This window comes from Streptomyces sp. IBSNAI002 (assembly GCF_052244475.1).
Lineage (GTDB): Bacteria > Actinomycetota > Actinomycetes > Streptomycetales > Streptomycetaceae > Streptomyces.
Genome location: NZ_JBQPXG010000002.1, coordinates 2,532,826 through 2,647,465, shown reverse-complemented (window position 1 = coordinate 2,647,465; position 114,640 = coordinate 2,532,826). Strand labels below are relative to the sequence as shown.

Below are 114,640 nucleotides of genomic sequence, written 5' to 3'. Positions count from 1 at the left end.
GCCAGCCCCGTCCGCAGGCTTGAACTGCTGACGCAGGCAGTCACAGACGTTCGCGGCCGTGGGAACGCCGCCGCAGCAGCCTGGATCCATGCCCGCCACGCTGAGGAGGCGGCTGCCATCGGCGACGTGACCGCCTCCCTACGCGCACTCGATCGCGCACGCACCGCCTACGAGTATGCCGATCACACGGCAGAACAGGCATGGGTGCAGTTCATGACCCCGGCCCGCATGGACTCTCTTGTGCTTTCTGTCTACGGACAGCTAGCTCATCCCGAGCTCGCCGAGACAGCCGATCTCGCCATGCGGCGATTGGGCGGTGAGCTGTCCGACGCGGGTGTCGTCGTCCTCGGAGACCTGGCCGCTGCTCTTCTTGCGGGAGGCGACATCGACCAGGGCGTGCACGTTGCCCGTCGGTTCGAGGCGGCGGCTGATGCCCGACCGAACACGATGGGCCGAGCGCGTGCGCTCAGCGTGGCCGACCGGCTTCCCGACCATGAGCGCGACCTGGCGGCACAGCTGCGGACCTGCGCCGCCTGACACTTCCGGCTACGCGGGGGTGGTCTCGTCGGTGACCCATGCCAGGTAGGTATCCGAGCCGCCTTCTAGCGGAAGTACGATCCACTCCGGGACTTCGTAGCTGTGTTCCTGGGTGACCCATGCGCTCAGCGCGGACAGGCGGTCTCGTGTCGTCTTGAACGAGATGCGCCACTCGGTGGCCGTCTCAATGGTTCCTTTCCACCGGTAGACGGCAGTGAACGGCGCGTCGATGTGGGCGCAGGCGGCCAGGCGGGCTTCCACCGCGCCCCGGGCCAGTTCGGCCGCGCTGTGTTCGCTGTCGATGGTGGTCTGCGCGATCACGATGTCCGTTGGCATGGCGGTCCTCCTGGGTGTCGGTTGGCCTTGACGGGACACTATCCAGATGTAGTCCAGGGCGGGGTCGGCGGCGGAGGCTCGTGCGCTGTTCCGCACTCCGGGTGTGGGGAGTTGAGGAACGAATGCCGTGGTCGCGGGTAGTCACCGACAGGGTCAAAACGGGGAGCGACCGGGAGCTGGTCCAGTCGTATCGCTACCGGTCGTCTGCTCCCTCGACCATTTGGGCCACCCTCGCGAACGAGGCATCTCGCGAGATCCTGCTCGGGGGCTACACCAACTACTTTTTCTGGACCAACGTCCCTGATTTCGGCGGCCTTTTGCGTCGCAAGGCGGAGGCGGGGTGCCGGGTTCGCGTTCTGATCGGGCGTCCGGGCAGTGAGGTCACCCGTAACCGGGAGGTGGTGGAGGCGGCTGCGCTGACCGTCCCCACCCGGAACCGGATCACCCTGGAGCATGTGGCCGCCCTTGGCGCGCTGGAGGGGTTCGAGGCCCGCTACAGCGCCCCCGAGGACGCCGTGAACCACATCAGCCTGTCGGTGTTCCGGTTCGATGACGACGCCCTCGTGACGCCCCACCTTGCCCGGGTCATCGGACACGACTCGCCGATGATGCATCTGCGCCGTCAGGGCGACGGGGGCATGTTCGACAGGTTCCGGGATCACGGTGAAGAGCTGTGGGACCGCGGAGAGCCCGTGCGCTGACCTGCGTGCGCCCCGGTGTGTGGACTCGACCGTGGCCACGGAGGGTCGACCGCCCGTAGCGGCTACTCCGGGGTCGTCTCCTCGGTGATCCAGGCGAGGTAGGCCGGGGAGCCGGCCTCTACCGGTAGGACGATCCATTCCGGGACCTCGTAGCTGTGTTCCTGGGTGACCCATGCGCTCAGGTCGGGGAGGCGGGAGCGGGTCGTCTTGAACGAGATGCGCCATTCCGTGGCCGTCTCGACCGTGCCCTTCCAGCGGTAGGCCGCCGTGAGGGGGCGTCGATGTGGGCGCAGGCGGCCAGGCGGGCTTCCACCGCGCCCCGGGCCAGTTCGGCCGCACGGTGTTCGCTGTCGATGGTGGTCTGCGCGATCACGATGTCCGTTGGCATGGTCCTCGCCTCCTGCGGGGTTCGGTGACCCGGGGGACATTACCCAGGTGGTGGCTTCGGCGGCCCCCGGAGGACACGTCGGGGAAACAATTCTGCAATCTCTTGCGCAAGCTCTTGCAGGGGCGGGTTCCGGCCCATACGGTCGCGTGCAATCCCCACCTCTCCGCCAGGAGGCCCCACATGCCCCGCACCCGTAGAGCGTTGACGGCCGCCGCCGTCGCGGTCGCCGCGCTGGCCGCCGCCACCCTCACCGCGCAGGCGCCGCAGGCGCAGGCCGTGCCACCCGGGACCAAGGACGTCACCGCCGTGATGTTCGAGTGGCGGTTCGATGCCGTGGCCAAGGCCTGCGGTGAGAGTCTCGGGCCCGCCGGGTACGGGTACGTCCAGGTCTCGCCCCCGCAGGAGCACATCCAGGGGTCCCAGTGGTGGACGTCCTACCAGCCCGTCAGCTACAAGATCGCCGGGCGGCTCGGGGACCGGGCCGCCTTCAAGGCCATGGTCGACGCCTGTCACGCCGCCGGCGTGAAGGTCGTCGCCGACTCCGTCATCAACCACATGGCCGCCGGGGACGGGACGGGGACCGGGGGGAGCGCGTACACGAAGTACGGGTACCCGGGCGTCTACTCCGGCTCCGACATGGACGACTGCCGGGCGGTCATATCCAACTACCAGGACAAGGCCAACGTCCAGAACTGCGAGCTCGTGCAGCTGGCGGACCTGGACACCGGTGAGGACTACGTGCGCGGCCGCATCGCCGGGTACCTCAACGACCTGCTGTCGCTGGGCGTCGACGGCTTCCGGATCGACGCCGCCAAGCACATGCCCGCCGCCGACCTCGCCGCCGTCAAGTCCCGGCTGAGCAACCCGGGCGCCTACTGGAAGCTGGAGGCGATCCACGGGGCGGGCGAGGCCGTGTCGCCGAGCGAGTACCTCGGCAGTGGGGACGTGCAGGAGTTCCGGTACGCGCGGGACCTCAACCGGGTCTTCCGCCACGAGAACCTGGCCTACCTGAAGAACTTCGGCGAGGCCTGGGGGTACATGGCGAGCGGGCAGTCCGCCGTGTTCGTCGACAACCACGACACCGAGCGCGGCGGGGACACCCTCAGCTACAAGGACGGCTCGACGTACACCCTCGCCAACGTGTTCATGCTGGCCTGGCCCTACGGGTCCCCGGACGTGCACTCCGGCTACGAGTGGACCGACAAGGACGCCGGCCCGCCGAACGGCGGCGCGGTGAACGCCTGTTACAGCGACGGCTGGAAGTGCCAGCACGCCTGGCGGGAGATCTCCTCCATGGTCGGCTTCCGCAACGCGGCCCGCGGCCAGTCCGTCACCGACTGGTGGGACAACGGCGGCGACCAGATCGCCTTCGGGCGCGGCTCCAAGGCGTACGTGGCGATCAACCACGAGACGAGCGCCCTGACCCGCACCTTCCAGACCTCGCTCCCGGGCGGCGACTACTGCGACGTGCAGAGCGGGCGGGTGGTCAACGTGAGCTCCGGCGGTCAGTTCACCGCCACGCTCGGCGCGGGCACCGCCCTCGCCCTGCACGCCGGCGCCCGTACCTGCTCCGGCGGCACGACGCCCCCGCCGTCGGCGGCCTCCGGTGCCTCGTTCGCCGTCAACGCCACCACCGTGCCCGGGCAGAACATCCACGTCGCCGGGGACCGCGCCGAGCTCGGTTCCTGGAACACCGCCGGTGCGCCGGGGCTCGACCCGGCCGCCTATCCCGTCTGGAAGCTCGACGTCACGCTCCCGCCCGGCACGTCCTTCGCGTACAAGTACGTCCGCAAGGACGCCGCCGGCAACGTCACGTGGGAGAGCGGCGCCAACCGCACGGCCACCGTTCCCGCGAACGGCAAGGTCACGCTGAACGACACCTGGCGCAACTGACCCACCCGTCCCACAGACCAGGGCTGCCCGGCATCCACATCCCGCCACGCCGGGCAGCCCTCATTCACGCGACACGTACACAAGGAGATCCGCCTTGATACGCCCTGCCGCAGGAGCCCTCGCCGCCGCCCTGGCCGTGACGCTCCTGCCCGCCCTGCCCGCCGCGGCGGCCACCGCCAGGCCGCCCGCCCCGCCCTCGGACGCCAAGCTCGCCGCGCAGCCGGCCCGCCACGACCTGACCCGCGAGCAGTTCTACTTCGTGCTCCCGGACCGGTTCGCGAACGGCGACCCGCGCAACGACCGGGGCGGCCTCACCGGCTCCCGCCTGGAGACCGGCCTCGACCCGACGGACAAGGGCTTCTACCAGGGCGGGGACCTCAAGGGGCTCACCGACCGGCTCGACTACATCAAGGGCCTGGGGACGACGGCCATCTGGATGGCCCCGATCTTCAAGAACCAGCCGGTGCAGGGCAAGGGCGACGACGTCTCGGCCGGCTACCACGGCTACTGGATCACCGACTTCACACAGGTCGACCCGCACTTCGGCACCAACGCCGACCTCGAGCGGCTGATCGACAAGGCCCACGGGAAGGGGATGAAGGTCTTCTTCGACGTCATCACCAACCACACGGCCGACGTCGTCGACTACCGCGAGGCGTCCTACTCGTACCTGTCGAAGGGGGCGTTCCCCTACCTGACCAAGGACGGGGTGCCCTTCGACGACGCCGACTACGCGGACGGGAAGGGCAAGTTCCCGAAGACGGGGGCCGGGTCCTTCCCGCGGACCCCGTTCGTCCCCGACGCCAAGAAGAACCTCAAGGTGCCGGCCTGGCTCAACGACCCGCAGATGTACCACAACCGGGGCGACTCCACCTTCGCCGGGGAATCCTCCGAGCAGGGCGACTTCTTCGGCCTCGACGACCTGTGGACCGAGCGTCCCGAGGTCGTCAGCGGGATGGAGAAGATCTACCGGAAGTGGGTCGAGGAATTCGATATCGACGGGTTCCGGATCGACACCGTCAAGCACGTCAACCTGGACTTCTGGAGACAGTGGGCCACCGCGCTCGACGCGTACGCGGCCAAGCGCGGCCGGGACGACTTCTTCATGTTCGGCGAGGTCTACTCCGCCGACACTGCCGTCACCTCCCCGTACGTGACGCGCGGACGCCTCGACTCCACCCTCGACTTCCCGCTCCAGGACGCGATCCGCTCGTACGCCGCCCAGGGCGCTGGAGCCGGCCGGCTGGCCGCCGTACTCGGTGACGACTACCGGTACACCACCGACAAGGCCAACGCCTACGAGCAGGTGACCTTCCTCGGAAACCACGACATGGGGCGCTTCGGCACCTTCCTCAAGCAGGACCGGCCGGGCGCGGGGGAGCAGGAGCTGCTGGACCGCTACCGGCTGGCCAACGAGCTGATGTTCTTCTCCCGGGGCAACCCGGTGGTCTACTCCGGTGACGAGCAGGGCTTCACGGGTGCGGGCGGCGACAAGGACGCCCGGCAGCCGCTCTTCGCCTCCCGGGTCGCCGACTACCTGGACGACGACCAGCTCGGAACAGTGCGCACACACGCGAGCGACGCCTACGATCCGGAACACCCGCTCTACAAGCAGATCAGTGCTCTCTCCAAGCTCGCCAAGGACCACCCCGCCCTGCGCGACGGCGTCCAGAGCGAGCGCCTCGCCGACGGCTCCGTCTACGCCTTCGCCCGCACCGACCCGCGCAGCCGCACCGAGTACCTGGTCGCCGCGAACAACGCGCCCGAGTCCAGGTCCGTGGAGATCGCCGCCCCGGCCGGCACCCAGTACCGCACTCTGTACGGCGGCACCGCGCTGCTGCGCGCCTCGGCGGCCGGCAAGCTCACCGTCCCCGTCCCCGCCTTCGGCTCGGTCGTCCTCCAGGCCACCACCCCCCTCGCCGCCCCCGCCGCCAAGCCCGCCCTGACCCTCAAGGCCCCGGCCCCCGGCGCCACCGGCACCGTCGAACTCACCGCCGACGTCACCGGCGGCGGCAGCCTGGCCCGCGTCGTCTTCGCCGCCCAGACCGGCAACGGCCCCTGGCAGATCCTCGGCTCCGCCGACCACGCCCCGTACAAGGTCACCCAGCACATCACCGCCCCCGCCGGAACGGCCCTGCGCTACAAGGCCGTCGTCGTGGACCCCGCCGGCCGCACCGCGAGCGCGCTCGCCCAGTCCGCCGCCGGACAGGTCCCGCCGAAGGAGACCCCGACCGCCACCCAGCGCGACTACGCCGTCGTCCACTACAACCGGCCCGACGGCGACTACACCGACTGGCGGCTGTACGCGTGGGGCGACATCGCCGAGGGCGAGGCCACTCCGTGGCCGGCCGGGCACGGATTCACCGGCCGCGACGCCTACGGAGCCTTCGCCTACGTCAAGCTCAAGCCCGGCGCCTCCTCCGTCGACTACCTCGTCATCGACAAGGACGGCAACAAGGACGTCGCCGCCGACCGCACCATCGACCTGACCCGCACCGGCGAGATCTGGCTGGAGCAGGGCAAGGAACCCGCCCGCACCGAACGCCCCGCCCAGCCCCCGCAGGACACCACCAAGGCCGTCCTGCACTACCAGCGCCCCGACGGCGCCTACGACGGCTGGGGCCTGCACGTCTGGACCGGCGCCGCGACCCCCACCGACTGGTCCAAGCCGATCCTCCCCACCCGCACCGACACCTACGGCGCCGTGTACGAGGTGCCGCTCGCCGCCGGAGCCACCAGCCTGGCCTACATCCTCCACAAGGGCGACGAGAAGGACCTCCCCTCCGACCAGTCCCTCGACCTGAAGGCCACCGGCCACGAGGTCTGGATGCTGGGCGGCAAGGAGAAGTACCTCCTCCCGCAGCCCGCGGGCTCCGGCGCCGCCCTGGACCTCACCAAGGCCCAGGCCGTCTGGATCGACCGCGACACCCTCGCCTGGAACGCCCCCGCGGCCGCCGCCTCCGCCCAGCTCCTCGCCTCCCGCGACGGCGCCGTCAAGGCCGAGAACGGCACCCTGCGCGAAGGCGGGGCGCAGTGGCTGCGCCTGAACCGCACCGAGCTCACCGCCGCCCAGAAGCAGAAGTTCCCGCACCTGGCCGCATACTCCGCTTTCACCGTCGACCCGCGCGACCGCGACCGGGTCCGCGAGGCCCTGCGCGGCCAGCTCGTCGCCAGTGCCCGCGCCGCGAACGGCGCCGCCCTCGCCGCCACCGGCGTACAGCTCGCCGGGGTCCTGGACGACCTGTACGCCACGACCGCCACGACCGCCGCGCTCGGCCCGGTCTTCAAGGACGGCCGCCCCACCCTCTCCGTCTGGGCCCCGACCGCCCAGCAGGTCGCCCTCGAACTCGACGGCCGCACCCTCCCCATGCGCCGCGACGACACCACCGGCGTCTGGTCGGTGCGCGGCGAACGCTCCTGGGCCGCGAAGCCCTACCGCTACGCCGTGACCGTATGGGCGCCGAGCACCGGACAGGTCGTCCGCAACCTCGTCACCGACCCCTACTCCACGGCCCTGACCGCCGACTCCACGCACAGCCTCGCCGTGGACCTCGCCGACCCGAAGCTCGCCCCGCCCGGCTGGAAGGACCTGCGCAAGCCCGCGCCCGTCCCCTTCACCTCGGCCCAGATCCAGGAGCTCCACATCCGCGACTTCTCGGTCGCGGACCGCACCTCCCAGCACCCCGGCCAGTACCTGGCCTTCACCGACACCGGCTCGGCGGGCATGACCCACCTGCGCGGCCTGGCCGCCTCCGGAACCTCGTACGTCCACCTCCTGCCCGCCTTCGACATCGGCACCATCCCGGAGAAGGCCGCGGACCGCACCGAACCCGCCTGCGACCTCGAGGCGTACGCCCCCGACGGGCAGGAGCAGCAGGCCTGCGTGGCCGCCGCTGCCGCGAAGGACGCCTACAACTGGGGCTACGACCCGCTGCACTACACCGTCCCCGAGGGCAGCTACGCCAGCGACCCGAACGGCACCGCCCGCACCGTCGAGTTCCGCAGGATGGTCCAGTCCCTCAACGGGGCCGGGCTGCGCACCGTCATGGACGTGGTCTACAACCACACCGTCGCCTCCGGGCAGTCGGACAAGTCCGTCCTGGACCGCATCGTCCCCGGCTACTACCAGCGGCTGCTGGCCGACGGCACCGTCGCCACCTCCACCTGCTGCGCCAACACCGCCCCCGAGAACGCGATGATGGGCCGGCTCGTCGTCGACTCGATCGTCACCTGGGCGAAGGACTACAAGGTCGACGGATTCCGCTTCGACCTGATGGGCCACCACCCGAAGGCCAACATCCTCGCCGTCCGCAAGGCCCTCGACGGGCTGACCGTCGCCAAGGACGGGGTCGACGGCAAGAAGATCGTCCTGTACGGGGAGGGCTGGAACTTCGGCGAGATCGCCGACGACGCCCGCTTCGTGCAGGCCACGCAGAAGAACATGGCCGGCACCGGCATCGCCACCTTCTCGGACCGGGCACGCGACGCCGTCCGCGGCGGCGGCCCCTTCGACGAGGACCCGCGCGTCCAGGGCTTCGCCTCCGGTCTGTTCACCGAGCCCAACGGATCGCCCGCCAACGGCACCCCGGCCGAGCAGAAGGCCCGCCTCCTGCACGCCCAGGACCTGATCAAGGTCGGCCTGTCCGGCAACCTCGCCCCGTACACCTTCACCGACACCACCGGCCGCCGCGTGAAGGGCTCCGAGGTGGACTACAACGGCGCCCCGGCCGGCTACGCGGCCGCCCCCGGCGACGCCCTCGCCTACGCCGACGCCCACGACAACGAGACCCTCGCCGACGCCCTCACCTACAAGCTCCCGCCGGCGACCAGCGCGGCGGACAAGGCCCGGATGCAGGTCCTGGCCATGGCCACGGCCACGCTCTCCCAGGGCCCGGCCCTCTCCCAGGCGGGCACCGACCTGCTCCGCTCCAAGTCCCTGGACCGCAACTCCTACGACAGCGGCGACTGGTTCAACGCCCTGCACTGGGACTGCCGCGACGGCAACGGCTTCGGCCGCGGCCTGCCCCCGGCCGCCGACAACGCCTCCAAGTGGCTGTACGCGAAGCCCTTGCTGACCACCCCGGCCCCCGGCTGCGCCGAGATCACCGGAGCCTCGGCCGCCTACCGCGACCTGCTGCGGATCCGCACGACCGAGCCGGCCTTCGCCCTCACCACGGCGCAGGCGGTCCAGGACCGGCTGTCCTTCCCGCTCTCCGGCACCGAGGAGACCCCCGGGGTGATCACCATGGTCCTCGGCGACCTGGTGGTGGTCTTCAACGCCACCCCCACCGCCCGCCCCCAGCGCGTTCCCGCCCTCGCGGGCACTGGCTACGTCCTGCACCCGGTGCAGGCCGCCGGCTCCGACGCCGCCGTCAAGCGGTCCGCGTACGACGCGACGACAGGAGAGTTCACCGTCCCCGCCCGCACCGTCTCGGTCTTCACACGGCGCTGAGCCGGTCCAGCCGCTTCTCCAGCAGGATCACCCCGTAGACCCTGCCGTCCTTCCCCTCCTTGTGGGGGAACTCCCCGACCACCCGGTAGCCCGCACCCCGGTAGTACGCGAGCAGCCGGGGGTTGGTGGAGACGCAGTCCAGCCGCGCCCGCTCCCGCCCGGTCCGCGCGATCCGCCGCTCGGCGTGCTCGAGCATGCGGCGCCCGGTTCCGGCGGGCGCGGCCTCGCGGGCCACCATCAGCCGGTGCACGTAGCCCGCGACGGGCGGCTGGACCCCCCAGGCCTCCTCGTCGGACCACCACAGTTCGTACGCCCCGCAGACCTGCCCGTCGGCGTCGGCGGCGATCCACACCTCGCCGTCGCGCATCTTCGACCGGAAGTGCGCGGCGTCCTTGTCACCGGGCTTCCACTGCTCGATCCCGTGCTTCTGCATCCAGCGGGCGGCCTGGTCGTAGAGCCGCACCAGCAGGCCGGCGTCCTTCTCCTCGGCGCGCCGGAACAAGATGCCGTCGTCAATGATCACGCGGGCATTATCGAGCAAGATCACCTCGGGCCGGGCACCCCGGGCGGAACCAGGGCGGCGAGCCGCCCGACCAGTTCCCCGAAGGGCCCGTCCGCGGGTTCGTCCGCCAGGATCCGTACGAGGATCCCCGCCATCTCGGCGTCGTACGCGGCGCTCACCGCGGCCAGCGCCGCGAAGTCGTGCACCAGCTGCAACTCCAGCTCGGCCCGGGGGATCCGCCGCCCGTCCAGCCAGATCAGCGCGGTGGACTCGGCCAGCGACACCCAGGACCGCACCACCAGTTCCAGCCGGGCCGGCGGGTCCTGCACGCCGATGCCCAGGTGCGCGAGGATCTGCTCGTACGCGGCCTGCCGCACCTCGTCGATCATGGCGTTGGTCTGGCTGCTCCCCACCGCCGGGCCGCCGCGCATCAACGCCGAGAAACCCGGCCCGTGTTCGTCGACGAACGAGAAGAACCGCCCCATCACGTGCAGCAGCCGGGCCCCGAGCGGCCCTTCCCGCGGCTCCACGAACCGCAGCGCCAGCTCGTCGGCGGCCCGCCGCAGCGCGGCCTCGTACAGGCTCAGCTTGCCGGGAAAGTAGTGGTAGACGAGCGGCCGCGATATGCCCGCGGCCGCGGCGATCTCGTCGATCGACACATCGTCGGGGGAGCGGTGGCTGAACAGCTCCAGGGCAACCCCGATCAGCTGCTGCCGCCGCTCCTCGACACCCATCCTGCGCCGCACCCCGGTTGTCATGCGGACACCCTAGTACGGACGGGTCACAGGTCCAGGGTGAGGTGGCCGTCCTTCGCGCGCGAGACGCACAGCAGCATCGAGTCCTCGCGTTCGCCGTCCGTGAGCAGCCCGTCGTGGTGCTCCACCTCGCCCGCGAGCACCCGCTGTTGGCAGGTTCCGCAGAACCCCTGCTCGCAGGAGTACGGGGTGTCCGGCAGCTCCCGGCGCACCGCGGCCAGTGCGGATTCGGCCGCGCCCACCTCCACCGTGCGCCCCGAGCGCCGCAGTTCGACGGTGAAGGGCCGGGCCGGGCCCGGCGCCGCGGGGGCGAAGCGCTCCAGGCGGACCGCGGCCGGGTCCGCGGCCGCCGCCGTGACGGCCCGCATCAGCGGCTCCGGTCCGCAGCAGTAGACCAGCGTGCCCGGCCGGGCCGCGGCGAGCACCGACAGGTCGGGCAGGCCCGCCTCGTCCTCGGGGACGACGGTGACCCGGTCGCCGTGGACCGCGAGGTCGGCCAGGAAGGGCATCGAGGCGCGCGAGCGGCCCCCGTAGAGGAGGGTCCAGTCGGCGCCCGCGGCCGTGGCGGCCCGCAGCATCGGCAGGATCGGGGTGATGCCGATGCCGCCCGCGACGAACACGTACGAGGGTGCCGGGACCAGCTCGAACCGGTTGCGCGGCGGCCGCAGTTCCAGCTCCGCGCCCTCGACCAGCCGGGCGTGCGCCTCGCGGGACCCGCCGCGGCCGTCCTCGATCAGCCGGATGGCGATCGTGTACGCACCGGTGTCGGCCGGGTCGCCGCACAGGGAGTACTGGCGGACCAGGCCCGAGGGCAGGACGACGTCCACGTGCGCGCCCGGGGTCCAGGCCGGGAGCTCCGGGGACGCCAGGGTCAGCCGCAGCACCCCCTCGGCCGGTTCGGTACGGGAGACGACGAGCGCGCGCAGCGGCCGGCGCGGAGAGTATCCCGAGACGGGGGTCCCCAGGGCAGGCAGCGGCCAGAGCGGGGAGGCCGCGATGCGGCGGCCCAGGGCGCGCCGGGCGGCCCAGGCCGCGCCGGCGACGGCGGTGACCGCGAGGGCGCGCCTCATGCCTTCACCCCGCGGTCCAGGCCGCCGTCCGAGCCGCCGTTCACCCCGCCGTTCGCGCCGGGCGAAGCGGCCAGGTAGGCCACCGCCTGGGCCGTCGAGCCCTCCTGCGAGGGGTGGTAGGTACGGGCGAGGTACTTCGGTATGGACTTCAGCATGGCGCCGGTGGACGGCAGGACGCCCTGCTGCCCGGCCCGGAAGAACTGGCCGAAGGAGGCCTTGCCGTCCACCAGGTGCGGGTCGTTCTCCATGAAGAAGCGCACGCCGCGCTGCCACAGGAACACCAGCGCCGAGAAGGCGGTCGCCCAGGTCCGCGCACGGCGCCGGTAGCCGCCGTCTACGTGCATGAACAGGTCGAAGGCCACCGAGCGGTGCTCGACCTCCTCCGCCCCGTGCCAGCGCAGCAGGTCGAGCATCATGGGGTCGGCGCCGCGCCGGTCCAACTCGTCGGCGTTCAGCACCCAGTCGCCCAGGAACGCCGTGTAGTGCTCGATCGCGGCGATCATCGCGACCCGCTCCATCAGCCACCAGCGGCGCGCCGTGCCCGGCGGCAGGGTCCGGTCTCCGAGCAGCTTCTCGAAGAGCCAGTCGACCTGCGCCGTGTACGGGGTCGGGTCCAGGCCCAGCCGCTTCAGGTGGGGCAGTACGTCGTCGTGGGCGGCGGCGTGCATGGCCTCCTGGCCGATGAAGCCGACCACGTCCGCGCGCAGCCGCTCGTCCGTGATGTACGGGAGCACCTGCTTGTAGACGTGCACGAACCAGCGCTCACCCGCGGGGAGCAGCAGGTGCAGCACATTGATCATGTGCCCGGTGAACGGATCGTTCGGCAGCCAGTGGAGCGGGGTGTCCTCCCAGCCGAAGGACACGTTCCGGGGCCTCGGGTCCACGTGTTCCGACGCCACGGGGGCGGGCGCGAGCGGCGTATTAGACATGGCGTCAATGTACTGAGGGGTAGGGGCGAGGAGAACCCCTCTGCGCGGACTTCTCTCAGCGCAGCGCCCCGGCCTTCGTCCCGTCCGTGAGCTTGCCCGACAGGTCGACCTGCGCACCGGCCGGCGCCTTCACCGCCAGCCGGTTGCCGTTCGCCGACCCGCTCACCCCGCCGCCCGACACCGACAGCGAGGCGAACTGCGCACTGCCCGCCGCCAGGACGTACCACTGCCCCGCACGCGACTTCCACAGCACGCCCGCCAGCACCCGCGGCTCCCGCGGCCCGCACGCCGGCGAACCCTCCGACCGGGCGGCCTGCGCCGCGAGCGGCGCACCCGGAGCCAGGAACTGCGCCTGCACCCGGTCCGCCGAACCCTGCCAGGTCTCCGCCCGCGTACAGAGCCAGGTCGCCGTCCCGTCGCCCTCGGGCAGCGGCTGCTTGGCGTACGTCCAGGCGTTCACCGTACGGACCCCGTGCGAACGCACCGACGGCAGCAGGCAGGCGATCCGCGACCAGTCGCCGAGCTCCGCGGCCTCCGTCACATCGCGTTCGGCACCCGGCGCGCCCGACGTCAGCCGGGCAGGGGTCAGTTCACCGAGGTCCGTGATCAGCCGCGTCGCACCGTCACCGGTCAGGGCGAGGGCGTTCCAGCCGGTGCAGCTGCCCGCCGGAGCGGGGCTCGGCACCGGCGGGGTCACCCCGTCCGCAGCCGTCTTCAGCGCCACCGCCGCCTCGCCCGGCTTGAGCAGGTCCCGCAGGGCCGCGCCGGTGACCCAGGGGGCGGTGAGGTAGCGGACGTTGCCGTCGACCCGGCTGAGCACGAGGGCCGTCGCGGTGTCCGCCGAGGCGCCGTCGGTCCGCGCGAAGTCCAGGGCGGCGCCGGTGGTCCCGGCGAGCGGCTCCGCGTACCGGACCACCCGCAGCCCGTCGTGCAGCAGGACCACGACCGCCTGGTCCACGGCGCCGGCGAACAGCAGCTGCGCCGGACCCATCGGCGGCCCCGACGGGGTACCCGGGGTCGCCGAGACGACCACCGAGGCGCCGGGGCGGGCCCAGACGGCCAGCGCCCGGCGCAGCAGCCCGGTGTCGTCGGCGCGGTCGCCGCGGGCCGGCCACGCGGCGAAGCCCGTACGGGAGGACGTACGCCAGAGCTCCGGCGCGGCCCGCAGCAGCTTGCCGGGATCCAGCGCCTGCTCGGCCGCGGCGTTGCGGGAGTACAGAGGGGCGGCGGCCCCGTCCGCGCCCCAGCCCCCGCCCGGCAGGGCGAGCAGCGCCCCGCACACGGCGAGCGCTGCCCCGGCGGCCAGCCCGGCCCGCACCAGCCGGCGCCGCCGCAACAGGTCGGTGGGCCGGGCCTGGAGCACGCACGGGTCGAACTCGGGCGAGGCGAACAGGGAGTCGTGCGCCGGATCACCGGACTCCGCGACCGCCGCGGCCGGATCCGCGACCCCGGCCTCGTCCAGCACCCGCAGCACCTCCGGCTCCGGCAGCCGCTCCAGCGCCCGCAGCACGCAGGCGGCCCGCCCGGCGCCGTCGAGCGTGGCCAGCCACTGGTCGAGCGCCAGCTCCTCGGCCCCGCCGGCCCGCGGGAACAGTCGCAGCCCCCACACCTGCGGCAGCAGCGGCGGGAGCTGCGCACGGCGCGGCAGCGCCCGGAACGTCAGCGGAACCCCGGCCTCCAGGGCGGCGCGCAGCACGCGCAGCCGTACGTACGCGTACCCGGCCTCACCCTCGCCGCCGCGCTGCCCCGGCACCCCGCCGCGCACGGCCGCGGCCGCGTCCCGCCGCCCGCGCGGCAGCGCCCGCTGGACCAGCGAGTGGGCGGTGAGCACCCGGCGGTTGCGGCCGAGGGCGGGCGGCAGCACCAGGTAGGCGAGCCGCACCAGCCGCGGGTAGTGCTCGACGATGGCGGCCTCGGCCTGCTCGACATCGGGAGACGGAACGAGGGTGGCGGTATCCGGCGCAGTCACGTTCAGCAGAACGAGCGAATCGTCGGATGGTCACCCGCCTCTCCGGCCGGAAACCCTCTCGGTCGGCTACGCCAGGCGGGTGCGCAGCGCCTCGACCGCCTCGTCGGAGACGCCGAGCCCCTCGCGCACGTACTTCTCCATCGAGCCGTAGCGCGTCTCGACCTCCGTCAGCGCGGACTCCAGGTAGGAGGGGAAGACGCCGATCAGCGCGAGCGCGATGTCCGGGTCGCCGCCGGCCGCCGTGAACCCCTCGATCATCGGCGCGAAGGCCTGCTTGACCGCCGGATTCACCGACAGGTACTCGGCCATCAGAGTCTCGTCGTCCGCGCCCAGCAGCGACAGGATGACCGTGGCGCCCCAGCCGGTGCGGTCCTTGCCGGCCGTGCAGTGGAAGAGCAGCGGCCCGGCCCCGGGGGCGGCGGCCTCGGTGAGCAGCAGCCGGTACGCGGCCTGGGCGGAGGCCGTGTGCACGAAGGAGCGGTAGACGTCGCCGAACAGGGCCTGCGCCTTGCCGCCGCCCAGGTGCTCCTCGGCGACGGCCGGGTCCGAGAGCAGGTCCTTGAGCTGGGCGGCCGCGGGCATCCGGCCCGTGCCCGCTTTCATCTTGTCCGCCAGCACGTCGGCGACCAGCAGCCGGGCCCCGGCCGGTATCCGGTCGGGATGGTCGGTGCGCTCGGCGTCGGTGCGGAAGTCGATGACGGTCCGCAGCCCCAGCGCGGCCACCGCCGGGTCGGCGTCGAGGTCGAGCCGGTCGAGCTGGCCGGAGCGCAGCACCAGGCCCGGACGGACCGTGCGGCCGCCGGAGAGCGGGGTGCCGCCGAGGTCGCGGAGGTTGGCGACGGTGGTGGCGGGGGTGGCGGTCATCGTGGTGGCTCCAGCGGTGTGCGAGTTGCTCGTGTCATGAAGCGGTTCATGCGAAGGGTGCGGTCGATTCCGGTCAGGCGGAAAATGCATTTCAACCGGTTTGCCCAGCTCAAGCGATTTTCTGATGTTTCGCTCCGGAAAGACAATCGAGGGCCAGGGAGACCCCGATGCCGATCCCGAGGGCTGCCAGGTGTCCGGCGTCCGTGAAGGTCCGCCCCCGTTTGACGACCGGCGCCGCGGCGAGCGCCAGGAGCCCGACCCGAGCGGTCGTGCGGACGACGCCGCGCGGCAGGGCCGAGGTGAGGGCGCCGAGCACGGAGTTGAAGCCGTAGCTGGTCCCCACGTCCAGGGCACGCCGGGTGCGCGGATCGGTCGTCCTGCGCAGCACGCCGTACACGAGGAGGGTCGCCGTGGCGTGCCCGAACAGGAACACCGCGGCCGTCCACCAGGCGCCGTACGCGTACTCGGCGTATCCGAGGACGGCGACGAGCAGCAGCGCGTACGGCAGAGGCATCGGCTCCTCGACGACGAGAGCGCTGGTCAGGACCGTCTCCCAGCGCCCGGCGGCAAGATTGTCGACATTCGTGGAGCAGGTGCGGAGCAGTCGCTCCCGCTCCTCCCGCCCCGTCCGCTCCAAGGCGTACGCCCCGAGCTGGACCCCGCCCGCGTACACGGCTCCCCACGGCATTGGATTCACCCGACCATGATCGGTTACGGCCCTCTGGCGGACACCACCGGGCCCCGTGCGAGCATGTTCCGGCCATGCTCCAGCACCCCGCGCCGATGCGCGCCACGCGGGCCGCGATGTTCGCGGCGGTGTGTACCGCTTTGGGTGCGGTGGGGCATTCGCACATGTCCGGCACGGACATTCCCCTCACAGGTCTTATGGGCGCTTTCGCGGTGACCGGCGCCCTGGCCTGGGCCGCCGCGGGCCGGCGCCGGGGACCGGCGGGGATCGCCACCGCGGTGCTCGCCGTCCAGGGGGTGCTGCACCTCCTCTTCTCCGGCAGCCAGGCGGCGAAGCCCGCACCCTCGGCGGCGCACCACCACGTGCCGGGCATGGACATGGGCGCGACGACCGCCGGAACCCCGGGCGGCGCGGCGCACGCGGCGCACGCGGCCAGGACGGCGGAGACGGCCGGAGCGGCCGACATGGCGGGCATGCCGCCGGACATGGCCACGGACCTGGCGGGCACGGCAGCCGACATGGCGGGAATGTCGCCGGACATGGCGGACGTGGCGGGCATGGCCGGGCACGGCGGGGCCGGGATGATCGCCGCTCACGTGCTGGCCGGACTGTTCTGCGCCGCCTGGCTGGCGTGGGGCGAGGCCGCCGTCTTCCGGCTGGCCCGGACCCTGGGCGCCGCCGCCCGCCACACGGCCCGGCCGCTGTCCCGCGCACTCGCCCTGGCCGGGGCGCGGGTGGCCGTCGTACCGGTCCCGCCCGCGCCCGTCACCCCGTACGAACGGCCGCGCAGCCTGCGCGGGGCCGTGCACGCCTACGCCGTGGTGCGGCGCGGCCCGCCCGCGGGCCGCGCCTTCCGCACCACGGCCCCCGGCAGCCCCGCCCGCATCTGAGCGAGGCGGCGAGACCCGGGGCCGGTTCCCCATGTCTTCGCCAACACCTAGGACCACCATGTCTCTTGACGAGGTTCGCGACGTCCCGACCCGGGACACCGATTCAGCCGACGCGGCAGGCATAGCCGCCCCGGCCGGCACCGCCACCCCGGCCGACGCTTCCGGCCCGGCCAAGCGCCGCGGCGGCGGCTGGGCCGCCCTGCGGCCGCTGCTCCTGCGCATGCACTTCTACGCGGGCCTGCTGATCGCCCCGCTGCTGTTCCTCGCCGCCGCCACCGGGCTGCTCTACGCCGCCTCCTGGCAGGCCGAGAACATCATCTACTCCGACGAACTCACCGTCTCCCGCGTCGGCGAGAGCGCCCTGCCGCTCAGCGCCCAGGTCGAAGCCGCCCGGGGCGCCGCACCCCAGGGCGAGATCGTGTCCGTCTGGCCCGCGCCCGAGTCCGACGCGACCACCCGGGTGATCATGGAGAGCGAGGGGCTCCCGGAGGGCGAGACCCTCACCGTGTTCATCGACCCGTATACGGCCGAGGTGCGCGGACAGCTCGTCACCTCCGGCGACGCACTGCCGGTGCGCACGTGGCTGAGCGAGTTCCACTCCAGCCTCCACCTCGGGGAGTTCGGCCGGAACTACAGCGAGCTCGCCGCGAGCTGGCTGTGGGTGGTCGCGCTCGGCGGACTCGCCCTGTGGATCGGCCGCCGCCGCAAGCGCAAGGCCGACCTCGTCCTCCCGGACCGCAAGGCCACCGGCCTGCGCCGGACCCTGTCCTGGCACGGGGTCGTCGGACTCTGGTCCGTCGCCGGACTCGTCGTCCTCTCCGCCACCGGCCTGACCTGGTCGAAGTACGCCGGCGAGAACATCGGGCAGCTCCAGGACAGCCTCGGCGGCGCCACCCCGGCCGTCTCCGCACAGCTCACCCCCGGCGCCGATGCGGGCGGCTCCGACGAACACGCGGGCCACAACATGCCCGAGGGCACCGAGATGCCCCCGCCCGCACCGACCGCCGACATCGGCATCGACAAGGCCGTCGACGCCGCCCGGGCCGCCGGGGTCACCGAGTACCTCCAGATCACGCTCCCCGCCAAGGGCAAGGGCTACGTGGTCAAGGAGAAGGACAAGCAGGTCCCCGTACACCTCGACGCCGTCTCCGTCGACCCCGCCGACGGCCGGATCATGGACGAACTGCGCTTCGCCGACTACCCCCTGCTCGCCCAGATGACCCGCTTCGGCATCGACGTGCACATGGGCCTGACCTTCGGGCTCGCCAACCAGATCGCGCTGGCCGCGCTCGCCGTCGGCCTGATGTTCCTCGTCTTCTGGGGCTACCGGATGTGGTGGCTGCGCCGGCCGACGAAGGACCGCAGGCTGTCCGTCGGCCGCGCCCAGCCGCGCGGCGCCTGGCGCAAGGTGCCGGTGACCGTCGTGCTGCCGCTGGCCGCGGCGACCGCCGTCGTCGGCTGGTTCGTCCCGATGCTCGGGATCAGCCTGCTGGTGTTCCTGGCGTTCGACCTGCTGCTCGGCTTCGTCGCGGCGCGCCGCGCGAAGGCCGCCGCCTAGGCCGCTTAGCCGCTGGCGGCCGTCGTCCGGCCGTCATGCCGACGGGCCCGCACTCCCCAGGGGAGTGCGGGCCCGTCCGCGTGATCAGGGGGCGTACTTGTAGCCCACCCGGCGCACCGTCTGGATCGCACCGCGGTGCGCGGCGCCCAGCTTGCGGCGCAGGCGGGCGACGTGGACGTCCACGGTCCGGCCGTCGCCGACGTGGCCGTAGCCCCACACCGTGGTCACCAACTGGTCCCGGCTGTGCACCCGGTGCGGGTGCTTCACCAGGTGCGTGAGGAGCTCGAACTCCAGGTAGGTCAGGTCGAGCACCCGCCCGTCGACCTCGGCGGTGCGCTGCGACGGGTCGATGCGGACCAGGGCGTCGCCCTCGGAGGCGGAGGGGGAGGTGGGGGCGGAGGGGGCCGGCGTCGCCGGTGCCGGGGGCGCGGCCACGGCCACGGCCTGCGGGGCGAAGGCGACCGGCTGCTGCTGGTCGGCCGGCACCAGGACCAGGTAGCCGACCATCGGCGGCCGGCCGGGCAGCGCCGGGAGCGTGTGCTGCGGCGCGGGCAGCCAGGTGGCGCCCGGCGGCAGCAGGTCGACCACCCGGGCCACCTCGTCCCGGTCCACGGCCCGCAGCCGGTGGCGCGGACTGGGCGGGAAGGTCAGGTGCGTGGCGGTCGCGGCGGACGTGGCGGTCGACGCGGACGCGGCGGACGTGAGGGGGCGGGTCTGGGTCTGGGTCATGAGTGGTCAGCTCTTTCACGCGGAGTGGTCGGCAGGAGACGTACGGAGGGACGTCATCGATGTCGTACCGCGCAGACCGAAGGCCTCGACGCAGATCAGGAGGGCGATCCGGAGGCTTTAGAGGGCCGGCGCGTTCTTCGCGCGGCAACACACCCGGTCGAAATCGTGGTCCTGACGGGACGGCCAGAACGGCTCGAGGTCCCTGCGACCTGACGAGGTGTGCGAGTGGCTGGCCATGCGTCCATTCAAGCAGACGGGCCGGTGCGGGGGCAGACCCCGTCTCACGTCGTGGAGCGGAATCCCATATTCCCTCGAGCGACTCACCTCAATACGGGACACAACACCCAGAGATCCGGGCGTACGCCGACGCCCGCCGGGCCTGGGTCGGCCCGACGGGCGTCGGTGGCGTGCGAGGTGGAGCGGGGAGGTGGGGCAGGAAGGTGGAGCGGGGAGGTGGAGCGGGAAGGTGGAGGTGGAGGTGCGGCGAGGTCCTAGACCAGGCTGTCCTTCTCCAGGCCCGTGCAGCAGGTGTCCGTGATGAGACGGGTCACCACGTACGGGTCCACGTTCGCGTTCGGGCGGCGGTCCTCGATGTAGCCCTTGCCGTCCTTCTCCACCTGCCACGGGATGCGCACCGAGGCGCCGCGGTCCGAGACTCCGTAGCTGAACTCGTTCCACGGAGCGGTCTCGTGCAGGCCCGTCAGCCGCTCGTCGATGCCGGCGCCGTAGTTCTTCACGTGGTCCATCGGCTTGCTGCCGTCGCCCAGCGCCTCGCACGCGGAGATGATCGCGCGGTAGTCCTCGCGCATCGCCTTCGTCGAGAAGTTGGTGTGCGCGCCCGCGCCGTTCCAGTCGCCCTTCACCGGCTTCGGGTTCAGCGTCGCCGACACGTTGAAGTCCTCGGCGGTGCGGTAGAGCAGCCAGCGCGCGATCCACAGCTGGTCGGAGACCTCCAGCGGGCCCACGGGACCGACCTGGAACTCCCACTGGCCGGGCATGACCTCGGCGTTGATGCCGGAGATGCTCAGGCCCGCCGCCAGGCAGTGGTCCAGGTGCTTCTCGACGATCTCGCGGCCGAAGATCTCGTCCGAGCCGACGCCGCAGTAGTAACCGCCCTGCGCGGCCGGGAAGCCGTTCACGGGGAAGCCGAGCGGACGGGTGCCGTCGAAGAAGGTGTACTCCTGCTCGATGCCGAAGATGGGCTCCTGCCCGGCGAACTTCTCGGCGACCGGACGCAGCAGCGCGCGGGTGTTCGACGCGTGCGGGGTCATGTCGATGTTCAGGACCTCGCACAGCACGAGGACGTCGTCCCCGCCGCGGATCGGGTCCGGGCAGGAGAACACCGGCTGCAGGACGCGGTCGGAGGCGTGGCCCTCGGCCTGGTTCGTGCTCGATCCGTCGAAGCCCCAGATCGGCAGCGCGTCGCCGTCGGCCAGGATCTTCGTCTTGGAGCGAAGCTTCGCCGTCGGCTCGGTGCCGTCGATCCAGATGTACTCAGCCTTGTAGCTCACGGGCCCCATCCTCAGACTCTGCGGTGCTGCTGGTCGCTGCTTTGTCTCGCTGCTTCATCTCGCGGCTTCGTCGCTGCGGTGATGACCGCAGCGTGCCCGCCCGCGATTTCCCTTCCGTTGCCCATGTGTGAACCCCGTGTTACCGAGGTTTGCACCGCAGGTCGGGTGGGTCGTGCGGGTCGGTCGCGGGTTGGGGGAGGTACACCTGTCCGGGTGGGGCAGACTGGGCGGGTGAGCATTTTGTCTGATGTGACCTCTGCCGGAGACCCCGCCGCGCACCCTGCCGCACATGAGGCCGGAGGTGCTGCCGCAGGTGCCCGGCCCCGGGTCGGACTGCTGGGCACCGGGCCCTGGGCGCACCGTACGCACGCCCCCGCCCTCGCCGCGCACGCCGGTTCCGACTTCGCCGGTGTGTGGGGCCGCCGGCCCGAGGCGGCGGCCGAGCTGGCGCAGGCGTACGGCGTGAAGGTGTACGAAGACCCCGACGAACTGTTCGCCGACTGTGACGCCGTGGCCTTCGCCCTGCCGCCGGACGTACAGGCCCCGCTCGCCGTACGCGCGGCCGCCGCCGGCTGCCACTTGCTGCTCGACAAGCCCGTCGCCACCAGGGTCGAGGACGCCCGCGCCGTCGCCGACGCCGCGGCGCGGCACCAGGTCGCCTCCGTCGTCTTCTTCACCCTCCGCTTCGCCGAGCCCACCGCGGGCTGGGTCGCGGAGCAGGCCGCCCGCCCCGGCTGGTTCACGGCTGCCGCGCACTGGCTCGGCGCCGTCTTCCCGCCCGACGGCACGCCCAGCGCGTACGCCGACTCGCCCTGGCGCAAGGCCAAGGGCGGCCTGTGGGACGTAGGCCCGCACGCGCTCTCCGTACTGGTCCCGATCCTCGGCGACGTCACCTCGGTCAGCGCCACCCGGGGCCCCTCCGACGTGGTCCAGCTGGCCCTGCGCCACACCTCCGGCGCCGCCAGCACCGCCGTCCTCAGCCTGGGCGCGCCGAAGGCGGCCGCCGGGGTGGGCCTGGAACTGCGCGGCACCGAGGGCGTCCGGACACTGCCCGGCTGGAGCGACGTACCCGGCGCCTACGGGCGCGCCCTCGACGCGCTGCTCACGGCGGCCCGGACCGGCGTGACGGACCCGCGGGGGGCGGAGTTCGGCGCCCGGGTGACGGAGATCCTGGCGGAGGCGGAGGGGCAGCTGCCTGAGGAGTGAGGGGTGAGGGGTGAGGGGGGTGGGGGGTGGGGGGTGGGGTGAAGGCGGTGGGGGGTGATGAGGTGGCGGTGGTCGGTGGTCGCTACTTGATCAGGGCGTTCGCCACGATGATGGCCAGTCCGATCGTGGCGTCGGCCAGCCCTATGAGCAGCGCGGAGCGCAGCCGGTAGCCGACCCGGATCGCCACGCACGAACCCCACGCGAACAGCAGGGCGGTGTTCAGGCCGAGGCCGACGGCGGTCACGCCGTACGAGTCCCAGCCGGTGAGCCCGGCGAGGACGAGGAGAAGCACGGTGGGCAGGGTGGCCACGATCATCGGCCACTCGTGCCACAGCGCCGTGACCAGCAGTCGCCACCGGTGTCCTACGGAGCCCTGCTGGTGCGTGGTCATGTGGTGCGAGTAGCCGTGCGCGAGCCCGGCCGTTGCCGCGGTGACGACCACCCAGCTGGCGTCGTAGAACGGCGTGTAGTCCCCGCCCGTCTGGTCCAGCGCGGCCAACAGCCCACTGGCCAGCACCGTCCCGTACACCCCGCCGAACATCCAGTCGGCCCCGCGACGGGGCGGCGGGAGGGGGGCCTGGGTGGGGGCGGGGGGCTGTGTGGAGGTGGGCGTAGAGGCCGGTGTGCCGGGCTGCTGGTGGTTCACTCCATGGTCCTTTGATGCGGTAAGCGCCGATTTGGCGCTCCGCACACCCTACGGGGGGCAGGTGTGAGGGCGGGGTGAGCGAGGGGGGCTTCGGGGGGTGGGCTTCGAGGGGCGGGCGGGGGCTTCGGGTACTGCGGGACCTGATTCCGGCGGAGGCTGATCAGGGAGGGTTTGGGGGTTTCCCGCCCGTCCGACTGTCTCTCCGGGTCGGGCCGTCCTGTCAAGGGCGCTCCCTTCGGTCGCGTCGCTGCGCGATGGCCTGCGGCCACCCTTGACAGGCCGTCCCGCCCCGGAAAGACAAGGACCGGCGGGAACCCCCCAAAGGAACGGTCCACCAGTTCCCTATGCCTGCCTGTGGACATCAGGGACCGACACCTGACCACCGGGGACCGGCAGGATCCGCGCCCGGGCCGGCCAGGGAAGCGATCCGGGCCGGGGGCCGCCCAACCCACACCAAACAGCGCCCACAAGCCCATCGGAAGCCGGTAGCGCGCCAGAACGCTACGCGCTCCTCATCTCTCAGCGTCCGACGGCCGTCCGGGGCTGGTAATAGGCGACAGGCGGAGGTCAGGGGCTCATTCGGGGGTGTGCTGCCGTTCGCGGTGGAGGTCGCGGAGGAGGGCGATCTCGGCACCGTGGTGCAGTACTTCCTGGTTCACCCACCAGGCGATGTCGATGAAGGGTTCTTCCGCGTCGCTGCCATGTGGGTAGGTGCAGTACCCCACGGTGTCCAGTGCGGCGTCGTCGACGCTCAGCAGCGCGTTCCGCCAGGCGCCGGCGGCAGTGTCGAATGCTGCGAGCGCCTCCTCGACGTTCCCGCTGACGGGATAGTCGTCGCGGGTCCGCGCGCGGCTTCCGGCCGTGTGGTCGGCGCGCAGGGTCAGCATTTCGCTGAGGTGGCTCAGGCGCCACGCGATGGTGGTGAACGGCGGCGGCCAGGGGTGCGGGTACGTCGCCGCGTCGCGCCCCCAGTCACCCGTGCCGGTCAGCAACGTGGCACGCGGTCCGGGTCCCTCCGTCCGTCGCCGCACCGACCAACAGCCCCCGACCGGCTCCCAGAAGAACTCCTCCCCGGTCATGGGCCCGACCTTGGTGTCCGAACCGTCACCACTGTCCATGACGGGCCCTGACATGCGATGGGTGAGGCGCTCGCGCGCGAAGTCGAACTGCTGCACCAACGGGACCAGGCGAGGGGGAATCACGATCACTCCTGTGACGAGCGGCAAGGAAAACCGACGCGCCAGCCTCTCAAAGCAGGTAAGAGACCGCGTCTCATTTTCCCCACCCCCACCCCCACCCCCACCCGCTCCCAGCCCCGGACGGCCGTCGGACGCTGAGAGATGAGGAGCGCGTAGCGATCTGGCGCGCTACCGGCTTCCGATGGGCTTGTGGGCGCTGTTTGGTGTGGGTTGGGCGGCCCCCGGCCCGGGATCGGTTCCGTGCCCGGCCCGGGCGCGGATCCTGCCGGTCCCCGGTGGTCAGGTGTCGGTCCCTGATGTCCACAGGCAGGCATAGGGAACTGGTGGACCGTTCTTTTGGGGGGTTCCCGCCGGTCCTTGTCTTTCCGGGGCGGGACGGCCTGTCAAGGGTGGCCGCAGGCCATCGCGCAGCGACGCGACCGAAGGGAGCGCCCTTGACAGGACGGCCCGACCCGGAGAGACAGCGGGACGGGCGGGAAACCCCCAAACCCTCCCTGATCAGCCTCCGCCGGAATCAGGCCCCGCAGCACCCGAAGCCCCCGCCCGCCCCTCGAAGCCCACCCCCACCACCCCCGCCAGTGCATCCACCGCCCTGGTGAACGCCGCGTTCGGGGGTGCCGCGTAGCCCACCACCAGGCCTTCGCGGGGTGGGGTCGGGTCCGCTCGGTGTCGGTAGGACGACAGGCCGTCCAGGGCGAGGCCTGCCGTTCTGGCCGCCGAAAGGGTCTGGGCCTCGCTGCCCGGTGGGAGTTCCAGTACCGCGTGCAGGCCCGCCGAGATGCCCGTCACCCGGATCTCGGGCGCCCGTGCGGCCAGTACGGAGACCAGCTGGTCGCGGCGGTCCCGGTAGTGCTTGCGCATCCGGCGGACGTGACGGTCGTACGCGCCGCACTCGATGAAGTCGGCCAGCGCCAGCTGGTCCAGCGCACTCGCCCAGGACTCCCGCTGCCCCTTCGCCGCCAGGACCTCGTCGATCAGCCGGTCCGGCAGGACCAGCCAGCCGAGCCGCAGGGCCGGGGAGAGGCTCTTGCTCAGCGAGCCCGCGTACACCACGTGCTCGGGGGCCAATCCCTGGAGGGCGCCGACGGGTTTGCGGTCGTAGCGGAACTCCCCGTCGTAGTCGTCCTCCACGATCACGCCGCCCGTCGTGCGGGCCCACTCCACGGCGGCGGCGCGCCGTGCGGGCAGCAGGCGGCCGCCGGTGGGGAACTGGTGCGCCGGGGTGAGCAGCAACGTGCGCACCCTGGAGGGGAGTTCGGTCGTCGTCCGCGCGCCGTCCTCGTCGACCGCGACGGGGTGCGGGCGCACCCCGGCGGTCTCCAGGATGCCGTGGTGGAAGGGGAGCCCGTACGCCTCGACGGCCCAGTCCCGGGGCCGGACCGACGCGAGCAGCCGCAGTCCGTTGGCGAAGCCGGAGCAGACCACGATGTTCTCCGGGCCGGTCCGCACGCCCCGGGCCCGCGACAGGTAGGTGGCCAGGGCCCGTCGCAGCTCGGGGCGGCCGCGCGGGTCCCCGGGGCCGAAGGCCTCGGTGGGCGCCTCGGAGAGGGCCCGCCGCGCGCTGGCGGCCCACGGGCCGCGGGGGAACGAGGCCGGGTCGGGCTTGCCCTGGAGCAGGTCGTAGCGCGGGCTGCCGGCCGACGGGCCCGCAGCCGACGGCCCGACAACGGACGGGCCCGCAGCCGCCGGCCGGGCGACCGTCGGCCCCGCAGCCGCCGGCCCCGCGCCCGCCGCCCCCTCCGCCACCCGGGTGCCCGAGCCCTGGCGGGCGGTGAACCAGCCCTCGGCGACCAGTTCGGCGTAGGCGTCGGCGACGGCGTTGCGGGCCAGGCCGAGGTCGGCGGCCAGGGTCCGGTACGGCGGCAGCCGTGTCCCGGCGGCCAGTCGCCCGCTGCGGACGGCGCTGCGCAGGGCCTGGGCCAGGGCGGTCCGCCGGGCGCCTTCGGCGGGGAGGTCGAGGTGCAGGTCGGCGCCCGTTTCGCCGGGGTCGCGGGCGGTCACGCGTCGGCCTGTGGTGCGAAGACGGTGTGGGCGGCCGTCAGGAAGCGGCGGACGGTTTCCCGTCCGGCCGGGTCGAAGGTGTCCAGCCGGTCGATCACGGCAGTGGTGCCCGCCGAGTTGAGGCCGAGCCGTGTGCCGAACTCGACGGTCACCGCCCGCAGCAGGTGCGCCACCCCCAGATTCCCGGGTTCCCCGTTGTCGCTCATGTCCTAGCCCTTGCGGGACAGGGCCTCGCGGACGGCCTCCTCGGAGCGGGCGACCACGGCCGTGCCGTCCTCGGCGGTGATGATGGGGCGCTGGATCAGCTTCGGGTGCGCGGCCAGGTGTGCGATCCAGCGGCCGCGCGCCGCGTCGGTCTCCTCGCGCGGCAGATCGCGCACGCCCGTCTCCTTGGCCAGCGGGTCGGAGGTGCGGGTGATGTCCCACGGATCCAGTCCGAGGCGGCCGAGCACCTCCCGGATCTCGTCCTCGGAGGGCACGTCCTCCAGGTAGCGGCGGACGGTGTAGTCGGCGCCCTCGGCGTCCAGCAGGGTCAGTGCGCTGCGGCACTTCGAGCACGCGGGATTGATCCAGATCTCCATGCCGTCCAGCCTATCCAGGGGCTGTCCGGTGTCGTGTCCGGTGCCGGGTCCGGTGCTCGGTGCGCAGTCCGTCCGGCCAGGGCTTTTGTCAGTGCTGCCCGGTAAAATCGAGGGAGAACGACAGGAAGCCAACTACCGTTTGGGAGGCTGTAGATGGCCACTGCCACCACCATTCAGCACGTGAAGAAGAAGCCGCTGCCGGCGGGCCTGCCCCGCGAGTGGTACGAGAGCCACAACCGCCGTCTCAAGGCGATGCGCCTGGCGATATCCCTGCTCGACTCGGGGACGTACGACGCCCGGCGCGCCACGAACCGGAAGATCCGGACGATGGCGGTCCGCACGGGGATCCACCGGCCGTCCAACGTCACCTGCAAGATGGTGCGCGCCTTCATCCAGGCGGCGTGAGCCGGCCGTACCGAGCCGGCCGTACCGAGTCGCGCAGGCGTCGGCCCGGCGGGGTGGAGGTCCCGCCGGGCCGGCGTCCTCACTTCTCTTCGAAGACGAGTTCCTCGGGCAGGCGCAGCATCCGCACCGTGTCGCCGTCGACCTTGACCACGCGGTGCAGGCCGGTGACCTCCTTGCCTTCCGAGGTGATGCGGTAGGTGTCCGCGGACCCGGCCAGGTAGGAGGGGAAGGAGGACAGCAGCGGCTCCGCGGGGTCGGAATCGGGATCGGGGTGGAGGTCGATGTACTCCTTCAGGCGGCGGAACAGCTTCGGGAGGAGCACCGCCCCGTTCGCCGCCGTGATCGAGGACATCCCGCAGATCTTCGCGCCCTGCGTGGTCACGTCCGCGTCGTCGGCCCACACCCCCTTCTTGGCGGCCCGGGCCTGCAGGGCCGCGGCGGTGAGGACCTCGCGCAGTTCTTCGGGGAAGCCCGTGTAGAAGGTCGGGTAGGCCAGGCCGAGCGAGATCAGGTGGAAGTTGGCCGTCTTCTTCAGCAGGCCCTCCTCGACCCGGATCTCGTAGCCGGAGCACGCGGGCGGGGTGCCGCGGCCGACCAGGGCCACGCAGCGGCCGTGGATGTCGGCGCCGCGGGTGAGGATGAAGCCGGGCACGCTGTCGGGGATGGTGGACACGGTCTCGTCCTCGTGGCGGTCGACGCTGGCGAAGCCCACCCATGCCAGGAGCTCGTTCGCGGCGCGGTGGGCGAGGTCCAGCGGCTGGTGCTGCACCGGTCCGTAGGGGCCCTCGTAGTGGGTCTCCAGCGTGTCGACGGACTCCAGCCGGATGCTGGCGCGGCCGTCCGGCGCGGGCACGATCCGCTTGCGGCCGGGTACGAGTTTCCAGTCGGCCGTGTCGTCCGGGACGAAGGGGATGGTGTCGCCGTCCGGCTGGGCCGTGGCCGGTACCCGGAACGTGCCTCTGATCAGCAGCATGGACATGATGTCTCCCACCGCAGCCGTCACTGTGTGTGCTCGACGGTTACGTAAGGTACACGCGCGGTGAGGGCCCCGCGATCATGCCGGGCCGTCCGGTGACAGCAGCAGCAGGGCCACGTCGTCCCGCGGCCCGCCGTCCGTGAAGGCCACCAGGTCCCGCCAGACCGCTCTGACCAGGCCCGCCGGATCACGTGTCACCACGGTCAGCCGCGTGGCCAGGGGATAGAAGTGGCCCGACGCGTCCCGGGCCTCGGTCACCCCGTCGGTGTGCAGCAGGAAGCGGTCCCCGGCGCGCACCGCCAGCTCCGTCAACGGCGGCGGGTCCGGCCGCGCGAGCCCCAGGCCCAGCGGAGGGCCGGGCTCCACGGTCACCTCCTCGACCACCGGCCCGCGCAGGCGCAGGGCGGGCGGATGCCCGCACGAGACGATCCGTACGAGGTCCAGCCCGGGCGGGAACTCCAGCAGCAGGGCCGTCGCGAACAGCTCGGGGTGCCCGTCGGGGGCGGCCGCCGCGTCGCAGGCCAGCCGCCGGTCCAGCCGGGCCGCGACCGCCACCAGTTCCGCGTCGTCGAGCACCGCCTCCCGGAAGGCCCCGAGCAGCGCCGTCACCGTTCCGACCGCCGCCAGGCCGTGGCCCTGCACGTCCGCGACCAGCGCCCGGACCCCGTAGGGCCCGGCCCGCACGTCGTACAGGTCGCCGCCGACCAGGGTGCCGCGCTGGGCCGCCCTGTAGAGGCCGGAGCAGCGCACCGGCCCGACCCGTTCCGGCACCGGCGGGAGGACCGCCAGCTGCGCCGCCTCCGCGACCGTCCGTACGCTGACCAGCTGCGCGTCCCGGCGCCGCCGCACCCAGGCGATCACCACGCTCAGCAGTCCGATGGCGGCCACCGTGAACAGGTCCGAGCCCCCGGCGTGGGCGACGTTGAGGCTGTGCACCCCGAGCAGGACGAGGACCAGGGCGGCGAAGAACGCGGTCCCGGCCGCCCCGTACGCGAAGGCGGCCACCGGGGGCAGACCCGCGAGGAAGAAGCCGAGCTCGACATCGCCCGGCGTGAGCATCTGGGCGAGGACCAGCACCACGAGGGCCACCGCGGGCGCGAGCCGGGCCCAGCGCGGCGGTGGCTCCCCGCGCAGCCAGCCCGGCTCCTCGTCTCCGCGTCTCACCCCTCCACCCTGGTACGCGGGCCAGGCGCGCGCACCCCGGACCGCCCTGCCGGGTGGCCCGGGGCGGTCCGTGCCGGGACAGTGGGGGCGTGACGGAAGACGATGCCCCGGGCAAGGCTCTGACGCAGGCGCACATCGACGCGCACGGCTCCGGCGGTGGTGACGGATCGCCGAGCGCGGACATCAGCACGCGGCTGAACTGGCTGCGGGCCGGGGTACTGGGCGCCAACGACGGGATCATCTCCACCGCGGGCCTGGTGGTCGGTGTGGCCGGTGCCACCACCTCGCGCGCGGCGATCCTGGCGGCGGGGGTCGCCGGACTGCTGGCGGGGTCGCTGTCGATGGCGGCGGGGGAGTACGTGTCGGTCAGCTCGCAGCGGGACTCCGAACGGGCCGCGCTGGACATGGAGCGCCGCGAACTGGCCGAGGAGCCGGAGGCGGAGCTCGAGGAGCTCGCCGACCTGCTCGCCGCGCGCGGGCTGAGCCGGGAGGTGGCCCGCGAGGCCGCGGAGCAGCTGACGGAACGGGACGCGCTGCGGGCCCATGCCCGGGTGGAGCTCGGCATCAACCCCGATGAGCTGGCCAATCCGTGGCACGCGGCGTTCGCCAGCTTCGTCGCGTTCACGGTGGGGGCGTTGCTGCCGCTGCTGGCGATCGTGCTGCCCGGTCCGTCCGCGCGGGTGCCGGTGACGGTGGCGGCGGTGCTGGGGGCGCTCACGCTGTGCGGGGTGCTGAGCGCACGGCTGGGCGGGGCGCCGCCGGTGCGCGCGGTCCTGCGCAACGTCGCCGGCGGAGCCCTGGCCATGGCCGTCACCTACGCGGTGGGCACCTGGCTGGGCACGGCCACCTGACCCCCCCGGGGGCCCGGCCGAGCCGGGCTTCGCGCGGGCGGTGCCGCCGGGCGGCAGGATGGGGCCATGCGCATCGCGGTCACCGGCTCGACCGGACTCATCGGCAGTGCCCTCGTACGGTCCCTCCGGGCGGACACGCACGAGGTGGTGCGGTTCGTACGCCGTCCGCCTGCCGCGGGTGACGAGGTGCGGTGGGATCCCGCCAGCGGGTACGTGGACCCCGCCGGCCTGGCCGGGTGCGCGGCCGTCGTGCACCTGGCCGGGGCCGGCGTGGGGGACCATCGCTGGACCGCCGCGTACAAGAAGGAGATCCGCGACAGCCGGGTGCTCGGCACGGCCGCCCTCGCCCGGGCGCTGGCCGCGCTCGACGAGCCGCCCGCCGTGCTCGTCAGCGGTTCGGCGGTCGGTTACTACGGGGACACCGGCGACCGGGTCGTGGACGAGGACGCCCCCGCCGGGCGGGGCTTCCTGCCCTCCGTCTGCGTGGAGTGGGAGGCGGCCGCGCGGCCCGCCCGCGAGGCCGGCATCCGTACCGCCTTCGCCCGTACCGGCCTGGTCGTCGCGCGGGACGGCGGGGCCTGGGGCAAGCTGTTCCCGGTCTTCCGGGCCGGTATCGGCGGCCGGCTCGGCGACGGGCGCCAGTTCTGGCCGTTCATCTCGCTCCACGACGAGATCGCGGCCCTGCGCCACATCATCGACACCCCCGGCCTCGAAGGGCCGGTCAACCTCACCGCCCCCGAGCCGCTGACCAACCGGCAGATCACCGCGGCCATGAGCCGGGTGCTGCACCGGCCCGCGCTGCTGCCCGTGCCGGCCGCGGCCCTGCGCGTCGTGCTCGGGGAGTTCTCCGAGGACGTGCTCGGCAGTCAGCGGGCCCGGCCCGCCCGGCTGCTGGAGTCCGGCTTCGTCTTCCGCCACCCCGGCATCGAGGACGCGATCCGGGCGGCCCTGTAGGGCACGGCCCGGCGGTCGCGCGACCAGCGTGCGACCGTTTGTGAGCCGGATGCGACCGCTGTGCGACCGGAGTTGACCACAATCCCGCAATACCCCGGCCAACTCGGGTTCCCCTGGAGCAGGTTGGGGGAAGGAGGTCGTGACACAGCCGCGCCGACCTCGGGGAGGGGCACGTGCTCAGCAGCTCACACCATTCCGCACACCATGCGGACGTCGTCATCGTAGGAGCCGGAGTCTCAGGACTCGCGGCCGCGCACCACCTGATCGCAGCGGGGGTCACGGTCATCGTCCTGGAGGCCGCGGGCGATCCCGGCGGGCGGATGGCCACCGAGTCGGCCGACGGGTTCCGGCTGGACCGGATCGGCCAGTTGCTCAACACCTCCTACCCGGAGCTCGGGACGACCCCGGGCCTGGCAGGTCTGCCCCTGCGCCACTTCGCGCCCGGGGTCCTGGTCCACACCGACGGCAGGCAGCTCCGTGCGGGAGCGCTCACCCCGGCCCGCGCCCTGGCCAGCGGCTCCCTCGACCAGGCCCGGCTCAGCGCCGTCCTCGGCAGGCTCGCCGCCCTGCCCGAGGAGCGGCTGCTCGCCCGGCCCGAACGCACCGCCCTCGCCGTCCTGCGCTCCCGCGGCCTGCCACCGCGCACCGCCACCGGCGTGCTCCGGCCGCTGCTGGCCACCCTGCTCTGCGACCCCGGGCTCACCACCTCCAGCCGGGTCGCCGACCTGGCCCTGCGCACCTTCGCCCGGGGCCGCCTCGCCGTGCCCGAGGGGGGAGCCGCGGCCCTGCCCGACCGGCTCGCCGCCGGGCTGCCGCCCGGCACCGTCCGCACCGGCGTCCGGGTCCGGTCGGTGGCGACCAACCTGGTCACCACCGAGGAGCACGGCGACTTCCGCTGCCGCTCCGTCCTCCTGGCCACCGGGGCCCGCGCCGCCGCCGAACTCCTGCCCGGCCTGCGCGTGCCCGCCTTCCACGAGGTCACCGTCCTGCACCACGCCACCGCCGCGCCGCTGCCCTGGGACGCCTCGCTGCTCCTGGACGGCGACCCCAAGTGGCCCGTCGCGCACACCGCCGTGATGAGCGCGGTCGACCCGACGCGGGCTCCGGCCGGCCGGAGCCTGGTCACCACTACGGTGCTCGGCCCGCCGCCCCCCGCCCGTACGGTCGCCTCGCGCCTCGCCCGGCTCTACGACACGGCCACCCGCGACTGGGAACCGCTGGCCGTCCACCACACCAGGGAGGCCGTCCCCGCGATGCCCCCGCCCTACGACGTACGGCGCCCGGTGCGCGTCCTGGCCGGGCTGTACGTGTGCGGGGACCACCGCGACACCAACACCGTCCAGGGCGCCCTGCGCTCGGCCCGCCGCGCCACCCACGCCGTCCTGCGCGACTTCGGCATCCCGCTCCCGGCCGCTCGGGAGCAGGCCCTTCCGGTGGCGGCCTGAGAACCACCCAGTGACGCCGGCGGGGCACCCACACCCCGCCGGCCCGCCGGCCATCGGGTCACGACAAGGCGGCGACCCTGTCCCGGTACGTCCGCACGGCGGACGCGTCCCGGTACGGCTCCAGCCTCCGCTCGAAGTCCCGTACGTACTCCACCGCCCGCACCGACCGCATCTCCATCGCCTGCTGCGCCGCCTCAGCGCCCAGCGCACAGGCCTGGTCCAGCTCGCCCAGCCCGAGCCGGGCCGTGGCCAGCACCACCCGGCAGAACAGCCGGGACCGCGCGTACGCGGGCGCCCGCAGCTGAAGAGAGCGCTCCGCGTGCTGCGCCGAGGCCCGGTACTGCTGGAGGTCCCGGTGGCAGTGCCCGAACTCGTCCGCCAGCTGCGCCTCGTCGAAGTACCGCGCCCAGTGCGGCACGTCGTCCCCCGGCCGGGCCGCGCCCAGCGCCCGCTCGGCCCGCACCAGCGAGGCCGTCGACGCCCGTACCTCGCCGAGCACCGCGTGCCCGCGGGCCTCCGCCGAGTGCAGCAGCGCCTGCACCACCGGCGGGGGACCCGAGCCGACGCCCTGCTGGGCGACGCGGGCCAGCTGCACCGCCTCCCGGCCGTGGCCCAGGTAGACGGCCTGCCGGCTCATGGTGACCAGCACGTACGAGCCGTACGGCCGGTCCCCGGCGGCCTGGGCGAGCCGCAGCGCCTGCACGAAGTACCGCTGGGCCAGACCGTGCGCGGCGATGTCGTAGGAGGTCCAGCCCGCCAGCCGGGTCAGATCGGCCGCGGCCGAGAACAGCCGCCGCCCGGTGGTCTCCCCGTAGGTCCCCCGGAGCATCGGCTCGGCCTCGTGCTCCAGGTACCGCACCAGGGCCTGGCGGGCGTGCCCGCCGCCGTAGGCGTGGTCCAGGGCGCGGAACAGCTCGCTCACCGAGCGCAGGGCCGCGATGTCCCCGCCCGTCACCCGCTGCCCGGGCCCCCGGTCGATCTGCCGCTGCCGGGGCACGGTGGCCCGGCCCTGCACCGGGACGCGCGCCGCCCCCGGGTCGGCGCCCCGGGCCACCCGCTCGTCGGCCCGCCCGATCAGCCAGTCCCGGCTGGGGACGACCAGTCCGGCCGGGGTGAAGGCGATCTTCCGCAGTTCGGCGTGGGATCCGGAGTCCTTGCGCCACAGCCCGCTGGCGATGTCCACGGCCTCTTCGGGGGTGGCCGCGAACTCCAGGCCCGCGTAGACGGGAGCGCAGGCGTCCAGCCCCAGGTCCTGCGCGGAGAGCCGCCGCCCGAGGCGTCGGGTGAAGACCTCGGCGATCAGCGCCGGGGTGGTTCCGCGCGGCTGCTGCCCGCGCAGCCAGCGGGTCACGGAGGTTTTGTCGTACCGCAGGTCGAGACCGTGTTCCAGGCCGAGCTGGTCGACGCGGCGGGCGAGCCCGGCGTTGGAGAACCCGGCTTCCGCGATCAGCGCCGCGAGCTGCCTGTTGGGGACGCGCTGGGCAGGTCGTTCCGTCATCGGCTCCACGGTCTCCTGACGTGACGGACCGGAGTCCCGGCCCTGTGAACGGCGTGAATGTAGCGGCGAACCTCGTCCACACCGCCCTCTCTGCCCCACATTCATCCGATCGTGTGCAGAATCGGTAGGGCGCTTTACGGACCGCCCCCCTCCGCCCGCGTACGCTGCGCCCATGACCCGCCGGCACCATCGGGCGCACCTTCCCGAGGAGCGCCCTGAATCCACTGCTCCGCTTCCTCCGCCCGAGCTGACCGAGGCGGAGTGCCGGCGCTGCGGCACCTACATCGCGGGGCTCGACGGCCGGTACGCGTGCGGGGTGTGCGGCTGGGTCAACGACCACTCGGAGGGGCACCGGCGGCTGCCGCGGGCCGACGAGGACCCGGACCGGCCGCCGAAGGGCCGGCGCCGGCCGAAGCAGCTGCCGTGGCCCCCTCCGGAGCCTTCGAAGAGGCCGCCGTACCCTTGCTGAGTGCGGTACGTGCACACAGCAGGTTCAACGAGGAGGCGCTGCGGTGGCTGAGCTTGGGTTTGTCCATCTGGGCTTCGGACCGGAATCCGTCGAGTACACCCTGGCCTGGGAAGAGCAGCGCCGGGTGCACGCCGCCCGCTTCGCGGACGAGATCGAGGACACCTGCCTGCTGCTGGAGCACCTGCCGGTGTACACGGCCGGCCGGCGCACCGACCCCAGCGAGCGCCCGCTGGACGGCACGCCCGTCGTCGACGTGGACCGCGGCGGCAAGATCACCTGGCACGGACCGGGCCAGCTGGTCGGCTACCCGATCATGAAGCTGCCCCGCCCGGTGGACGTGGTCGCCCACGTCCGCCGCCTGGAGGAGGCGCTGATCCGCACCGCCGCCGAGTTCGGGCTGGAGACCACCCGGGTCGAGGGGCGCAGCGGTGTCTGGGTGCTCGGCGACCCGGTCGAGGAGCGCCCGAAGATCGGCGGCCTCTCCCTCGACTTCGATCCGCGGCTGCACGACGAGGAGTTCGACGCCCGCCTCAACGGCCCCGAGTACGCCCCGTCCAACGCCGGCCAGCGCCGCGAGGACCGCAAGCTCGCCGCCATCGGCATCCGCGTCGCCAAGGGCGTCACGATGCACGGCTTCGCGATCAACGTGAACCCCGACAACACGTGGTTCGACCGGATCGTGCCCTGCGGCATCCGCGACGCCGGTGTGACCTCGCTCTCGTACGAACTGGGCCGCGAGATCACCATCGCCGAGGTGCTGCCGGTCGTCGAACGGCACTTGAGGGACGTACTGGAGCAGGCGGAGCTCAGGCCCCGTGAGACGGAGCCGGCCGCGGGCTAGCCGCCGGGGAATGGGTCGGGCCCCTCGCAGGTTGGCCGACGTAAGAGCGTACGAAATTACGGGCGTACCCTGGTGGGCGCCCGAACAATCGAAGTCACAGGGAGCCGGTCGTGTCCGCAGTCGCACCCGACGGACGCAAGATGCTGCGCCTGGAGGTCCGTAACGCCCAGACCCCCATCGAGCGCAAGCCCGAGTGGATCAAGACCCGGGCGAAGATGGGTCCCGAGTACACCAAGATGCAGGCCCTGGTGAAGGGCGAAGGACTGCACACGGTGTGCCAGGAAGCCGGTTGTCCGAACATCTACGAATGCTGGGAGGACCGCGAGGCCACCTTCCTCATCGGTGGCGACCAGTGCACCCGGCGCTGTGACTTCTGCCAGATCGACACGGGCAAGCCCGAGGCCCTGGACCGGGACGAGCCCCGCCGTGTCGGCGAGTCCGTGGTCACGATGGACCTGAACTACGCCACCATCACCGGCGTCGCGCGCGACGACCTGGCGGACGGCGGCGCCTGGCTGTACGCGGAGACCGTGCGCCAGATCCACCAGCAGACGGCGGGCCGCGAGAGCGGGCACACCAAGGTCGAGCTGCTGGCCCCCGACTTCAACGCGGTCCCGGAGCTGCTGGAGGAGGTCTTCGCCTCCCGCCCCGAGGTCTTCGCGCACAACGTCGAGACGGTGCCGCGGATCTTCAAGCGGATCCGCCCCGGCTTCCGCTACGAGCGCTCGCTGGACGTGATCACCAAGGCGCGCGCGTACGGCCTGGTCACCAAGTCGAACCTGATCCTCGGCATGGGCGAGGAGCGCGAGGAGGTCTCGCAGGCCCTGAAGGACCTGCACGAGGCCGGCTGCGAGCTCATCACCATCACCCAGTACCTGCGGCCCTCGCCGCGGCACCACCCCGTGGAGCGATGGGTGAAGCCGGCCGAGTTCGTGGAGCTGGCGAAGGAGGCCGAGGAGATCGGCTTCTCCGGTGTGATGTCGGGCCCGCTGGTCCGTTCCTCGTACCGCGCGGGACGTCTGTACACCCAGGCGATGGAGAAGCGCGCGGCGACCGTGTGAACTCGCGCACAAAACCTTACTAAGCGGTAACCCCGCGTCGGCGCGGCCCCTAGGCTCTTCCCCAGGAAGAGTTCTGGTGGGCCGCGTCAATGTTTCGAAAACGTTTGACCAGCTGGTCATGCGCTGGTAACACCAATCAGTGACGATGGGTCCACGCACCGCACACACCGCACCCACACGTGAGCACCGTGAAAGGGATCGACATCATGCAGGCCGCGCCCGTACGCGCCATTGCCATCCCGACTCTCTCCGACGCCTTCCGCGGCATCGAGTCGCTGCTCATGAGCGGCGCCCGGCGCAACGCCTGGACGGCGGTCCTGGAGGACCGCCGCAGGGCCCAGGACCGGGTCGAAACCGAACACGTACTTGAGGCCGCGGCGACCCGGACCCCTCGGGCCACGTAAACTTCGCTTTATGGCGAGGAAGTCAAACGCAGAGACTGCTGCGAACCCCGGGCGACTGAAGCAGATCGCCCTGACGTACAAGATGACGCGCAAGGCCGACCCGAAGGTCGGTCTGATCGTCGCGGGCGTGGGAATCGTCACCTTCGGTGTCTTTCTCGCGATCGGCTTCCTGATCGGCCACCCGGTCTACCTGGGCATCCTGGGCTTCCTGGTGGCGTTCCTGGCGATGGCGATCATCTTCGGGCGACGGGCCGAGCGGGCTGCCTTCGGGCAGATGGAAGGACAGCCGGGCGCGGCCGCGGCCGTACTGGACAACGTGGGCCGGGGCTGGACGACCACCCCCGCCGTCGCGATGAACCGGCAGCAGGACATCGTCCACCGGGCCGTCGGCAAGGCCGGCGTCGTGCTGATCGCGGAGGGCAACCCGAACCGGGTGAAGCCGCTGCTCGCGAACGAGAAGAAGAAGCTGGCCCGGATCATGCCGGACGTGCCGGTGCACGACTTCATCGTGGGCACGGGCGAGGGCGAGGTGCCGCTCAAGAAGGTGCGCACCACCCTGCTCAAGCTGCCGCGCGTACTGTCCGGCCCGCAGATCACCGCGGTCAACGACAAGCTGCGCGCCATGGGCGACCTGATGTCCAACATGCCGCTGCCGAAGGGTCCGATGCCCAAGGGCATGCGGATGCCGCGCGGCGGGAAGATGCGCTGACCCGCTGAGCTGATTTTCGTATACGAAACAGGGGCGCCCCCCGAGCCGGCCGACGGCTCGGGGGGCGCCCCTGTTTCGTTCGCTGTGCCGTCGGCCGGGCCGTCCCGTCAGATGCGGACCTGGACGGCGCGCGCGAGCCGGTCGTGCAGGCCGCGGCCGTCGCGGTCCCAGATCAGCGCCGGGATGACCAGGGCCAGCAGCAGCGTGCGCAGCAGCACGCGCGCGATGCCGAGGCGGCCGCCGCCTTCCGCGATCACCCGAAGGCCCACGATCCGCTTGCCGGGAGTGAAGCCCACGGTGCCGACCGTCACGATGCTGAGGGCCACGAAGAGGCCGAGCGTCCAATTGCCCGCCGCCGCCAGGTTGCCGCCGGTGATCAGCCCGTACGCAATCACCTGGCAGCCGACCCAGTCGATGAGGACGGCTCCGAGCCGCCGGCCGAACCGCGCCACCGAGCCGGGCCCCTGCTGGGGCAGGCCGAGCCGCTGGCCCGGGTAGCCGAAGTCGACGCCCATCTCCTCGGCGGCCGCGCGAGGGCCGGAGAGCCACGATCCGATTGCTTGCCTGTTGTCCACCCGAACACGGTACCGGTGCGGCCTCACGTCCCTCGGGCGGGACCCTGGTTAACTTGTGCGAAACAAATGGGTCATGCTTGAGAAATCCCGCTTGCTTATGGTCGGGTCAGCGTGCGGCACCGCACTGACGCACCACGAGCTATAAAGCCCGCCCTGCCCCGGGGCCGGGAGTAGGAGGAGTTGGATGTTCCAGAACGCCGACGAAGTGAAGCAGTACATCGAGGAGAACGACGTCAAGTTCGTCGACGTCCGCTTCTGCGACCTGCCTGGTGTGATGCAGCACTTCACCATCCCGGCGCGGGCGTTCGACCCGGCGGAGGAGCTCGCCTTCGACGGCTCCTCGATCCGCGGCTTCCAGGCCATCCACGAGTCCGACATGGCGCTGCGTGCCGACATCACCACCGCGCGCCTGGACCCGTTCCGCCGTGACAAGACGCTGAACATCAACTTCTTCATCCACGACCCGATCACGGGCGAGGCCTACAGCCGCGACCCGCGCAACATCGCGAAGAAGGCCGAGGCGTACCTCGCCTCCACCGGCATCGCCGACACCGCGTTCTTCGGCCCCGAGGCCGAGTTCTACGTGTTCGACAGCGTGCGCTTCGCGACCTCCGCGAACGAGGGCTTCTACCACATCGACTCCGAGGCCGGCGCCTGGAACACCGGTTCCGAGGAGAACAACCGCGGCTACAAGGTCCGCTACAAGGGCGGCTACTTCCCGGTCGCCCCGGTCGACCACTTCGCCGACCTGCGCGCCGAGATCTCCCTCGAGCTGGACGCCCAGGGCCTCCAGGTCGAGCGCCAGCACCACGAGGTCGGCACCGGCGGCCAGGCCGAGATCAACTACAAGTTCAACACGCTGCTGGCCGCGGCCGACGACCTGATGCTCTTCAAGTACATCGTGAAGAACGTCGCGTGGAAGAACGGCAAGACCGCGACCTTCATGCCGAAGCCGATCTTCGGCGACAACGGCTCGGGCATGCACGTGCACCAGTCGCTGTGGGCGAACGGCGACCCGCTGTTCTACGACGAGGCCGGCTACGCGGGCCTGTCGGACACCGCGCGCTACTACATCGGCGGCATCCTCAAGCACGCCCCGTCGCTGCTGGCCTTCACCAACCCGACGGTGAACTCCTACCACCGCCTGGTGCCGGGCTTCGAGGCGCCGGTCAACATGGTGTACTCGCAGCGCAACCGCTCCGCCGCCATGCGCATCCCGATCACGGGCTCGAACCCGAAGGCCAAGCGCGTCGAGTTCCGCGCGCCGGACCCGTCCTCGAACCCGTACCTCGCCTTCTCGGCGCTGCTCCTCGCGGGCCTCGACGGCATCAAGAACAAGATCGAGCCGATGGAGCCGATCGACAAGGACCTCTACGAGCTCTCGCCCGACGAGCACGCGAGCGTCCCGCAGGTCCCGACCAGCCTCGAGGACGTCCTCAAGGCCCTGGAGGCCGACCACGAGTACCTCCTGGCCGGCGGTGTCTTCACCCCGGACCTGATCGAGACCTGGATCGACTACAAGCGCACGCACGAGATCGCCCCGATCGCGCAGCGTCCGCACCCCCACGAGTTCGAGCTTTACTTCGACCTCTAGAAAATGCCTGATGGGAGGCCCCCCGCCGCACTCCACGGAGTGTGGCGGGGGGCTTTCTGCTTTGACAGCGGGTCGCGCTCGGGCGAGGGTGGAAATGTCCTAAAGGCTGGATAAGCGAGACACGTTCGGAGGTGCATGGAAATGCGCCGTAGGATCGTTGCGGCAGCCATGGCGGGCGCCGCGGGAGTCGCGATGGGCCTGCTGCCCGTGGCCAGCGCCTCGGCTTCTGCCGTCACCGGTGGCGGCGGGGGCGGGAACGGCGGCTACGACTGCTACCGGTACCCCTCGAACCGTTCCGACGCCCGGTGGAACTACTGCTGCGACCGTGACTGGCGCAACGCGCCGCCGAGATGGTGCTGGGACCAGGGCGGAGTCGGCGGATACAACGACAACTGGCGCGACGACAGCTGGCGCGACAGCAACTGGCGTGACGCCAACTGGTACGACGCCAACTGGAACGACTCCGGCAGCGGCGGCAACGGCGACTGGGACTGGGGCAACGGCCGGGGCGGCAACGGCGACTGGGGCAACAACGACTGGGGCAACGGTGGCGGCGGTAACGGCAACGGTGACTGGGGCAACGGTGGCGGCGGCAACGGCAACGGCAACGGTGACTGGGGTGGCGGCGGAGGCGGCGGTAACGGCGGCGGCGACTGGGGTGGCGGCGGAGGCGGCGGTAACGGTGGCGGCGACTGGGGTGGCGGCGGCGGTAACGGCGGCGGTAACGGCGGCGGTGGTGGCGGTGGCGGCTGGGGTGGCGGCCGCTGACCGAGACCAGCGAGACCAGCGAGACCCCTGAGACCGGCCCCGGCACCCGGGGCCGCGGGCCCGACCCGATGCCCTTGTTCCGCTGAGCTCAGCGGAACAAGGGCATCGCGCCCGTGAGGTCGCGCAGGCAGCGGACCGCGAGTTCGGTGGGGGAGCCCGGCCCCGAGACCGGGGCGTCCGTGGTCGACCACAGCTCCAGCGAGATCCGGATCGCGTCCGTCGCCGCCGCGGCGAGCAGGCGTACGTCCAGGAGGTCGGCGTCCGGGCCGGCCAGCCGGGCGACCACCGGGACCAGGCGCTCCTCGGAGTCCTGGTTCACGCGGTACCAGACCGCCCGCAGGGCCTCGTCGCCGGCGGCCGCGCGCAGCAGGCCGCGGGTCACCTCCAGCCCCTCCTCGACCGCCTGGGGCTCGCTCAGCGTCCGCCTGACGGCGCGTTCCAGGGCTTCGGCGAGCGGTGTGCCGGGGTCCTCTTCCGCGAGCAGGGCGCGCCAGGCGTCGCCGCCGACCGCGAGCAGCGGGGCCACCGCCTCCTGCTTGTTGCGGAAGTAGCGGTAGAACGTACGCAGCGCCACGCCCGCGCGATGGGCGATGTCCTCGGCCGTGGTGCCGTCGGGGCCGTGCTCGGCGAAGAGTTCGCAGGCCGCGCGGGCGATGTCGAGCTGGGTGGCGGCCTTGCGGCGCTCGGTCAGCGACTGGGCTCCGGGGCCGGCCTGGGGAGAGTACGGACGTGGGGATCTCACGCAGTGAAGCGTACCTCTCGGAAGCAAGCTTGATTGCATGTTTTGACACTCTGGCAAACCGTGCCACCGCTTCGGTACGCTCCCCCCATGAACCGTTACGAAGGACGTCGCGTCCTCATCACCGGCGGCGGCTCGGGCATCGGCCAGGCCACCGTCCACCGGATCCTCGCCGAGGGCGGCCGGGTCCACACGGTCGACGTCAGCGAGGCCGGACTCAAGGTCACCGCCGACCGGGCCGCGGCCGACGGCCACCAGGACCGCCTCACCACCGCCCTGCTGGACATATCCGACGAGAACGCGGTCAAGGAGGGCGTGGCCGCCGCGGTCGACGTCCTCGGCGGGATCGACGTACTCGTCAACGCCGCCGGGATCCTGCGCTCCGCGCACACCCACCAGACCACGCTGGACCTGTGGAACCAGGTCATCGGCGTCAACCTGACCGGCACCTTCCTGATGATCCGCGAGTCGCTCCCGGCGCTGCTGACGGGCGACCAGCCGGTGGTGGTCAACTTCAGCTCGACCTCGGCGTCCTTCGCCCACCCCTACATGTCCGCCTACGCGGCCAGCAAGGGCGGCATCCAGTCCATGACCCACGCGCTGGCCGCCGAGTACAGCAAGCAGGGCCTGCGCTTCGTGTCCGTCGCGCCGGGCTCCATCGAGAGCGGTATGACCACCGGCAACGGCCCCGGCCTGCCCGAGGACACCGACTGGTCCCTCTTCGCCAAGCTCGCCCCGGCCCTCGGCCAGGGCTTCGCCGGCCCGCAGACGGTGGCGGGCGTCGTCGCGATGCTGGGCTCCGAGGACGGCGCGTTCATCACCGGTACGGAGATCCGCATCGACGGCGGCACGCACTACTAGGGCCTGTCGTCAAACTCCCGTCGTCGCCCGGCAGGCGTCGCGGGGCAGACGGGAGTTTGACGACAGGCCCTAGGCGCCGCGCCCGGTCGGGCGTCAGCCCCTGAAGCGGTCCCAGAGCCGGGGGAAGCGCTCCGCGAGCACGGCTTCGTTCTCGAAGTCCAGCGCGGCGCCCTCCGGCTCTGCCGGTTGCAGCGGGATGCCCAGGTCCGGCGCCACCGAACCGGTCAGCTGCTCGTACGCCTCGTCGGCCGCGTAGCCCAGCTCCTCGCCGTCGCCGTCGATCTCCTCGTCGAACTCGCCCAGGAGCTCCGCGAGCTGGTCCGGGTCGTGCACCCCGCCCTCGAAGACCTCCCGGCCCTGGCCGATCAGCCAGCAGCGGAAGTAGTCGAACGCGTCGTCGCTCGCCCCGTCGAGCAGCACCCAGGCCGCGCCCCACAGGTCCCAGGTGTACGCCCGGTTGTACCGCGACTCGAAGTGCCGCGCGAAGTCCAGGACGGAGTCGGGATCGAGCTGGCCCAGCCGCTCCACGAGCAGCTCGGCGTGCTCCTCGGGGTCGCCGTCGGCGGCCTCGCGGGTACGGTCGACGATCTCCCAGAACTCCGTCTCGTCCATCACCGCTCCAGCATCACGGGTCCGCCCCCGCGCCGCCACCGCGCGTACGGCGAAAGGCCGGTGTCCGACCCCTTCGCGGGGCCGGACACCGGCCTTTCGTCTCACGTGCGGTCACTCGGCTCAGAGGCCGTAACGCTCCCGGGCCTCCTTGACGGAGGACGCCGGCACCTCGCCGCGGCGGGCGAGCTGGGCCAGCGCGGCCACCACGATCGACTGGGCGTCGACACCGAAGTGGCGGCGGGCGCCCTCACGGGTGTCGGACAGACCGAAGCCGTCCGTGCCCAGCGAGGTGTAGTCCTGCTCCACCCACTGGCTGATCTGGTCCGGAACCTGGCGCATCCAGTCGGAGACGGCCAGGACGGGACCGGCCGCACCCTCCAGCGCGCGGGTGACGTACGGGGTGCGGACCTCGCCGCGCAGCAGCGCCTCGTCGCACTCCAGCGCGTCGCGGCGCAGCTCGCCCCAGGAGGTGGCGGACCAGACGTCGGCGGCCACGTTCCAGTCGGCGGCGAGGAGCTTCTGCGCCTCGAGGATCCAGTGGATCGCCGTACCGGAGGCCATCAGCTGGACCTTGGGGGCGTCCGCGGCCGGGGCCGCCTCCGCCAGGTCGGCCGCCGTGTTGAAGCGGTAGAGGCCCTTGAGGATGCCCTCTTCCACGCCCTCGGGCATGGCCGGCTGCACCTTCGGCTCGTTGTAGACCGTCAGGTAGTAGAAGACGTCTTCCGGCTTCTCGCCGTACATCCGGCGCAGACCGTCCTTGACGATCACCGCGATCTCGAACGCGAAGGCCGGGTCGTAATTGAGCGACGCCGGGTTCGTGGACGCGATCAGGTGCGAGTGGCCGTCCGCGTGCTGGAGGCCCTCACCGGTCAGCGTGGTGCGGCCGGCGGTGGCGCCGACGATGAAGCCCTTGCCGAGCTGGTCGGCGAGCTGCCACATCTGGTCGGCGGTGCGCTGCCAGCCGAACATCGAGTAGAAGATGTAGAACGGGATCATCGGCTCGCCGTGCGTCGCGTACGACGTGCAGGCGGCGATGAAGTCGGCCATGGCGCCGGCCTCGGTGATCCCCTCGTTGAGGATCTGCCCGTCCTTGGCTTCCTTGTAGTACATGAGCTGGTCGCGGTCGACCGGCTCGTACGTCTGGCCCAGCGGCGAGTAGATGCCGGCCGAGGGGAAGAGGGACTCCATACCGAAGGTGCGGGCCTCGTCGGGGACGATCGGCACCCAGCGCTTGCCGGTCTCCTTGTCCCGCATCAGGTCCTTGACGAGCCGGACGAAGGCCATGGTGGTGGCCATCTCCTGCTTGCCGGAGCCCTTGAGCAGCGGGGCGAAGGAACGGTCGGCCGGAGCCGGCAGGGCGACCTGCTTGACCTTGCGGGCCGGTGCCGGGCCGCCGAGGGCCGCGCGGCGCTCGTTCAGGTACCGGACCTCGGGGCTGTTCGCGCCCGGGTGGCCGTACGGGACCTGGCCGTCGGCGAAGGCGCTGTCCGGGATCGGGAGGCCAAGGAGGTCGCGCATGTCCTTGAACTCGTCGATCGTCAGCTTCTTCATCTGGTGGTTCGCGTTCTTCGACTCGAACCCGGCACCCAGCGTGTAGCCCTTGACGGTCTGCGCGAGGATGACCGTCGGCGCGCCCTTGTGCTCCAGGGCGGCCTTGTACGCGGCGTACACCTTGCGGGGCTCGTGGCCGCCGCGGGAGCTGTGGAAGCACTCGGCGATCTTCGCGTCGGAGAACACACCGGCCAGCTGCACGAGCTCGGCGTTGGCGCCGAAGAAGTGCTGGCGGATGTAGGCCACGTCGCGGGTCGCGTACGTCTGGAACTGCGCGTCGGGTACCTCGCGCAGGCGGCGTACCAGGGCGCCCGTGGTGTCGAGCTGGAACAGCTCGTCCCAGGCGGAGCCCCACAGCGACTTGATGACGTTCCAGCCGGCGCCGCGGAACTGGGCCTCCAGCTCCTGGACCACGCGGAAGTTGGCGCGGACCGGACCGTCGAGGCGCTGCAGGTTGCAGTTGATGACGAAGGTCAGGTTGTCGAGCTGCTCGCGGGAGGCGAGGGCCAGGGCGGCGGTCGACTCGGGCTCGTCCATCTCGCCGTCGCCCAGGAAGGCCCAGACGTGCGAGTTGGCGGTGTCCTTGATGCTGCGGTTCTGCAGGTAGCGGTTGAAGCGCGCCTGGTAGATCGCGGACAGCGGGCCGAGGCCCATGGACACCGTCGGGAACTCCCACAGCCACGGCAGGCGCCGCGGGTGCGGGTAGGACGGCAGGCCGTTGCCGCCGGACTCCTGGCGGAAGTTGTCGAGCTGCTGCTCGGAGATCCGGCCGTCGAGGAAGGCACGGGCGTAGATGCCGGGGGAGGCGTGGCCCTGGATGTAGAGCTGGTCGCCCGAGCCGTCGGCTTCCTTCCCGCGGAAGAAGTGCTGGAAGCCGGTCTCGTACAGCCACGCGGCGGAGGCGAAGGTGGCGATGTGGCCGCCGACGCCGTACTTGGAGCCGCGGGTCACCATGGCGGCCGCGTTCCAGCGGTTCCAGGCGGTGATCTTGGCTTCCATCGCCTCGTCGCCCGGGAACTCGGGCTCCGCGGAGGTGGGGATGGTGTTGACGTAGTCCGTCTCCAGCAGCTTGGGCAGGGCGAGGCCGGCGGCCTCGGCGTGCTGGAGCGTGCGGCGGAGCAGGTATTCGGCGCGGCGCGTACCGGCGGCCTGTGCGACGGCGTCGAGGGAGGCCGCCCATTCGGCGGTCTCTTCGGTGTCGCGGTCCGGGAGCTGGTCGAGCTCGCTCGGAAGCTTTCCTACGGGGTCGGACATCGGTGTGCGCCGCCTTCCGGACAAAGGAGAGGTGGTGAAAAAATCCCTGACGGGCAGGACAGGGTCGTTGGACCTGGTTGAGGCCCGCGACGACTGTAAATCGCTGATCGATGATCGATCAAATAAAAGTGACGAAGAAACGTCCATCTGACAAAAGTCGGCACCGGGTGCCAGATGAAAAGGCACCCGGTGCCGGTCAGACCGGGGCAATACGGGCAGCTCACGCCCTCGGGGCGCACCCCAGCACATGCCGCTTCACGAGCAGACCGATGTCGGGGTCCTGACTGCGGAACGCCTCGACGAGGGCTTCGTGCTCCTCCGCGTAGGACTTCTGGACCGTCCCCAGCCAGCGGATGGACAGGGCCGTGAACACCTCGATGCCCAGGCTCTCCCAGGTGTGCAGCAGCACGCTGTTCCCGGCCGCCCGCACCAGCTCCCGGTGGAACCCCACCGTGTGCCGCACCTGCGCCGTACCGTCCTCGGTGCGGTCGGCCTCCCACAGCGCGGCCACGTGCGGCTCCAGCGCCGAGCAGTCCGCCGCCAGCCGCGGCGCGGCCAGCTCGGCCGCGATCTGCTCCAGACCGGCCCGGACCGGGTAGATCTCCTCCAGGTCCGCCGCGGACAGGTTCCGTACGCGCACGCCCTTGTTCGGAGCCGACTCGATCAGCCGCAGCGTCTCCAGCTCGCGCAGCGCCTCGCGCACGGGCGTCTGGCTGACCTCGAGCTCCACGGCGATCCGACGCTCGACGATCCGCTCGCCGGGCTTCCAGCGCCCGCTGACGATCCCCTCCACGATGTGCTCGCGGATCTGCTCGCGCAGCGAGTGCACGACGGGTGGGGTGATCATCCGGGCTTCATCTCCTGTGGGGGCATGCATCGCGTCGATGCGTAGACAATACGGCGCAGTAGCCCGGCGCGAAGCGTTCGCGGTCAGGGACGCAGGGTGAGGCTGGTTACAAGCAGCCGTTACGCGGCCACCAGGCTCTGGATCAGGGCGCTCAGGGCCGATGCGTGGGCGGGGTGCCGGCCGATGAGTTCGGCGATCTCGGAGATGACGCGGTCGCGGAGGGCGGGTTCGGCGGAGGGCCAGGCCGATTGCCCGGGAGGCCCGCCGGCCAGGGCGCCGGCGATGGCGAGGTGGGCCGTGCCCGTGAACGGCTCCCCGTGGACGGAGGATTCCAGGAAAGCGACGGCCCGCAGGAGATCGGGCTCGGCCTCGGACGCGCTCAGGATCTGCCGGAGCCGGTCGTCCAGGGCGGAGCGGTCCTCGATGCACCGGTAGGCGTGCGGGATGCCGAGGGCGCGGGCGAGGGTGAGCAGTGCGTGGTGCACAACCGATTCCACCGAGGCGGTGTCGGAACCGAGCAGTTCGAGAGCCTGGTCGTGCAGGAGCTCCGCCGAGTGGTCGGTGAGGTAGACCTGCGATTCCTCCCAGGTGGCAGCACCGATCCAGGTGTGGAGGAGCGTGCCGATGAGGAAAGGCCGGAAGGCGGTGTCAGCGTCGGTCGCCATCACGGCGTGGACGATCTCCAGATGGGCCTCGGCGGCGGTGGAGATCAAGGCCGCCTCCTCCAAAGCTGTCACGGTATCGGCCGCTCCGAGGCCCTCGGCGTGTGCATCCCAGAAGGCCCGGGAGTCGGGCCAGGTCGGGCAGTTGATCCAGTCGATCACGAGGTCGACTGTCCCTTGCTTCAGCGTGAGCCACGCCGGGGGCTCCCCTCCGGTCTCCTCGCGCCACAGCGCGCTCGTCAGGTGTGTGCTCGCGGAGTCGGTCTGACTGTGCCGGCGCAGGAGGCGCCGCGCCTGGAAGGCCGTCGGGTCGAGTCGTCCCTGTGGCGCCGGGCTGTGGATGAGGCAGATAAGGGTACGGACGCCGACAGCGGAGTCCGACTGTGTTACCTCGAGGCGGGCACGCCCCAGTGCCAGGATGCGCACCGCCTCCGGATGCGTCGCCAGGGCGCGCTCCGCGATTTCGTAGGCGGCGAGGGCATCATGCACCGTGCCCATGTGACTCAAGTAGGCGAGCGATCGGACGAGATCGGGCAGGTGAGCGGTGGGGTGCGCGGTGGCGAGGGTCCGGCGCAGGTCGGTGGCTTCGGTGATGGCGGCCAGTGCGCCTTGACTGTCTCCGGTCGCGCTGTGGGCGGCGGCGAGGTTGTTCAGGGACGTGGCGAGGTCGGGCAGGTATGCGGCCGGGTGCGCGGTGGCGAGGGTCCGGCGCAGGTCGGTGGCTTCGGTGATGGCGGCCAGTGCGCCTTGACTGTCTCCGGTCGCGCTGTGGGCGGTGGCGAGATTGTTCAGGCAGATGGCGAGGTCGGGCAGGTATGCGGCCCGGTTCGCGGCGGCGAGGCTGCGGTAGAGGCCGGTGGCTTCCACGATGGTCGCCAGTGCGCCTCGTCTGTCCCCCGCCTCACCCTGAGCGGCGGAGAGGTTGTTGAGGCAGATGGCGAGATGGGCGCGGTGGGCCGCCGGGTTCGCGGTGGCGAGGCTGCGGTAGAGGTCGGTGGCTTCGGTGACGTGTGCCAGTGCGCCTTGTTTGTCGCCGGTTGCGCCGTGCGCGGTGGCGAGGTTGCTCAAGGACATGGCGAGGTCGGGCAGGTATGCGGCCGGGTTCGCGGCGGCGAGGCTGCGGTAGAGGTCGGTGGCCTCGGTGACGTTGGCCAGTGCGCCTCGTCTGTCCCCGGTGGCGTTCTGTGTGGTGGAGAGATTGTTGAGGGTGCCGGCCAGCTCGGGCAGGTAGGCGGCCGGGTTGTCGTCAGCGAGCTCGCGGTAGAGGTCGGCGGCCTCGATGACGTTCGCCAGAGCGCCCTCGTTGTCGCCGTTGGTGCTCTGGCAGTTCGCCAGGTTGTTGAGGGAAGTGGCGAGGTCGGGTAGGAAGGCGGCCGGGTTCGCGGCGGCGAGGTCGCGGTAGAGGGCGACGGACTCGGTGATGGTGGCCAGGGCGCCCTCTCTGTCGCCCGTAGCGCTCTGGGCGTTGGCCAGGTTATTGAGGGTGCCGGCGAGGTTGGGAAGGTAGTTGGCCGGGTTCGCGGCGGCGAGGTCGCGGTAGAGGGCGATGGCTTCGGAGACGGTGGCCAGTGCCCCGTCGTCGTCTCCGGCCGAGCTCTGGGCGTTGGCGAGATTGTTCAGGGACATGGCGAGCTCGGGCAGATAGGCGGCCGGGTTCGCGGTGGCGAGGCCGCGGTAGAGGTTGGTGGCTTCCGTGACGGTGGCCAGGGCGCCCAGTCTGTCGCCGGTAGCCCCCTGCGCGTTCGCGAGGTTGTTGAGGGCACCGGCCAGGTTGGGCAGGTGAGCGGCCGGTTCCTCGCGCGCCAGGTCGCGGCGGAGTGCGGTGGTTTCGGTGATGGTGGCCAGGGCGCCCTCTCTGTCGCCGATCGCGCGCTGGGCGTTGGCCAGGTTGTTGAGGGACATGGCGAGCGCGGGCAGGTAGGCGTCGGGGTCGCCGTCTGCGAGGTTCCGGAACAGATCGGCCGCTTCCCGTGCCGGTGCGAGGGCGTCGATGCGCCTGCCCACCCTGGTCCGAGAGAGCGATATACCACCCAGCACGCGGGCGAGGTCGAGGCGGAACGCGTCCCCCCGGTCGGTCACGAGGTCACGGATCAGCGTGACGCCGCGCTCGCCTGCCATCGCCGCGTGCGCCGCCAGCGACCGGCGCAGATAGGGGTTCGCGGTCGCGGTCTGCGTCGCCTCCGCCGTCTGCTCGCGCAGCAGGCCCACCAGGGCGCTCGCCACGCGGTACGCCCCGTCGGACCCGTCGGCCCCGTCGCGGGCCTCCCGCAGGTGCCCGATGAACTCGCGGTGGTAGAGGCGGTACACCGCCTGTGTTCCGTCGCTGTCCTCCACCACGTAGCGGCCGTACGTGTTCAGCAGCCAGTCCACGTCCTCGGGGCCGTACGCGGTGTCTCCGGGCGCGAGGGCCGAGGCCGCCGCCTCCCAGACGCCGCGTGCCGGCATGCCGTTGCCGGCGCTCCAGGCCAGGGCCGTCAGCAGGTCCTGGGCCGCGTGCGGGAGGACCACGCCGTCCCGCTCGCGTTCCGGGCCCTCCGCCAAGTCCTCCGTGAAGGCGGCGCTGATGGACAGCGGAATGGCCTGCGCCCAGTCCTCCGAGGCCTCCGGCGCGGCCGTGAACCGCCTGATCACCGAGTCCGTCGCCATCCTGGCGAAGAGGAAGCCGCCGGTGTGGGCCGACGCCCGGTCCGCGATCAGCCCGGCCGCCGTCGCCGCGTCCCCCGGCGGCATCTCGCGGGCCTCCATACGGCGCCGGCAGTAGGTCCGGATGTCGTGCTCGGTGTCGGCCTCGTCGTCCAGGTCGGACGCGCGCGCCCGGACGCCTCCCAGGCGCCGCACCGCCTCGTCCAGGGGCTCCTGGAGATCCTCCTGCGGGCGGAACGGCCGGTCCCGGGAGCCGAGCAGCACGCAGACCAGGCGGCTCAGGGGCGCCAGGAGCTGTTCGACGACCGGGTAGGCCTGGTCGGGGGCCGCCTCGTCCAGGCCGTCCAGCACCAGGGCCGGGAGGCGGTCCGCGCAGGCCGCCGGCCAGTTCTTCTCCACCTCGGCGATCAGCGCGGCGGGCGTCTGCGGGACCGGGAGGCCCAGTTCGCCGGCGATGGCCTCGGCCAGCTGCTGCACCGTGTGGCCCCGCAGGTGCAAGGAGGCGTCCACCGAGCCCTCGCCCGGGTCCGGATCCTCCGGCGCGAGGGCCCCGTGCTCCAGGATGTCCGCCCGGTGGACCGGGTCGGACAGGGTCGCGACGCGGCCGAGCACGGCCGACTTGCCGCAGCCCGCGCTGCCCGTCACCAGGAACAGGCCCGGCTGCCGCGCCCCCAGCCACTCGGTGATCCGCCCCAGCACGTTGCGCCGGCCGCTGAAGAACCAGCCCCCGTCGTCCACGGGCGCCCCGCGGCTCGCCCGCACCAGGTGCTCGACCAGATCCGGCTCCGAGACGGCCTTCCGCAGCGGGTTGTCGAACATCAGCCGCGGCTCGCCGAACATGGCCGGAACCGGCTTGTGGCCCACCTCGTCCGGCCACTGGGCGAGCACGGCGTGGATCACCGTGGCCCCGCTGACCTGCCCGTTCCGGCTGCTCCACTCGTGCCGGTAGTCCTCGCTCCGCGGGCCCTCGCGCAGCACCCGGGTGAGGGTCTCCAGCAGGATCCCGGCGGCCTCGGCCTTCTCCTGGGGACGGCTGCTCGCGAGCACCCCGAGCCAGCCGGACCGGCCCGGGGGCAGGTTCTGCGAGGTCAGCCTGGAGAACGCGGTGTCCAGCGACTCCATGACCCCCGCACCCGCATGGCAGGTGTCGATGAGCAGCAGCATCTGGTCCGCCCCGCTGCGCAGGGCCGCCTCCGTCAGGAGGTTGGCCGAATATGTCTCATCCCCGTACCGGGCGTCTTCGGTGTCGTGCAGGACCAGGCGCAGCTCCTGGCGGTCGAGCACCCCGTGGCCGGACCAGAGGATGACGGCGGGTCCGCGGAGCCGGTCGGTGCCGCGGCCCGTCGCCCAGCCCTTCACCGCGGGGACGAGGTCGGGCTGTCCGGGGTCCGGCAGTACGGTCGGCGTGTAGCCCCGGGTCTCCAGCAGGGCGCACAGCTCCCGCATCTGGGCCGTCGCCCCGGTCAGGGCGGGGAACTTCGCCGGGTGCCGGTAGTTCTCGACGACGACCCCCAGGGCCGTCCCGTGGATCTCGTCGGTGCGCTCACTCACCGGCTGCTCCCACCAGGGACAGGGCCGTCACCGTCGTCTCCGGGTGCGCGGTCACCCGGACCGCCAGCCGGTACGCGCCGGGGTCCGGCGCCGCGAACGCGGTGGCGTACCGGCCCTCGCCGAGGGGGCGCAGCGTCCGGGAGAGCGGCCGGCTGCCGTCGGCGGGGCGGAGCTCCGCCGTGAGGTGGAGCGCGTCGTGGTCCGGGACCTCGGGCGGGACCGTCACCGCGACCTCGTACGCCTCGCCCGCCGCCGACAGCGGGGGAGCGAGGACGCTCAGCGGTACGTGGCCCTCCTCGCCGCGGTGGAAGGGGCGCTCGTGGCCCAGCAGGCCGGCCAGGGCGTCCCGTACCCCCCGGTTGTTCTGGAGCGAGCCGTGCTGCTCGCAGGGGGTGTGGGCCTCGTCGACCGCGTAGCCGGTGCTGTCGGCGTTCGCCGGGCGGGCGGAGAGGCGGGGGACCGTGCCGTCGCCGCGCTCGTCGGCGCCGTTGACGAGCCACAGCGGGGTCAGCCCGCGGTCGCTGATCCGCGCCGTGGTCAGGGTGGGCTGGCGGATGCCCGTGATGGCGTGCAGGGGCGTGGGGTCGCGGCGGTCGGCGGCGCGGCGCAGGTCCGCGTGGAAGCGGGCCGCGTCCGCCAGCAGCCCGGGGTCGGCGCCGGGCAGGCCCGGCAGGTCGCGGGCGTACGCGAGACCGCCGGGGCCCTCCACGCACGCGTAGTCGGGAGCCAGCTGGTGCAGCGACGGCAGGCTGCGCGCGAACGCGCTGAGGTCGACGCCGAGCGGCCCCCAGCCCTTGCGCAGGCCGTTGACCAGATGCCCGAGGGCGTCCAGGGAGCCGCGGTGCGGGGTGCCCAGGGTGATCAGGCGGCGGGTGACCTCGTGGCCCCCGAGGACTTCCACGTAGTGGCGGGCCACCAGCCCGCCCATGGAGTGGCAGATGAAGACGACCCGGGCGTCGGCGCGCTCGGGTGCGGAGGCCCGCCAGCGTTCCAGTGCGGGGGTGACGGTCTTGCGCAGCCGCTCCGCGTTGTGCCGGCACGACAGGCGCCAGTCGTACGGGAAGGGGACGAGGTTGTCCCCGGTGGTCAGGCTGAAGGAGCGTTCCAGCCAGTCCAGGAGGTCCGTGTAGCCGTCGACCGGCTGCCAGACCCCGGGGATCGCGTGCAGGTCGGGCATGAGACCGGTGGGGACCACCCCGTCGTCCGGGTGGTCGTCTCCGATGTCCCTCGGGAGGCGCAGGCGGTTCACGGACCGGCCGAAGGTGCGCAGACCCTGCCACAGGGCGCCGCCCGACAGGTCCCAGACCGGTGTGCCGTCGGCGTGCGCCAGCCGGCTGCCCATGATGCCCGGCAGTACCACCACTAGATCGTTCACCCGTGCACGTGACATGCATGCCCCCCGCCGGCCGTCCCTGGACCGGCAGGGTAAGACGACGGCGCCCCCGCCCGGAGTGATTTCCGGACAGGGGCGCCGAACGTGTGACTGCCGCGTCGCGGCGGGACCCTACAGGCCGAGCTCGACCTCGAACTCGCCGGCCTCGAGGATGGCCTTGACGGCCGAGAGGTACCGGGCCGCGTCCGCGCCGTCCACCAGGCGGTGGTCGTAGGACAGGGTCAGGTACGTCATGTCGCGGATGCCGATGTTGGTGCCCTCGGCGGTCTCGATGACCACCGGGCGCTTCACCGTGGCACCGATGCCCAGGATGGCGACCTGGTTCGGGGGCACGATGACCGTGTCGAACAGCGCACCGCGCGAGCCGGTGTTGCTGATGGTGAAGGTCGCGCCCGACAGCTCGTCCGGCGTGATCTTGTTGCCGCGGACCTTGGCGGCCAGGTCGGCGGTCGCCTTGGAGATGCCCGCCAGGTTGAGGTCACCGGCACCCTTGATGACCGGGGTCATCAGGCCCTTCTCGGAGTCCACGGCGATGCCGATGTTCTCCGAGTCGAAGTAGGTGATGGTGCCCTCGTCGTCGTTGATCCGGGCGTTGACGACCGCGTGGGCCTTCAGCGCCTGGGCAGCGGCCTTGACGAAGAACGGCATCGGGGACAGCTTGACGCCCTCACGGGCGAGGAAGCCGGCCTTGGCCTTCTCGCGCAGCTTCATGATCTTGGTGATGTCCACCTCGACCACGGAGCTGAGCTGAGCCTGCGAGTGCAGGGCCTTCATCATGTTGTCGCCGATGACCTTGCGCATGCGGGTCATCTTGACGGTCTGACCGCGCAGCTCGGACACCGCGGCGGCCGGGGCCTTCGCGGCGGGAGCGGCGGCGGCCGGAGCGGCGGCGGCGGCCTTGGCGGCCTCGGCGGCGGCCAGGACGTCCTGCTTGCGGATGCGGCCACCGACGCCGGTGCCCGTGACCGTGTTCAGGTTGACGCCGGACTCCGTGGCGAGCTTGCGCACCAGCGGGGTCACGTACGCGCCCTCGTCACCGGCGGAAGCCGGGGCCGGGGCGGCCACCGGGGCCGGGGCGGCGACCGGGGCCGGGGCGGCCACGGGGGCCGGAGCGGCGACCGGAGCCGGAGCGGCCGGGGCGGCGACGACCGGAGCCGGGGCGGCGACCGGAGCGGCAGCCTGGACCGGAGCCGGGGCGGCGGCGGCCGGGGCCGCGGCGGGAGCCGCACCCGCGACACCGATGACGGCCAGACGGGCGCCGACCTCGGCGGTCTCGTCCTCGCCGACCACGATCTCCAGCAGCGTGCCGGAGACCGGAGCCGGGATCTCGGTGTCGACCTTGTCCGTGGAGACCTCGAGCAGCGGCTCGTCGGCCTCGACGGACTCGCCGACCTGCTTCAGCCAGCGGGTGACGGTGCCCTCGGTGACGGACTCGCCCAGGGCGGGCAGCACGACATCGGTGCCCGACGCCGCGGGGGCGGCGGCCGGGGCGGCGGGAGCCTCGGAGGCCGGGGCGGGGGCCGCGGGGGCCTCCGCGACCGGAGCCGGGGCAGCGGCGGCGGGCTCGGCGGCGGCCGGAGCCGCGGCCGGGGCGCCCGAACCGTCGTCGATGACGGCCAGCTCGGCGCCGACCTCGACGGTCTCGTCCTCGGCGACCTTGATGGAGGCCAGGATGCCGGCGACGGGCGAGGGGATCTCGGTGTCGACCTTGTCGGTCGAGACCTCGAGCAGCGGCTCGTCGGCCTCGACGCGCTCGCCCTCGGCCTTCAGCCAGCGGGTGACAGTGCCCTCAGTGACGCTCTCGCCGAGCGCCGGAAGGGTTACGGAAACCGACATGGTTTCTGTTGCTCCTTACGAATGTGCGGAAGTGGTCGTCGCGCCCGGACGATTAGTCGTGGGAGTGAAGCGGCTTGCCGGCGAGGGCCAGGTGGGCCTCGCCCATCGCTTCGTTCTGGGTCGGGTGCGCGTGGATGAGCTGCGCGACCTCGGCCGGCAGAGCCTCCCAGTTGTAGATCAGCTGGGCCTCGCCGACCTGCTCGCCCATCCGGTCACCGACCATGTGGACGCCGACCACGGCACCGTCCTTGACCTGGACGAGCTTGATCTCGCCCGCGGTCTTGAGGATCTTGCTCTTGCCGTTGCCCGCGAGGTTGTACTTGAGGGCCACGACCTTGTCCGCGCCGTAGATCTCCTTGGCCTTGGCCTCGGTGATGCCGACGGAAGCGACCTCGGGGTGGCAGTAGGTGACGCGCGGGACACCGTCGTAGTCGATCGGGACGGTCTTGAGACCGGCCAGACGCTCCGCGACCAGGATGCCCTCGGCGAAGCCGACGTGCGCGAGCTGGAGGGTCGGGACGAGGTCACCGACGGCCGAGATGGTCGGCACGTTGGTCTGCATGTACTCGTCGACCAGGACGTAGCCGCGGTCCATCGCGACGCCCTGCTCCTCGTAGCCCAGGCCCTGCGAGACCGGGCCGCGGCCGATGGCGACCAGCAGCACCTCGGCCTCGAAGGTCTTGCCGTCGGCCAGCGTGACGCGCACGCCGTTCTCGGTGTACTCGGCCTTGTCGAAGAAGGTGCCGAGGTTGAACTTGATGCCCCGCTTGCGGAACGCGCGCTCCAGCAGCTTCGAGCTGTTCTCGTCCTCGACCGGGACGAGGTGCTTGAGGCCCTCGACGACGGTCACGTCGGTGCCGAAGGACTTCCACGCCGAGGCGAACTCGACGCCGATCACGCCGCCGCCCAGGACGATGGCGGACTGGGGCACGCGGTCCAGGACCAGGGCGTGGTCCGAGGAGATGATGCGGTTGCCGTCGATGTTCAGGCCCGGCAGCGACTTCGGCACGGAGCCGGTCGCCAGGAGCACGTGGCGGCCCTGGATGCGCTGGCCGTTCACGTCGACGGAAGTCGGCGAGGAGAGGCGGCCCTCACCCTCGATGTAGGTCACCTTGCGGGAGGCGACCAGGCCCTGCAGGCCCTTGTACAGGCCCGAGATGACCTCGTCCTTGTACTTGTGCACACCCGCGATGTCGATGCCCTCGAAAGAGGTCTTGACACCGAACTGGGCGGCTTCACGAGCCTGGTCCGCGATCTCGCCCGCGTGCAGCAGAGCCTTCGTGGGGATGCAGCCGTTGTGCAGGCAGGTGCCGCCGAGCTTGTTCTTCTCGATCAGGGCAACGTCCAGACCCAGCTGGGATGCGCGCAGCGCCGCGGCGTAACCGCCACTGCCACCGCCGAGGATCACTAGGTCGAAAACGGTGCTGGCGTCGTTCGCCACGTCACGTCCTCCATGCATGTGCGCCGGGCACCGGTCCTCTGTGACCGGGCGGCGGCTGGTAATCGGCCGCTAGTTCTTCGGCCCTGTGGTGGGGGCCCTGTCCTGCCGAGAACCCATCTTCGCATTTGTCGGCGGAACGCGGGACGCCGGGCCCACGATGTGGCAGGCGGTTCTGCCCGAAGTAAGGGTTACCGGTGCGTAGAAACCTACGGATTTCGTTGTCGGTGAACATGCCTCAAGCCTTGATCAAGTCGCTGACCAAGGCTTGAGACATCTCACATCCGGCTCACGTCCGGCGCTGCGGGCCTACATCAGCCCAGGTCGCCGGTGGCCGTACGCTCGGCCAGCCGCACCAGGGTGCGCACGGCGGCGCCGGTGCCGCCCTTGGGGGTGTAGCCGTACGGGGCGCCCTCGTGGAAGGCCGGGCCGGCGATGTCGAGGTGGGCCCAGGTGACGCCCTCGCCGACGAACTCCTTCAGGAAGATGCCGGCCACCAGGCCGCCGCCCATGCGCTCGCCCATGTTCGCGATGTCGGCGGTGGGGGAGTCGATGGACTTGCGCAGCTCGGCGGGGAGCGGCATCGGCCACGAGGACTCGCCGACCTCCTCGGCGATCTCGTGGACCGAGGTGCGGAAGGCGTCGTCGTTCGACATGATCGCGAAGGTGCGGTTGCCCAGGGCCACCATCATCGCGCCGGTCAGGGTGGCGACGTCGACGATCGCGTCCGGGTTCTCCTCCGAGGCGCGGGTCAGCGCGTCACCGAGGACCAGGCGGCCCTCGGCGTCCGTGTTGAGGACCTCGACGGTCTTGCCGCTGTACATGCGCAGCACGTCGCCCGGCTTGGTGGCGGTGCCGGAGGGCATGTTCTCGGCGAGGGCGAGCCAGCCGGTGACGTTGACCTGGAGGCCCAGCTTCGCGGCCGCGACGACGGAGGCGAAGACGGCGGCGGCGCCGGCCATGTCGCACTTCATCGTCTCGTTGTGGCCAGCCGGCTTCAGGGAGATGCCGCCCGAGTCGTAGGTGATGCCCTTGCCGACGAAGGCCAGGGTCTTCTCCGCCTTGGGGTGCGTGTAGGAGAGCTTCACCAGGCGCGGCGGGTTGTCGGAGCCCTTGCCGACGCCCATGATGCCGCCGTAGCCGCCCTTGATCAGCGCCTTCTCGTCCAGGACCTGGACCTTGATGCCGTTCTCCTTCGCGGTCGCGGAGGCGACGGCGGCGAAGGCCTCGGGGGTGAGGTCGTTCGGCGGGGTGTTGACCAGGTCGCGGGCGATGTTGAGCTCGGTCGCGACGATCGTGGCGCGCTCGGCCGCGGCCTTGTGCTCCTTGTCGCGCGGCTTGGCGCCGAGCAGGGCGATCTCGCCGAGCGGCTGCTTGGGGCCGCCGTTCTTGTCGGCCTTGTCGGCCTTCTCGGGGTTCTTCGAGGTCTTCGTCTCGCCGCCCTGGTAGGCGGTGAAGGCGTACGCGCCCAGCAGCGCGCCCTCGGCGACGGCGGTGACGGCGGAGGCGTCGTCCAGGGGCAGGGCGAAGGCGGCCTTCTTGGAGCCGTGCAGGGCGCGGGCGGCGGCGCCGGCGGCGCGGCGCAGCACCTCCTCGTCGAACGACTCGTCCTTCTCCGGGACGGAGCCGAGCCCGACCGCCAGCACGACCGGGACCTTCAGGCCCGCCGGGGCCGGCAGCTTGGTGATCTCGCCTTCGGTACCCGAGGCGCCGACGGCGTCGAGCACGGCGGCGAGCTTACCGTCGTACGCCTTGTCCACGGCCTCGGCGCCCGCGGCGACGACCGGGCCCTTGGGGCCCTTGGCGACGCCGACGACGAGGGCGTCGGCGCGCAGCGTCGCCGCGCCGGCAGTGCTGAGAGTCAGAGCAGTCACGGTGGTGAAGTCTCGCTTCCGTTTGTGTGTGTGGGCCGAGTGGGTGGACGGCCATCCGTGGCGATCGTATTCCGGCCCGACAGCTGCCAGAAATGAGCCTACGCGTACGCACTCTGCCGCACGCCACTCGAAGGTTTGGCAAGTTGTTCGATCAAGAAGCCTGGAGATTCACCCATCCGTGGACTCTGCTCCAGGTTTGCCCCGTAGACCTGACGAGGTCCGAAAGACTCGGTCCACTCTCGCAAGGGGACGCGGGGTTCCTTTGCATGATTTCCACAGAGCCTCCCCGGCCCGGCCGACTGCCTTGGGCCGCGTCGAGGGATGCCTGCGGGGGGAAAGGCCGAAATGGTCAACAAGAACCGGATGAACAGGCTCGCCGCCGCCATGGCCGCGGCGGCCCTGGTGTCCGTGGCAGTACCCGCCGCGACCGCCCAGGCGGCCACGGCTCCGCGCATCGACCTGAAGGTGCTGGTCGTCGACGACGGCGGCAGCTCGGTCGAGGCGATCACCGCGGAACTCCGCGACACCGGAGTCCCGTACACCCGAGTCCAGCTGGGCAGCAGCGGCCGCCCCGTCATCAACGCGGGCTTCCTCAGCGACACGGTGGACGGACGTCCCCGAGCCAAGTACCAGGGCGTCGTCCTGCCGAACGAGAACCCCTTCGGCGCGGGCTCCGCCGAGATGGCCGCGCTCACCGCGTACGAGACGACGTACGGGATCCGCCAGGTGGACGCCTACACCTGGGCCCACCCGGGCGTCGGTCTGGAGTACACCGACAACGGCGGCTACAGCGGCCAGCTCGACGGCACCCAGGCCGCCGTGACCGCGGCCGGCAAGGCCGGGCCCTTCGCCTACCTCGGAGGCCAAGTCGCCTTCGAGGACAACTCCGCCCTCGTTCCAGAGAGCTTCGGGTTCATGGGCAAGCCGCGCCCCGGCTACACCAGCTACCTCGACGCCCCCGTCGGCTCCGGACGGGCCTCGCTCGTCGGCGAGTACACCCACGACGGGCGCAGCGAGCTGGTCGTCACCTTCGGCTACAACCAGTACCAGCAGCAGTTCCGGCTGCTGGCCCGCGGCATCGTCGACTGGCTCACCCAGGGGATCCACCTCGGCCAGAGCCGCAGCTACTTCGCCGTCCACGTCGACGACGTCTTCGCGCCCGACGCCCGCTGGAACAAGGAGCTCAACTGCACGCCCGGCGACTACGCCTGCCCGGGCGGCGAAGGCCAGGAGAGCACCATCCGGATGACCGCCGCCGACGCCCAGTACGCGGCGCAGTGGCAGACGTCCAAGGACTTCAAGCTCGACATGCTCTTCAACGGCGGCGCCGGCGAGGAATGGAAGGCGGAGAACGGCGGCACCGACGCCCTCACCGCCCAGCTCGTCGCCGACCGGGCCAAGTACCGCTGGATGAACCACACCTACACGCACCCGTTCCTCGGCTGCGTCCAGAACACCGCCACCATCCCCTGGACCTGCGTCAAGAACGCCCAGGGCGTGGTCCAGTACATGAGCCGCGCGGAGATCTCCGCGCAGATCCGCGACAACAACAACTGGGCCGCCTCCAAGGGCATCGCGACCGACCGGACCGAGCTCGTCACCGGCGAGCACTCGGGCCTCAAGACCAACCCGCAGCAGCCCCAGGACAACCCCAACCTGGCCGGCGCCCTCGCCGACAACGGCGTGAAGTGGGCCGGCAGCGACAACTCGCGCGAACCCGCGCAGCGGGCCGTCGGCTCCGCTCTGACGGTGCCCCGGCACCCGATGAACGTGTACTACAACACGGGCACCAACGCCGAGATGGCCGACGAGTACAACTGGATCTACACCAGCCGCGCACACGGCGGCAGCGGCATCTGCGAGGACAACCCGGGCACCTCCACCTGCCTGCCGGCCCCCGTGGACCTCAACACCGGCTACCTGGACCACATCGTCCCCCAGGAGGCCCGGACCGCCCTGCGCCACGTGCTGGGCAACGACCCGCGCCCGCACTACGTCCACCAGTCCAACCTCGCCGAGGACCGCACCCTCTACCCGGTGCTCAACCAGGTCCTCGACACCTACCGGTCCCTCTACGCACCCAGCGCCCCCATCGTCAACCAGACCATGAAGGAGACCGGCGTCGAGCTCGGCCGCCGGGCCGCCTGGGACAAGGCCCTCGCCGAGGGCAAGGTCACCGCCTACCGCATCGGCACGGCCGTCACCGTCAAGGCGCCCTCCGGAGTCGTCGCCCCGGTCACCGCCCCCAACGGCACCAAGAAGCAACTCCTCCTCGGATCCGCCGACTTCGGCACCGCCTACGCCGGCACCCGCTCCACCTGGACCGGACCCGAACTGCTCCAGAGCGCCGTCACGCTCAAGCTGCCCAGCTGACCGTACGGGCATTCCGCAAGCCGAGTAACACGAGCGCCGGCGCTCCGCGAATCCACGGGCGCCGGCCCCTTTCACGTCCTGGGGGGACACACCGCATGAGCCATGGGCGCCATGTCACCATGCTCACCGAAGGCACCTACCCGCACGTCCACGGGGGCGTCAGCACCTGGTGCGACCAGCTGGTCCGCGGTATGCCGGAGGTCGACTTCAACGTCATAGCCCTGACCGGCTCCGGACGCGAGCCGGTCACCTGGGAGCTGCCCCGCAACGTCTACCGGCACACCGCCTTCCCGCTGTGGGGACCGCTCCCGTCCCGCATCCGCAGGTCCGCCCTGCGGGGCAAGGCCCACCGCCGCTTCACCGAGGTCTACGAATCCTTCCTGCTGTCCCTGCTCGAACCCGGCCGGGGCCCCGGCGACCACCGCTTCTCCGCCGCCCTGCGCGAACTCGCCGTCCTGGCCCGCGCCGGCCGCCTCGCCCCGGCCCTGCGCTCCGAGTCCGTGCTCCGCCTGCTGATGACCGTGTGGACCCGCCCCGGTCTGACCACCGCGGCCGCCGAGCCCACCATCCACGACGCGCTCACCGCCACCGACCTGCTGGAACACGCGCTGCGCCCGCTCAGCGTGCGGATCCCGCCCGACAGCGTCGCGCACGCCGTCAGCAGCGGCCTCGCCACCCTCCCGGCCCTCGCCGCCAAGTACCTCGACGAGGTGCCCTTCCTCCTCACCGAGCACGGCATCTACCTGCGCGAGCGCTACCTGGGCTACCGCTCCGCCGCCCAGCGCTGGCCCGTCAAGGCCCTGCTGCTCGGCTTCTACCGCGAGCTCAACACCGAGGGATACCGGCAGGCCGACCTGATCACCCCCTGCAACCAGTACAACCGCCGCTGGGAAGAGCGCGGAGGCGCCGCCTCCGACCGGATCCGCACCGTCTACAACGGCGTCGACCCGCACGCCTTCCCCGAGGCCGGCCCCGAACCCGACGTGCCCACGCTCAGCTGGTGCGGGCGCATCGACCCCATCAAGGACCTCGAAACCCTCATCCGGGCCTACGCCTTCATGCGCGAGGAACTGCCGGCGCTGCGCCTGCGCCTCTTCGGCCCCGTCCCGGCGGGCTGCGAGGAGTACCGGCTGCGGCTGGAGACGCTCGCCGCCGACCTCGGCGTCACCGACGGCATCGCCTACGAGGGCCGCATCGAGCAGGTCGCCCAGGCCTACGCGGCCGGCAGCATCGTGATGCTCTCCTCCATCAGCGAAGGCTTCCCCTTCAGCATCATCGAGGCCATGTCCTGCGGCCGCACCACCGTCTCCACCGACGTCGGCGGAGTCCGCGAGGCCGTCGGCGACACCGGCCTCGTCGTCCCGCCGCGCGAACCCGAGACCATGGCCCGCGCCACCCTCGCCCTGCTCCGCGACCCCGGACGCCGCGCCGAACTCGGCAGGGCCGCCCGCAAGCGGGTGGTGGAGAAGTTCACCCTGCACCAGTCCGTGGACGGCTTCCGGCACATCTACCGCGAACTCGCCGGCCAGCCCGTCCTGCCCGTCCGCCCCGGCGACGAGTGGACCCAGCGCCTCGCCGACCCCTGGTACCGGGAGCTCGCGGCCGACGGGAGCCTGTGGTGAGCGGATCCCTCTGGCTGAAGTCCCCGGGCGCGGACACCCTGCCCGCGATCCCCAGGCCGCGCCGCGAAGGCCCGCCGCCGGCCGACCCCATGGACGAACTGCTGTCCCGCGTCGGCGGGCTGGCGGCCGCCGCCGTCCACCCCGACGAGATCGCCGCCGTCCTCGAATCCGACGGCATGACCGACGAGTACATCCGGCTCACCTACGGCCGCCACGACTCCTTCGCCCTCGCCGAGGAGCTCTACGCCCGGGTGCCCCGCTCCTTCCCGGAGCCCGAGGACGCCCCCGACCCCTGGAAGGTCTCCCTCACCGCCTGCCTCCTGCGCGGGGTGATCTTCGCCCTGCCCGGCCTCGCCTACCTCCTCGGCGCGCCCCTGCTCGACGGCCCGCCCGACCGCCTCGGCCTGCCCGCCGGAACCCTCACCCTGCTCGCCGGAGCACTCATCGGCTGGGTCTGGGACCAGACCCTCTCCCACCGGGCCTACTCCTGGCTCGGACTCGGCGACCGGGCCGCCGCCGGGCGGACCCTGCTCGCCGGGGCCCCCGCCGGATCCCTGCTGGGCACCGCCGCCGCCTTGGCCGTGCCCGGCGGGCCGCCCTTCTCGTACGCCTTCGCCGCCGGACAGGCCGTCTACGTCGGCGCCGCCACCGTCCTGCTCGTCCTCGGCCGGGAGCGGGTGCTGCTCGCCGCCCTCGCCCCGATGGCCGCCGGAGCCCTGCTCGCGCTCTTCGTGGACCTGCCCGTACCGGTACGGACGACCCTGCTCGCGGCCTCCCTGCTGGCCGCCTGCACCCTGGCCGTACGGGAACTCCCGCTGGCCGAAGGGCTCCGGGCCGCCGCGGCCCGGATCCGCGGCTGGTGGGTCCGCAGGCCCGGCACCGGCCCGGTGCGCTGGCGGATGCTGCGCGGCGCCGAGGAGGAACGCGCGGCGCGCGGCCCGCGGCTCGGGGACTCCGTCCCGTACGGGGTCTTCGGCCTCGGCACCGGCCTGCTCGTGCTGTACGCCGCCCTCGGCGAGGTGCTCGCCGGGGGCCCCGCCGAAGCCGTCGCGGCCCCCTCGGCGGTGGCCCTCACCCTCAGCATGGGCCCCGCCGAATGGCTGCTCCACCGCTTCCGCAGCGGCAGCCTCGCCGGACTCCGGGCGGCCCGCTCGCCCCGGTCCTTCCGGCGGCGGATGCTCACCACGCTGGCCCGGTGCCTCGCCGTGTACCTGCTGGTGCTGCTCGCCCTGGGCACGGCCGGCACCCTGCTCTGGCCGGACGCCCCCGCCCTCACCGGGACCCGCGGAGCGACCCTGCTCCTGCTCGGCGCCGTGATGTGGACCGGACTGCTGCTCCAGTCCTTCGGCGCGGTCCGGCCGGCGGCCGTGGTCTGCGCCTCGGCAGCCGTCGCCCAGAGCCTGGCCCTGCTCACCGGACTCGGTCAGCCCCGCATGGTCCAGCTCGCCGTGGCGGGCGCGGCCGCCGCCGCGCTGGCCGCGCTGGTCTGCCTGCTGCTCGGCCGGGCGACGGCGCACCGCTGATGACCCGGCCGCCGACGCCACCGCCGACACCCGTGACCCCGTACGAGAAGGACCCCATGCTGCTGGTGCCGCTCTACGAGCACCCCGCCGACCGCCCCGAGGAGTGGGAGCTGCTGATCCGCTCCGCGGGACGGCTGCACTCCGTGGTGCTCAACCCCGACAGCGGGCCGGGCCCGGCCCCCGACGAAAGGTTCGCCGCCGTGGCCGGGCGGCTGCGGGACGCCGGGGTGCCCGTCCTCGGCTACGTCGACACCGACTACGGGCGGCGCCCGCACGCGGACGTCGTCCAGGACCTGCTGCGCCACCGCGACTGGTACGAGGCGGACGGCGCCTTCCTCGACCAGGCGTCCGCCGATCCGGAACTCCTGCCCCACTACGGCCGGCTCGCCGTCGCCGCCCGGGCGGCCGGCGCCCGTACCCTCGTGCTGAACCACGGCGTCCACCCGCACCCCGGGTACGCCGGGCTCGCCGACCTGCTCGTCACCTTCGAAGGCCCCTGGGACGCCTACCGGGAAGCGGCCACCGCGCCGCCCTGGACCGCCGACCACCCCGCCCAGCGGTTCTGCCACCTCGTGTACGCGGTCCCGCCGGACGCGCCCGCCGCGCAGCTCGCCCACGAGCGGCGGGCGGGGGTGCACTGCGCGGTCCCCGGGACCGGCGCCCACCCGTGGGGCACCCTGCCGTACGCCCTGGAGGCAGCCCGATGAAGCGTTTCGCCACCCTGCTGGTCGCGGCGCTGCTGCTGCTCACCGCCTGCACCGCGGACCCGGCGGACGACGGCGACGACGAGCCGTACCCGTGGCCGGACCAGGCGCCGGGGGAGCGCTGGCGGCCTCAGCCGGGCGTCGGCTGGCAGTGGCAGCTCACCGGGAAGCTCGACCTGTCGGTGAAGGCGCCCGTGTACGACGTGGACGGGTTCACCACCACCAAGGAGCAGGTCGCCGCCCTGAAGAAGGCCGGCCGCAAGACCATCTGCTACCTGTCCACCGGCGCCTGGGAGGACTTCCGGCCCGACGCGGACGACTTCCCGAAGACGATGATCGGGAAGGGCAACGGCTGGGAGGGCGAGCGCTGGGTGGACATCCGGCGGCTGACCGAGCTGGAACCGCTGATCGCCAAACGGTTCGACATGTGCCGGGACAAGGGCTTCGACGCGGTGGAACCCGACAACATGGACGCCTACCGCAACACCTCGGGCTTCCCGCTCACGGCCGAGGACCAGCTGCGCTACAACCGGCTGATCGCGAAGCTCGCGCACGACCGGGGGCTTGCGGTGGGCCTGAAGAACGACCTCGACCAGATCCCGGAGCTCGTCGCGGAGTTCGACTTCGCGGTCAACGAGCAGTGCGCGCAGTACCGCGAGTGCGAGAAGCTGACGCCGTTCATCGAGGCGGGCAAGGCCGTGTTCCACGTGGAGTACGAGCTGCCGGCGGACCGCTTCTGCGAACGCTCCCGCGAGCTGGGGCTGAGCTCCTTGCAGAAACGCCTCGACCTGGACGCCTGGCGCCGCCCGTGCCAGTAGCCCCGGCGGGGCCAATCCATCCGGGTCCGGGCCAATCCAGCCCCTCCGGCGTTTGAGGAGCGGGTCCGGGCAGAGCCCGGTGGCCGGCGGAGCCGGGTTTCCTGGGGCTCCGCCCCAGACCCCGCTCCTCAAACGCCGGAGGGGCTGGATTGGGCTGAGCTTGCCCTAGGGGAGGGGGAGGATGGCGTGGACGCGGTAGCCGCCGCCGTAGCGCGGCCCGGCGAAGCAGGTTCCGCCCAGCGCACCGGTCCGCTCCCGCATGCCCAGCAGCCCATGCCCCCCGCCGGGCTCGGCGACGGAGGGCTCCGTGCCGCCGTCGTCGAGCACCGTGATCTCCACCGACGGCCCCACCCGCACCACGCTCACCTCCGTCCGGGCCCCCGGCCCCGCATGCTTGCGCACGTTGGTCAGCGCCTCCTGGACCACCCGGTACGCCGCCAGGTCCACCGCGGCCGGCAGCGGGCCCGGCTCGGGGCCCAGCTGGACGATCACCTCCACCGGCAGCCCGGCGTGCCGGAAGGTGTCCACCAGCTCGTCCAGGACGGCCAGCCCGGGAGCCGGCTCGGTCGGCGCCTCCGGGTCACCGGACTGCCGCAGCAGCCCGACCGTGGCCCGCAGCTCGTTCAGCGCCGACCGGCTGGCGTCCCGTACGTGCGCCAGCGCCTCCTTGGCCTGGTCCGGGCGCTTGTCCATGACGTGCGCGGCCACCCCGGCCTGGACGTTGACCAGGGCGATGTGGTGCGCCACCACGTCGTGCAGGTCCCGCGCGATCCGCAGCCGCTCCTCGGCGACCCGTCGCCGCGCCTCCTCGTCCCGGGTCCGCTCGGCCCGCTCCGCCCGCTCCCGGATGGCGTCGACGAAGGCCCGGCGGCTGCGCACGGCGTCCCCGGCCGCGGCGGCCATTCCGGTCCAGGCGAAGATCCCGATGTTCTCCTGCGCGTACCAGGGCAGCGGCCCGGCGAGCATCGCCACGCCCGTCAGCCCGGCCATGGTGAGCAGTCCGATCCGCCAGGTCGTGGGCCGGTCGGTGCACGCGGCCACCGTGTACAGGGCGATCACCGTGCACATGGCGACGGGCGCCCGCGGCTCGCCGGTGGTCAGCTCCAGCAGTGACAGTCCGCAGGCCACTGCGAGCACGGCGCGCGGCCGCAGGCGCCGGAACACCAGGACGGCCGCGCCGAACAGCATCAGCAGCAGCGAGAACGGATCGGGGTTGCGCGTGCCGAAGGCGGGCCCGTGCGGCCCGTGCGGATCGGCGAAGGAACCGAGGACCATGCAGACGAGCGCCCCGAACGCGAGCACGGCATCGGTGGCGAGCGGATGGCCCCGCATCCACTGCCGGGTGGGCGCGAACGGCCCGAGGTCTGTCGTCACCCCGATACGGTACGGCCTGCCCCGCGCGGCCCGGCCGCCCCGCTCACTCCGGCCGGGTGTCCGGCTGCGACGGGCCTTTGCCCAGCGGCGTCCGGGAGCGTTCCGGCCCCCACTTCGCCCGGACCGCGCACAGCACCATGACGGCCGCGATGGCCGCCAGGTGCTCCTTGCCCGCGAGGTTGTTCTTGACCAGCACCTCGCCGATCATCACCAGCACCAGCAGGGCGCCGGTCAGGTACGCCCGGTAGCGCCAGCAGACGTAGACGGCCAGGCCGACCACCGCCGCCGAGGGTCCGGTGTCGTTGACGATCCGGTCGGACACCGGCAGGCCCAGGGGGTGGTCCGGGCCCAGCGCGAGCCCGATCCGCGCGTACGTGGTCCCGGCGAGCGTGGCCACGTAGCCGATCACCAGCGTGCGCCACCAGCCGATGCAGATCTCCGAGATCCCGAAGACGAGCAGGACCTGCGCGAGCGCGCCCCACACCGGCAGGTCGAGGGCGGGCACGAACAGCGACAGCGGGGTCCGCAGCAGGGCCAGCCAGAACGGGTCGACGGCCTTCACCGAGCCGAGGTTCTGGACCGGCTGGAAGCCCCAGGAGGTGTTCTGCACGATCTGGAAGACCGAGGTCAGGCAGACCGCGCCGATGGTCATCGGGATCGCCCGCCACCTGTCGCGGACGAGCGCGTCCCGGACGGTCCAGAACAGAGGACCCCACTCACGGCGGGCGAACCGCCCGAATGCGGAGGTGTTCCACGCTGTCAACGGCGGGTCTCCAGGTGTCTGCGGTGCAGCCACTTCGGCAGGCCGGGGGCTTCCAGGAAGCCCTCGGCCCGGCCCGCCGCGATACCGATCCGCAGCAGGTCCGAACTCTTCTCGAAGAGCATGAACCGCGGCTCCCAGATCGGCCGGTATTTGGCGTTGGCCCGGTAGAGGGACTCGATCTGCCACCAGCGGGAGAAGAAGCTCAGCAGCGAGCGCCACATCCGCAGCACCGGGCCGGCGCCCAGCCGGGACCCGCGCTCGAAGACGGACCGGAACATCGCGAAGTTCAGCGAGACCTGGCCGACCCCGATCTCCTTGGAACGTTCCAGGAGTTCGATGACCATGAACTCCATCAGCCCGTTCTCGGAGTCCCGGTCACGGCGCATCAGGTCCAGCGACAGGCCCCCCGGCCCCCAGGGCACGAAGGACAGCACCGCCCGCAGATCGCCGTTGCCGTCGGTGCACTCCAGCATCACGCACTGGCCGTCGCCGGGGTCACCCAGCCGGCCCAGCGCCATCGAGAAGCCGCGCTCGGTCGCGCCGTCGCGCCAGTCGTCGGCCCGCTTGACCAGCTCGTCCATCTCCTCGGCGGGGATGTCGGCGTGACGGCGGATCCGTACGGTGTACCCGGCCCGCTTGACACGGTTGTACGCCTGCCGGACGGTCCGCATCGCGCGGCCCTCCAGGGTGAACTCGGCCGTCTCCACGATCGCCTCGTCGCCGAGCTCCAGCGCGTCCAGGCCGTGCCGCGCGTAGATCTGCCCGGCCTCCTCGCTCGCGCCCATCACGGCCGGCACCCAGCCGTGCTCGCGGGCCTCGGCCAGCCACGGCTCGATGGCGCCGGGCCACGCCTCGGGGTCGCCGATCGGGTCGCCGGAGGCCAGGGACACACCGCCGACGACGCGGTAGGTGACGGCGGCCTTCCCGGTGGGGGACCAGATGACGGACTTCTCGCGGCGCAGCGCGAAGTAGCCGAGCGAATCGCGGTCCCCCTGCCTGGTGAGCAGCGCCCGCAGCCGCTCCTCGTCCTCCTCGGAGAGGGGGTCGACGGCGCGGCGCGAGCGGAAGGCGGCGAACAGGACGGCGAGGAGCAGCAGCATCGACATCACGTTGACGAAGACGTCCACCCAGCCGGGGGTGTCGATCGTGCTGTAGGCCCGGGCGTCCGGGTCCAGGGTGATCAGCCGCATCGCCCCGTACCGCCAGCGGGTCAGGAAGGTGGCCCCGGCGCTGTCCGCGGCGGTGTTGGTGGCGCCGACGAGCAGGGCCGCGACCAGGGAGGTGACCAGCAGGCCGACGGCCGCGACGAGGGTGGCGAGCGCCGGGTTGGAGCGGTCGCCCTTGGCGTAGAACTCCCGGCGGCCCAGCAGCAGCGCGATCACGAAGGCCGCGGTGAGGCCCAGCGAGACCCAGTTCTGTGGATGTTCGCGGAACTGCGGGTAGCACACGTCGGGGCCCCACGAGCAGGGTACGAAGGCCGCGCGGGCGAAGTCGAGCAGCAGCATCCCGCCCAGGACCAGGTTCAGGATCCAGGCGGCCCGCTTGCGGCGGCCCATCGTGACGGCCAGCAGCAGGCAGAAGAGCCCGGAGGCGAAACCGGCCGTGAGCAGGTACGGGGTGTAGAAGTCCGCGGCGTTGTGCCGGCGCAGGTCCTGACCGAGCGAAACCCACACCGCGCTCAGGAAGTTGACGAAGGTGACGGCCCGCAGGTACCAGACCGCGAACGCGGCGCCGCGCCGCGAACGGGTGCCCCCCCGGCCGGCCTCCCGGCCGCTGTCCGCCCCCCTGCCGGCGGGGTCGCCGCCGGTGTCTCTCCTGCCGGATGCCGGTCCGGGTACCCGTACGGTGCCGCGGTCGGTCTCTGCCCTGCTCAAACGGACCTCTCCCATAAAAGCGATCTTATGGGGCGTTGCCGTCCATAGTGGCTGGGTCCGGGGATCGCGGACTGGTCAGGACCGCGGATCCCGGCGGCCTACCGCACCGGCTCCCGCACCGCCCGCTCCGGCAGTTCCGCCGCGAGAGCGGCAGCCGCCTGGACCAGGGGGAGGGCCAGCAATGCCCCGGTACCTTCCCCCACAGTGACGCCGTGGTCGAGCACAGGGTTGAGAGCCATCCGGTCCAGGGCCTTCGACTGGCCGGGTTCGCCGCTCGCCTGACCGGCCAGCCACCAGTCGGGGGCGCGGAACGCGGCCCGCTGGGCCACCAGACCGCAGGCCGCCGAGACGACGCCGTCGAGGATGACCGGCGTACGGCGCACCGCGCACTGGAGCAGGAATCCGGTGATGGCGGCCAGGTCGGCCCCGCCCACCGCGGCCAGCAGCGCGACCTGGTCGCCGAGCACGGGCCGGGCCCGGCGCAGCGCGTCGCGGATCGCCGCGCACTTGCGCATCCAGGTCAGGTCGTCGACGGGCAGGCCGCCGCGGCCGGTGACCACCGAGGCGTCGGTTCCGCACAGGGCGCCGACGAGGGTGGCCGCCGCCGTGGTCCCGCCGACGCTGAGGTCGCCGAGGACGACCAGGTCCGTACCGGAGTCGGCTTCCTCGTCTGCGATCCGGATGCCGAGTTCGAGGGCGGCGCGGGCCTCGTCGAGGGTGAGGGCGTCCTCCTTGTCGATCCGGCCGCTGCCGCGCCGCACGCGGTGGCGGACCACGTCCTCGGGGAGCAGGTCCGGGTCGCAGTCGAGTCCGGCGTCGACGATCCGCACGGTGGCGCCGAACCGGCCGGCCAGGATCGCGACGGGGCTGGATCCGTCCAGCACGCCGCGCACCAGCTCGTGGGCGGTGGACGCGGCCCGGGCGGAGACGCCCTCGGCGGCGATCCCGTGGTCGGCGGCGAACAGCACCACGCGGGGCCGCTCGATCGGGCCGACCGGCACCCGGCCCTGCGCCGCGGCGAGCCATTCGGCGAGCTCGTCGAGCCGGCCCAGTGCGCCGGGCGGCACGGCGAGGCGTTCACGGCGTTCCTCGGCGTCACGCCGGACGCCCCCGTCGGGGCGCTCGATCAGATCGGAGAAGTCGTCGAGATTCAGCGTGCTCATCTGCCAGAGAGTACAGCCGGTAAGGCCCTCCCTCAGGCCTCGGTTCAGGCCGTCCCCCGGCTACTGCCTGAGGACGGTGGCCAGTCCCGCGACGGCGAGCAGCACGTGCTCGCACTCGCCCGCGACCGCCGCGTTCAGCCGGCCCAGCTCGTCGCGGAACCGGCGCCCCGAGGCCGTCGCCGGGACGACGCCCGACCCCACCTCGTTGCTGACCAGCACCACCCGGCGACGGGTCGCGCGCACGGCCGCCACCAGCTCGGCCACCCGGTCGCGCAGCTCGTGCTGACCGCCCTTGGCCCACACCTCGTCGTCCCAGGCCCCGGCCCGGTCCATGGCGTCCGTCAGCCACAGCGCCAGACAGTCGATCAGCAGCGGCGCACCCGTGCCGGCGAGCAGCGGGACCAGGTCGCAGGTCTCCTCCGTACGCCAGCTCGCGGGCCGCCGCTCCCGGTGCAGCCCGACCCGCTGGGCCCACTCCGCGTCCCCGTCCCGGCTGCCGCCGGTGGCCACGTACACCACCTCGGGGAAGGCCTCCAGCCGCCGCTCCGCCTCGAGGGACTTGCCCGAGCGGGCGCCGCCCAGCACCAGCGTCCGGCGCGGCAGGTCCGGCGCCGCGTGGTACTCCCCGACGAGCACGGTGGTCCCGTCCGGCACCGCCCGGGCCCCGGCGGCCGCGCACCGGCGCTCCAGCTCCGGGCCGGGCGGGGTGTCGTGGTCGAGGTGCACGGCGATCACGTCCGTGGCCGCGCCCACCGCGCCGCTCGCCCGCAGCCGGGCGAGGGCCTCGGGCCGCCCCAGCACATCGGCCAGCACCATGTCGTACGGCCGCTGCCCCGTCGTCCCTCCCCCCGGCTCCGTACGGGGGGACCCCCAGCCGGCCGGGGCCCCGCCGGGCGGCAGGTACAGCAGCCTGGCGCCGTCCGGGCCCGTCACCTCGTACCCGGTGCCCGGCGCGTCCATCGGCACCGCCCGCACCCGGTGCCCCGAGATCACCGCCAGCTCCCGGCCGTCCGGGACCCGCCCGGCGGCCGGCAGCCCGGGCGGCAGCTCCACGGCGGGTCCGTCGTGCGGGTGGGTCAGCAGGACCTGCCGTACGCCGGCCAGCGAATGCCCGGCGCGGGCGCCCGCCAGCACCGCCCCGGGGGTCAGGTCGAGCAGCAGTGCGCCGTCGACGAGGACGGCCGTGGCGGCGCGCGCCCGGGTACCGACGGAGACCGCGCAGGCCGCACAGGGGCAGCCGGGGCGGGGGAGGCCCTCGGGCGTGCCGGTGCCGAGCAGAGTGAGTTCCACAGGGAGATCCTCCCGCGTCGCCGGGAGTGGTGCGCGCCCGGCTACTCTGCGGGCACACTCAAGGCGAGCAGCGGACGAGCAACGGAGGCGGACATGGCGTGGACGTGGCGGTTCGAGACGGCCAAGGGCGCGGAGACGAGCCCGGCGGTGGAACCGGAGGAGTTCACCACGCAGGGGGACGCGGAGTCCTGGATCGGTGAGGTCTGGAAGGAGCTGCTGGAGGGCGGCGTCGAGCAGGTGAAGCTGTCCGACGACGGCGGCACCGAGCGGTACACGATGAGCCTGAGGTCGGCCGTCGACGCGTAGCCCCTGCGGGGGCCCGGCGGTTTCCCGGGCCGTCCCGGCCGGACCCGGTCCGGCCGGGAGACCCCGGGGACCCCCGGGGTCTCCCGGCCGGAGAACCCGGCTGCGGGGGGCACCCCGGTACGCACCCGTCCCGGCTCAGCGGCCCGGGGCGGAGGTCTCAGCCGCGTACGCCGCAGAGGTGCAGGAGTGCGGCGACGCCCCGGTAGGGGTCGGTGCGGCCGGCGCGGTCCTCGGCGGCCAGCAGCCGCTCCAGCTCGTCCTCGGGCGGCAGGCTCTCGCCCGCCTCGGTGCCGTCGGTGAAGACGCGTACGCCGTACCAGGAGTGCAGGGGCGCCCCGATGCCGCTCAGCGTGGCCGTCAGCCCGGCCAGCCGGTCGGCCCGTACGTCCAGGCCCAGCCGGTTGCGGTAGTCGACGCCGTCGAAGGCGGTCAGCGCGCCCGTCCAGTCGCCGCCCAGCCCTGGCCGCATGGCGAGCGCGTCGCCGTTGCGCACGAGCAGGGACAGCAGGCCGCCGGGAGCCAGCATCCGGGCCAGCCCGGCGAGCATGGCGTCCGGCTCGGGCACGTACATCAGCACCCCGTGGCACAGCACCACGTCGAAGCTGCCCGGCAGGAAGTGGGCGCCGGTCTCGCGGCCGTCGCCCTCCATGAGCCGGACCCGGTCGCGGATCCCGGCGGGCTCGCCCTCCAGCGCCTCACGGGCGACGGAGAGCATCCCCGGGTCCTTCTCCAGGCCGGTCACCTTGTGCCCGGCGCGGGCGAGCCGCAGCGCCTGGGTGCCCTGGCCCATGCCGACGTCGAGGACGCGCAGCCGCTGCCCGACCGGGAAGCGCTGCGCGATCTGCTCGTCGACCTGCCGGCCCACGAGTTCCTGCCGGACCGCGTTGCGCAGTCCGCCCAGGCCCTCGAGCCACAGCCGGGCTCCGCCCGGACCTCCCCAGGCGAAACCGTCCCCCGACGCTCCGGGCGTCTCTCCGCTCAGGGCCGTTCCCCGCGCTTGACCTGCGGCTTCGGCAGGCGCAGCCGGCGCATCTGGAGCGTGCGCATGAGGCCGTACGCGACGGCGCCGCGGCGGGGCTCGTTCGGGAAGCGCTCGTTGAGCGCCTTGCGGAGACGGAACACCAGGCCGATGGAGTCGAGCACGATCAGGGCGATCACGCCCATCCACAGGAGCAGCGCGATGTTCTGGATGGACGGGACCCGCACCATGCTCAGCACCAGGATGATCACTGCCAGCGGCAGGAACATCTCGGCGACCGAGAAGCGGGAGTCCACGTAGTCGCGGACGAACTTGCGGACGGGGCCCTTGTCGCGCACGGGCAGATAGCGCTCGTCGCCACTGGCCATGGCCTCGCGCTGCTTGGCCATCTCTACGCGGCGGCGCTCACGGGCTCGCTTGGCGTCCTCCTTGCGGTTGCCGGTCGAGGCCACCACGGCCTTGCGCTGCGACTGGGCCACAGCACGCTTCGGCGTCGGGCGGCCCTTCGGGGCCTGCGGGTCACGGGGCTGCGAGAGGTCGGCGCTCACCTTGTCGGTGGCGGCGGCCTTCTCTTCCTTGGAGGAACGGCTACCAAACACAAAACCCAAGCCTACGTGGTTGCGGGCACGGGCCCCACCCCGGTGGGGAACGATCCGGCAACGGCGCGCGTCTTCCCCCTTGCAGGGAGCGTGCGGCGGCCCGCCCTCCGAACCGGTCCGTACCGGTCGGGGGCCCACCTACTCCTCACGCCTGACACGGCGGGGACGTACTCGTCCTGGAGGAGGAGCGCATCCGTACTCGAACAGTGCGGTAATGGAGACAGGGCCCGTACTGTGGGTTCTGTTGGTGACCTGGAGCACAGTCCGTCTAGAAGGGGGCGCGCGAAGCCCATGAGCGGTGTCATGAAGCGTATGGGAATGATCTTCCGCGCGAAGGCGAACAAGGCCCTTGACCGGGCCGAGGACCCGCGCGAGACCCTCGACTACTCCTACCAGAAGCAGCTCGAGCTGCTCCAGAAGGTGCGCCGCGGCGTCGCCGACGTGGCCACCTCCCGCAAGCGCCTGGAACTGCAGCTGAACCAGCTCCAGAACCAGTCCGGCAAGCTGGAGGACCAGGGCCGCAAGGCCCTCGCCCTGGGCCGCGAGGACCTGGCCCGCGAGGCCCTGTCCCGCCGTGCCTCGCTCCAGCAGCAGGTCAGCGACCTGGAGGTGCAGCACCAGACCCTCCAGGGCGAGGAGGAGAAGCTGACCCTCGCCGCGCAGCGCCTCCAGGCCAAGGTGGACGCCTTCCGTACGAAGAAGGAGACCATCAAGGCCACGTACACGGCGGCGCAGGCCCAGACCCGGATCGCGGAGTCCTTCTCCGGCATCTCCGAGGAGATGAGCGACGTCGGTCTGGCGATCCAGCGGGCCGAGGACAAGACCGCCCAGCTCCAGGCGCGTGCCGGAGCCATCGACGAGCTGCTGGCCTCCGGCGCGCTCGACGACCAGAGCGGTCTCGGCTCCAAGGACGACATCCAGGCCGAGCTGGACCGCCTGTCGGGCGGTACGGACGTGGAGCTGGAGCTCCAGCGGATGAAGGCCGAGCTGGCGGGCGGCCCGTCCGCGCAGCAGCAAGCCATCGAGGGCGGCGCCCCGGGCACCGCCCAGCAGCCCCAGACCCAGCACCGCTTCGACAAGCAGTAGGACGGGGTCCGTCATGATTGTCCGCATCATGGGGGAAGGCCAGGTGGAAGTGGCCGACATCCACTTCCCCGAGCTCAACAAGCTGGACGACGAACTGCTCGCCGAGATGGAGAGCGGTGACGAGGCGGGCTTCCGGCGCACGCTGGGCGCGCTGCTCGATGCCGTACGGCGGCTCGGCGAGCCGCTCCCGGACGAGGCGCTGGAGCCCTCGGAGCTGATCCTGCCGGGGGACGGGGCGACGCTGGACGAGGTCAGGGAGATGCTCAGCGACGACGGGCTGATCCCGGGCTGATCCCGGCCCGCCGGCCGCGCGGACGGACACCAGGCGCATCGGGCCCTCTCCTTCCCGGGAGGGGGCCCGGTCGCGTGTTCACGGGGCGGGCGGCGGCTTCTCCGCGGGGGCCCGCTCCGGGTCGGGGGTCCCGCCGATGAAGTTCTCGAACTTGCGGCGGGGCAGGGCCCAGCGCCGGTCGTGGTGGAAGGCGCGCAGCCCGGCCTTGGCCCGGGCCCGCGGCCGGTTCGCGTAGAACCTCGTGGCGTACGGAGAGCCGGGCCGGGCCAGCCGGATCGCGCCGATCAGCGCCACGAAGGGGATGACCACGCCGAAGAGGGCGGTGCGCGCCTTGCCCTTCCACAGGGCGATCAGGGCCAGGAAGAAGTTGGTGGCGGTGTTCATGGCCACCAGCCCGCGGCTCTGCCGCTCCTCGACGGTCAGGTCGTTCACGCCGAAGGGCACGAACCCGCCCAGGACCAGGGCCACCAGGGCGGCCGTCAGCACCACGATCTCCACGCTCTTGCGGCCCTGCTCGCTCCAGTAGACGTCGTCGAGGTGCAGGATCAGCGCGAACTCGTCCAGGACGAGGCCCGCCCCGAGCCCGAAGATGACGGCCGAGAGCGCCGCGCCGAGTCCGTGCCGGCCGCTGCCGACGGCCCCGAAACCGCCGATGATCACGAGGATCACCCCGGGCACCACGTGGTGGATGTGCATCCCGCCCGGGGTGATGTTCTTGAAGGGGCCCCGGCCCGCCCGGATCATCCGGGTGATCACGCGGGTGACCAGGAAGGACGTCACGAACGACAGCAGGGCGAGCAGGAGGGGCAGCTTCCCCGGTTCGACGATGTTCCGATACCACCAGTGACCCATCCCACTGACTCCCTATTTGGTACGTAATGGGTAATTTACCGTCCGTGGTGAGCAGGTAGCGTTCGGGCCGATGAGAGATTCGTTCGACGGCCCCTCCCCGACGCCGCCCCCGGACCGCGCCCCGCTCCTGGACGGCGTCCGCTTCGCGTTCGGCACGCTGACCGTGCTGCCCGCCCGCATCACCCGCTGGGACCGCCCGGCCGCCCGCACCGGCATGGCCTGCGCCCCGCTCGCCGGGCTGGTCGTCGGCCTGCTCGCCGCCGTGCCCGGTGCGCTCCTGCTGGTGCTCGGCGGCGGCCCGCTGCTCGCCGCGGCCGTCACCGTCGCCGTCCCGGCCGCGCTCACCCGGGGCCTGCACCTGGACGGGCTCGCCGACACCGCCGACGGCCTGGGCAGCGCCAAACCCGCCGCCGAGGCCCTGCGCATCATGAAGCAGTCCGACATCGGCCCCTTCGGCGTCGTGGCCCTGGTGCTCGCCCTGCTGGTGCAGGTGGCCGCCCTGTCCGACGCCTACGCCGACAGCTGGATCCGGGGCGCCCTGGCCGCGGTCACCGCCGCGGTCACCGCCCGGCTGGCCATGACCCTCGCCTCCCGCGAAGGCGTACCGGCCGCCCGCCCCGGAGGGCTGGGCGCCGCGGTCGCCGGGGTGGTCCCGCGCGGCGCGGCCGCCGCCGCCACCGCCGCGGTCGTACTGCTCGCCGCGGCCGCCGCCCTCCCGCTGGGCCTCCCCGCCGCCGGCCGGTACGCCGCCGCGGTCCTGGCCGCCCTCCTCGTCGCCGAGCTCCTGCTGCGCCGCTGCGTCCGGCGCTTCGACGGGGTGACCGGCGACGTCTTCGGCGCCCTGGCCGAGGTCTCCGCGACCACCGCCCTGGTCGTCCTCGCCCTGGGCTGACCGGACCGGGCCGCGCGGGCCCGCGTACGCTCACCCCGTGGACGACACTCCGGCGGACCCGACCCCGCCCATCAAGGTGCTGCTCGCCGACGACCAGGCGCTGCTGCGCAGCGCCTTCAGGGTGCTCGTCGACTCCGAACCGGACATGGAGGTCGTCGGGGAGGCCTCCGACGGGGCGCAGGCCTACGCACTGGCCCGGCAGACCCGCGCCGACGTCGTGCTCATGGACATCCGGATGCCCGGAACCGACGGGCTCGCCGCCACACGCATGATCAGCGGCGACCCGGAACTCGCCGCCGTGCGCGTGGTGATGCTGACGACCTTCGAGGTGGACGAGTACGTGGCCGCCGCCCTGCGGGCCGGCGCCTCCGGCTTCCTCGGCAAGGGAGCCGAGCCCGAGGACCTCCTGAACGCCATCCGTGTCGCGCACGCCGGCGAGGCGCTGCTCTCCCCGGCCGCCACCAAGGGGCTCATCGCCACCTTCCTCGCCCAGGGCGGCGGCGCCGATCCGGCCGCCGCTGCGGCCACGGCCGGATCGCACGCGCAGCGGCTCGCCGCGCTGACCGTCCGGGAACGCGAGGTCCTCGTCCACGTCGCCGCCGGACTGTCCAACGACGGGATCGCGGGTCGGCTCGAGGTCAGCCCGCTCACCGTCAAGACCCACGTGAACCGGGCCATGGCCAAGCTCGGCGCCCGCGATCGTGCCCAATTGGTGGTCATTGCATACGAATCGGGACTGGTCCGGCCCCGCGCCGAGTAACGCGGAGCGGCACGGAGGAGCGCGGCGTACTACGGACGCGGTATGCCGCACATAAGGACGGGACCTGCGAGCGACGCAACGGCGCCGCGGCGTGCGAAAGGCTGGAGTGCCCTTCGCCGACGTCACAGCAGAGAGATCCCTATCCATGTCCTGGCTGTCCCGCTTCAGCCTTGCCCAAAGGGCGTTGATCGGCCTCGTGTCGATCGTCGCGCTCCTCTTCGGCGCCATAGCCATCCCGCAGCTCAAGCAGCAGCTGCTGCCCTCCATCGAACTGCCGATGGTGTCCGTGCTCGCGCCGTACCAGGGCGCCTCGCCCGACGTGGTGGAGAAGCAGGTCGTCGAACCGATCGAAGCCATGCTCAAGGGCGTCGACGGCATCACCGGCATCACCTCCACCGCCAGCGAGGGCAACGCCCTCATCATGGCCACCTTCGACTACGGCGACAGCGGCACCAAGCAGCTCGTCGCCGACGTCCAGCAGGCCGTCAACCGGGCCCGCGTCCGGCTGCCCGCCGAAGTCGACCCGCAGGTGGTGGCCGGTTCCACCGACGACATCCCGACCGTCATCCTGGCCGTCACCTCCGACAAGGACCAGCAGGCCCTCGCCGACCAGCTGGAACGTTCCGTCGTCCCGGTCCTCTCGGACATCGAGGGCGTGGGCCAGGTCACCGTCGACGGCGTCCAGGACCTTCAGGTCACCGTCACCCCCGACAACGCCAAGCTCGCGGCCGCCGGCCTCGACGGCGCCGCCCTCGCCCAGGGCCTCCAGGCGGGCGGCGCGACCGTACCCGCCGGCTCCTTCGACGAGGAGGGCAAGAACCGGACCGTCCGCGTCGGCGCCGGCTACACCTCCCTCGCCCAGGTCGAGGACCTGCGCCTGAGCCCCGGCCCCGGCAAGCCGGCCGTCCGCCTCGGCGACGTCGCCACCGTGAAGCAGGAGGCCGCCAAGGCCGTCTCCATCACCCGCACCAACGGCAAGCCCAGCCTCGCGCTCGTCCTGACGATGGACAAGGACGGCAGCGCCGTCGCCATCTCGGACGCCGTCAAGGACAAGCTGCCCGAGCTGCGCTCCACCCTCGGCTCCGGCGCCGACCTCACCGTCGTCAGCGACCAGGGCCCGGCCGTCGCGAAGTCCATCTCCAGCCTCACCACCGAGGGCCTGCTCGGCCTGCTCTTCGCGGTGATCGTGATCCTGGTCTTCCTGGCCTCGCTGCGCTCCACGCTGGTCACCGCGGTCTCCATCCCGCTGTCCGTGGTCCTCGCGCTCATCGTGCTGTGGACCCGCGACCTGTCGCTCAACATGCTGACGCTGGGCGCGCTCACCATCGCCATCGGCCGCGTCGTCGACGACTCGATCGTGGTCCTGGAGAACATCAAGCGCCACCTCGGCTACGGCGAGGAGCGCGAGGCCGCCATCATCACCGCGGTCAAGGAGGTCGCCGGCGCGGTCACCTCCTCCACCCTCACCACCGTCGCCGTCTTCCTGCCGATCGGCCTCACCGGCGGCATGATCGGCGAGCTCTTCGGTTCCTTCTCGCTCACCGTCACCGCCGCGCTGCTGGCCTCGCTGCTCGTGTCGCTGACGGTCGTGCCGGTGCTCTCGTACTGGTTCCTGCGCGCGCCGAAGGGCGCCGCCGAGGACCCGGCGAAGGCCCGCCGCGAGGCCGAGGAAAAGGAGGCGCGCAGCAAGCTCCAGCGCCTGTACGTACGGGTCCTGGGCTTCGCCACCCGGCGCCGCCTGACCAGTGTGGCGATCGCGGTCGTCGTCCTGGTCGGCACCTTCGGGATGACCCCGCTGCTGAAGACCAACTTCTTCGACCAGGGTGAGCAGGACGTCCTGACGGTCAAGCAGGAGCTGGCCCCCGGCACCTCGCTGGCCGCCTCCGACGAGGCGAGCCGCAAGATCGAGCAGGCGCTGGCCTCGGTCGAGGGCGTCAAGAGCTACCAGGTCACCGTCGGCTCCTCGGGCTTCCTCGCCGCCTTCGGCGGCGGTACGGGCTCCAACCAGGCCTCGTACCAGGTCACCCTGAGGGACTCCGGCAAGGCGGAGGCCGTCAAGAAGCAGATCGAGGGCAAGCTCGCCGCCCTCGACGGCATCGGCGAGACCCGCATCGCGGCGGGCGACGGCTTCGGCAGCCAGAACCTCAGCGTCGTCGTCAAGGCCGGCGACGGCGAGGTCCTCGCCAAGGCCGCCGAGCAGGTCCGCGCGGAGGTGGCCAAGCTCGAGGACGTCACCGACGTACAGAGCGACCTGTCGCAGTCCGTGCCGCGGATCTCCGTCACCGCCACCCCCGCGGCCGCGGACGCGGGCCTGAACCAGGCCGCGCTCGGCGCGATCGTCGCGCAGGCCGTACGGGGCAACCCGGCGGGCAAGGCCGTCCTGGACAACACCGAGCGCGACATCGTCATCAAGTCCGCGCAGCCGGCCACCACCCTGGCCGAACTGCAGGCCCTGCCGGTCGGCCCGGTCAAGCTCGGTGACATCGCCGAGGTCAAGGTGGTCCCCGGCCCGGTCGCGATGACCCGGATCGACGGCGCCCGCGCCGCCACCGTCACCGCGAAGCCGCTGGGCGACAACACGGGCGCGGTCAGCGCCGAGCTCCAGACCAAGCTCAAGGCCCTGGACCTGCCGGAGGGCGCCACGGCCTCCATCGGCGGAGTCTCGGAGGACCAGGACGAGGCCTTCGGCTCGCTCGGCCTGGCCATGCTGGCGGCCATCGCGATCGTGTTCATGCTGCTCGTCGCGACCTTCCGGTCGCTGATCCAGCCGCTGATCCTGCTGGTCTCCATCCCGTTCGCGGCGACCGGCGCGCTCGGCCTGCTGATCATCACCGGCACCCCGATGGGCGTCCCGGCGATGATCGGCATGCTGATGCTCATCGGCATCGTGGTGACCAACGCGATCGTCCTGATCGACCTGGTCAACCAGTACCGCGCCCAGGGCCTCGGCGTCGTCGAAGCCGTCGTCGAGGGCGGCCGGCACCGGCTGCGCCCGATCCTGATGACGGCCCTGGCGACGATCTTCGCGCTGCTGCCGATGGCGCTCGGCGTCACCGGCGAGGGCGGCTTCATCTCGCAGCCGCTCGCGGTCGTGGTGATCGGCGGCCTGGTCAGCTCGACCCTGCTGACCCTGCTCCTGGTGCCGACCCTCTACACGATGGTCGAGCTCCGCAAGGAACGCCGCCGCGCCAAGCGCTCGGCCAAGCGCGAGTCCCGCCTGACGGTGGTCCCGGCCCCGTCGTCCGCCCAGGACGACGAGACCCCGGCCACGGTCTGACCGGGCCGGGTGGGCCGGGGTGATCCCCGGCCCACCCGAACGCCGAAGGGGCGGCTCCCGTACGGGAGCCGCCCCTTCGGGCATCCGCGGCCCGGCCGCGGCGCCGGGGGCTACGGGAGCGCCAGCATCCGCTCCAGGGCCAGCTTCGCGAAGCTCTCGGTCTCCTTGTCGACCTGGATCTGGTTGACGAGGTTGCCCTCGGCCAGGGACTCCAGGGTCCACACCAGGTGGGGGAGGTCGATGCGGTTCATCGTCGAGCAGAAGCAGACCGTCTTGTCGAGGAAGACGACCTCCTTGTCCTCCGCGGCGAAACGGTTCGCCAGGCGGCGGACCAGGTTCAGCTCGGTGCCGATCGCCCACTTGGAACCGGCCGGGGCCGCCTCCAGCGCCTTGATGATGTACTCCGTCGAGCCGACGTAGTCCGCGGCCGCCACGACCTCGTGCTTGCACTCGGGGTGGACCAGGACGTTCACGCCGGGGATGCGGGCGCGCACGTCGTTGACGGAGTCGACCGAGAACCGGCCGTGGACCGAGCAGTGCCCGCGCCACAGGATCATCTTGGCGTTGCGCAGCTGCTCGGCGGTCAGGCCGCCGTTCGGCTTGTGCGGGTTGTACAGGACGCAGTCGTCCAGGGACATGCCCATGTCGCGGACGGCCGTGTTGCGGCCCAGGTGCTGGTCCGGGAGAAAGAGGATCTTCTCGCCCTGCTCGAACGCCCACTCCAGGGCCTTCTTAGCGTTGGACGAGGTGCAGATCGTGCCGCCGTGCTTGCCGGTGAAGGCCTTGATGTCGGCGGAGGAGTTCATGTACGAGACGGGGACCGTCACACCCGCCACGCCGGCCTCGGTCAGCACGTCCCAGCACTCCGCGACCTGCTCGGCGGTGGCCATGTCGGCCATCGAGCAGCCGGCGGCCAGGTCCGGGAGGACCACCTTCTGGTCGTCGGAGGTCAGGATGTCCGCGGACTCGGCCATGAAGTGCACGCCGCAGAAGACGATGTACTCGGCCTCCGGCTTGGCGGCCGCGTCCTTGGCCAGCTTGAAGGAGTCGCCGGTGACGTCGGCGAACTCGATGACCTCGTCACGCTGGTAGTGGTGGCCGAGGATGAAGACCTTGTCCCCGAGCTTCTCCTTGGCGGCGCGTGCGCGCGCCACGAGGTCCGGGTCCGACGGCGAGGGCAGGTCGCCGGGGCATTCCACCCCGCGCTCGCTCTTGGGGTCGGCCTCGCGGCCGAGCAGCAGCAGGGCGAGGGGCGTCGGCTGGACGTCCAAAGGCTGGGCGGTGGTCACGACACGCACCCTTTCTGTTCTGCGACGAGGGACTGACGAGGGACTTCTTCTGGCGCCGGTTCGACTTCTCGTCTACTTGACGTTATCTATCATAACCGCTTCACGTCACTTTGACGATGCCGATAGCGTCAATGTGACGCATCACCCGGTCGATCCTCAGGCCCCGCCCGACCCGCGATGTGCGAGCATGAATATCTGAAACAAGCGTCGGGTCCCGGAATGAATCCGCGGTCCCGCTCGTTGCCACCGACGGCAAGAGTCCGACGTTTCCCTGCCTCCGGCAGGGAGCCGCCCACTTCGGGAGTGAATGCAGATGTCCGTACAGGACGACAAGACCACTGTGAGCGACGGCATCCTCCTGTCCGACGCCGCCGCCGAGAAGGTCAGGACCCTGCTGGAGCAGGAAGGCCGCGATGACCTGGCGCTCCGCGTCGCCGTCCAGCCCGGCGGCTGCTCCGGCCTGCGCTACCAGCTCTTCTTCGACGAGCGCTCCCTCGACGGCGACGTCGTGAAGGACTTCGACGGTGTGAAGGTCGTCACCGACCGGATGAGCTCCCCGTACCTGCACGGCGCCTCCATCGACTTCGTCGACACCATCGAGAAGCAGGGCTTCACCATCGACAACCCGAACGCCACGGGCTCCTGCGCCTGCGGCGACTCGTTCAGCTAAGCCTGGACCCGTACACGCACGAGGGCCCGCTTCCGGTCGCAGCAGCGACCGGAAGCGGGCCCTCGCCGCGTCTACTGCCGGGGGAGCGGCTTGCCCGTGCCCGCGTCGACCACCTTCCGGTCGCCCAGCGGCTTCTCGAGCGTCACCGTGACGGACATCTCCTGCGCGAGCATGATGCAGGCCTGACCCGGCTGGAGCGGCGTGTCCGTGATCTTCACCAGGACCGAGTCGGCGGACTCCCGGGCGGACGCCGCGTAGCTGCTGCACGGGCTGCCCCAGAAGTTCACCGTCAGCTTCAGGTCCGCCTCCGCGTACGAGAACCCGGGCACGGTCCGGCCGTCCTGCGGCGGCGCCGGCTCCGTGCCGCCGCCGCCCTCGGCGCCGGCCGGCTCGGCCACCGTGTGGCCCGGAGCGCCGCCCTTGCCCGCCACCTCGAACAGCCAGGCCGGGACCAGACCCCGCGCCCCGTCCACCGTCCCGGGCACCAGGCCCAGCACTGCTCCCTTGACCGTCTCCGTACGCGGCGGCTTCATCGGCCGCGGCTCCGGGTTGCACGGCGGCGTGTCCGCGGTCCCCGACGGGCCCTGCGGCTCCAGCGGGACCGAGGTCGCGCAGCCGCTCGGGCCGGTGCCGCCGCCGTCCGTACCGCCCGACCTCGCGTTCAGCCGGGCCAGCGCCTCCACGGCCCCGACCACCTGCTGCTCGGCCGCCCGTACCGGGGCCGCCAGTTCGCCGCTGCCCGCCACCACCGAGCCGTCGTCGCCCACGCTCACCCTGGTGGACCAGCCCTGCGTGGGCAGCCCGCCGACCACCGGGTCCGCGGTCACCACCCGCACCGAGCCCTGGGTCAGCCGGGCGTCGAGCGCGGCCCCGGCCTGGCCGGGCGCGGCCCCGTCCTGGCCGGCCGCGGCCAGCACCGGACGGGCCGCCGCCTTGGCGTCCTCCTCGGAGACCGGCTTGCCGGAGGAGCCGGCGTTCGCGGCGTGCCCCGTGTTCCCCGCGTGCCCCGCGTCCCGCGGGAGGGTGGCGGGGCCGCAGGTGTCCTTGCCGCGGACGCAGTCGTCGCCCGTACCGTTGCCGGTCCCCGCCCCCGTCCCCGCCTGGAAGCGGTTGAAGTTCCACGTGCCCGGGGCCGTACGGGTCACCGTGAGCCGGGGCCCCGAACCGTCGGCGGCCTCCCCGGTCAGCCAGACGTCCCCGTTCAGCCGCGGCGTGCCCGGCACGCCCAGGGCCGAGGAGAGGCGGGCCACCGCGTCCGAGGAGACCTCCCCGGACGCCCGGAAGGAGGGCGCGGAGGCCGGGGCCTCCGGCAGCCGGACGTCCGCCCGGTAGACGACGCCGCCGCCGGACGGGTCGGGCTCCCCGGGCGCGATCCCCGGCCCCGTCGGGTCGGCCGCGTCACGGGGCGCCGAGGCCGCGCTTCGCTCCGTACCGGGGCCCGCTCCGTCGCCGTGCGCGGTGGACGCCCAGTACGCCGTCCCGCCGCCCGCCAGCAGGACGGCGGCCGCGATGGAGCCGACGGCCCAGGACGGCCGCCGTCGTGTGCCGCGTGATGTGCCGGGTTGTTCGCTGGTCACCGCATCGCTCCTTCACCTGTCCCGTCCTGCCTGATGCGGGTGGGACGGAACAGGGGCGCAACCGGTTCCCGCCTACTGGTCCCCGTACGCGGCGGTCGACGCGATCAGCCGCGCGGAGGCAGGGGGCACGCTGATCCCGTGGATCTGCGAAGGTGCCACGCGGACCGGCCGGGGGCCCGCCTCCGCCGCCCAGTGCGGGGCCATCCGGGCGCAGTCGCCGAGCATCCGGGCGAAGCCGGGCTGACGCGAGGCTTCCGCGCCGCGCCTGTCGGCGGTGTACTCGGTGTACTCGGAGTAGCCGTAGCCGTCGGTATAGGTCATGAAGGCACCGTAGGCATGGCGCCGTACGTGAAGAAAGGCCTACTACGGGGTAGTTTCGGCCGTTCGGAACCGAGCCCTGGACCGGGTAGTTTTGACTGTCCCCCTTGCCGTCCTCCGCAGGAGCGTCACGCCGTGCGCATCGCAGTCACCGGCTCCATCGCCACCGACCACCTCATGACCTTCCCCGGCCGTTTCGCCGACCAGCTGGTCGCGGACCAGCTGCACACGGTCTCCCTCTCCTTCCTCGTCGACAACCTCGACGTCCGGCGGGGCGGTGTCGGCCCGAACATCTGCTTCGGCATGGGGCAGCTCGGCAGCCGCCCGATCCTGGTCGGCGCCGCCGGCTACGACTTCGACGAGTACCGCGCCTGGCTCGACCGGCACGGCGTCGACACCGAGTCCGTGCGCATCTCCGAGGTGCTGCACACCGCGCGCTTCGTGTGCACCACGGACTCCGACCACAACCAGATCGGCTCCTTCTACACGGGCGCGATGAGCGAGGCCCGCCTGATCGAGCTCAAGGCCGTCGCCGACCGGGTGGGCGGGCTCGACCTGGTCCTGATCGGCGCGGACGACCCCGAGGCGATGCTGCGCCACACGGAGGAGTGCCGGACGCGGGGGATCCCCTTCGCCGCCGACTTCTCGCAGCAGATCGCCCGGATGGACGGCGACAACATCCGCACCCTGATGGAGGGCGCGACCTTCCTCTTCTCGAACGAGTACGAGAAGGGCCTCATCGAGTCCAAGTCGGGCTGGTCGGACGCGGAGATCCTCGCGAAGGTCGGCACGCGCGTGACCACGCTGGGCTCGAACGGCGTCCGGATCGAGCGGGCCGGCGAGGAGCCGATCGTGGTCGGCTGCCCGGAGGAGAACGCGAAGGTCGACCCGACGGGTGTCGGCGACGCGTTCCGCGCCGGGTTCCTGACGGGGCTCGGCTGGGGCGTCGGCCTGGAGCGCGCCGCGCAGGTCGGCTGCATGCTGGCCACGCTGGTCATCGAGACCCTGGGCACGCAGGAGTACACCCTGGCCCGGGCGCACTTCATGGAGCGCTTCACCAAGGCGTACGGCGACGAGGCCGCAACCGAGGTCAAGTCCTACCTCTCGTAGCCGCCGCTGCCGGGGGCTCCGGCGGAGCCGGGGTCAGAGCCGGCGGCGGACCGTGTAGGCGGAGCCGACTTCGCGTTCGGCTTCGCCGAGGTACGCGTGGCCCCGCATCCCGCACCACGCCGGGATGTCCAGCCGGGCCACCTCGTCGTCGGAGACGACCGTCACCGTGCCCCCCACCGGCACCCGGGCAATCGCGGCGGCCAGCTCGATCACCGGCTGCGGACACCGCAGCCCGAGCGCGTCCAGCTCCAGGGAGTCCGGTACCGAGCCGGGCTCCGGGGCCGCCGGGGCCGGCTCGGCCACGCCCAGCCGTTCCCGTACCCCGGACACCGCCCCCGGCAGCACCTCCAGGAACCCGTTGACCTCCTCCGCCGTGGTCCCCGGCGGCAGGGACACCCGTACGTTCCCCTCCGACAGCACCCCCATCGCCCGCAGCACGTGACTGGGGGTCAGCGTCGAGCTCGTGCACGAGGAGCCCGAGGAGACCGAGTACCCGGCCCGGTCCAGCTCGTGCAGCAGGATCTCGCCGTCGACGTACAGGCAGGAGAACGTGACCAGGTGGGGCAGCCGGTGGTCCGGATGGCCGACCACCTCCACGTCCGGGACCAGCCGGACCACCCGCCGCCGGATCCGGTCCACCAGGATCCGCAGCCGCGCCGCCTCCGCGTCGGCCTCGGCCCGCACGGCCCGCAGGGACGCCGCGGCCGCCACGATCGCGGGAAGGTTCGCGAAGCCGGGGGAGCGGCCCGACTCCCGTTCGTCCGCCGGGTGTCGGGGGGAGAACCGGACCCCCTTGCGCACCGCCAGCAGCCCCACCCCCGGCGGGCCGCCCCACTTGTGCGCACTGCCGGCCAGCACGGACCAGGCACCCTCCACCGGCCCCCACGCCAGCGACTGGGCCGCGTCCACCAGCAGCGGGACCCCGGCCTCCGCGCAGACCCCGGCCACCTCCGCCACCGGCTGGACCGTGCCCACCTCGTGGTTGGCGGACTGGAGGGCGGCCAGCGCGGTCGACGGGCCCACGGCGTCCGCGTACCCGGCGGCCGTCACGGCCCCGTACCGGTCCACCGGGACCTCGGTGACCGTGCCCCCGGCGGCCTCGTGCACCTCCGCCGCGTGGAGTACAGAACTGTGTTCGACCGCCGACAGGACCAGACCGCCCCCGACGCGCCGCCGGCCCGCGAGGACCCCCGCGACGCCCGTGTGAACCGCGTGCGTCCCCGAAGGAGTGAACACCAGCTCGTCGGCCCGGCACCCCACCGCCTCCGCGGCCGCCTCCCGGGCAGCGTCCAGCAGCAGCCGCGCCCGCCTGCCCTCCCGGTACAGGCGGGCGGGGTCGGCCCAGCCCTCGTCCAGGGAGGCCTGCAGCGCCTGACGGGCCACGGGGTGCAGGGGGGCGGCGGACGCGGTGTCGAAGTACGGCATACGGGCACGCTAACCGGCGACCGGGAGCGCCCGAGGTCAGGGGCCGTCAGATGTCTTCCGGAGGCCGCCATTCAGGGCCACTCGCAGCATCCCCCGGACGGCGGATCCATCCCTTCGGGGGCAGTAGCGGCGCGTTGGGCACCCTCCCCGCGCGACCCCAAATAGCGTCCAGTAGGGTTTGGTCCGCATAAACATCCAAACCCCTGCCTGCGTCAGGGCCGGCGACCGACCCGAACACGGCCGCGGCCGGCCGCGCGGGCCGAGACTCTCGGGAAGGCGCTACGTGAGTCCCTACGGCTCCGACCGCTCGCCGCGGCGCCCGATGCGGCGGAAGCTGCTGCAGGCGCTGACTGCGGGCGTGGTCCTGGCGACCGCCACTGGTTGCTCGCTTAACTGGCAAGACTTTCCCCGCCTCGGAATGCCGACTCCGGTAACCGAGGAGGCGCCGCGCATCCTCTCCCTGTGGCAGGGATCCTGGGCGGCCGCGCTCATCACGGGCATCCTGGTGTGGGGCCTGATCATGTGGAGCGTCATCTTCCACCGGCGTAGCCGGACGAAGGTGGAGGTCCCCCCGCAGACCCGGTACAACATGCCCATCGAGGCGCTGTACACCGTGGTCCCGCTCATCATCGTCTCGGTGCTCTTCTACTTCACCGCACGTGACGAGTCGAAGCTGCTCTCCCTCTCCGCCAAGCCGGCGCACACGATCAACGTGATCGGCTTCCAGTGGAGCTGGGGCTTCAACTACATCGAGAACGTCGACGGCGACGCGGCCACCCCGAAGGCGGGCGAGGTTCCGAAGGAACTCGCCTCCATCCCGGACCGCTTCGCCAAGGACTTCCCCCAGGGCGCCGAAGGCGTCTACCAGAAGGGCGTCCCCGGCGACCGCAACGCGGACACCAACAACCCCGGGCCGACGCTGTACCTGCCCAAGGGTGAGAAGGTCCGCTTCATCCTGTCGTCGAACGACGTCATCCACTCCTTCTGGGTGGTCCCCTTCCTGTTCAAGCAGGACGTCATCCCGGGCCACACCAACGTCTTCGAGGTCACCCCGACCCAAGAAGGCACCTTCATGGGCAAGTGCGCCGAGCTCTGCGGCGTCGACCACTCCCGGATGCTCTTCAACGTCAAGGTGGTCTCGCCCGAGGAGTACCGGGCGCACCTGAAGGAGCTGGCGGAGAAGGGTCAGACCGGCTTCCTGCCGGCCGGCATCAAGCAGACCGACCCGGCCCGGAATGCGGAGACGAACAAACTGTGAGCATCCTCAACGAATCCCAGGGTGCCGCCGCAGCTGACTCGTACGAGAACGAGCTGCCGGTAAGGCGCAAGCAGCCGGGCAACGTGGTCATCAAGTGGCTCACCACCACCGACCACAAGACCATCGGCACGATGTACCTGGTCACGTCGTTCGTGTTCTTCATCATCGGCGGCGTCATGGCGCTGTTCATGCGCGCCGAGCTGGCCCGTCCGGGCACGCAGATCATGTCGAACGAGCAGTTCAACCAGGCGTTCACGATGCACGGCACGATCATGCTGCTGATGTTCGCGACGCCGCTGTTCGCCGGATTCGCGAACTGGATCATGCCGCTGCAGATCGGCGCGCCCGACGTGGCGTTCCCGCGGCTGAACATGTTCGCGTACTGGCTGTACCTCTTCGGCTCGACCATCGCGGTGGCCGGCTTCGCCACGCCGAACGGCGCGGCCGACTTCGGCTGGTTCGCCTACTCCCCGCTGTCGGACGCGGTCCGCTCGCCGGGCATCGGCGCCGACATGTGGATCATGGGTCTGGCCTTCTCCGGCTTCGGCACGATCCTCGGTTCGGTCAACTTCATCACCACGATCATCTGCATGCGCGCTCCCGGCATGACGATGTTCCGCATGCCGATCTTCACCTGGAACGTGCTGCTGACCGGTGTCCTGGTCCTGCTCGCCTTCCCGGTGCTGGCCGCCGCGCTCTTCGCGCTGGAGGCCGACCGCAAGTTCGGTGCGCACGTGTTCGACTCGGCCAACGGCGGCGCCTTGCTGTGGCAACACCTCTTCTGGTTCTTCGGACACCCAGAGGTGTACATCATCGCCCTGCCGTTCTTCGGAATCATTTCCGAGGTCATCCCGGTCTTCTCCCGCAAGCCGATGTTCGGTTACATCGGCCTGATCGGCGCGACGATCGCGATCGCCGGCCTCTCGGTGACCGTGTGGGCCCACCACATGTACGTCACCGGCGGTGTGCTGCTGCCGTTCTTCTCCTTCATGACCTTCCTGATCGCGGTACCGACCGGTGTGAAGTTCTTCAACTGGATCGGCACCATGTGGAAGGGCTCACTGTCCTTCGAGACACCGATGCTCTGGGCCGTCGGCTTCCTGATCACCTTCACCTTCGGTGGTCTGACCGGCGTCATCCTGGCCTCGCCCCCGATGGACTTCCACGTCTCCGACTCGTACTTCGTCGTCGCGCACTTCCACTACGTCATCTTCGGCACCGTGGTCTTCGCGATGTTCTCCGGCTTCCACTTCTGGTGGCCGAAGTTCACGGGCAAGATGCTGGACGAGCGGCTCGGCAAGATCACCTTCTGGACGCTGTTCATCGGCTTCCACGGCACCTTCCTGGTGCAGCACTGGCTGGGCGCCGAGGGCATGCCGCGCCGTTACGCGGACTACCTGGCCGCCGACGGGTTCACCGCGCTGAACACGATCTCGACGATCAGCTCGTTCCTGCTCGGCCTGTCGATGCTGCCCTTCATGTACAACGTCTGGAAGACGGCGAAGTACGGGAAGAAGGTCGAGGTCGACGACCCGTGGGGCTACGGCCGTTCGCTCGAGTGGGCGACGTCCTGCCCGCCGCCGCGGCACAACTTCCTCACCCTGCCGCGGATCCGTTCCGAGTCCCCGGCGTTCGACCTGCACCACCCTGAGATCGCGGCCCTCGACCACCTCGAGGACCACGCCGGTGCGCAGGCCGTCACCAGCGGCAAGGAGGCCGGCAAGTGAAGATCCAGGGCAAGATGTTCCTCTGGCTCTCCTTCTTCGTTCTGATCATGGCCGTCGTGTACGGCGTGTGGTCGAAGGAGCCCGTAGGCACCACCGCGCTGTTCCTGACCTTCGGTCTGACGGTCATGATCGGCTACTACCTGGCCTTCACGGCCAAGCGCGTCGACGAGATGGCCCAGGACAACCTGGAGGCCGACGTCGCCGACGAGGCGGGCGAGCTGGGGTTCTTCGCCCCGCACAGCTGGCAGCCGCTCTCGCTGGCGATCGGTGGCGCGCTCGCGTTCATGGGCGTCATCTTCGGCTGGTGGCTCATGTACTTCTCGGCCCCGATCATCCTGATCGGCCTGTGGGGCTGGGTGTACGAGTACTACCGCGGTGAGAACCAGAACCAGTAGCGAGACCCGTGACACGCAGTGAACCTGGGGCCCGGACACCTCTTCGGAGGAGTCCGGGCCCCTCGTTTGCAGTCACCCCGCGCGCCGTAATTGTCATATCTTCATAGCGTTGGGTCCATGAAGCACTCACCGCGTCTTTGGACGGTACTCAGCTGCTCCCTGCTGGTCGCGTCCCTCGGGGCCGGCGCCACCGCATGCGGGTCCGGCGACAACCCGCTGTCAGCCCGCCCGTACGACGCGGGTGGCCAAGTCGCCTTCAACCAGGCCGCCGGCAGCCGCCCGGTGGACCCCGACAAGCCCCTCGAAGTCACCACGAAGGGGGGTGAGGCACGGATCACCGACGTCACCGTCGTGGACACCCACGGGCGCCGCCTGGCGGGCGAACTGTCCGCCAAGGGTGATCGCTGGCACAACACGGTGTCCATGGCCGCCGGCGTCCGCTACACGGTCACCGTCAGCACCGAGAACGCCGAGGGCGCCCCAGGGCAGCGCACGATCACGTTCGAGACCACCCCGGCCAAAGGTGTCCTGAAGGTCGAATTCGGCCCTGAGGAAGGCAAATACGGCGTCGGACAGCCCCTCACGGCCGACCTCAGCGAACCCGTCAAGGACAAGGCCGCCCGCGGCGTCATCGAAAGGGGCCTCGTCGTCAGCGCCCCGGCCGGCGTCGAGGGCGCCTGGCACTGGGTCGACGACAAGAGGCTGCACTACCGGCCCAAGGAGTACTGGCCCGCCAACACGGAGATCTCCGTACGGAGCAACCTGGAAGGCGTCAGGGTCCAGGACCACCTCTACGGGGCCGCGGCCAAGCCGCTGAAGCTGGAGATCGGCGACCGCGTCGAGGTCACCACCGACGCCTCGTCGCACTGGATGACCTTCAAGCGCAACGGAGAAGTGATCAATTCCATCCCGATCACCACCGGCAAGCCCGGGTTCTCCACCCGCAACGGCATCAAGGTGGTCCTCGGCAAGCAGTACTTCGTCCGGATGCGCGGCGACTCCGTCGGCATCGGCGGCAGCGAGTACTACAACCTGCCCGTCTACTACGCCACCCGCGTCACCTGGAGTGGTGAATACGTCCACGCCGCGCCGTGGTCCATCGGCTCGCACGGCTATGCGAACGTCAGCCACGGCTGCACCGGCATGAGCACCGGCAACGCCGCCTGGTTCTACGAGAACATCACCGAGGGCGACCTCGTCGAGGTGATCAACAGCATCGGCGACGACATGGACATCTTCGGCAACGGCTTCGGCGACTGGAACATGGACTGGAAGGACTGGCGCGAGGGCAGCGCCCTCCTCAAGGGCACCCAGGAAGGCCGCAGCACCGTCGACCAGGCCCGGCTGCGCCCCACCGTCTGACCAGGCCCGCAAGTGGGCCCACGGGAACCCCGTGGGCCCGCGGACGCCCCGTCAGGCGGCCGAGGAGGACAGGCGGGAGCGCAGCAGGGCCGCCAGTGCGTCCGCGAACTCCACCGGGTCCACCGGAAGGGTCACGGCGGCGTCCGCACGGCTCCACGTGGCCAGCCAGGCGTCCTGGGGGCGCCCCATCAGCAGCAGCACCGGCGGACACCGGAAGATCTCGTCCTTGATCTGCCGGCACACACCCATACCCCCGGCCGGAACGGCCTCGCCGTCCAGCACGCACACGTCCACACCGCCCGCGTCCAGCTCCGTCAGGACCGCCGGCAGCGTCGCGCACTCCAGGAACTCCACCGGCGGCAGGTCCGCGGCCGGCCTGCGCCCTGCCGCCAGCCGCACCTGCTCCCGGGTGCCCGCGTCGTCGCTGTAGACCAGAACCCGCGCAGTCGCCCGCATTTCGTTCCTCCACGTGTCACGTGAATCACGTTGATGTTGCGCGGGATGCTACTCCTCCCGATGCGCTGTCAACATCGGTTCGGACACCCTCGCACGAGACGCTCATTGGCTCATCTGATGGGCCGTTCGGGCCTTGCACACGCCCCGGACACTCCGAACGGCACCCCCCGGGGTGAGGGCGGGATAAGCGACCGACATAATGTCGGTCGTGGCGACAGCAACGACAGTAGATACCGGGCACGCGCACCCGACGGTCAACCGGCCGAACCTCGTCAGCGTCGGAACCATCATCTGGTTGAGTTCCGAGCTGATGTTCTTCGCGGCCCTCTTCGCGATGTACTTCACCCTGCGATCCGTGACGGGCGCCGAGTACTGGACAGAACAGGCCTCGAGCCTGAACCTGCCCTTCTCGGCGACGAACACGACGATCCTGGTGCTCTCCTCGCTCACCTGCCAGCTCGGCGTGTTCGCCGCCGAGCGCGGTGACGTGAAGAAGCTCCGGACGTGGTTCATCATCACGTTCGTCATGGGTGCGATCTTCATTGGCGGCCAGGTGTTCGAGTACACCGAGCTGGTCAAGCACGAGGGCATGAGCCTCTCGTCCGGTCCGTACGGCTCGGTCTTCTACCTGACCACCGGGTTCCACGGTCTGCACGTGACGGGCGGTCTCATCGCCTTCCTGCTGGTCCTCGGCCGGACGTACGCGGCCAAGAGGTTCACCCACGAACAGGCCACGTCGGCCATCGTCGTGTCCTACTACTGGCACTTCGTCGATGTCGTCTGGATCGGCCTCTTCGCCACGATCTACCTGATCAAGTAGCGAACACGTCACCGGGCCCGACCCGGCACTCCATCCAGAAACACCGACGCAGAAGATCCTGACACCGGGGTAATCCGTGAAAAAGCTCTCCGCACGACGACGCCATCCGCTGGCGGCGGTCGTCGTTCTACTCCTCGCGCTGGCGGCCACTGGGGGGCTGTACGCCGCCTTCGCCCCCGCGGGCAAGGCGCAGGCCGATGAAACCGCCCAGTCCCTCGCCATCGAGGAGGGCAAGAAGCTCTACGCCGTGGGCTGCGCAAGCTGCCACGGAACCGGCGGTCAGGGTTCCACTGACGGCCCCAGCCTGGTCGGCGTCGGCTCCGCGGCCGTCGACTTCCAGGTGAGCACGGGCCGCATGCCCGCCCAGCAGCCCGGCGCCCAGGTGCCGAAGAAGCCCAACATCTACTCGCAGGCGCAGATCGACCAGCTGGCGGCGTACATCGCCTCCCTCGGTGCCGGTCCGATCACGCCGACCGAGAAGCAGTACGACCCGGCGGGTGCCGACATCGCCAACGGTGGTGAGCTGTTCCGCAACAACTGCGCGCAGTGCCACAACTTCACCGGCGAGGGCGGCGCACTGACGAACGGCAAGTACGCCCCCAACCTTGAGGACGTCTCGCCGAAGCACATCTACGAGGCCATGCTGACCGGCCCGCAGAACATGCCCTCCTTCCCGGACAGCACCATGCCGGAGAAGCAGAAGAAGGACATCATCGCGTACCTCGAGAACGTCAACGGCGAGAAGTCCACCAGCCCCGGTGGCCTCAAGCTCGGCGGCCTCGGTCCCGTTTCCGAGGGTCTGTTCGGCTGGATCTTCGGTCTGGGTGCGCTGATCGCTGTTGCCGTCTGGGTCGCGGCCCACACCGCTAAGGCCAAGAAGTCATGAGTCAAGACATTCCCGAAGAGAAGCACCTGCCGAGTGAGCAGGGCGACGCGCACCACGGTGCCGTAGCGGTCGCGGACGACCCGTTCGCCGACCCGGGCATGCCGGTTCACAAGCCGCGCATCCAGGACATCGACGAGCGGGCGGCGAAGCGCTCCGAGCGCACCGTCGCGATGCTGTTCACGCTGTCGATGCTGGCCACGGTGGCCTTCATCGCCTCCTACGTGATCTTCCCGGTCGACAAGATCGTGTACATCTTCCCCATCGGGAAGGTGAGCGCGCTCAACTTCGCGCTGGGCATGACGCTGGGCACGGCGCTCTTCTGCATCGGCGCGGGCGCGGTCCACTGGGCCCGCACCCTGATGTCCGACGTCGAGGTCGCCGCCGAGCGCCACGAGATCGCCGCTCCGCCGGAGGTCAAGGCGCAGGTCCTGCAGGACTTCCGCGACGGCGCGGAGGAGTCGGGCATCGCCCGCCGCCCGCTGATCCGCAACACGCTGCTGGGTGCGCTGGCCATGCTGCCGCTCTCCGCCGTCATGATCATGCGCGACTTGGGCCCGCTGCCCGAGGACAAGCTGCGCAAGACCCTGTGGGCCAAGGGCAAGCTGCTCATCAACCAGAACACGATGGAGCCGCTGCGTCCCGAGGACGTGCTCGTCGGTTCGCTGACCTTCGCCATGCCGGAAGGCCTGGAGGAGGACCAGCACGACTTCCAGGTCCAGATCGCCAAGGCCGCCCTGATGATCGTCCGCATCCAGCCGGACGACATCAAGGACAAGCGGGAGCTGGAGTGGTCCCACGACGGGATCGTGGCCTACTCCAAGATCTGCACCCACGTCGGCTGCCCGATCAGCCTGTACGAGCAGCAGACGCACCACGTGCTCTGCCCGTGCCACCAGTCCACTTTCGACCTCTCCGACGGCGCCCGTGTCATCTTCGGCCCGGCCGGTCACGCGCTTCCGCAGCTGCGGATCGGTGTCAATGACGAAGGCTTCCTCGAAGCGCTCGGCGACTTCGAAGAGCCCGTCGGCCCTGCATTCTGGGAGCGCGGATGAGCACTGCGACCACTGACACGAAGGCGCGCAAAGCGCCGGCCGGCGAGCGCGTAGCGGACTGGGCGGACGGCCGCCTGGGCATCTACGGCCTCGCCAAGGCCAACATGCGCAAGATCTTCCCGGACCACTGGTCCTTCATGCTGGGTGAGATCTGCCTCTACAGCTTCATCATCATCATCCTCACGGGTGTGTACCTGACGCTGTTCTTCCACCCGAGCATGAACGAGGTCGTGTACCACGGCTCGTACGTGCCCATGCAGGGCGTCATGATGTCCGAGGCCTTCGCCTCGACCCTGGACATCAGCTTCGACGTCCGCGGCGGTCTGCTCATCCGTCAGATCCACCACTGGGCCGCGCTGATCTTCGTCGCGGCGATGATCGTGCACATGATGCGCGTCTTCTTCACCGGCGCGTTCCGCAAGCCGCGTGAGATCAACTGGATCTTCGGCTTCCTGCTGCTGTTCCTCGGCATGTTCACCGGCTTCACCGGTTACTCGCTGCCGGACGACCTGCTCTCGGGTACCGGTGTCCGCTTCATGCAGGGTGCCATCCTGTCCGTCCCGGTCGTCGGCACGTACCTGTCGATGTTCCTGTTCGGCGGGGAGTTCCCGGGCGGCGACTTCGTCGCGCGGTTCTACTCGGTGCACATCCTCCTGCTGCCCGGCATCATGATGGGCCTGCTCGTGGCCCACCTGATCCTGGTCTTCTACCACAAGCACACCCAGTTCCCCGGCCCCGGCAAGACGAACAACAACGTCGTCGGCATGCCGCTGCTGCCGGTCTACATGGCCAAGGCCGGAGGCTTCTTCTTCCTGGTCTTCGGTGTCATCGCGGCCATCGCGGCGATCGCCTCGATCAACCCGATCTGGGCGCTCGGCCCGTACCGCCCGGACCACGTGTCCACCGGTGCGCAGCCCGACTGGTACATGGGTATGCCGGAAGGCCTGATCCGAGCGATGCCGGGCTGGGAGATCAACCTGTGGGGCCACACGCTCGTCCTGGGCGTGTTCATCCCGCTGCTGCTCTTCCCGCTGGTGCTGTGCTCGATCGCCGTCTGGCCGTTCATCGAGTCCTGGGTCACCGGTGACAAGCGCGAGCACCACCTGCTGGACCGCCCGCGCAACGTCCCGACCCGTACGGCCTTCGGTGTCGCCTGGATCGCGGAGTACATCGTCCTGCTGATCGGCGGTGGAAACGACATGTTCGCGCAGTACTTCCACCTCTCGATCAACTCGATCACCTGGTTCGTCCGGATCGGCTTCTTCGTCGTCCCGGTCCTCGCCTTCATCGCCACCAAGCGGATCTGTCTCGGCCTCCAGCGCCGGGACCGGGACAAGGTGCTGCACGGTCGCGAGACCGGCATCATCAAGCGCCTGCCGCACGGTGAGTTCGTCGAGGTCCACGAGCCGCTCTCGCAGGCCAAGCTGCACACGCTCACCTCGTACACGCAGTACCAGCCGATCGAGATCGGCCCGGCGGTCGACGAGAACGGCGTCGAGCGCAAGGTGAAGCTCGGCGAGAAGCTGCGCGCGAAGCTCAGCAAGGGCTTCTACGCCGAGGACAACCAGATTCCGAAGCCCACGGTGGAGGAGTACAAGGAGATCCAGAGCGGCCACGGCCACCACTGATCCCGTTTGAGGGACTGATTTCGGTCAGTCCCGGTGTCGCCACGGCGAGAGCCCCGTCCAGACGCTGGACGGGGCTCTTTGCCGTCTCCGGGGCTGGATAGGCTGAAGCCCTTCCCATTCGACGTGGGCCCCCACATCGGCGGGCGACGACAGCAGGAGCGGACCATGAACGTTGCGACCCCGGCAGGCGGCGACAGCGTGGCGGCCCGCGGCTGGCCGGGCGTTCTCGACGCCCTGCTCAGCGGCCGGGACCTGACCGCCGAGGACACCGCCTGGGCCATGGACCGGATCATGCGCGGCGAGGCCACCGACGCCCAGATCGCCGGTTTCGCGGTCGCGCTGCGGGCCAAGGGGGAGACGGTCGCCGAGATCAACGGCCTGGTCCGCGCCATGTACGAGCACGCCAACCTGATCGAGGTGCCGGGCCGGACGGTCGACATCGTCGGCACCGGCGGCGACGGGGCCAAGACGGTGAACATCTCCACCATGTCCGCGATCGTCGTGGCCGGCACGGGCGCCAAGGTGGTCAAGCACGGCAACCGGGCCGCGTCCTCCGCCAGCGGCTCCTCGGACGTGCTGGAGAAGCTCGGCGTCAACCTCGACCTCACCCCCGCCCGGGTGGCGGAGGTCGTGGAGGAGGCCGGCATCACCTTCTGCTTCGCCGTGAAGTTCCACCCGGCGCTGCGGCACGTCGCGGCCGCCCGCAAGGAACTGGGCATCCGCACCACCTTCAACTTCCTGGGCCCGCTGACCAACCCGGCCAAGGTCCGCGCCCAGGCCACGGGCGTGGCGGACCCCCGGGTGGCCCCGATCGTGGCCGGCGTGCTCGCCGAGCGCGGCTCCTCCGCGCTCGTCTTCCGCGGCGACGACGGGCTGGACGAGCTGACCACCACCGCCACCTCACGGGTGTGGTGGGTCCGCGACGGCAAGGTCTCCGAGCAGCCCTTCGACCCGCGTGACGTCGGCATCCCGCTGGTCGACGTCTCGGCGCTGCGCGGTGCGGACGCCTCGTACAACGCCGACATCGCCCGCCGCCTGCTGGCCGGCGAGACCGGCCCGGTCCGCGAAGCGGTCCTGCTGAACTCGGCGGCCGCCCTGGTGGCGCTGGACCCGGGCACGGGCACCCTGGAGGAGCAGATCGCGGCCGGCATCGCCCGCGCGGCGCAGTCCATCGACTCGGGCGCGGCCCGTGCGGCGCTGGAGCGGTGGGTGGCGGCCAGCAACGCCTGAGCCCCCCGCCGCCCGTTTCCGGCCACGGCCCCGGTCCGCATCGTGGACCGGGGTCTTGCGCGTACGGGGTCTTGTGGCAAGATGCTGACCAGGTCACGAGTGACAGCGTTTAGGCCCCGGCTTGCTGTCCGGCAACCCTCCTTCCGTGGCGGGGTGCCCCGGGTGATGACCAGGCCGTAGGCAGCAAGGCTTACGGCAAGCGCGGATCCCTCGACACCAGGGGTCCTGGTCTCTCGAGGAGCGTTTTCCGTGAGCAAGCGAATGCGATAGGGCGAATCCGCCCCTTCTTCACCCCTCGGAACAGGGTCGCTTCCGCGTACCCCCGTTCAGCTCCGAGGACTTCCCGTACCCCTCCGCACGGCACCGCGCCGTAGCCGCCGCGTACGGGCACACCGAAGCCATTCACCCCTGCCTGCCGGGAGATTCCGCCATGTCCGCATCCCTGAACGCCGCCGTCGCCACCGCCACCGCAGCCTCCTCCTCCGCCGCCGAGGGCCCCGCCTGTGCCGAGCCGCTGCCGGTCCTCGGCCGGGACATCACCGTCCCGCTCGTCACCGGCGGCGAGGTCACCTACGCGGCCCTCGACTACGCCGCCAGCGCCCCGGCGCTCCAGCGCGTCTGGGACGACGTGGCCGCGTACGCCCCCTACTACGGCAGCGTCCACCGCGGCGCCGGATACCTCTCGCAGCTCTCCACCGACCTCTTCGAGCAGAGCCGGGCCACGGTCGCCCAGTTCCTCGACTGCCGCCCCGCCGACCAGGTCGTCTTCACCCGGTCCACCACCGACTCCCTGAACCTCCTCGCGGCCGTCCTCCCGGACGGCTGCCAGGTCTTCGTCTTCGAGACCGAGCACCACGCCTCGCTGCTGCCGTGGACGGACGCGCAGGTCACCTACCTCAACGCGCCCCGCACCCCGGACGAAGCCGTCGCCACCCTGGAGCGGGCGCTCGCCGACCGCGACCCCTACGGCCCGGCCCTGGTCTGCGTCACCGGCGCGTCCAACGTCACCGGTGAACTGTGGCCGGTCAAGGAGCTCTCCGCCGCCGCGCACGCCCACGGCGCGCGGATCGTCCTGGACGCCGCCCAGCTCGCCCCGCACCACCCCGTCTCGGTCCGGGACCTCGACGTGGACTGGGTCGCCTTCTCCGGGCACAAGCTGTACGCCCCCTTCGGCTCGGGCGTGCTCGCCGGCCGCGCGGACTGGCTTCAGGAGGCCGAGCCGTACCTCGCGGGCGGCGGCGCCTCGCGCAAGGTCGCCCGCCGGGCCGACGGCGGCGTCGACGTCGAGTGGCACACCACGGCCGCCCGCCACGAGGCAGGCTCCCCGAACGTCATCGGCGTCTACTCCATCGCCGCCGCCTGCAAGGCCCTGACCGAAGCCGGGTTCGACAGCCTCGTCGCCCGGGAGCAGCACCTCATCGCGAAGGTCCGCGAAGGCCTGGCGGAGGTCCCGGCGGTCCGGATCCTCTCCCTCTTCGGGGACGACGCCCCGCGCGTCGGCGTCATCTCCTTCGTGGTGGACGGCTGGAACAGCTCCCACTTCGCGGCCGCGCTGTCCGCCGAGTACGGGATCGGCGTCCGCGACGGCCTGTTCTGCGCCCACCCGCTGGTCCGCACCCTGCTGGGCAGCGAGCCGCAGGCCCAGGGCGAATGCGGGGCGCCGGAGGCGGAGCCGGGCGACCGGTCGCTGAACGCGATCCGCGTCAGCTTCGGCGCCGGCACTCCCGACGAGCACGTGGAGCGCTTCGTCCGCGCGGTGCGGGAGCTCGTCGCGGACGGCGCCAAGTGGCAGTACCGCACCGAGGAAGGCCGCTGCGTCCCGGCCGTCTGACCTGGCAGGATGCGGGACATGAGCTACTGGGACCCACTGCCGTCCGTCCGGGCCGCGGCGAACGGGCCGCTGCCCGCGCCGGACGGCGGCACGTGGCTGCCCGCCCCGGAGTACCGGGGCCGCTGGTGGAACGCCTGGCCCGACCGGTGGGAGCAGCGCGACTGGCGCAACGTGCCGGGGCCGTTCTACGGGGCGGGGACCGATACCTGCTGGACGGGCCGGCTGATCGCGCCCGCGCATGTGCTCTACGACGACGAGTGGGGCGCCGAGTTCGTCTACCGGCAGCCCCGTGACGCGGCGCAGGCGCTGGCGCTGGTGGGCGCGGTCGCCCAGGACCCGATGGCCGGATACGCCTGCGACGGCGACGACCACTGGACCCCGGACCTCGTCCGAGAGTGGTGGCGGGAGCGGGGCCGGGTGCGGGAGTGGGCCGTGGCCCTGGACCGTACGTGGTCGGTCTCGGGGCGGGAGGACGAACGCGAGGCGGCCGGCGGGGCGCGGGAGTACGTCGCGTACATCGACGGAGGCCTCGCGGAGTACCTGCGCGGCTACCTCTTCTGGCTCTCCGAAGGCCGCCCGGCGAACCCGGGCGAGCCGTTGCCACTGCTCCTGCGGAGTGCCTAGCCGGGGGGTGGTGCGGGGCCGCTCCGGAGTGCCTCCTCGGCTCGCGCACGAAGCCCCGGCTGCGCAAGCGCCGCCCAGGTCGCGCGCTCGTCCTGCGGGGACCCTCCTGCACGTCCCCACCCCACGCCCGGCTCCGGAGCCGGGGCCTGGTCTCGGTGGGGGAGCGGGGGCGTGCAGGGGCGTCCCCGCAGGACGAGCGCGCAACCGTGGCCCGGCGGCCGGGACGCGGCTCGGTGCGCGAGCCGAGGAGACGCCCCGGAGGGACCCCGCGCACGGCCCGGCAGACCGATCCCGCCCAGGGGGACGAACCCAGCCCCGCCGGCGTTCGAGGCGAGGGCTTCGCCGGCGGAGCCCAGTGCTAAGCGTCCAGGCCGATCGCGAAGGCCGCTTCCAGGTCGTGCTGCGAGTACGTACGGAACGCCACGTGCGTGTCCGTCGCCTCGACGCCCGGGATCTTGCTGATGCGGCCGGGGATGATGTCGGCCAGGTTCTCGTGCCGGGCCACCCGCACCAGCGCGATCAGGTCGTACGTCCCCGTCACGGAGTAGACCTCGCTGACGCTGTCCAGCGCGGCGATGGACTCGGCGATCTCGGGGATGCGGTCCACGCTGGTCTTGATGAGCACGATCGCGGTGATCACGGCTGACTGTCTCCCTCGATGGCCGTCGCTGGTCGCACCACTCTAGTCGTACGCCGATACCGCACCCACGCGTACAGGAACCCGACGGAGAAGCCCACCAGGTGGGCCAGGTAGGCCACCCCGGGACCGCTGCCCGCCCGGTGCGCGGCCACCCCCTGGAGGGCGAACCAGAACAGCAGCACGAGCCACGCCGGGAACCGCAGCGGCAGGAAGAACAAGAAGGGGAACAGGCTCGTCACCCTGGCCCGCGGGAGCAGGAACAGGAACGCGCCCAGCACCGCGGAGATGGCCCCGGAGGCCCCGACCAGGGTCTGTGAGGAGCCCGTGTTGGCCGCCGCGTAAGCCGCCAGGGCCACGTACCCCGTACAGACGTAGAAGACGAGGAACGCCGGGCGGCCCATCCGTTCCTCCGTCATCGCGCCGAAGACGTAGAGGAAGAGCATGTTCCCGAGCAGGTGCAGCCAGCTGCCGTGCACGAACAGCGCCGTCAGCGGGGTCAGCCAGGCCCGCGGGCGGTGCGTGAACAACTCGTCCGGGACCACGCCCCAGCGCCGGAAGTAGTCCGTTCCGGCATTCAGCAGCCCCTCGCCCGTCCCGTAGGCCGGGTTCAGCCCCGAGGCAGGGCCGAGTACGAACACCACGGCGCAGCCCGCGATCAGCGCATGGGTGACCACCGGTCCCCGGGCGGCCTCGCGAACGGCCTGCCACCTTACGATCATGTGACAGAGCATGACGCAACCGACCCCACCCGGAGCGGTGGCAGGCCGTAGGGTTACGAGCCGGCGTCCGCCCAATCGGCGCGGACGGCTCAGCAGACGGCTTTAATTGAAACAGCTACGAAGGAGAGAGCGGCCTGATGACGGTTCCCCTGCCGACCGACACCACCCGGTGGCGCTGCACCCTGTGCGGCAACCTCACGCGGTTCGACGTCACCCGTTCGTCGAAGGTCGTGGAGTACGTCCACCTGGACCTCGCCGGGGAGCCCAAGGTCGAGGAGCGAGAGGTGGTCAATGAGACCATCGAATCGGTCCGCTGCCGCTGGTGCAACGCGGTGGACCAGATCGAGCTCGTGGACAGGCCGGGCGCGGACTCCTGAGGGAGCCCCGCCCACAGGTAGATCACGGTAGGGGTGACGGATTGTGGAGCCAGCAAGCGGCGCTGAGCCGGCCGATGCGGCCGGCGACGCCGCCGAGGTGCTCGACCGCCCGCTGCCGGAAGGCGTGCGGCGCAGGGTCGTCGCGCTCGTCTCGGACGCCTTCGGCGGACTGACGGTCGCGGACCTCCCGGCGCAGCTGCGCCAGTACGCCCGTTTCACCCCGACCCGGCGCGCCAAGTTCGCGGGCAACGCGATGGCCGCGGCGGTCGAGACCGACCCGGTGTTCCGCAGCCGGGTCGCCGAGAAGCTGCGCGAGGCGCAGGCGGAGCTGGCCGGTGCCCTGGAGTCCGGCGCTCCGCCCGCCGCCGCGGATCCGCTGGACGTGGCGGCCGCCGCGTACGTCCTGCGGCCGGTCGGCTGGGTCAAGCTGGTGGCCGCCGCGGGCGAGGAGGCGCAGCGCGCCGACGCCGAGCGGGTCGGCGAGGAGACCCGGCGCGAGCTGGACCGGCTGCGCGAGGAGCTGGCGCAGGTCCGGGACGTGCAGCGGTCCGGTGGTGAGCAGGTGCGGGCCGAGCTGGACGAGGCCCGCAAGGAAGCGGAATCGCTTCAGCGCAAACTGCGCAGCGCGCTCAGCGACGTCAAGCGCGGTGAGGCGGCCCTGCGCAAGGTGAATGCGGAGATCGACGGGATCCGCGGCGAGGCGGCCGCACGGGTGGCCGCCGCCGAGAGCGAGACCCGGCGGCTCAAGTCGCGGCTGGCGGAGGTGGAGACCTCGCTGGAGACCTCGCGCCGGGCCACCCGCGAGGGGCGCAGCATCGAGGACATGCGGTTGCGGCTGCTGCTGGACACCGTGCTGGACGCGGCGGCGGGGCTGCGCCGCGAACTGGCGCTGCCGCCGGTGTCCACGCGCCCGGCGGACACCGTGGAGGCCGTGGAGCCGGGCCGGATGACGCCGAAGGACATCGCGGCGCGTGCGCTGTCGGAGACCGATCCGGCGCTGCTGGACCAGCTGTTGGCGCTGCCGCAGGCCCATCTGGTGGTCGACGGCTACAACGTGACCAAGACGGGTTATCCGACGATGCCGCTGGAGAAGCAGCGGCTGCGGCTGCTGGGCGGGCTGTCGATGCTGGCCGCGCAGACGGGCGCGGAGATGACCTGTGTCTTCGACGGGGCGGAGCTGGCCGCTCCGGTGCTGCTCGCGCCGCCGCGCGGGGTGCGGGTGCTGTTCTCCAAGGCCGGTGTGACGGCGGACGAGCTGATCCGCCAGCTGGTGCGGGCGGAGCCGCCCGGCCGGCCGGTGGTGGTGGTCTCCACCGACCGGGAGGTCGCCGACGGGGTGGCCAAGGCGGGTGCGCGGCCGGTGGCGTCCGCATTGCTGCTGAAGCGGCTTTCGCGCGTTTCGTAACTCCTGCCCCGCATGCCCGGATTGGCAGGGGTCTCAGGGAACGTACCGTCAAGTGACCGGCACAGAGCGTGGGCTGTAGGTAAAGAAGCTGGTAGGGGAGCGGATTTTTTCCCTTCGGGATTTGAACTGATCACAGCGAGGTCACTAGTGTGCGTTCAAACCTTCGTGCGGTAGATCACTCATTCGGGGTGTCGGCGGAGGTGCTGCCGAGTTGCGTTCTTCGGCGGCTCTAGGAAGAAGGAGCTCGCCTCCGTGGCGTCCCACCGTCGACCCAAGCAGCCGAACCGCGCCCGTGTGACCGTTCTCGGCGCCACCGCGGCCGCCGTCGTGGCCCTCACCGCCCAGTCCGCCTCCGCCGCTCCGGCCAAGCCGAGCAAGGACGAGGTCAAGGGCCAGGTCGACGCCCTCTACGAAGAGGCGGAGCAGGCCACCGAGAAGTTCAACGGCGCCAAGGAGCGCCAGGAGAAGCTCGAGAAGGAGATCGGGCAGCTCCAGGACCAGGTCGCACGCGGCCAGGGCGACCTCAACGAGCTGCGGGGCACGCTCGGTTCGATGGCGAGCGCGCAGTACCGCAACGGCGGCATCGACCCGTCCGTCGCCCTCCTCCTCTCCGAGGACCCCGACAGCTACCTCGACAAGGCCTCCTCCCTGGAGCACCTGAGCGGCAAGCAGGTCGAGGCGGTCCAGAAGATCCAGGCCAAGCAGCGCACCCTCGCGCAGCAGCGCCAGGAGGCCGCCGGCAAGCTCGCCGACCTCGACGCCACCCGCAAGGAGCTCGGCGAGAAGAAGAAGGTCTCCCAGGAGAAGCTCGCCGCGGCCCAGGCCCTGCTCAACACCCTCACCGCCCAGGAGCGCGCCGCGCTCAAGGACGAGGAGACGCGCGCCAGCCGCAGTGACGCGAACCGCGTCGACCTCGGCAACGAGAAGGGCTCCGGCCGCGCCGCCGCCGCCCTCGCGGCCGCCAAGACCAAGGTCGGCAGCGCGTACATATCGGGCCACGAGGGCCCCAGCTCCTTCGACTGCTCCGGCCTGACGCAGTGGGCCTACAAGCAGGCCAACGTCAGCATCAGCCGCGTCACCTACACCCAGGCCAACGACGGAACCCGCATCAGCCGCAGCCAGCTCCAGCCCGGCGACCTGGTCTTCTTCTACGGAGACCTGCACCACGTCGGCCTGTACGCCGGCAACAACATGACGCTGCACGCCGCCAACCCGCGCGGCGGCGTCAAGTACGAGTCGATGGACAACATGCCGTTCCAGTTCGGCGTGCGCATCGGCTGACCCGCTCCGCCACGAGCACGGGACGCGCCGTACACCGCCCATCCGGGCGAATTACCGGGCCCCGCTCTGACCCCACGCCCCGCCGGTGACCTGCGTCTCCGGCGGGGCGTCACTGTGCGTGCCCGCCGATGGTCGTTGGCCGGTGCCCGGCGGCGCGGCTACTGTCTGCCAGCGCGTAACCCGGCACACGTCCGTCCACGGGGGGCGGACCCGGGCCACGCACAGCGGAAGGGAGCGGTTTCACGTGGCGTCCCATCGCCGGCCCGGGCTCGGCAGCCTCGACCGGAACACGAAGGTCACCGTCCTCACCGCCGCCGCGGCCACCGCCGCGGTCGCCATGACGGGCACACCGGCGGGCGCGGCTCCCGGCCTGCCGCAGGACCCCGCGGCGGGCTCCCGCGCCCAGGTCGACCGGCTCTTCGAGGAGGCCGAACAGGCCACCGAGCGCTTCAACGAGGCGGGCGAGAAGGCCGACCGGCTGCGCGCCGAGGTCGACCGGGCCCAGGATGCCGTCGCCCGCGGGCAGGAACGCATCAACACCATGCGGGGCATCCTCGGCACCTTCGCCGGGGCCCAGTACCGCAGCGGCGGCATCGACCCTGCCGTCGGCCTGATGCTGGCCGAGGACCCCGACTCCTACCTGGAGCAGGCCGCCGCCCTGGATCGGTTGACGGGCCGTCAGGCCCGGCAGCTGGACGAACTGCGCGAGGAACAGCGCCGGCTCGGCCAGGAGCGCCGCGAGGCCTCGCACAAACTCGCCGAGCTCGACGCGCTGCGCGCCGACGTGGCCCGGCACAAGCGGTCCGTCACGGCCAAGCTCGCGGCCGCCCGGCGGCTGCTCAACGCCATGCCCTCCGAGGAGCGCGCCGACTTCGAGCGCGCCTCCCGCTCGGGCGGCCGCCCCGACGCGCTGCCCGAGCTGTCCTCCGCGGGCCCCTCGTCGGGGCGCGCCGCGACCGCCGTGATGGCGGCCCGGGCCGCGGTCGGCCGTCCGTACGTGTGGGGTTCCACCGGCCCCTCCGGCTTCGACTGCTCGGGGCTGATGGTCTGGTCCTACCGCCAGGCCGGGGTCTCCCTGCCGCGCACCTCGCAGGCCCAGCGGCACGCCGGCCGCCAGGTGCCGCTGTCGCAGGCCCGCCCGGGCGATCTGGTGACCTACCGCTCGGACGCCAGCCACGTCGGCATGTACGTCGGCAACGGCCAGGTGGTGCACGCCCCGTACCCCGGCGCCAGGGTCCGCTACGACCCCGTCGGGATGATGCCGGTCTCGGCCGTCACCCGGCCCTGACCCCGCGGCGGCCGCCCTTGCGTACGATCGGCTGATGCTCCCGGTCCGCCGTCTCGTCCGCCTGCTGCCGCTGCTGCTGTGCCTGCTGTCCGCGGGCTGCGCGCTGCGGCCGCCCGCGGACACGGCCGGGGCGGCCGTCCGCCGGGCCGTGGCCGAGTGGTCCCGGACGCCGCCCGAGCGGCTCGCCGGGATCCCGGTGGAGGACTGGGCGTACGAGGTGGACTCGGTGCGCCGGGACGGCGTACGGGCCCTCGTACGGGCCGAGCTGCGCTACCGGCTCACCGGCTACGACCCGGCCCCGGCCGGCTCGGCCCGCGAGCTCGAACTGCGCGAGGAGGCCGGCTCGTGGCGGGTCACCGCCGACCGGCCCGCGCCGGGCACGCAGCCGCAGCTGTGGGACCAGGGCCCGGTGTCGGTGGTCCGGGGCACGCACGCGCTGGTGCTGGGCGGCTCCGGACAGGGCGAGGACACCCTGCGGGGGATCGCCGCCGAGGCCGACCGGGCGGTGCCCGCGGCGGCCGCCGCGTGGCCCCGGCCGTGGGCCGGGCGGGTGGTCGTGCTGGTCCCGGGGTCGCTGGAGCGGATGGCGGAGCTGCTGGGCGGTACGGCCGACGCCTACCGGGGGATGGGCGCGGTCACCACCGGCCGGGTGGGCGCGGGACCGGCCCCCGCGGACCGGGTGGTGGTCAACCCGGAGGGGTACGCGGAGCTGGGCGAGGCGGGCCGGCGGATCGTGCTGACCCACGAGGTCACCCACGTGGCCACCCGGGCGGCGACCACGGCCCGCACCCCGCTGTGGCTCTCCGAGGGCTTCGCGGACTGGGCGGCCTACCGCGGCGGAAGCACCACCCCGGAGCAGGGCGCCCCGGCGCTGGCCCGGGCCGTGCGGCGGGGCGAGGCGCCGGCCGGGCTGCCCGCGACGGAGGACTTCGCCTTCGGCGGCGATCCGCAGGCGCTGGCCCGGGCCTACGAGGGCGCGTGGCTAGCCTGCCGGCTGATCGCCGGGAAGTGGGGCGAGGAGGCCCTGGTCGCCCTGTACGAGCGGGCGGGCCGCGAACCGCTGCCGGCGGCCCTGCAGGAGACGCTGGGCGTGGACCAGGCGGGGCTCACGAAGGCCTGGCAGGAGGCACTGAGCGGCTGGCTCCGCTGAGCGCGGCACGCGTCCGGTACTGTCGGCAGGCAATGCACAAGACGCTGATCGTGACCAACGACTTCCCCCCGCGACCGGGCGGCATCCAGGCCTTCCTGCACAACATGGCACTGCGGCTGGATCCCGACCGGGTCGTCGTGTACGCCTCCACGTGGAAGCACAGCGCGGAGGGCCTCGAGGCCACCGCGGCCTTCGACGCCGAGCAGCCCTTCCAGGTGGTGCGCGACCGCACGACCATGCTGCTGCCGACCCCGCGCGTGACGCGGCGGGCCGTGGGCCTGCTGCGCGAACACGGCTGTGAGTCCGTGTGGTTCGGCGCGGCGGCCCCGCTCGGTCTGATGGGTCCGGCGCTGCGGCGGGCGGGCGCCAAGCGGATCGTGGCGACCACGCACGGGCACGAGGCGGGCTGGGCCCAGCTGCCTGCGGCGCGGCAGCTGCTGCGGCGGATCGGCGAGGGCACCGACACGCTGACCTACCTGGGGGAGTACACGCGTTCGCGGATCGCCTCGGCGGTGACGGACCGGGCGGCGCAGCGGATGGTGCAGCTGCCGCCGGGGGTCGACGAGAAGACCTTCCACCCGGAGTCGGGCGGGGCGGAGGTCCGGGCGCGGCTCGGGCTGACCGATCGGCCGGTGGTGGTGTGCGTATCGCGGCTCGTGCCGCGCAAGGGCCAGGACACGCTGATCGAGGCGATGCCGCGGATCCTGGCGGCGGCGGCGGACGCGGTGCTGCTGATCGTGGGCGGCGGGCCGTACGAGTCCGACCTGCGGGCGCTGGCGGTCTCCGCGGGCGTCGCGGACTCGGTGGTCTTCACGGGCCCGGTGCCGTGGTCCGAGCTGCCGGCCCACTACGGGGCCGGGGACGTCTTCGCCATGCCGTGCCGGACCCGTCGGGGCGGGCTGGACGTCGAGGGGCTCGGGATCGTCTACCTGGAGGCGTCCGCGACGGGGCTGCCGGTGGTCGCGGGCGACTCCGGCGGGGCGCCGGACGCGGTGCTGGACGGGGAGACGGGGTGGGTCGTGCGGGGCGGAGCCCCCGACGAGGCGGCGGAGCGGATCGTCGCCCTGCTCCAGGACCCGGACCTGCGTGCCCGCATGGGCGAGCGGGGCCGCGCCTGGGTCGAGGAGAAGTGGCGCTGGGACCTCCTGGCGGACCGCCTCCGAGAGCTCCTCTGACCCCGACCCCGCCCGCCCCGGCAGCCACGGCTGACTGTCTCTCAGATGTCTGGCAGTGCGGCGTATGGGTGGAAGGGCTGATTCCGCCCATCATGCGGCCATGACACCAAACCTGACGCGCCGTCACCTCCTGGGTCTCGGCGCCCTGCAGACCGCCGCCGCGCTCGGCTTCACGCGGATCGGCCTGGACTCCGCCACCGCCGCCGAGCCGGGCGCGGCCCAGTACGCGCCCGCCATCGTCGTCGGCTCCGGCTACGGCGCCGCCGTCGCCGCGCTGCGCCTCGGCCAGGCCGGCATCCGTACGGTCGTCCTCGAGATGGGCCGGCTCTGGGACACCGCCGGACCCGACGGCAAGGTCTTCCCCTCCACCTCCGCCCCCGACCACCGCTCCATGTGGTTCCGCACCCGCACCGAGGCCCCGCTCGCCCAGTTCCTCTGGCTCGACGTGGTCAACCGCGACATCAGCCCCTACCCCGGCGTCCTCGACCGGGTGAACTACGGAGACATGTCCGTGTACGTGGGCCGGGGGGTGGGCGGAGGGTCGCTCGTCAACGGGGGCATGGCACCGACGCCCCGCCGCTCGTACTTCTCCGAGGTGCTGCCCGGGGTCGACGCCGACGAGATGTACGGCACCTACTACCCCCGCGCCCGCGCGATGCTCGGGGTCAACGACATCGACCCGGCCTGGTTCGAGTCCACCGAGTGGTACCGCTTCGCCCGGATCTCCCGCAAGCACGCCCACAACACCGGACTGAAGACCGTCTTCGTCCCCAACGTCTACGACTTCGACTACATGAAGCGGGAGGCGGCCGGCGCCGCCACCAGGTCGGCCCTGGCCGGAGAGGTCATCTACGGCAACAACCACGGCAAGAAGAGCGTCGACAAGACCTACCTCGCGGCCGCCATCGGCACGGGCAACGTCACCATCGAGACCATGCAGCGCGTGGTGGGCGTACGGCAGGATCCCGCCGGGGGCTACGTCCTCACGGTACGGACCAGCGATGTGAGCGGGCGGGTCACCCAGGTCCGCGAACTCGGCTGCCGGCGGCTCTTCCTGGGCGCGGGCAGCCTCGGCACCACCGAGATCCTGCTGCGCGCCCGCGAGACCGGGACGCTGCCCGCGCTCAGCGACCGGGTCGGGCTCGGCTGGGGCCCCAACGGCAACGTCATGACCGCCCGGGCCAACCACCTGTGGGACACCGTCGGAGCCAACCAGGCCACCATGCCCGCCCTGGGCATCGACGACTGGGACAACGCCGCGAACCCGGTCTTCGCCGAGATCGCCCCGCTCCCCATGGGCATCGAGCACTGGATCTCGATGTACCTGGCCATCACCAAGAACCGCGAGCGCGGGCACTTCACGTACGACGCCGCCACCGACTCGGCCCGCCTCAACTGGCGGCGGGACCAGAACACGCCCTCCGTCAACGCGGCGAAGAACCTCTTCGACCGCATCAACCGGCGCAATTTCACCATCTACCGGTACGACCTGTTCGGCGACAACAAGCCCTTCGCCGACACCTTCACGTACCACCCGCTCGGCGGCTGCGTGCTCGGCGAGGCGACCGACCTCTACGGCCGGGCCAAGGGCTACCAGGGGCTGTACGTGGTCGACAGCTCCCTGGTCCCCGGCTCGCTCGGCGTGAACCCGTTCGTGACCGTCACCGCCCTCGCCGAGCGGAACATGGCCCGGATCCTCGCCGAGGACTAGCTCCGGACGGCCCCGGCTAACCCCGGTACAGGGCTTCGATCTCGTCCGCGAAGTCCTTCGCGACCACGTTCCGCTTGAGCTTCAGCGAAGGCGTGATGTGGCCCGACTCCTCCGTGAACTGGGAGGGCAGAATGCGGAATTTCCGCACCGATTCCGCCTTGGACACCGCCGCGTTGCCGTCGTCGACGGCCTTCTGGACGGCGGCGTTGAGTTCCGCGTCGTCGCGCAGCTCCGCCGCCGTCACACCGGCCGGCTTGCCGTTCTCCGCGGCCCACCGGCCGAGGAACTCCTCGTCGACGGTGACCAGCGCGGCCACGAACGGCCGCCCGTCGCCGACGACCATGCACTCCGCGACCAGCGCGTGCGCCCGGATCCGGTCCTCGATCACGGCGGGTGCGACGTTCTTGCCGCCCGCGGTGACGATGAGTTCCTTCTTGCGCCCGGTGATCGTGAGGTAGCCGTCCTCGTCGAGGGTGCCGACGTCGCCGGTGTGGAACCAGCCGTCGGTGAGCGCCTCGGCGGTGGCCGTCTCGTTCTTCCAGTAGCCGGTGAAGATCTGCTCGCCGTGCAGCAGTACCTCGCCGTCGTCCGCGATGCGCACGACGGAGCCCGGCATGGGCTGGCCGACCGTGCCGATCTTCTGCTTGTCCCACGGGTTGAAGGTCGTCGCCGCGCAGGACTCCGTCAGGCCGTAGCCCTCCAGCACGGTGAAGCCGATGCCGCGGAAGAAGTGCCCGAGCCGCTCGCCCAGCGGCGCGCCGCCGGAGATCGCGTACTCGCCGCGCCCGCCGAGGACCGCGTGCAGCTTGCTGTAGACGAGCTTGGTGAAGACCTTGTGCTTGAGCTTCAGGCCGAAGGACGGTCCGCGGGGGGTGTCCAGGGCCCGGCTGTAGGCGATCGCCGTCTCGGCCGCCGCGTCGAAGATCTTGCCCTTGCCGTCGGCCTGCGCCTTGGCGCGCGCCGAGTTGTAGACCTTCTCGAAGACGCGCGGCACACCGAGGATCAGGGTGGGCCGGAAGGACTGCAGCTCGTCGGTCAGGTTCTTGATGTCCGGTACGCAGCCCAGCCGGATCGGCGCCAGCACGGCCGCCACCTCCACCAGGCGGCCGAAGACGTGCGCCGCCGGGAGGAACAGCAGGACCGAGCACTCGCCGGTCTTGAACAGCGGCTTCAGCCGCTCCACGGCGTTGCCGCACTCCGCGAAGAAGTTGCGGTGGCTGAGCACGCAGCCCTTGGGGCGGCCGGTGGTGCCCGAGGTGTAGACGATGGTGGCCGGGTCGTCGGCACACGCCAGGCTGCTGCGCTCGTCGACCTCGGCGTCGGTGATGCCGGCGCCCGCGCTCTTCAGCGTCTCCAGGGCGCCCTGCTCGATCTGCCAGACGTCGCGCAGGTCCGGCAGCCGGTCGCGCAGCGAGGCCACGGCCGCGGCGTGCCCGGGGCTCTCGACGACCGCGGCGACGGCGCCCGAGTCGCCGAGGATCCACTGGATCTGCTCGGGCGAGCTGGTCTCGTACACCGGGACGGTGACGCCGCCCGCGGTCCAGATCGCGAAGTCGATCAGCACCCACTCGTAGCGGGTGCGGGAGATCAGGGCGACCCGGTCACCGGGGCGGATGCCCGCGGCGATCAGGCCCTTGGCCGCGGAGCGGACCTCGGCCAGGAACTCGGTCGCGGTCACGTCCTGCCACCGGCCGTCCACCTTGCGGCTCATGACGGCGGTGTCGGGATGCTGCGCGGCGTTGCGGCGGATGAGATCCGTCAGGTTCCCGTCCGACGGGACCTCGTACAGGGCCGGAAGGCTGAACTCGCGCAAGACTGCTGCTCCTCTGGGCGCCATCGCCACCATGTGGACCGACCGGACGTTACCCACCGGTAGTGGGTTCCGGATAGAGGGAACCGGCCAGATGTTCCCTGCGTCACACGACACGGCCCTTTCCTGCCGACCCTAGTCGACCCCCTCGGCGACTCGGAAGTAACCGCAGGTCCGGCTGTATCCGGCAGCCCCGCTACCCCACCGGCACCCCGCCGCCCTAGGGTGGCCGCATGGGCGGCAGCATGCGGGGCGGGACGTGGGGCACGAGCGGATCGAGCCGCGCCGGGCTCCGTTCCGGGGCCCGCACCCGGGTCCACGTCGTGAGCGACGTGCACGGCAACACCGAGGCCCTCGCCAGGGCGGGGGACGGCGCGGACGCACTGATCTGCCTCGGTGACCTCGTGCTCTTCCTCGACTACGCCGACCACTCGCGCGGGATCTTCCCCGACCTGTTCGGCATCGAGAACGCCGACCGGATCGTCGAGCTGCGCACCGCGCGCCGCTTCGCCGAGGCCCACGCCTTCGGACGGCAGCTGTGGGCCGGGCTGGACCGCGAGCGGCTGATCGAGGAGGCCGTGCGCCGCCAGTACGCGCAGATGTTCGCCGCCTTCCCCAGCCCGACCTACGCCACCTACGGCAACGTCGACATCCCCGCCCTGTGGCCGGAGTACGCCGACCGCCCCGGCCTCACCGTCCTCGACGGGCAGCGCGTGGAGATCGGCGGCCGGGTCTTCGGCTTCGTCGGGGGCGGCCTGCCCTCGCCGATGCGCACGCCGTACGAGGTGGACGTCGAGGAGTACGCCGCCAAGGTGGAGGCGCTCGGCGAGGTCGACGTACTGTGCTCGCACATCCCTCCGGAAGTGCCGGAGCTCTGCTACGACACGGTCGCCCGCCGCTTCGAACGCGGCAGCGAGGCCCTGCTCGCCGCGATCCGCCGCACCCGCCCCCGGTACGCCCTCTTCGGGCACGTCCACCAGCCGCTCGCACGGCGGATGCGGATCGGAGGCACGGAGTGCGTGAACGTCGGGCACTTCGCGGCGACCGGGAGGCCCTGGGCCCTGGAGTGGTGAGCTCCGCACGCACGGTAGCCTTCGAGCGGCGGCCGGAGGCCGCACACTTCCTCGAATTCCCCCAGCTACCGCTGGGCGGTGCCCCCAGACGGAGGATCGACTGCGATGGCGGAACACACCAGCTCAAGCATCACGATCGAGGCTGCGCCGGCCGATGTGATGGCCGTGATCGCAGACTTCGCCCGTTACCCGGAGTGGACCGGTGAGGTGAAGGAGGCCGAAGTACTGGCCTCCGGCGCCGACGGCCGCGCCGAAAAGGTACGGCTGCTGCTCGACGCGGGCGCGATCAAGGACGACCACACCCTCGCCTACACCTGGAAGGGCGAGAACGAGGTCGCCTGGACCCTGGACAAGTCGCAGATGCTGCGCCAGCTGGACGGCTCCTACCGGCTGGCCCCGCTGGACGGCGGCAAGCGCACCGAGGTCACCTACCAGCTGACCGTGGACGTCAAGATCCCCATGCTCGGCATGATCAAGCGCAAGGCCGAGAAGGTCATCATCGACCGCGCCCTGGCCGGCCTGAAGAAGCGCGTGGAATCGACCGGCTGAGGCCCCGCACCGTGCACACCTTGCTGATCACCGGTCCCGGCGGGGCCGGGCGGACCACCGTGGCCGCGGCCACCGCCCTCGCCGCGGCCCGGCAGGGCCGGCGGGTGCTGCTGCTCTCCGGCGACGTCGGGGACCCCCTCGCCGCCCTGACCGGGGAACCGGTGGGCGAGCCCGCCGAGGCAGCGCCCGGACTGCCCGCCGTACCGGTGGCCGGCGGGATCCGGGTGGCCCGGGTGGACTCGGGCGAGGAGTTCCGCGAGGAGCTCGTCGCCCTCCAGGAGCGCGGGTCCGCCCTCCTCGGGATGCTCGGGGCCCGGCCGCTGGGCGCCGAGGAACTCACCGAACTGCCCGGCGCCGAGCAGTTCGCCCTGCTGCGCGCCCTGCGCCGGGCCGCCGCTGCGCCGGGACACGACCTCGTCGTCGTCGACCTGCCCCCGCTCCACCAGGCCCTGGCCACCCTCGCCCTCCCCGCCCAGCTGCGCCGCTACCTCGCCAGGCTGCTCCCCGCCGAGCGGCAGGCCGCCCGCGCCCTGCGGCCCGTGCTGGCCCAGCTGGCCGGCGTGCCCATGCCCGCGCAGTGGCTCTACGAGGCCGCCGCCCGGTGGGACGAGGAGCTGGCCGCGGTCCAGGAGGTCATGGAGGCCGCCACCACCGAGGTCCGGCTGGTCGCCGAACCGGGACCGGCCTCGGCCGACGCGATCCGGGCGGGGCGCCTCGGGTTCGCCCTCCAGCAGCTGCCCGTCGCCGCGGTCGTCGCCAACCGCCTGCTGCCCGAGCACTCCGCCGACCCCTGGCTCGCCGGGCTCGCCGCCCAGCAGGAGAAGTACGCCTCCGCATGGGCCGGGGACCTTCCCGTGGTCCGGCTCGGCCACCTCGGCCGGGACCCGCGCGGCCCGCAGGACCTGGAGCTGCTCGCCGCCGCCGGCGGACTCGTCCCCGAGCGGCCCGCACCCCGCCCGGCCTGGGCGGTCGAGGACCGGCTCGCCGAGGACGGGGTGCTCGTCTGGGCGGTCCCCCTGCCGGGCGCGCACAAGCGCGAGCTCGACCTGATCCGCCGGGGCGACGAGCTGCTGCTCACCGTGGGCCCGTACCGCAGGATCGTTCCGCTGCCCGCGGCGCTGCGCCGCTGCACCGTCTCGGGCGCCGCCCTCGCCGACGGCGGCCTTCGCATCCGCTTCACCCCGGACCCCGGGCTCTGGCCCCGCACGCCCTGAACCGCGTACCGCCGTTCGGGTACCGTCGAAGGTAGCCAGTACCGCACGCACCGCAGCCGCCGCAGGAGAGTCCGCCATGAGCGAGGCCACCGACCGCCCCACCGACGACGCCTGGGCCAAGGCCTGCGCCGAGGACCTCGCCGCAGAGAAGGAGCGCCTGCGAGGGCAGGGCGGGACGGGGGGCCAGGGCACCGGGACCGCCGCCGAGGAGCTGTTCAAGCTCTTCGAAGCCGTCGCCGACAAGGTCTCCGGGCTGAACAACCCCCTCATCGGCGTTGCGGCCCAGGGAGCCGTGCGCCAGTTCGTCAACCAGGCGAAGACCGCCGCCAAGCCCGTCATCGAGCGCAACCCCGAGGTCTTCGACCACCTCGCGGCCGCCGGATCCGAGCTGCTCGCCGCCTACCGCTCCGCCGTCGAGGGCCACGAACGCCGCTGGACGCGGGGCGAGCCGCCCGCTCCCCGGCAGGCGCCCGGCGAGCGCGATCCCCGTGACGAGGGCCCCGACGACGGCCCGGCCGAGCGGATCGATCTCGACTGAACCCCCTCCGCCCTCGGGTACGGTGGGCCGTGGCGGGGTTTGACCGGAAACCGAGGGACTAATGGGACTCACCATCGGCGTCGACATCGGCGGCACGAAGATCGCGGCCGGCGTGGTCGACGAAG

The 114,640-nt window shown here is 72.0% G+C and carries 101 protein-coding genes and 1 riboswitch (2 of these 102 running past the window's edge); of the genes, 55 read left to right on the top strand and 46 right to left on the bottom strand.

Translation table 11 applies throughout. The annotated features are described in order from the left end of the window. Positions 1–537 carry the 3' portion of a transcriptional regulator gene (locus ACTVZO_RS12820; RefSeq protein WP_443303430.1) on the top strand. The gene continues 420 nt to the left of window position 1, outside the view, so 537 of the gene's 957 nt are visible here — the last part of the coding sequence; its start codon lies off the left edge, out of view; it ends in the stop codon at positions 535–537. Between the two features lie 9 nt (positions 538–546). On the opposite strand, the gene cutA (ACTVZO_RS12815) is transcribed toward ACTVZO_RS12820, so the two are convergent. Next, on the bottom strand, positions 547–873 hold the full coding sequence (gene cutA, locus ACTVZO_RS12815; protein ID WP_443298492.1) for a divalent-cation tolerance protein CutA: 327 nt from the start codon (positions 871–873) through the stop codon (positions 547–549). 122 nt (positions 874–995) lie between these two features. On the opposite strand from cutA (ACTVZO_RS12815), the gene ACTVZO_RS12810 reads away from it, so the two are divergent. Continuing rightward, on the top strand, positions 996–1,574 hold the full coding sequence (locus ACTVZO_RS12810) for an XRE family transcriptional regulator (protein ID WP_443298491.1): 579 nt from the start codon (positions 996–998) through the stop codon (positions 1,572–1,574). A gap of 62 nt (positions 1,575–1,636) precedes the next feature. Here ACTVZO_RS12810 and cutA (ACTVZO_RS12805) read toward each other — a convergent pair whose 3' ends face one another. Further along, positions 1,637–1,792, bottom strand: a complete 156-nt coding sequence (gene cutA, locus ACTVZO_RS12805) for a divalent cation tolerance protein CutA (protein WP_443303149.1) — start codon at positions 1,790–1,792, stop codon at positions 1,637–1,639. After that, entirely contained in the window at positions 1,753–1,962 is a 210-nt protein-coding gene (gene cutA / locus ACTVZO_RS12800; RefSeq protein ID WP_443298490.1) for a divalent cation tolerance protein CutA, read from the bottom strand. Before cutA (ACTVZO_RS12800) ends, cutA (ACTVZO_RS12805) begins: the two co-directional genes overlap by 40 nt. A 180-nt stretch (positions 1,963–2,142) precedes the next feature. Here cutA (ACTVZO_RS12800) and ACTVZO_RS12795 point away from each other — a divergent pair, with 180 nt between their 5' ends. Both ACTVZO_RS12795 and pulA read left to right on the top strand, forming a co-directional pair. Continuing rightward, positions 2,143–3,855, top strand: a complete 1,713-nt coding sequence (locus ACTVZO_RS12795) for a carbohydrate-binding module family 20 domain-containing protein (RefSeq protein WP_443298489.1) — start codon at positions 2,143–2,145, stop codon at positions 3,853–3,855. Between the two features lie 94 nt (positions 3,856–3,949). Then, positions 3,950–9,307 carry a pullulanase-type alpha-1,6-glucosidase gene (gene pulA / locus ACTVZO_RS12790; protein ID WP_443298488.1) on the top strand — a complete coding sequence of 1,786 codons (5,358 nt, stop codon included), beginning with the start codon at positions 3,950–3,952 and terminating at the stop codon, positions 9,305–9,307. On the opposite strand, the gene ACTVZO_RS12785 is transcribed toward pulA, so the two are convergent. The 7 genes from ACTVZO_RS12785 to ACTVZO_RS12755 form a co-directional block, all read right to left on the bottom strand. Continuing rightward, positions 9,294–9,830 (bottom strand): GNAT family N-acetyltransferase, encoded by a 537-nt coding sequence (locus ACTVZO_RS12785; RefSeq protein ID WP_384230125.1) that lies wholly within the window; start codon positions 9,828–9,830, stop codon positions 9,294–9,296. The two genes, pulA and ACTVZO_RS12785, sit on opposite strands and share 14 nt — an antisense overlap. Before the next feature lie 20 nt (positions 9,831–9,850). Beyond that, the gene (locus ACTVZO_RS12780; RefSeq protein WP_443298487.1) at positions 9,851–10,567 is read right to left on the bottom strand and encodes a TetR/AcrR family transcriptional regulator; all 717 of its coding nucleotides are present in this window, start codon (positions 10,565–10,567) and stop codon (positions 9,851–9,853) included. 23 nt (positions 10,568–10,590) lie between these two features. Then, positions 10,591–11,634 carry a PDR/VanB family oxidoreductase gene (locus tag ACTVZO_RS12775; RefSeq protein ID WP_443298486.1) on the bottom strand — a complete coding sequence of 348 codons (1,044 nt, stop codon included), beginning with the start codon at positions 11,632–11,634 and terminating at the stop codon, positions 10,591–10,593. After that, complete coding sequence (locus ACTVZO_RS12770; RefSeq protein WP_443298485.1) at positions 11,631–12,563, bottom strand: metal-dependent hydrolase; 933 nt, start codon at positions 12,561–12,563, stop codon at positions 11,631–11,633. The genes ACTVZO_RS12775 and ACTVZO_RS12770 overlap by 4 nt, the downstream gene beginning before the upstream one ends. A gap of 55 nt (positions 12,564–12,618) precedes the next feature. Continuing rightward, positions 12,619–14,541, bottom strand: a complete 1,923-nt coding sequence (locus tag ACTVZO_RS12765; RefSeq protein ID WP_443303148.1) for a hypothetical protein — start codon at positions 14,539–14,541, stop codon at positions 12,619–12,621. A gap of 57 nt (positions 14,542–14,598) precedes the next feature. Beyond that, complete coding sequence (locus ACTVZO_RS12760) at positions 14,599–15,396, bottom strand: tyrosine-protein phosphatase (RefSeq protein ID WP_443298484.1); 798 nt, start codon at positions 15,394–15,396, stop codon at positions 14,599–14,601. 109 nt (positions 15,397–15,505) lie between these two features. Next, complete coding sequence (locus ACTVZO_RS12755; RefSeq protein ID WP_443303146.1) at positions 15,506–16,084, bottom strand: rhomboid-like protein; 579 nt, start codon at positions 16,082–16,084, stop codon at positions 15,506–15,508. A gap of 74 nt (positions 16,085–16,158) precedes the next feature. Here ACTVZO_RS12755 and ACTVZO_RS12750 point away from each other — a divergent pair, with 74 nt between their 5' ends. Next, positions 16,159–16,974 (top strand): hypothetical protein, encoded by an 816-nt coding sequence (locus tag ACTVZO_RS12750; RefSeq protein ID WP_443298483.1) that lies wholly within the window; start codon positions 16,159–16,161, stop codon positions 16,972–16,974. Between the two features lie 58 nt (positions 16,975–17,032). Next, complete coding sequence (locus ACTVZO_RS12745; RefSeq protein WP_443298482.1) at positions 17,033–18,532, top strand: PepSY-associated TM helix domain-containing protein; 1,500 nt, start codon at positions 17,033–17,035, stop codon at positions 18,530–18,532. An 84-nt stretch (positions 18,533–18,616) separates the two neighbouring features. Here ACTVZO_RS12745 and ACTVZO_RS12740 read toward each other — a convergent pair whose 3' ends face one another. Continuing rightward, complete coding sequence (locus tag ACTVZO_RS12740) at positions 18,617–19,261, bottom strand: winged helix-turn-helix domain-containing protein (RefSeq protein WP_443298481.1); 645 nt, start codon at positions 19,259–19,261, stop codon at positions 18,617–18,619. Between the two features lie 491 nt (positions 19,262–19,752). Then, a complete protein-coding gene (gene glnII / locus ACTVZO_RS12735) occupies positions 19,753–20,772 on the bottom strand; it encodes a glutamine synthetase (protein WP_443298480.1) in 1,020 nt (339 codons plus the stop codon). Positions 20,773–21,105: 333 nt separating this feature from the next. On the opposite strand from glnII, the gene ACTVZO_RS12730 reads away from it, so the two are divergent. Beyond that, the gene (locus tag ACTVZO_RS12730; RefSeq protein WP_443303145.1) at positions 21,106–21,978 is read left to right on the top strand and encodes a Gfo/Idh/MocA family protein; all 873 of its coding nucleotides are present in this window, start codon (positions 21,106–21,108) and stop codon (positions 21,976–21,978) included. Positions 21,979–22,060: 82 nt separating this feature from the next. On the opposite strand, the gene ACTVZO_RS12725 is transcribed toward ACTVZO_RS12730, so the two are convergent. The 5 genes from ACTVZO_RS12725 to ACTVZO_RS12705 form a co-directional block, all read right to left on the bottom strand. Beyond that, complete coding sequence (locus ACTVZO_RS12725; protein ID WP_443298479.1) at positions 22,061–22,624, bottom strand: hypothetical protein; 564 nt, start codon at positions 22,622–22,624, stop codon at positions 22,061–22,063. A gap of 575 nt (positions 22,625–23,199) precedes the next feature. After that, a complete protein-coding gene (locus ACTVZO_RS12720) occupies positions 23,200–23,829 on the bottom strand; it encodes a DinB family protein (protein WP_443303144.1) in 630 nt (209 codons plus the stop codon). Between the two features lie 492 nt (positions 23,830–24,321). After that, positions 24,322–25,824 carry a MocR-like pyridoxine biosynthesis transcription factor PdxR gene (gene pdxR, locus ACTVZO_RS12715; RefSeq protein ID WP_443298478.1) on the bottom strand — a complete coding sequence of 501 codons (1,503 nt, stop codon included), beginning with the start codon at positions 25,822–25,824 and terminating at the stop codon, positions 24,322–24,324. Next, a complete protein-coding gene (locus ACTVZO_RS12710; RefSeq protein WP_443298477.1) occupies positions 25,821–26,030 on the bottom strand; it encodes a hypothetical protein in 210 nt (69 codons plus the stop codon). Before ACTVZO_RS12710 ends, pdxR begins: the two co-directional genes overlap by 4 nt. Positions 26,031–26,033: 3 nt before the next feature. Next, entirely contained in the window at positions 26,034–26,405 is a 372-nt protein-coding gene (locus ACTVZO_RS12705; RefSeq protein ID WP_443298476.1) for an ArsC/Spx/MgsR family protein, read from the bottom strand. A gap of 153 nt (positions 26,406–26,558) precedes the next feature. Between ACTVZO_RS12705 and ACTVZO_RS12700 the strand changes: the two genes are divergently transcribed. Beyond that, entirely contained in the window at positions 26,559–26,810 is a 252-nt protein-coding gene (locus ACTVZO_RS12700) for a hypothetical protein (RefSeq protein WP_443298475.1), read from the top strand. 79 nt (positions 26,811–26,889) lie between these two features. On the opposite strand, the gene ACTVZO_RS12695 is transcribed toward ACTVZO_RS12700, so the two are convergent. Both ACTVZO_RS12695 and ACTVZO_RS12690 read right to left on the bottom strand, forming a co-directional pair. Further along, on the bottom strand, positions 26,890–27,789 hold the full coding sequence (locus ACTVZO_RS12695; protein WP_443298474.1) for a nuclease: 900 nt from the start codon (positions 27,787–27,789) through the stop codon (positions 26,890–26,892). Positions 27,790–27,864: 75 nt separating this feature from the next. Then, positions 27,865–28,950: a PP2C family protein-serine/threonine phosphatase gene (locus tag ACTVZO_RS12690; protein WP_443298473.1), complete on the bottom strand. Its 1,086-nt coding sequence runs from the start codon at positions 28,948–28,950 to the stop codon at positions 27,865–27,867. A 134-nt stretch (positions 28,951–29,084) separates the two neighbouring features. On the opposite strand from ACTVZO_RS12690, the gene ACTVZO_RS12685 reads away from it, so the two are divergent. The 3 genes from ACTVZO_RS12685 (at position 29,085) to ACTVZO_RS12675 (ending at position 32,200) form a co-directional block, all read left to right on the top strand. Then, complete coding sequence (locus tag ACTVZO_RS12685) at positions 29,085–29,801, top strand: VIT1/CCC1 transporter family protein (protein ID WP_443303143.1); 717 nt, start codon at positions 29,085–29,087, stop codon at positions 29,799–29,801. A gap of 66 nt (positions 29,802–29,867) precedes the next feature. Beyond that, the gene (locus ACTVZO_RS12680; RefSeq protein WP_443298472.1) at positions 29,868–30,755 is read left to right on the top strand and encodes a TIGR01777 family oxidoreductase; all 888 of its coding nucleotides are present in this window, start codon (positions 29,868–29,870) and stop codon (positions 30,753–30,755) included. Positions 30,756–30,928: 173 nt separating this feature from the next. After that, positions 30,929–32,200 carry an NAD(P)/FAD-dependent oxidoreductase gene (locus ACTVZO_RS12675; RefSeq protein WP_443298471.1) on the top strand — a complete coding sequence of 424 codons (1,272 nt, stop codon included), beginning with the start codon at positions 30,929–30,931 and terminating at the stop codon, positions 32,198–32,200. Between the two features lie 58 nt (positions 32,201–32,258). Here the strand turns inward: ACTVZO_RS12675 and ACTVZO_RS12670 are convergent, their stop codons facing one another. Beyond that, complete coding sequence (locus ACTVZO_RS12670; RefSeq protein ID WP_443298470.1) at positions 32,259–33,698, bottom strand: regulator; 1,440 nt, start codon at positions 33,696–33,698, stop codon at positions 32,259–32,261. A 172-nt stretch (positions 33,699–33,870) separates the two neighbouring features. Between ACTVZO_RS12670 and ACTVZO_RS12665 the strand changes: the two genes are divergently transcribed. From ACTVZO_RS12665 to ACTVZO_RS12645, 5 genes are all read left to right on the top strand, one after another. Further along, positions 33,871–34,167, top strand: a complete 297-nt coding sequence (locus ACTVZO_RS12665; protein WP_443298469.1) for a hypothetical protein — start codon at positions 33,871–33,873, stop codon at positions 34,165–34,167. Between the two features lie 43 nt (positions 34,168–34,210). After that, the gene (gene lipB / locus ACTVZO_RS12660; RefSeq protein ID WP_443298468.1) at positions 34,211–35,008 is read left to right on the top strand and encodes a lipoyl(octanoyl) transferase LipB; all 798 of its coding nucleotides are present in this window, start codon (positions 34,211–34,213) and stop codon (positions 35,006–35,008) included. Between the two features lie 110 nt (positions 35,009–35,118). Then, the gene (gene lipA / locus ACTVZO_RS12655; RefSeq protein WP_443298467.1) at positions 35,119–36,069 is read left to right on the top strand and encodes a lipoyl synthase; all 951 of its coding nucleotides are present in this window, start codon (positions 35,119–35,121) and stop codon (positions 36,067–36,069) included. A gap of 206 nt (positions 36,070–36,275) precedes the next feature. After that, positions 36,276–36,473, top strand: coding sequence for an SCO2195 family GlnR-regulated protein (locus ACTVZO_RS12650; RefSeq protein WP_443303142.1), 198 nt, complete (start codon positions 36,276–36,278; stop codon positions 36,471–36,473). A gap of 10 nt (positions 36,474–36,483) precedes the next feature. Continuing rightward, a complete protein-coding gene (locus tag ACTVZO_RS12645; RefSeq protein WP_443298466.1) occupies positions 36,484–37,182 on the top strand; it encodes a DUF4191 domain-containing protein in 699 nt (232 codons plus the stop codon). 107 nt (positions 37,183–37,289) lie between these two features. Here ACTVZO_RS12645 and ACTVZO_RS12640 read toward each other — a convergent pair whose 3' ends face one another. Continuing rightward, a complete protein-coding gene (locus ACTVZO_RS12640) occupies positions 37,290–37,757 on the bottom strand; it encodes an RDD family protein (RefSeq protein ID WP_443298465.1) in 468 nt (155 codons plus the stop codon). Between the two features lie 184 nt (positions 37,758–37,941). Between ACTVZO_RS12640 and glnA the strand changes: the two genes are divergently transcribed. Both glnA and ACTVZO_RS12630 read left to right on the top strand, forming a co-directional pair. Beyond that, on the top strand, positions 37,942–39,351 hold the full coding sequence (gene glnA / locus ACTVZO_RS12635) for a type I glutamate--ammonia ligase (RefSeq protein ID WP_361751410.1): 1,410 nt from the start codon (positions 37,942–37,944) through the stop codon (positions 39,349–39,351). A 141-nt stretch (positions 39,352–39,492) separates the two neighbouring features. After that, positions 39,493–40,119, top strand: coding sequence for a hypothetical protein (locus ACTVZO_RS12630; RefSeq protein WP_443298464.1), 627 nt, complete (start codon positions 39,493–39,495; stop codon positions 40,117–40,119). An 88-nt stretch (positions 40,120–40,207) separates the two neighbouring features. Here ACTVZO_RS12630 and ACTVZO_RS12625 read toward each other — a convergent pair whose 3' ends face one another. Next, the gene (locus ACTVZO_RS12625) at positions 40,208–40,861 is read right to left on the bottom strand and encodes a TetR/AcrR family transcriptional regulator (protein WP_443298463.1); all 654 of its coding nucleotides are present in this window, start codon (positions 40,859–40,861) and stop codon (positions 40,208–40,210) included. A gap of 87 nt (positions 40,862–40,948) precedes the next feature. Between ACTVZO_RS12625 and ACTVZO_RS12620 the strand changes: the two genes are divergently transcribed. Next, positions 40,949–41,719 (top strand): SDR family NAD(P)-dependent oxidoreductase, encoded by a 771-nt coding sequence (locus ACTVZO_RS12620; RefSeq protein WP_443298462.1) that lies wholly within the window; start codon positions 40,949–40,951, stop codon positions 41,717–41,719. Positions 41,720–41,812: 93 nt separating this feature from the next. Here the strand turns inward: ACTVZO_RS12620 and ACTVZO_RS12615 are convergent, their stop codons facing one another. The 8 genes from ACTVZO_RS12615 to ACTVZO_RS12580 all read right to left on the bottom strand — a co-directional run bounded on the left by ACTVZO_RS12615 (position 41,813) and on the right by ACTVZO_RS12580 (position 57,380). Beyond that, complete coding sequence (locus ACTVZO_RS12615; protein WP_443298461.1) at positions 41,813–42,331, bottom strand: DUF4240 domain-containing protein; 519 nt, start codon at positions 42,329–42,331, stop codon at positions 41,813–41,815. Positions 42,332–42,451: 120 nt separating this feature from the next. After that, on the bottom strand, positions 42,452–45,136 hold the full coding sequence (gene aceE, locus ACTVZO_RS12610) for a pyruvate dehydrogenase (acetyl-transferring), homodimeric type (protein ID WP_443298460.1): 2,685 nt from the start codon (positions 45,134–45,136) through the stop codon (positions 42,452–42,454). Between the two features lie 220 nt (positions 45,137–45,356). Beyond that, positions 45,357–45,980 carry a GntR family transcriptional regulator gene (locus tag ACTVZO_RS12605; RefSeq protein ID WP_384228829.1) on the bottom strand — a complete coding sequence of 208 codons (624 nt, stop codon included), beginning with the start codon at positions 45,978–45,980 and terminating at the stop codon, positions 45,357–45,359. A gap of 122 nt (positions 45,981–46,102) precedes the next feature. Next, on the bottom strand, positions 46,103–50,839 hold the full coding sequence (locus ACTVZO_RS12600) for a tetratricopeptide repeat protein (protein WP_443298459.1): 4,737 nt from the start codon (positions 50,837–50,839) through the stop codon (positions 46,103–46,105). Beyond that, positions 50,832–52,214, bottom strand: a complete 1,383-nt coding sequence (locus ACTVZO_RS12595) for a lipase/acyltransferase domain-containing protein (protein WP_443298458.1) — start codon at positions 52,212–52,214, stop codon at positions 50,832–50,834. Before ACTVZO_RS12595 ends, ACTVZO_RS12600 begins: the two co-directional genes overlap by 8 nt. A 129-nt stretch (positions 52,215–52,343) precedes the next feature. Next, the gene (sucB, locus tag ACTVZO_RS12590; RefSeq protein ID WP_443298457.1) at positions 52,344–54,068 is read right to left on the bottom strand and encodes a 2-oxoglutarate dehydrogenase, E2 component, dihydrolipoamide succinyltransferase; all 1,725 of its coding nucleotides are present in this window, start codon (positions 54,066–54,068) and stop codon (positions 52,344–52,346) included. 52 nt (positions 54,069–54,120) lie between these two features. Beyond that, a complete protein-coding gene (lpdA, locus tag ACTVZO_RS12585) occupies positions 54,121–55,509 on the bottom strand; it encodes a dihydrolipoyl dehydrogenase (protein WP_443298456.1) in 1,389 nt (462 codons plus the stop codon). A gap of 311 nt (positions 55,510–55,820) precedes the next feature. Continuing rightward, positions 55,821–57,380 carry a leucyl aminopeptidase gene (locus tag ACTVZO_RS12580; RefSeq protein ID WP_443298455.1) on the bottom strand — a complete coding sequence of 520 codons (1,560 nt, stop codon included), beginning with the start codon at positions 57,378–57,380 and terminating at the stop codon, positions 55,821–55,823. A 345-nt stretch (positions 57,381–57,725) separates the two neighbouring features. Here ACTVZO_RS12580 and ACTVZO_RS12575 point away from each other — a divergent pair, with 345 nt between their 5' ends. The 5 genes from ACTVZO_RS12575 (at position 57,726) to ACTVZO_RS12555 (ending at position 64,420) form a co-directional block, all read left to right on the top strand. Further along, a complete protein-coding gene (locus tag ACTVZO_RS12575) occupies positions 57,726–59,753 on the top strand; it encodes a hypothetical protein (RefSeq protein WP_443298454.1) in 2,028 nt (675 codons plus the stop codon). A 95-nt stretch (positions 59,754–59,848) separates the two neighbouring features. Continuing rightward, a complete protein-coding gene (gene pelF / locus ACTVZO_RS12570; protein WP_443298453.1) occupies positions 59,849–61,375 on the top strand; it encodes a GT4 family glycosyltransferase PelF in 1,527 nt (508 codons plus the stop codon). After that, positions 61,372–62,898, top strand: coding sequence for a hypothetical protein (locus tag ACTVZO_RS12565; RefSeq protein ID WP_443298452.1), 1,527 nt, complete (start codon positions 61,372–61,374; stop codon positions 62,896–62,898). Before pelF ends, ACTVZO_RS12565 begins: the two co-directional genes overlap by 4 nt. A gap of 56 nt (positions 62,899–62,954) precedes the next feature. Beyond that, on the top strand, positions 62,955–63,605 hold the full coding sequence (locus ACTVZO_RS12560) for a spherulation-specific family 4 protein (RefSeq protein WP_443303141.1): 651 nt from the start codon (positions 62,955–62,957) through the stop codon (positions 63,603–63,605). Continuing rightward, positions 63,602–64,420 (top strand): endo alpha-1,4 polygalactosaminidase, encoded by an 819-nt coding sequence (locus tag ACTVZO_RS12555; protein ID WP_443298451.1) that lies wholly within the window; start codon positions 63,602–63,604, stop codon positions 64,418–64,420. Before ACTVZO_RS12560 ends, ACTVZO_RS12555 begins: the two co-directional genes overlap by 4 nt. Positions 64,421–64,585: 165 nt before the next feature. On the opposite strand, the gene ACTVZO_RS12550 is transcribed toward ACTVZO_RS12555, so the two are convergent. From ACTVZO_RS12550 to ACTVZO_RS12530, 5 genes are all read right to left on the bottom strand, one after another. After that, positions 64,586–65,752 carry a sensor histidine kinase gene (locus ACTVZO_RS12550; RefSeq protein ID WP_443303140.1) on the bottom strand — a complete coding sequence of 389 codons (1,167 nt, stop codon included), beginning with the start codon at positions 65,750–65,752 and terminating at the stop codon, positions 64,586–64,588. An 85-nt stretch (positions 65,753–65,837) separates the two neighbouring features. Continuing rightward, complete coding sequence (locus tag ACTVZO_RS12545; RefSeq protein ID WP_443298450.1) at positions 65,838–66,557, bottom strand: hypothetical protein; 720 nt, start codon at positions 66,555–66,557, stop codon at positions 65,838–65,840. Continuing rightward, the gene (locus ACTVZO_RS12540) at positions 66,554–68,266 is read right to left on the bottom strand and encodes a phosphatidylglycerol lysyltransferase domain-containing protein (RefSeq protein ID WP_443303139.1); all 1,713 of its coding nucleotides are present in this window, start codon (positions 68,264–68,266) and stop codon (positions 66,554–66,556) included. Before ACTVZO_RS12540 ends, ACTVZO_RS12545 begins: the two co-directional genes overlap by 4 nt. Positions 68,267–68,529: 263 nt before the next feature. Next, positions 68,530–69,585, bottom strand: a complete 1,056-nt coding sequence (cobT, locus tag ACTVZO_RS12535) for a nicotinate-nucleotide--dimethylbenzimidazole phosphoribosyltransferase (RefSeq protein WP_443303138.1) — start codon at positions 69,583–69,585, stop codon at positions 68,530–68,532. Between the two features lie 69 nt (positions 69,586–69,654). After that, entirely contained in the window at positions 69,655–70,884 is a 1,230-nt protein-coding gene (locus ACTVZO_RS12530; protein WP_443298449.1) for a bifunctional adenosylcobinamide kinase/adenosylcobinamide-phosphate guanylyltransferase, read from the bottom strand. Between the two features lie 93 nt (positions 70,885–70,977). On the opposite strand from ACTVZO_RS12530, the gene ACTVZO_RS12525 reads away from it, so the two are divergent. Beyond that, positions 70,978–71,190 (top strand): hypothetical protein, encoded by a 213-nt coding sequence (locus tag ACTVZO_RS12525; protein ID WP_443298448.1) that lies wholly within the window; start codon positions 70,978–70,980, stop codon positions 71,188–71,190. 157 nt (positions 71,191–71,347) lie between these two features. On the opposite strand, the gene ACTVZO_RS12520 is transcribed toward ACTVZO_RS12525, so the two are convergent. Together ACTVZO_RS12520 and ACTVZO_RS12515 are read right to left on the bottom strand one after the other, a co-directional pair. Beyond that, on the bottom strand, positions 71,348–72,055 hold the full coding sequence (locus tag ACTVZO_RS12520; RefSeq protein ID WP_443298447.1) for a class I SAM-dependent methyltransferase: 708 nt from the start codon (positions 72,053–72,055) through the stop codon (positions 71,348–71,350). Between the two features lie 113 nt (positions 72,056–72,168). Beyond that, positions 72,169–72,777: a DUF3043 domain-containing protein gene (locus ACTVZO_RS12515; RefSeq protein WP_384228716.1), complete on the bottom strand. Its 609-nt coding sequence runs from the start codon at positions 72,775–72,777 to the stop codon at positions 72,169–72,171. A 282-nt stretch (positions 72,778–73,059) separates the two neighbouring features. On the opposite strand from ACTVZO_RS12515, the gene ACTVZO_RS12510 reads away from it, so the two are divergent. Then, on the top strand, positions 73,060–73,854 hold the full coding sequence (locus ACTVZO_RS12510; RefSeq protein ID WP_384228718.1) for a PspA/IM30 family protein: 795 nt from the start codon (positions 73,060–73,062) through the stop codon (positions 73,852–73,854). 13 nt (positions 73,855–73,867) lie between these two features. Next, on the top strand, positions 73,868–74,146 hold the full coding sequence (pspAA, locus tag ACTVZO_RS12505; RefSeq protein ID WP_443298446.1) for a PspA-associated protein PspAA: 279 nt from the start codon (positions 73,868–73,870) through the stop codon (positions 74,144–74,146). Between the two features lie 78 nt (positions 74,147–74,224). Here the strand turns inward: pspAA and ACTVZO_RS12500 are convergent, their stop codons facing one another. After that, on the bottom strand, positions 74,225–74,998 hold the full coding sequence (locus ACTVZO_RS12500) for a hypothetical protein (RefSeq protein ID WP_443298445.1): 774 nt from the start codon (positions 74,996–74,998) through the stop codon (positions 74,225–74,227). A gap of 70 nt (positions 74,999–75,068) precedes the next feature. On the opposite strand from ACTVZO_RS12500, the gene ACTVZO_RS12495 reads away from it, so the two are divergent. The 3 genes from ACTVZO_RS12495 (at position 75,069) to ACTVZO_RS12485 (ending at position 79,927) form a co-directional block, all read left to right on the top strand. After that, positions 75,069–75,890: an adenosylcobinamide-GDP ribazoletransferase gene (locus tag ACTVZO_RS12495; RefSeq protein WP_443298444.1), complete on the top strand. Its 822-nt coding sequence runs from the start codon at positions 75,069–75,071 to the stop codon at positions 75,888–75,890. Positions 75,891–75,927: 37 nt separating this feature from the next. Next, positions 75,928–76,650 (top strand): response regulator, encoded by a 723-nt coding sequence (locus tag ACTVZO_RS12490; RefSeq protein ID WP_443298443.1) that lies wholly within the window; start codon positions 75,928–75,930, stop codon positions 76,648–76,650. 145 nt (positions 76,651–76,795) lie between these two features. After that, positions 76,796–79,927, top strand: coding sequence for an efflux RND transporter permease subunit (locus ACTVZO_RS12485; protein WP_443298442.1), 3,132 nt, complete (start codon positions 76,796–76,798; stop codon positions 79,925–79,927). A 110-nt stretch (positions 79,928–80,037) separates the two neighbouring features. Here ACTVZO_RS12485 and nadA read toward each other — a convergent pair whose 3' ends face one another. Then, positions 80,038–81,225, bottom strand: coding sequence for a quinolinate synthase NadA (gene nadA / locus ACTVZO_RS12480; RefSeq protein ID WP_443298441.1), 1,188 nt, complete (start codon positions 81,223–81,225; stop codon positions 80,038–80,040). A gap of 304 nt (positions 81,226–81,529) precedes the next feature. On the opposite strand from nadA, the gene erpA reads away from it, so the two are divergent. Continuing rightward, positions 81,530–81,886: an iron-sulfur cluster insertion protein ErpA gene (gene erpA / locus ACTVZO_RS12475; protein ID WP_030010511.1), complete on the top strand. Its 357-nt coding sequence runs from the start codon at positions 81,530–81,532 to the stop codon at positions 81,884–81,886. A gap of 71 nt (positions 81,887–81,957) precedes the next feature. On the opposite strand, the gene ACTVZO_RS12470 is transcribed toward erpA, so the two are convergent. Both ACTVZO_RS12470 and ACTVZO_RS12465 read right to left on the bottom strand, forming a co-directional pair. Further along, entirely contained in the window at positions 81,958–83,463 is a 1,506-nt protein-coding gene (locus tag ACTVZO_RS12470; protein WP_443298440.1) for a hypothetical protein, read from the bottom strand. A 72-nt stretch (positions 83,464–83,535) separates the two neighbouring features. Then, entirely contained in the window at positions 83,536–83,784 is a 249-nt protein-coding gene (locus ACTVZO_RS12465; protein ID WP_443298439.1) for a hypothetical protein, read from the bottom strand. A gap of 132 nt (positions 83,785–83,916) precedes the next feature. Between ACTVZO_RS12465 and ACTVZO_RS12460 the strand changes: the two genes are divergently transcribed. After that, positions 83,917–84,891 carry a carbohydrate kinase family protein gene (locus tag ACTVZO_RS12460; protein ID WP_443298438.1) on the top strand — a complete coding sequence of 325 codons (975 nt, stop codon included), beginning with the start codon at positions 83,917–83,919 and terminating at the stop codon, positions 84,889–84,891. 33 nt (positions 84,892–84,924) lie between these two features. Here the strand turns inward: ACTVZO_RS12460 and ACTVZO_RS12455 are convergent, their stop codons facing one another. Next, positions 84,925–86,316: a cysteine desulfurase/sulfurtransferase TusA family protein gene (locus ACTVZO_RS12455; protein WP_443298437.1), complete on the bottom strand. Its 1,392-nt coding sequence runs from the start codon at positions 86,314–86,316 to the stop codon at positions 84,925–84,927. 283 nt (positions 86,317–86,599) lie between these two features. Between ACTVZO_RS12455 and ctaC the strand changes: the two genes are divergently transcribed. The 4 genes from ctaC (at position 86,600) to ACTVZO_RS12435 (ending at position 91,058) form a co-directional block, all read left to right on the top strand. Continuing rightward, on the top strand, positions 86,600–87,574 hold the full coding sequence (ctaC, locus tag ACTVZO_RS12450) for an aa3-type cytochrome oxidase subunit II (RefSeq protein ID WP_443298436.1): 975 nt from the start codon (positions 86,600–86,602) through the stop codon (positions 87,572–87,574). Beyond that, positions 87,571–89,301, top strand: a complete 1,731-nt coding sequence (gene ctaD / locus ACTVZO_RS12445; RefSeq protein ID WP_443298435.1) for an aa3-type cytochrome oxidase subunit I — start codon at positions 87,571–87,573, stop codon at positions 89,299–89,301. Before ctaC ends, ctaD begins: the two co-directional genes overlap by 4 nt. Continuing rightward, on the top strand, positions 89,298–89,696 hold the full coding sequence (locus tag ACTVZO_RS12440; RefSeq protein WP_362310224.1) for a cytochrome c oxidase subunit 4: 399 nt from the start codon (positions 89,298–89,300) through the stop codon (positions 89,694–89,696). The genes ctaD and ACTVZO_RS12440 overlap by 4 nt, the downstream gene beginning before the upstream one ends. Before the next feature lie 117 nt (positions 89,697–89,813). Continuing rightward, on the top strand, positions 89,814–91,058 hold the full coding sequence (locus tag ACTVZO_RS12435) for an Ig-like domain-containing protein (RefSeq protein ID WP_443298434.1): 1,245 nt from the start codon (positions 89,814–89,816) through the stop codon (positions 91,056–91,058). Positions 91,059–91,109: 51 nt separating this feature from the next. Here the strand turns inward: ACTVZO_RS12435 and ACTVZO_RS12430 are convergent, their stop codons facing one another. Next, a complete protein-coding gene (locus tag ACTVZO_RS12430; protein ID WP_362310230.1) occupies positions 91,110–91,514 on the bottom strand; it encodes a hypothetical protein in 405 nt (134 codons plus the stop codon). A gap of 199 nt (positions 91,515–91,713) precedes the next feature. Between ACTVZO_RS12430 and ctaE the strand changes: the two genes are divergently transcribed. The 7 genes from ctaE to ACTVZO_RS12395 all read left to right on the top strand — a co-directional run bounded on the left by ctaE (position 91,714) and on the right by ACTVZO_RS12395 (position 99,585). After that, positions 91,714–92,334: an aa3-type cytochrome oxidase subunit III gene (gene ctaE / locus ACTVZO_RS12425; RefSeq protein ID WP_069919977.1), complete on the top strand. Its 621-nt coding sequence runs from the start codon at positions 91,714–91,716 to the stop codon at positions 92,332–92,334. Positions 92,335–92,410: 76 nt separating this feature from the next. Next, the gene (gene qcrC, locus ACTVZO_RS12420) at positions 92,411–93,220 is read left to right on the top strand and encodes a cytochrome bc1 complex diheme cytochrome c subunit (protein WP_443298433.1); all 810 of its coding nucleotides are present in this window, start codon (positions 92,411–92,413) and stop codon (positions 93,218–93,220) included. Then, positions 93,217–94,272 carry a cytochrome bc1 complex Rieske iron-sulfur subunit gene (qcrA, locus tag ACTVZO_RS12415; RefSeq protein ID WP_443298432.1) on the top strand — a complete coding sequence of 352 codons (1,056 nt, stop codon included), beginning with the start codon at positions 93,217–93,219 and terminating at the stop codon, positions 94,270–94,272. Before qcrC ends, qcrA begins: the two co-directional genes overlap by 4 nt. Beyond that, entirely contained in the window at positions 94,269–95,900 is a 1,632-nt protein-coding gene (gene qcrB / locus ACTVZO_RS12410; RefSeq protein WP_443298431.1) for a cytochrome bc1 complex cytochrome b subunit, read from the top strand. Before qcrA ends, qcrB begins: the two co-directional genes overlap by 4 nt. Before the next feature lie 165 nt (positions 95,901–96,065). After that, positions 96,066–97,130, top strand: a complete 1,065-nt coding sequence (trpD, locus tag ACTVZO_RS12405; protein ID WP_443298430.1) for an anthranilate phosphoribosyltransferase — start codon at positions 96,066–96,068, stop codon at positions 97,128–97,130. Between the two features lie 91 nt (positions 97,131–97,221). Then, positions 97,222–97,338, top strand: a riboswitch (SAM riboswitch). Positions 97,339–97,560: 222 nt separating this feature from the next. Beyond that, on the top strand, positions 97,561–98,961 hold the full coding sequence (locus tag ACTVZO_RS12400) for an aminotransferase class V-fold PLP-dependent enzyme (protein ID WP_443298429.1): 1,401 nt from the start codon (positions 97,561–97,563) through the stop codon (positions 98,959–98,961). A gap of 18 nt (positions 98,962–98,979) precedes the next feature. Further along, positions 98,980–99,585 (top strand): hypothetical protein, encoded by a 606-nt coding sequence (locus ACTVZO_RS12395; RefSeq protein ID WP_443298428.1) that lies wholly within the window; start codon positions 98,980–98,982, stop codon positions 99,583–99,585. 358 nt (positions 99,586–99,943) lie between these two features. Here ACTVZO_RS12395 and ACTVZO_RS12390 read toward each other — a convergent pair whose 3' ends face one another. Then, complete coding sequence (locus ACTVZO_RS12390; protein ID WP_008738815.1) at positions 99,944–100,225, bottom strand: Lrp/AsnC family transcriptional regulator; 282 nt, start codon at positions 100,223–100,225, stop codon at positions 99,944–99,946. Beyond that, entirely contained in the window at positions 100,222–100,956 is a 735-nt protein-coding gene (locus ACTVZO_RS12385) for a rhomboid family intramembrane serine protease (protein WP_443298427.1), read from the bottom strand. Before ACTVZO_RS12385 ends, ACTVZO_RS12390 begins: the two co-directional genes overlap by 4 nt. 125 nt (positions 100,957–101,081) lie before the next feature. Between ACTVZO_RS12385 and ACTVZO_RS12380 the strand changes: the two genes are divergently transcribed. From ACTVZO_RS12380 to ACTVZO_RS12350, 7 genes are all read left to right on the top strand, one after another. Next, positions 101,082–101,321, top strand: a complete 240-nt coding sequence (locus ACTVZO_RS12380) for a hypothetical protein (RefSeq protein ID WP_008738811.1) — start codon at positions 101,082–101,084, stop codon at positions 101,319–101,321. Positions 101,322–101,361: 40 nt separating this feature from the next. Continuing rightward, a complete protein-coding gene (locus ACTVZO_RS12375) occupies positions 101,362–102,726 on the top strand; it encodes an NYN domain-containing protein (protein ID WP_443303137.1) in 1,365 nt (454 codons plus the stop codon). Positions 102,727–102,978: 252 nt separating this feature from the next. Beyond that, positions 102,979–104,007, top strand: coding sequence for an NlpC/P60 family protein (locus ACTVZO_RS12370; protein WP_443298426.1), 1,029 nt, complete (start codon positions 102,979–102,981; stop codon positions 104,005–104,007). Positions 104,008–104,251: 244 nt separating this feature from the next. Beyond that, positions 104,252–105,295 (top strand): NlpC/P60 family protein, encoded by a 1,044-nt coding sequence (locus tag ACTVZO_RS12365; protein ID WP_443298425.1) that lies wholly within the window; start codon positions 104,252–104,254, stop codon positions 105,293–105,295. 34 nt (positions 105,296–105,329) lie between these two features. Continuing rightward, a complete protein-coding gene (locus ACTVZO_RS12360; protein WP_443298424.1) occupies positions 105,330–106,445 on the top strand; it encodes a hypothetical protein in 1,116 nt (371 codons plus the stop codon). Positions 106,446–106,477: 32 nt separating this feature from the next. Then, positions 106,478–107,620 (top strand): glycosyltransferase family 4 protein, encoded by a 1,143-nt coding sequence (locus ACTVZO_RS12355; protein WP_443298423.1) that lies wholly within the window; start codon positions 106,478–106,480, stop codon positions 107,618–107,620. Positions 107,621–107,720: 100 nt separating this feature from the next. Then, complete coding sequence (locus ACTVZO_RS12350) at positions 107,721–109,331, top strand: GMC oxidoreductase (protein ID WP_443298422.1); 1,611 nt, start codon at positions 107,721–107,723, stop codon at positions 109,329–109,331. A 16-nt stretch (positions 109,332–109,347) separates the two neighbouring features. Here ACTVZO_RS12350 and ACTVZO_RS12345 read toward each other — a convergent pair whose 3' ends face one another. Continuing rightward, the gene (locus ACTVZO_RS12345; protein ID WP_443298421.1) at positions 109,348–111,144 is read right to left on the bottom strand and encodes an AMP-dependent synthetase/ligase; all 1,797 of its coding nucleotides are present in this window, start codon (positions 111,142–111,144) and stop codon (positions 109,348–109,350) included. Positions 111,145–111,386: 242 nt separating this feature from the next. Here ACTVZO_RS12345 and ACTVZO_RS12340 point away from each other — a divergent pair, with 242 nt between their 5' ends. The 5 genes from ACTVZO_RS12340 to ACTVZO_RS12320 all read left to right on the top strand — a co-directional run. Then, entirely contained in the window at positions 111,387–112,214 is an 828-nt protein-coding gene (locus tag ACTVZO_RS12340; RefSeq protein WP_443303136.1) for a metallophosphoesterase family protein, read from the top strand. Between the two features lie 105 nt (positions 112,215–112,319). Beyond that, on the top strand, positions 112,320–112,763 hold the full coding sequence (locus ACTVZO_RS12335; RefSeq protein WP_443298420.1) for an SRPBCC family protein: 444 nt from the start codon (positions 112,320–112,322) through the stop codon (positions 112,761–112,763). Between the two features lie 11 nt (positions 112,764–112,774). Next, a complete protein-coding gene (locus tag ACTVZO_RS12330; RefSeq protein WP_443298419.1) occupies positions 112,775–113,977 on the top strand; it encodes an ArsA family ATPase in 1,203 nt (400 codons plus the stop codon). A gap of 76 nt (positions 113,978–114,053) precedes the next feature. Further along, positions 114,054–114,515 (top strand): DUF5304 domain-containing protein, encoded by a 462-nt coding sequence (locus ACTVZO_RS12325; protein WP_443298418.1) that lies wholly within the window; start codon positions 114,054–114,056, stop codon positions 114,513–114,515. Between the two features lie 61 nt (positions 114,516–114,576). Continuing rightward, positions 114,577–114,640: the beginning of an ROK family glucokinase gene (locus ACTVZO_RS12320; protein ID WP_443298417.1), read on the top strand. 878 nt of this gene lie beyond the right edge of the window; only the first 64 of its 942 coding nucleotides appear in the window; the start codon lies at positions 114,577–114,579; the stop codon falls past the right edge of the window.

Excerpts from the sequence above, each read along its gene's own strand:
- ACTVZO_RS12750 (WP_443298483.1), top strand. The coding sequence starts at position 16,159 with ATGCTCCAGCACCCCGCGCCGATGCGCGCCACGCGGGCCGCGATGTTC.
- sucB (WP_443298457.1), bottom strand. The coding sequence starts at position 54,068 with ATGTCGGTTTCCGTAACCCTTCCGGCGCTCGGCGAGAGCGTCACTGAG.
- cutA (WP_443298492.1), bottom strand. The coding sequence starts at position 873 with ATGCCAACGGACATCGTGATCGCGCAGACCACCATCGACAGCGAACAC.
- ACTVZO_RS12485 (WP_443298442.1), top strand. The coding sequence starts at position 76,796 with ATGTCCTGGCTGTCCCGCTTCAGCCTTGCCCAAAGGGCGTTGATCGGC.
- ACTVZO_RS12780 (WP_443298487.1), bottom strand. The coding sequence starts at position 10,567 with ATGACAACCGGGGTGCGGCGCAGGATGGGTGTCGAGGAGCGGCGGCAG.
- glnA (WP_361751410.1), top strand. The coding sequence starts at position 37,942 with ATGTTCCAGAACGCCGACGAAGTGAAGCAGTACATCGAGGAGAACGAC.
- ACTVZO_RS12335 (WP_443298420.1), top strand. The coding sequence starts at position 112,320 with ATGGCGGAACACACCAGCTCAAGCATCACGATCGAGGCTGCGCCGGCC.
- qcrB (WP_443298431.1), top strand. The coding sequence starts at position 94,269 with ATGAGCACTGCGACCACTGACACGAAGGCGCGCAAAGCGCCGGCCGGC.
- ACTVZO_RS12810 (WP_443298491.1), top strand. The coding sequence starts at position 996 with ATGCCGTGGTCGCGGGTAGTCACCGACAGGGTCAAAACGGGGAGCGAC.
- ACTVZO_RS12355 (WP_443298423.1), top strand. The coding sequence starts at position 106,478 with ATGCACAAGACGCTGATCGTGACCAACGACTTCCCCCCGCGACCGGGC.
- ACTVZO_RS12615 (WP_443298461.1), bottom strand. The coding sequence starts at position 42,331 with ATGGACGAGACGGAGTTCTGGGAGATCGTCGACCGTACCCGCGAGGCC.
- ACTVZO_RS12670 (WP_443298470.1), bottom strand. The coding sequence starts at position 33,698 with ATGACGGAACGACCTGCCCAGCGCGTCCCCAACAGGCAGCTCGCGGCG.
- ACTVZO_RS12775 (WP_443298486.1), bottom strand. The coding sequence starts at position 11,634 with ATGAGGCGCGCCCTCGCGGTCACCGCCGTCGCCGGCGCGGCCTGGGCC.
- erpA (WP_030010511.1), top strand. The coding sequence starts at position 81,530 with ATGTCCGTACAGGACGACAAGACCACTGTGAGCGACGGCATCCTCCTG.
- ACTVZO_RS12620 (WP_443298462.1), top strand. The coding sequence starts at position 40,949 with ATGAACCGTTACGAAGGACGTCGCGTCCTCATCACCGGCGGCGGCTCG.
- ACTVZO_RS12705 (WP_443298476.1), bottom strand. The coding sequence starts at position 26,405 with ATGGAGATCTGGATCAATCCCGCGTGCTCGAAGTGCCGCAGCGCACTG.
- ACTVZO_RS12465 (WP_443298439.1), bottom strand. The coding sequence starts at position 83,784 with ATGACCTATACCGACGGCTACGGCTACTCCGAGTACACCGAGTACACC.
- ACTVZO_RS12695 (WP_443298474.1), bottom strand. The coding sequence starts at position 27,789 with ATGTCCATGCTGCTGATCAGAGGCACGTTCCGGGTACCGGCCACGGCC.
- pelF (WP_443298453.1), top strand. The coding sequence starts at position 59,849 with ATGAGCCATGGGCGCCATGTCACCATGCTCACCGAAGGCACCTACCCG.
- ACTVZO_RS12650 (WP_443303142.1), top strand. The coding sequence starts at position 36,276 with ATGCAGGCCGCGCCCGTACGCGCCATTGCCATCCCGACTCTCTCCGAC.
- pspAA (WP_443298446.1), top strand. The coding sequence starts at position 73,868 with ATGATTGTCCGCATCATGGGGGAAGGCCAGGTGGAAGTGGCCGACATC.
- ACTVZO_RS12435 (WP_443298434.1), top strand. The coding sequence starts at position 89,814 with ATGAAGCACTCACCGCGTCTTTGGACGGTACTCAGCTGCTCCCTGCTG.
- ACTVZO_RS12500 (WP_443298445.1), bottom strand. The coding sequence starts at position 74,998 with ATGGGTCACTGGTGGTATCGGAACATCGTCGAACCGGGGAAGCTGCCC.
- ACTVZO_RS12550 (WP_443303140.1), bottom strand. The coding sequence starts at position 65,752 with ATGCGGGGCCATCCGCTCGCCACCGATGCCGTGCTCGCGTTCGGGGCG.
- ACTVZO_RS12575 (WP_443298454.1), top strand. The coding sequence starts at position 57,726 with ATGGTCAACAAGAACCGGATGAACAGGCTCGCCGCCGCCATGGCCGCG.
- ACTVZO_RS12555 (WP_443298451.1), top strand. The coding sequence starts at position 63,602 with ATGAAGCGTTTCGCCACCCTGCTGGTCGCGGCGCTGCTGCTGCTCACC.
- ACTVZO_RS12740 (WP_443298481.1), bottom strand. The coding sequence starts at position 19,261 with ATGACCCAGACCCAGACCCGCCCCCTCACGTCCGCCGCGTCCGCGTCG.
- ACTVZO_RS12770 (WP_443298485.1), bottom strand. The coding sequence starts at position 12,563 with ATGTCTAATACGCCGCTCGCGCCCGCCCCCGTGGCGTCGGAACACGTG.
- trpD (WP_443298430.1), top strand. The coding sequence starts at position 96,066 with ATGAACGTTGCGACCCCGGCAGGCGGCGACAGCGTGGCGGCCCGCGGC.
- ACTVZO_RS12350 (WP_443298422.1), top strand. The coding sequence starts at position 107,721 with ATGACACCAAACCTGACGCGCCGTCACCTCCTGGGTCTCGGCGCCCTG.
- ACTVZO_RS12710 (WP_443298477.1), bottom strand. The coding sequence starts at position 26,030 with ATGAGCGACAACGGGGAACCCGGGAATCTGGGGGTGGCGCACCTGCTG.
- ACTVZO_RS12525 (WP_443298448.1), top strand. The coding sequence starts at position 70,978 with ATGGCGTGGACGTGGCGGTTCGAGACGGCCAAGGGCGCGGAGACGAGC.
- ACTVZO_RS12795 (WP_443298489.1), top strand. The coding sequence starts at position 2,143 with ATGCCCCGCACCCGTAGAGCGTTGACGGCCGCCGCCGTCGCGGTCGCC.
- ACTVZO_RS12560 (WP_443303141.1), top strand. The coding sequence starts at position 62,955 with ATGCTGCTGGTGCCGCTCTACGAGCACCCCGCCGACCGCCCCGAGGAG.
- ACTVZO_RS12360 (WP_443298424.1), top strand. The coding sequence starts at position 105,330 with ATGCTCCCGGTCCGCCGTCTCGTCCGCCTGCTGCCGCTGCTGCTGTGC.
- ACTVZO_RS12325 (WP_443298418.1), top strand. The coding sequence starts at position 114,054 with ATGAGCGAGGCCACCGACCGCCCCACCGACGACGCCTGGGCCAAGGCC.
- ACTVZO_RS12680 (WP_443298472.1), top strand. The coding sequence starts at position 29,868 with ATGCGCATCGCGGTCACCGGCTCGACCGGACTCATCGGCAGTGCCCTC.
- qcrA (WP_443298432.1), top strand. The coding sequence starts at position 93,217 with ATGAGTCAAGACATTCCCGAAGAGAAGCACCTGCCGAGTGAGCAGGGC.
- ACTVZO_RS12430 (WP_362310230.1), bottom strand. The coding sequence starts at position 91,514 with ATGCGGGCGACTGCGCGGGTTCTGGTCTACAGCGACGACGCGGGCACC.
- ACTVZO_RS12455 (WP_443298437.1), bottom strand. The coding sequence starts at position 86,316 with ATGCCGTACTTCGACACCGCGTCCGCCGCCCCCCTGCACCCCGTGGCC.
- ACTVZO_RS12745 (WP_443298482.1), top strand. The coding sequence starts at position 17,033 with ATGTCTCTTGACGAGGTTCGCGACGTCCCGACCCGGGACACCGATTCA.
- ACTVZO_RS12700 (WP_443298475.1), top strand. The coding sequence starts at position 26,559 with ATGGCCACTGCCACCACCATTCAGCACGTGAAGAAGAAGCCGCTGCCG.
- ACTVZO_RS12630 (WP_443298464.1), top strand. The coding sequence starts at position 39,493 with ATGCGCCGTAGGATCGTTGCGGCAGCCATGGCGGGCGCCGCGGGAGTC.
- ACTVZO_RS12380 (WP_008738811.1), top strand. The coding sequence starts at position 101,082 with ATGACGGTTCCCCTGCCGACCGACACCACCCGGTGGCGCTGCACCCTG.
- cutA (WP_443298490.1), bottom strand. The coding sequence starts at position 1,962 with ATGCCAACGGACATCGTGATCGCGCAGACCACCATCGACAGCGAACAC.
- ACTVZO_RS12645 (WP_443298466.1), top strand. The coding sequence starts at position 36,484 with ATGGCGAGGAAGTCAAACGCAGAGACTGCTGCGAACCCCGGGCGACTG.
- aceE (WP_443298460.1), bottom strand. The coding sequence starts at position 45,136 with ATGTCCGACCCCGTAGGAAAGCTTCCGAGCGAGCTCGACCAGCTCCCG.
- ACTVZO_RS12400 (WP_443298429.1), top strand. The coding sequence starts at position 97,561 with ATGTCCGCATCCCTGAACGCCGCCGTCGCCACCGCCACCGCAGCCTCC.
- ACTVZO_RS12340 (WP_443303136.1), top strand. The coding sequence starts at position 111,387 with ATGCGGGGCGGGACGTGGGGCACGAGCGGATCGAGCCGCGCCGGGCTC.
- ACTVZO_RS12395 (WP_443298428.1), top strand. The coding sequence starts at position 98,980 with ATGAGCTACTGGGACCCACTGCCGTCCGTCCGGGCCGCGGCGAACGGG.
- ACTVZO_RS12495 (WP_443298444.1), top strand. The coding sequence starts at position 75,069 with ATGAGAGATTCGTTCGACGGCCCCTCCCCGACGCCGCCCCCGGACCGC.
- ctaE (WP_069919977.1), top strand. The coding sequence starts at position 91,714 with ATGTCGGTCGTGGCGACAGCAACGACAGTAGATACCGGGCACGCGCAC.
- ACTVZO_RS12510 (WP_384228718.1), top strand. The coding sequence starts at position 73,060 with ATGAGCGGTGTCATGAAGCGTATGGGAATGATCTTCCGCGCGAAGGCG.
- ACTVZO_RS12665 (WP_443298469.1), top strand. The coding sequence starts at position 33,871 with ATGACCCGCCGGCACCATCGGGCGCACCTTCCCGAGGAGCGCCCTGAA.
- ACTVZO_RS12760 (WP_443298484.1), bottom strand. The coding sequence starts at position 15,396 with ATGACCGCCACCCCCGCCACCACCGTCGCCAACCTCCGCGACCTCGGC.
- ACTVZO_RS12385 (WP_443298427.1), bottom strand. The coding sequence starts at position 100,956 with ATGCTCTGTCACATGATCGTAAGGTGGCAGGCCGTTCGCGAGGCCGCC.
- ACTVZO_RS12755 (WP_443303146.1), bottom strand. The coding sequence starts at position 16,084 with ATGCCGTGGGGAGCCGTGTACGCGGGCGGGGTCCAGCTCGGGGCGTAC.